The sequence below is a fragment of the Paenibacillus sp. YSY-4.3 genome (assembly GCF_054767475.1).
Genome location: NZ_BAABMC010000001.1, coordinates 1035029 through 1150371, shown reverse-complemented (window position 1 = coordinate 1150371; position 115343 = coordinate 1035029). Strand labels below are relative to the sequence as shown.

Sequence of the window (115343 nt, the reverse complement as noted above, 5' to 3'; positions counted from 1 at the left end):
ACAATTTCGGAGTCCTTGTTTGAAGCCAGTTAACGCTTCTCAGATTCGTTAGCGTCACCACTCCGATACGATATGCGAACGCTGCTTCAGGTCCATTAGCGATGCCACGATTCGATAAGCGAACGCCTCCTCAGGTCCGTTAGAATTTGGTTCATGTTACACATTGCACTATCTCAGATTCGCTAGCTAGAAAAAGGGGCTGTCCCATAAGTCATCAATAATGGCTTAAGGGCAGCCCCTATTTTCAATATTGCTATACAAAAAGAAGCCTTTCCTTAGCGTAATGGAAGCAATGAGCAACCATCTAAAAGGAGGGCTTCTTGGAGTCATTCAATATACTATGGACCAACTCTCTGTCTGCCAATGGGACAGTCCTTAGTTGGTTATTTTTTCAGCGGCTTGACGACCACTTCATATTGGCTGGATACATACGTTTCCGTCTTGGAATCCGTAATGACCTGCGGATAGAACTTGCCAGGCTCCGGCGATAGCAGCTCGTAATACACAACCGCAGTCTTAGCCTTGAACTCAATTTTGGCTACGGCAATGCCATATCCCGGATGAGGCTGATTCGCCCGGGTCAGAACGACCTTATTCACCTGGTCATTCACCTTCTCGACTTGGTAAGAAACCTGGTTCATCTGTTGGTCGTCGTCTTTGCCTGGAATGACGCTATCCTTGTGCTGCCGAACAAATTCCGCAGCATTGTATACTAGGCGGGCAGCTTCAATCCGGGTAATCGGCGTTCTAGGATGGAACTTTCCGTCATCGTCCAGCGATGCAATCTTCGTGAGCAGCAGTGTTTGAATATTGCTCATGTAATCCGGGTTTACCTGATCTGAATCAGCGATGTTCACATACATCATGATCACCGGATAATCACCAGTCGCATCGATGCCCTGCATCAACATATTAGCAAAAGCTTCTCGGCTCAGCTTCTCGTTTGGCTTGAAGTCCGCGGGCAATTGGATGCCGTTGTCTTTAGCAATTTGCAGCGACTCGGAATACCAGAACGCCGTACCGCCTTTTACGCCTGAATTAGCTTTGCCTTTGCCCTTCAAGTCCAGTGCCTGCACGATCATTCGCACGCCTTGCGCTCCAGTGAGCTGGCCCTTCGGTGCGAATTTGTCCTTGGTCATGCCATGGATGATGCCCCTTTCATGCAGAGACTTCGTAATTGTTGCGTCCTTTCCCTCCACATCTCGGAAGGCAGCAGCCGAAGAGGCCAGGAGCAGCGAGCTGGACAACAGAAGTGCTGCTGTTATTTTCAATTTTTTATTTATCATCATTCATCACCTCTGCCCTCTCTGACGCAAAAACCGTCCGGAAGGTTTCGACTTTCAGGAAATATCTCCCGAAAAACCAAAGGTTTCCTACCGTAGAGCGCTTTACCTGTTAAGCTACGGCGATCATACGGCGGCATAATTCCGCACATTTGCGGCAGGCCTGCTCACATTGCTTGCAGTGATGATGCTCGTGCTTTCCGCATTCCTCTGCGCAAGCGTCGCAGGCTTTGGCGCACAGCTCACACAGTTCCCTTGCGAATAGAGTGCTGCGCGATAGCGCTTCTGCAACGAAAGAACAGATTTCCGCGCATTCCCGGTCAAGCCGTATACATTCCCTCAGCATCGCCAGATCGTATTCCTTCAAGCTGGATACATAGCAGTAATTGCACGCATTCATGCACTCTAGGCAAGCTTGGATGCATTCCCTGTATTTTTCCTGAATCATTGACTATTCCCTCCTGAAGATGTAGTATCCGCGAACATTCTCTTTATTACTCTAACCAGGAAGACGATAAAATGAAACGATGAAGGACGATCTGCTAAATATTAGCTGGGCTTAACGTGGCACGACTTCCAGTTGACGAAGCTGATCAGCCAGCTTGTTTTTATCGAAATGCTCGCCAATGAACACGACGACATCCGGCACATTGCCCTGAGGCGTAATTTTCAAATAATCCGGTTCACGATAAGCATATTGGAACAAGAAACGGCTGGACGTATCAGAGAAGCTCAACACGCCTTTGGCCCGGTAGACATCCCGGGGAAGCTCGGCGATGAAGCTTTCGAATTGCTCGCTGTTGACAGGCCCTTGAAAATAGTGGCTGTATACGGTGACGTGTTCATGAGACTGATGCATTTGCCCATGAGCTTCCCCATGTCCATGATTGCTGTCATCAGTATGCGCTCCGCAATAACAGTCGCTCCCGTGGCTGCAGGATGACGCACGCTCTTTAAGATCACGATCATGAATTCCTTGCGAGTCATCATACAATGTAGTAAGGCGTTCAATATCCACGCCGCATTTAACGGCTGGCAGAAGCTCCGCATATGGATTCAACCGCCGCAGCAAATCCTCGATCTCCTGCAATTGTCCGCTCTGCAGCCTATCGATTTTGTTGACGATTAGAACGGAACCGCAGCGAATCTGCTCCATCATCAGCCGGTAGGTCTTCCCTTTCTGCGCCGCATGCAGCTCCAGCAAATGAACCGAATCCACAACTGTAATCATCGGCTTGATATCGATTTTGGCTGTTAATGAGACCTCGGTTACAGCGTCCAGTATTTCGAGCGGATTGGCTGCCCCTGTCGCTTCAATCACGATGACATCCGGCCGCTCATCCCGAATGAGCTCTAACATTTGCACACTGAGGTCTCCCCTAACCGTGCAGCATATGCATCCGCCCAGCATTTCCGCCATCGGCACCTCATCGCCGACAAGAAGACCGTCTAAATTAATATCGCCAATTTCGTTCATGATAACCGCAGGCTTTAGCCCTTGATCCTTCCAGTATGACAGCATTCGCTGCAGCAGCGTCGTTTTCCCGCTCCCGAGAAATCCGGACAATATGTAAATCGGCGTAGCTTGATTCAATTTCGCTTGCGACATCTTGTTACCCCCATCTGTAATTCACATTCCATGAGAGCGAGTTTACACCAAGCGATCCCGGGATGCAACCTGTGATTCGCCGAATAGTTCCGGGTAAGTATGTTAAAATAGGTTATTAGATCAACCACTTACAATCTACGACCGGAAAGGAAACGATATTATGAAATCCGTAGAACAACACCGTCAGGAAGCGCCCAAGCACATTTCCTGCATGATTGTGACCGTATCCGATACCCGGACTCCCGATAATGACGACAGCGGGAAGTTGATTCAGCGGCTTTTGGAAGCCAGCGGCTGCAAGGTCGTTAAGTATCGGATCATCAAAGACGATTACGACCAAATACGCCAGCTCCTGCGTGAAGCGGCTTCCGACCGCGGCATAGAAGCCGTTCTGCTCAGCGGTGGTACGGGAATATCGCCGCGGGATACCACATATGAAGCCGTACGCAGCCTGCTGAATAAAGAAATGCCCGGGTTCGGGGAAATTTTCCGGTATTTAAGCTTTACCGAGGATATCGGTTCGGCAGCCATACTAAGCCGCGCGATTGCCGGTACGATCAGCAATATGGCCGTCTTTTCCATGCCCGGTTCCCAGGCTGCCGTCAAGCTTGCGATGGAGCGAATCATCATTCCAGAGCTTGGACATGTCATGCGCGAAATCAACAAAAAGTAAACGCAAGATCAAGGATTAGCCATCCGGTTCAATAATTCCTCGAACACAGCCCGCATATTTTCGGTATATGCATGATTCATCATTCCATTCGAGCCGTATACGAATGCGGTTTTGCCGCGTGTGGCAATGACCGCGGGCTGATTAGCCGATTTCACGCGGATATTTCCTGTGCCATAGATTTCAGCCATTTCCCGGATGCGCTTTTCTTCGGATGGATAAACATAGACGATCACGAAATGACGAGGATCGCTGTCTATTAAATAATTATAGGTGATCGTACCGTCCAGCGTTTCGGCGTAGGTTTCTTTAGTCAGCCGAATTCCGTGTTTGGCGCTCTCGTTGACTAAATTATGGAGCAGAGCTTTATTTAGCGTTTTTCCCTGCGTAGCTTGCCTTTGGTTTCCCTTCTGATACGTTCTCATTTGCACGCGGTCGAGCTCTTCTTTGGCAATACGATTCGAACCGCTTCGGCATCCTGCTGTTACAACCACTATCCCTAGAATGAGCATGACTACATATAAGCCAGCCTTCCGCCTGTTCATGGCAACCCCCTCTTTCATACGCTTCAACAGCTTTAGAATTACGATTAGGTTGTCTCATGCAAGGCGGTTTCATACGAGCCCCGAAGATGGATTCAACGGTTTGAAAAAAAGGGCAGCTGCTCTTCATTGAGCAGTTGCCCTTGCGTCTTTAGCTCTCCACAGGGAGATTCAATTCAATTATTTTAATGAAACAACTTGACGCCCAAGCGCCTTGCCGCTCAGTACGGTCGCAAATGCTTCGTCCAGTTGCTCCAGCTTATATGCTTTCACGCCTTCCAGAAGCATTTGCTGCGGCTTCCAGTCGGCAGCCAGCCTCTGCCACAATTCAATCCGCTTCGCCTGCGGGCAGTAGACGGAATCGATGCCAAGCAAGTTGACGCCGCGCAGAATAAAAGGAAATACCGATGCTTCAAAAGCTCCGCCGCCCGTTAAGCCGGACAATGCAACCGATCCACCATATTTCACGGCTTTCAAAATCTCGCTCAGGCCTGCTCCCCCGACGGGATCGACGACAGCCGCCCACTGGGTCTTGCCGAGCGCACCCTTTACAGCGGCTGAGGCCGCTTCCCGCGAAATGACGGCCGTCGCACCCCAGTTTAGCAAGGTAGCTTCCGTCTCAGGCTTCCCGGTTGCTGCAACAACTTCAAAGCCGAGCTTGCCCAGAATGTTCACGGCGATACTGCCAACACCGCCCGTCGCCCCTCGTACAAGAATAGGCCCGCTGCTTGGCTGAAGCCCGTTATGCAGCAGCCGATCCACGGATAAGGCGGCGGTAAAGCCTGCGGTCCCGAGCGCCATGCTCTCCCGAAGGGTTAAGCCTTCTGGCAGCTTGACGAGCCAATCGGCTGGAACGCGGGCAACTTCGGCATATCCTCCGTCATGAGATACGCCAAGGCCGTAGCCCGTACATAGCACCTCATCTCCCGTCTGAAAATCCGGGCTGCGCGAGGCTGTCACCTTTCCGGCCAAATCGATGCCCAGGATTCGCGGATAGCTGCTGACTACCTTCCCCTTCGGGCTGCTGGCCAGGCCATCCTTGTAATTGATGCTGGAATAGTGTACCTCAACCTCAACGTCGCTCTCTAGCAATTCGGAAAGCTGAACCGTTTCGATGCCTGCCGAGAATCCGTCCTCATTCTGATCCACGCGATACGCGCGAAACGTTTTCTTTTCCACGGAAAGCCTCCTTTTGCTGATACGATAACTGCAGCTGCATACTTTAGCCTAGAACCTTGAGACTACAAATACGGATGCTCATGCTTCGCTAATAAAACTTGCCATCTCCGGTTCACTTCACGCTCGAACTCAGCCAGAGCCTCGCTGTTCTCCGGCTTCGTAAGATGGCGGGTCTTGCCCATCGTCTTGAGCCAATCCACCAGCGGAACGCGTTTGCCCTTCTCCTCCGGATTATACGTGATCGCGGTCATGCCATGCTCCACTTCATACAGCGGGAAAAAGCAGGAATTCACGGCAGCGTCAACGATATTCGTACCCTCATCATCGGGGCTAATCCAGTTTAGCGGACACGCTATTAATATTTTACCATATACCAGGCCCTCGTTCTGAGCATACCACTGAGCTTTGGCCGCTTTCTTGACCAAATCCTGAGGATAGGCTTCGCTTCCGGTGAATACATAAGGGATGTTCGTTGCCGCCATGATTTGCGCCGTATCTTTATGATGGAACACTTTTCCCTTTTGCACGGAGCCGATATTTGAAGTTGAAGTCCGATGGCCGAGCGGTGTCGAATAAGATAGTTGTGCCCCGGTGTTCATATATCCTTCATTATCGTATTCGATGATAATCATCCGATGATTACGGAGTGCGGCCCCAATCGCCGGTCCCATACCGATATCCATCCCGCCGTCGCCGGTAACCATGACGAACGTGAAGTCATCCTGCAGGCCGAGATCATCCAGTTCTCCCCGGCGCTTGCGCTCCCAGAACATCTCTACTACACCGGACAAGGTTGCCGCACCGTTCTGGAACAAATTGTGGATATAGGTCGCTTTGTGCGAGGAGTACGGATAGCCCGTCGTAACGACCATAGCGCATCCGGTATGGAACAGCGCAACGATGTCGCCTTCGATCCCTTTAAAAAACAGCTCCAGCCCAGAGAAAATGCCGCAGCCCGGGCACGCGCCATGGCCTGGCGCAATGCGTTTCGGTTTCTTCGTCAAGGCACGCAGCGGGGGTATGCGAACGCCCAGCTTGCCAGTCTCTTCATTTTTGGTTACTTGAATCAGTCCGGTCTTCAAATCCTCGAATCGGAGCGGATTCAGCACCCGTTTAGGCGCCTTCTCAGGGTCGCCCGGCGTATGTCCGTAATAATCGAACGGAACGTCGACCTTTTGCTTCTTCGCTGCCTCGATCGCCAAAGAAAACAAATGATGGCCGTCCTCAGCGTAAAATTCCTTGCCGCCCAAGCCGTAAACGCGGCTAACCACCTGGGTTGTCGTATTGCCATACGTATATAGTGCCGCTTTAATCTCATTCGTCATATTACCGCCATGCGCCCCATAAGAATCGGCGCGGTCGCCTACCGTAATAGCCTTCACGTTTTTAAGTGCCTCAGCGATTTGCTTCTGTGGGAAAGGACGAATCATGTTGGGCGCAATTGAACCCGCTTTAATGCCTTGGCTCCGCAAGCTGTCGACTACGTCTTTGATGATTTCCGAAGCCGAATTCATGAGGAATACCGCCACCTCGGCATCCTCCATCCGATACAGATCGAGCATTTCGTATTTTCTGCCCGTGAGCAGCTCGTACTCTCCCGCAATTCGTTCAAACACGTCCTCAGCATGGTACATCGCCTGAGACTGCTGAAAGCAGTTGTTGATATAATCAGGCTCATTCATGTATGGGCCGACGGTAATCGGGTTGTTGCGATCCAGTGTATGCGGGAACCCTGCGGGCTGTTCGCCGATAAACTTCTGTACGTCCTCGCGGTTCGCGAACGTATGCACCCGGCGTTTCTGGTGGGAGGTAAAGTATCCGTCCGAGGCAACGAGCACGGGCAGCCTCACTGCCGGATCCTCTGCCAGCTTGATCGCCATAATATTCATGTCATACACGGCCTGCGGATCACGGCACATTAAGATCGGCCATCCCGTATTCAGTGCAAAATACAAATCGGAATGGTCGCCGTGAATATCCAGCGGTCCGGACACCGACCGGCACACCAAATTCATGACCATCGGAAAGCGTGTTCCAGATTGAACCGGCATTTGCTCCAGCATGTACATGTACCCGTTCGCGCTCGTTGCGTTAAAGACCCGGCCTCCCGCCGTGGATGCCCCATAGCATATTCCCGCCGAGCTGTGCTCTCCGTCAGAAGGAATCAGTTTAATGTCATGCTGTCCGTTTGCCTTCATCAAATCGAGGAATTGGGCGATCTCCGTTGATGGAGATATCGGAAAATACCCCATGATATGATAATTGATTTGATGGGCAGCGTATGCCGCCATTTCATTGCCTGATTCATAAACGACCTGCTGCTCCACCTTGGCTGTGCCTTGCTCTTTTGCAATATCCATCGCCATGACGTTTCCGCCTTTCTTGTTATTTAATGGACTTCAACGATAGCTTCTTTATGCCGACATTTCCCTCTTACTGCATCGCAAAATCGAACCTGTGCGGGATGCGGCTGGCCGCAGCAACCCCATCTTCCTCTCGTTCACTAGATAACGCATCCGTTGGGCACGCATGCACGCATTTCAGGCAGCCTTTGCAGTATTGATAGTCGATCCCTTGCAGGAACATCTGCAAACGCCCCTTCTTGTCCGGCTGCTCCTCCCATACGAAGCAATTATCCGGACAGACGTTGTCGCATTGGGCGCAATGAATGCAAGCATCAAGTTTAAAATGAGGCATCATCCCTGAACGTGAAATGCTCAGATCCTTCAAAATACTGTTGCCCGGATTGATCACTATCCCTCCGATCGGCTGGGTTTCGTACCCCAGAACCGGCGTATCCGCCCGTGTGAAGGACGGCATGCTCATTCCCTCCGGCAGCGCGAACGTCTCAATCGTCACCTCCTGATAGCCCCGTTCAAACGTGGCGATAGCAGGAGCGACCATTTGGGGATATTTTGACTCCAGGGATTTCCGAATGACATCCTTCATCGTAAGCGGGTCCAAAAATGGACATAACCGAAACATCGCCCCAAGCATCGCCATATTGACCCGGTTCTTCTCCTCCAAGGCGATACCCGTCGCATCAATGACGGCAATCGTGCCTCCGAGCAACTTCAGTTGTTCCTTAAGCTCAGCCGGAGATTTGCGGGAGTTCACCAGAACGGTACTGTCCTCATAAATGCCGCTGATCACATTGACGGTCTTCGCAAGCGCTTCCTGAAAAATACCTACGATATGCGGCCGCTCTACGGGCGATGTGTCCCGAATCGGCGTGTCTAGATCACAGAAACGGATATGAGCCTTAACCGGCGACCCCTTCTTCTCCGATCCGTATGAAGAGAAGCTGACACCATTCAGCCCGGCTCCCTCTACCCCTGCTTCAGCCAGCATTTTGCCGGCTAAGTTCGCTCCAAGGCCGCCTATCGATTCCAGCCGAATTTCGAAAAATCCTAACTCATTCAATTTTGGTAATTTCATTGCGTCCGGACTCCCTTCTTTCGCCTATGCGAGTTCATTTAAACGAAATAATTACAGTAAAAACTATACAAAAAGACCTTCCACAACGTCACAAATACTTCGAGTCAAAAATACCTCGATTAATTTTTCAATTTACCATATGTGGAGTGTGACGGATGTAACAAATGTCATATGGACAATTTTGAAGCGGATGTCGAATGAAGCAAGCAACGACGCTAAAAATAGCAGTTTTTGCGCTTTCCCGAGAAATAAAAAAGGCTGCTTCCTAAGCTCATGCTTAGAAAACAGCCTTAAAACCCTTCAATTTGCTTAATCCTCTTGATGGCCCATATATTCCTCGATCAGCTTCTGCTTAAGCTCCCATGCCTCCTGGCTCAAGTTGACGCGATACTTCTCCGGATTGAGCTTCCGTAAATACTCGGGCCAGAACATTTGCAGCTGCTCTTTATGATAGGCTCGAATGGCATCAAGAGCGGGCAGTTCATAAACAAGCTCCCCATCCACGAAAATTTGCTGCTGCATCGAGATGGTCTTGTAATTTTTAACGGATTTTTTCAAATAGGGATGAACCGGGTCAAACAGACGCAGCTTCCCTCCGGATCTGGCCTGCTGCTCATGAGGGAAGCAGATGTAATCAGCGATCGCTTTGCCGCTCTCCTCATCGACAATACGTAAAATATCCTTTCTTCCCGGGGTCGTTACTTTTTCCGGATTGGCGGATATTTTGATCGTCGGCTCCATTGCTCCGTTCCGTTCACGTTCAACAAGCTTATATACGCCGCCTAAAGCTGGCTGATCCGCAGCAGTAATAAGCTGGGTCCCTACGCCCCATATATCGATCTTGGCCCCTTGTGCCTTGAGGTTAAAGATCGTATTTTCATCCAAATCATTAGAGGCAACGATCTTGACATATGGAAGACCGGCATCATCAAGCATTTTACGGGCCTTTATTGATAAGTAAGCGAGATCTCCACTATCCAGACGAATGCTGCTTAGTCTCTTGCCCTTGCTCTCTAGCAGCTTAGCCGTCTTGATCGCATTCGGCACACCGCTGCTTAACGTATCAAACGTATCCACGAGCAGCGAGACTTGATCGGGAAGCGCCTCAGCGAACCGTTCAAACGCCTCCAGTTCAGAATCGAAGCTCTGAACCCAGGAGTGTGCGTGCGTTCCTTTCGTTGGAATGCCGAATATCTCTCCGGCAAGCAGATTCGATGTGGCGTCAAAGCCTGACAGATAGGCGGCTCGTGCACCCCAAATGGCAGCATCTGCCTCTTGCGCACGCCGTGACCCGAATTCGAGCAGCACATCTTTTTCAGCCACCCGCTTCACCCGTGATGCTTTGGTTGCAATCAAGGTCTGGAAGTTCATGAAATTAAGCAGCGCGGTTTCGATCAGTTGGGCCTCCATAATCGTTCCCTCTACACGTACTAGCGGCTCGCTCGGAAATACCAAGGCTCCTTCAGGCACAGCGTAAAGATTGCCTTTAAAGCGGAAATTACGGAGCAGCTCCAGAAAAGCCGGGTCGTAATTCTCTTCCTGTCTACCCAGAAACTCGATATCGCTATCCGAAAACTGCAGGTGGGTTATGTACTGCACGATTCGCTCTAAACCTGCAAACACGGCATATCCATTGCCGAAGGGAAGCTTGCGGAAATACGCCTCGAACACCGCTTTGCGTTCATGCGTGCCATTTACCCAGTGGGCATAAATCATATTAATCTGATACTTATCCGTATGTAGCGCCAAACTTGCGCTTTGCATTTGTCTTTTCATCCTCTCTGGTGTCGCAACTGCACAAATGCGCAGCTTTTACTTAAGTTTATCGGCTGCTTGTTACGTTTGCACCCAAAGTAGCGCGAAAATGCCCAAGTGCCCATGCATGGCCTTCCGGATTGAAGCTGGCTACGCCGTCTTCGTAAACCGTAATGCTATAGCCTTTATTATAGGCATCCACGGCGGTATGCAATACGCAAATATCTGTGCAAACCCCGACAATCGCGATTTCAGTAATACCCCGTTCACGTAATTTCTGATCGAGATCGGTGCCGCAAAAAGCGCTGTATCTCGTTTTATCCATCCAGTAAATCCGTTCCTGGTGCCGTTCATACACATCAGCTAATTTACCGTATAATTCCCGTCCTTCCGTATCGCGGATGTTATGGGGAGGGAATAGTTTGGATTCCGGATGCAGCGTATCACCCTCTTCGTGCAAATCCACTGCCATAACGACAAAATCGTCCTGCTCTACATATTGCTCCGTAATTTTGCAAATCGCCGATTCGAGCAAAATCGCCGGCTCTCCTACTGGCAGCTTTCCATCCACGAAATCCTTCGTATAATCAACAACAAGCAGTGCTTTCATCACAGCTTCACCCAGCCCTTCTTTAATAATAAACTTGCAATTATGAACTTGGAATGAACATGAAACGGCAGCTGACTAATAGTTAACTACATTAACAAAGTATTCAAGACATCGTAAACAGCTTAAGTATAGATGGATAATCTCGGAGTATAGTCGGTAAAACGATACAGCTGCGCCGGGCGCTGCGAATATTGATTGGACAGCATCGGAGCCCCGTTCTCATCGCGCACTTCCTCCAAAATCCCCTGCCTGCTGCGGGTTGACGTGATTTTGCGAATGAAATTCAGCTCCGCGAAGTCCGGGACAACCGTTTGAATGACCTGATAAAGCTCGCCAAGCGTAAAATGAGGCGGCAAAAATTGCTTCGCAATCGTCGTATGAAGCATCTGCTGCTGAATTCTCCTATAAGCGTCCTCCAAAATTTCACGGTGATCGAACGCCAGCTGCAAATCCTCCAACGCCTCCTTCACCGTATACAATCCGACTTCCTGGGCATCATCAGCGGATTGACGCTTCTCCAGCACCCATTCCTCCACAAGCGCGAAAAAAGCATGGGAGATAATCCAGCCTCGCGGATCGCGTCCGGGCTTACTGTATACACCGAGATACTCCAAGTGGTGGCCGTCTACTCCTGTCTCTTCCTTCAACTCTCTCCGAGCGGTCTCATACAAAGATTCATCCTCTTGAGAGAATCCCCCCGGCAGCGCCCAAGCCCCGGCAAACGGCCAGCTTCTGCGGCGGATCAGCATCACCTTCAAGTCGAATCTGGGCAGTGACTTTGTGGCGGCCTTTCGCTCCTGCTTGGCTAGTGTAAACATGACTATGTCTGCAGGAATTCCGTCCGGTGTCCGGTATTTCTTGGCATCGTAGCGATGTTGTCCCTGATCCTGTTCTTGTTCCATATTCATCATGAATCACCACATTAATCATATGATAACGTTACCTAGCGAACTCCCGGGCAACATTCCGTTGAATTGCAATATTATGAATCAGCCTTGATCCTTGCCGGAATTCCCTTTATCCTTCGGCAACCGGAACGTGGCAGTTGCGATGCTTCCCAATACACCTTCACTGTTGCGGACTTCTGCACGCAAAGTCATCGTACGGAAGGTCTCATGCAGCGGATAAGCCGTCACGATCAATTCGCCCATTTGCATCGGACTAAGAAAGTTAACGTTCAAATGAGTCGTTACGCCTTCCCGGCCTCCCTTAGCGGCCGTTACTAGCGTTCCCATCGCCTGATCCATCATCGATGATATTACGCCTCCATGAACGATGCCCATTGAGTTAAGATGCGACTCTGTGGCGGTAAGGGCGATTTCCACGCGCTGACTGTCTGCCGATAACAGCCGGAGGCCAAGCAGTCCCCAAAACGATTTCTCGCTGCGGGACATGATATCCGTCCAATCCATTATCGTTCCCCCTATTCTGTATAGGTTGACTACGCCAACCCTTTCTCGATGTATTATTCCTAAGATGTCTTAATTCAAACAATCGTCACATTGCGGATATTTCATGATGTTAAATAAAAATTCTAAGGTATATCGTCAAAAAAAGTGCGAAGGGTAAGCCTCCGCACAGATTCATAACGACTTACTCCCCATATCCCGAGGCCGGAGCTGATTCGCTCCCGGACTCAACGTTTACCTTCTCCGATACCGTATCCCGAATCACCGAAATTACGAGCTGCAGTAAATAGTTAATATCGCTTTGGCTCTGCTGGAATTCGGTCACGAGCGGAATTTCATCCAGCTCATCCTGAAGCTCATCGATCTCACGTTCGATCTTGTCGACCATCGCTTGATTCTGGAAGCTTTGGAAGGCTACGATTTCCTTTTGCTTCTTCTTAATGGCGCTAATTACCGTTTGTACTCTTTCATGCTTCTGGATCAGTTGCTCAGCCTTCTGAAAATGCTGAACCTCATCGCTTGTCCCGATGAGCTCCGCGAGCTCCTTAGCTTTAGCCATAATATCTTCTCGAATGACGAGATCACGGGAATCGAATTTCGGAATTCCGCAATCGGTCGTGTGGTTATGCTCTTGTCCCAAGGCTCTATCCTCCCAACTATATTCAAACCATATATTTCTTACAGGGTTTCAGCCTGTATGTAATCCTATTAATTAAGCGGGGGTAACCGCTTCTGTCAAGATATTCCCTTTGATATACCATGTCATTGGATCAGTAATTTCCACTTGCACGAACTTGCCGATCAAATCTTTGCTGCCCTCAAAATGAACCAGCTTGTTGCTGCGCGTCCGGCCGGACAGCACATCGGCATTGTTCTTGCTCTCCCCTTCAACAAGCACCTCGACGATCTTGCCCTTCATCAGGTCGTTGCTGATGCGGCAATGCTCGTTAACGACGTCGTTGAGCCGCTGCAGACGCTCCTTCTTCACTTCCATCGGAACGTTGTCTTCCATGACCGCAGCCGGCGTTCCTTCCCGCGGGGAATAAATGAACGTATACGCGAAGTCATATCCTATCTCGCGAACCAAGGACAGTGTATCCTCGAACTGCTCATCAGTCTCCCCAGGGAAGCCAACGATAATATCGGTCGTCAGCACCACGTCAGGTATGGCCTTCTTGATTTTGCCAGCGAGCTCCAAATAATGCTCCCGCGAATATTTGCGGCTCATCCGCTTCAACACCTCGGTGCTGCCGGATTGAACAGGCAGATGGATATGCTCGACCAGATTGCCACCCTTCGCCAGCACTTCAATCAAAGCATCGTCAAAATCGCGGGGATGCGAAGTCGTAAAGCGGACGCGCGGAATATCGATCTGGCGGATGTCGTCCATCAAATTGGCAAACGTATAATCGATGTCCGTAAAATCCTTACCATAGGCATTTACGTTCTGTCCAAGCAAGGTAATTTCCTTGAAGCCTTGGCGCGCCAAATCGCGCACCTCGGCGATGACATCCTCAGGACGGCGGCTGCGCTCCTTACCCCGCGTAAATGGAACGATGCAATATGTGCAAAATTTATCACAACCGTACATAATGTTGACCCAAGCTCTCATGCCTTCGCGTTTCTTCGGCAGGTTCTCGATGATGTCCCCTTCTTTGGACCATACTTCGACGACCATTTCTTTGCTGAACAACGCTTCACGGATCAAATGAGGCAGCCGGTGGATATTATGCGTGCCAAAAATCATGTCGACGAAACCATGCTTCTGCATAATCCGGTTCACGACGCCTTCCTCCTGCGACATGCAGCCGCATACGCCAAGCAGAAGATTCGGATTTTCCGTCTTAAGCCCCTTCAGATGGCCAAGCTCCCCAAACACTTTATCTTCGGCGTTCTCTCTGATCGCGCAAGTGTTCAGCAAAATAATGTTCGCATCCTTACGTTCTTCCGTAGAAGTATAGCCCATTTCCTCAAGCAGACCCTTCATCGTCTCGGTATCATGCTCGTTCATCTGGCAGCCGTACGTATAAATAATATATTTCTTGCCGGTGCCGATACCTTTCAGTTCCTCAGGCACGGCGGTATTGTACAGCACTTGAATATCCTCTTTCCCGCGCTGCTTCTCTTTGCGGTGATCCGGTTCCGAAAGAATTTGAATATCCCGTCCGCGTATTCTGATTTTCTTCCCGCTCTCGTCCTCGGAAATGACTTTGGCGTCCGAGAAATCAAAATACTTGGAGTAATCCTTCGTTTCCTTAGCCATGATGTCGGCCCACTCCTTTAGTCAATCTATCGCTAAAACTATAACGTACTCTTGAGTAATTGAAAAATGCATTACACTAAATTATAACATGCTTCTAAATTGATATCCAGACGCGAAGAGGTCTTTGGTGATTATTCTGTAAGCTTCTTCAGCACGCGCAAAAGCCCGTTCCAATGGAACGGGCTCGGCTATTGCTTCTTCATTTTCTGCGGTCGAAGTTGTCCTAGAATCCCTTATACTGTGGTTCTTCATTCTCCAGTTGCGTAACTCTTGTTTCCACTTGGTCAACGATTTGCTGCGTTTGTTGAGCCGCCGCAGTAAACAAGTTTTTTGCATCCTGGTTTTGCGTGCCTAGAGCGAATGACTCCAGGTTCGCTTGAGCGCTTTTTAACGACGCTAGCGTCGTTTTCACTTGTGAAGCTACTGTCATCTGATTCACCACCTAACCTTATAACTGTGCTTTGCGCCATCATAATTTGACCCATTTTACACAAAACATACTGGAGTACGTTCTTCCAAATTTTGTGTTAGTAAAAAATCAGCTTCTGCGCATAATTTGGTTACCCGTGTTTTAGGCGTAATGAAAGGAGTGTCAGCGTCAGTATGCAAATATGGTTAGAGGTTGTCGTAAGAACCCTGGTTTCAATCGCAGTACTCTTTCTTCTGACCAAACTGCTTGGAAAAAGGCAAATCTCGCAGCTTTCCTTATTTGAGTATATTACAGGGATCACGATTGGGGATTTGGCTGCTTATATTTCGGTGAACCATGAGGAGCAGTGGTATATCGGCATTACCGCATTAGTCGTCTGGGTTCTCGTCTCTTTGGGAATAGAGTTCCTGCAAATCAAAAGCAAGAAGGCCAGAAACTTGATCGACAACAGCTCAACCGTCCTGATCCAGAACGGCAAAATCCTTGAGGACAATTTGAAAAAGGAAAAGCTCACGAACGAGGAGCTGCTGGAACAGCTGCGGAAAAAAAGCATATTCAAGGCAGCCGAAGTCGAGTTTGCAGTTATTGAGCCGAGTGGAGAGATCAATGTGCTGCTAAAAAGAGAATATCAACCTATAACCCCATCTCATTTAGGGATTAAGGTTTCTCCTGAACCGGAGACGCAAGCAGTCATTCTTGACGGAAGCATCATGGATGAGCCGCTCTCTACGATCGGCCTGAACAGGGCCTGGCTTCATACCGAGCTGGAGAAGCTCGGCGTAACTGTCGAAAATGTATTTGTCGCACAGGTTGACGGCTTCGGTCAGCTTTATGTGGATCTATACGACGATAAATTAACTGTTCCTGAACCTCAAGAAAAGGCAGTCTTGCTCGCCACATTGAAAAAATGTGAAGCCGATCTGGAGATGTATGCTTTATCCTCGGTAGAAGCAGAGCCTAAACAGCTTTACACCAACTGCTCCGAGCAATTGCAGCAAATCATTAATGACGTCAAGCCGCTCTTGGCTAGATAGGAGGCAATGTGATGGGAAACAAAAATAAAAAAATGACGCCGGTCCAACAGAAATACCAAAAACTGGCGCAGTCCAAAGAACCAAAGCGTCCCGTCTGGGGCAATTGTATCCGTGCTTTCCTTATCGGAGGCACGATTTGCCTCATTGGAGAAGCTATCCGCCAGGCGTTCATGAAGTATGGCGGTTTTACGGATAAGGAAGCGGGCAACCCGACCGTTGCCGTGCTGATATTACTGTCCATTATACTTACAGCACTAGGGATATACGATAAAATCGCCCAGTGGGCTGGTGCTGGAACCGCCGTACCCGTCACCGGCTTCGCGAATTCCATGGCCTCTTCTGCCATCGAGCACCGCAGCGAAGGAATCGTCTTGGGAGTAGGAGCGGGAATGTTTAAACTAGCCGGGTCCGTAATTGTATTTGGAACCGTAGCTGCGTTCATCATCGGTATTATTTACGCCATTTTCGTACCTGGATATGCAGGAGGAGGAGGTTCGTGACATGCTTAAAGGCCACCAAAGCTGGATATTTGAGAACAAACCGAAAATCGTCGGCAGGGCGACGATCGTCGGCCCCTTCGAAGGTGATGGGCCGCTGGCCAAAGACTTTGATATCATACATTCAGACCTGTATCTCGGACAGGAAAGCTGGGAGAAGGCGGAAAAGACGCTTATCGAAGAAGCAGCCAATCTAGCGGTCCAAAAAGCTGGTCTGACAAAAGAACAGGTTCAGTTTTACTTTGGCGGAGATTTGATGAATCAGATCATCAGCAGCAGCTTTGCCGCCAGATCGCTAAACATCCCTTTTCTCGGTCTTTTCGGGGCATGCTCCACCTCAATGGAAAGTCTCGCACTCGCTTCATTCACCGTAAACCATGGCGGGGCTAAATACGCTCTTGCCGGTACCTGCAGCCATAATGCAAGTGCGGAGAAGCAATTCCGTTACCCTACAGAATACGGCTCACAGAAGCCGCCAACAGCGCAATATACCGTAACCGGCTCGGGCGCTGCCGTAGTATCACTGGACGGGGAAGGGCCAGTTGTCACTTCGGCGACGATCGGCAGAGTTATCGATATGGGAATCAGCGACCCGTTCAATATGGGAGCTGCCATGGCTCCTGCAGCAGTTGATACGATACAAGCCCATTTCAGAGATATGAGAATTGATCCGTCGTATTACGACCTGATCGTTACTGGCGACTTGGCCAGAGTAGGCTATGATATCGCTAAAGATTTGCTGATGGAACATCGCATCCCTATGGAAGGGACCGTCTATAAAGACTGCGGCATGATGATTTACGATTACAGCAAACAGCAGGTTCAAGCGGGAGCCAGCGGCTGCGGCTGCTCGGCCGTCGTAACCTATGGACACCTGCTGAATAAGCTCGAACAAGGCGAATTAAACCGAATTCTTGTCGTTGCTACAGGCGCACTGCTCTCTCCCTTGTCCTTTCAGCAGGGAGAGACGATACCGTGCATTGCACATGCGGTGTCAATCGAAAGTACGCAGGCAACGTAAAATCACCTAACTGCCAAACAAACGATAAACGGGCTATCCCAGGGGATGATCTCATCCTGGGATAGCCCGTTATTCAATCGCCTAGCCAATTAGTCAATGATTTCAGCCGTATCGCCATTATTCGCTCCGGCTGCATTAGCTTCATCCGTGTCGATATGCATGTCCAGTGCAAAGGAATCAGATACGCGCGCAATGACGTTCTCCAGCACTAGGCCGCGTTCTCCACCCAAACGAACTTTCAGCATTTGCTTATCTTTAATGCCCCATTTCTCAGCATCTGAAGTATGGAAGTGGATATGGCGAGCCGCTACAATTACTCCTTCTTGCAGCTCCACTTCTCCAGCAGGGCCTTTAATCTTAATGCCCGGCGTGCCATCAATATGTCCAGATTCTCTAACCGGTGCCTTCACACCGATTGCAAACGAATCAGTACGGGAAATTTCAAGCTGTGAAGCAGGACGTGCAGGCCCTAGTATACGCACTTTGTCGAATTGACCCTTCGAACCGATGACAGCAACCGTCTCGTTAGCCGCAAATTGTCCTGGCTGGGACAACGGCTTGAATTCCGTAAGCTGGTAGCCTTGTCCGAACAAAGCCTCAATATGTTCTTGAGTCAAATGAATATGACGCGCTGATACGCCGACTGGCACTGTTTTGCTCATTTTGCAAACACTCCTCAGTTTTTTCTCTATGTCGATGACGTTTCACATCGTTACCCATTATACACCTATTTCAAACAAAAAGAAAAAAGATGTCCTCCCAAAAAGGACATCTTTCACCGTATTATCTGAATTCTGCTACAAGATTGTCAAAGTCAGCCTGGGATAATGCCAGCGATTGATGCGCCAGCGGCTCCTCGGAAAAACCGTGAACGAGGTTCTCGTAGCTTCTCTTCTCTTTGTTCTGATAAATCAAACCTGTGATCATACTGCCCGTTTCCATCAGCTTTGTCATCGCGGCAAGGCGATTTGTAGAATCATAGCCTTCTACCGTATCCAGATTAATGATGTTGTCCTTGAACCAGTCGTACGTATTCACTTTGTTGAACGTTACGCACGGGCTGAATACGTTGATCAACGAGAAGCCTTCATGCTGAATGCCTTGTTCGATCAACGAAGTCAACTGTTTCAAGTCGCTGGAGAAGGATTGCGCTACGAATGTGGCACCCGCAGCTATAGCTACCTCTAGCGGAGACAACGTTGATTCGATGGAGCCTTCAGGCGTACTCTTCGTCTTGAAGCCTTCGCCGCTTCGCGGAGAAGTTTGGCCTTTCGTCAATCCATAAATCTGGTTATCCATGACAATGTAAGTGATGTTGATATTGCGGCGAATCGCATGAACCGTATGGCCCATACCGATTGCAAACCCGTCGCCGTCCCCGCCGGAAGCGATGACGGTCAGATCGCGGTTCGCCAGCTTTACGCCTTGAGCGATCGGCAGCGCACGGCCATGAATTCCATGGAGACCATAAGCGTTGATATATCCAGAAATCCGTCCGGAACAACCGATTCCGGAAATGACAGCCAAACCCTCTGGCTCAAGTCCTACATTCGCGGCAGCGCGTTGAATCGCAGCTTGCACGGAGAAGTCCCCGCAGCCTGGACACCAGTTCGGTTTGATTTTATTGCGAAACTCCTTGAAAGTTGCCATTTTACACCAACTCCTCCTGCGGTTTATTCCCGGCTACATTTTTGCATTCGTTGTAAACTTCCGAAGGAAGGAACGGATTACCGTCATATTTCAGCACATTGACAATTTTATCGTGATAGCCGATATTTTGCTTGATCAGGTTGGCCAGTTGGCCTGTCGCATTGTTCTCCAGAACGAGCACTTTCTTCGCTTTCTTAATTTGCGGAAGCACTTCGTCTACCGGGAACGGATGCAGCAAGCGAACGGTCATATGGTTCGTCTTGATTCCTTCGGCGTCCAAACGAGTGCGAGCCTGATCGATCGTTCCGCCCGTAGACCCCATGCCGATGACAAGAATTTCCGGCTCAGCATGTGGAGCCTGCAAATGAATCGGATTCGTCATTTCCAATTTGTTCAGCTTGCGCAGACGTTTATCCATCATTTTCTTCCGGTTAACCGGGCTTTCCGATGGACGGCCAGCTTCATCATGCTCTACGCCTGTAACGTGGTGGATGCCATTCTTCTCGCCTGGCAGAACCCGTGGGGAGACCCCGTTTTCCGTAAATGCATAGCGATTGAACATGCTGCCATCTTCGCGATCAGGAATATCCTTCACCATATATCCGCGGTCAATGACAATTTTGTTGTAATCAAGCACTTCGCAGGACTGCTTGCCTAGTGAAAGCTGAAGATCTGTCGCTAGAATAACAGGAACTTGATATTTATCAGCAAGGTTGAAGGCTTCAATCGTATCGTAGAAGCATTCCTCGATCGAACTAGGCGCAATTACAATTTTCGGAATTTCACCATGAGTTCCGTAGATCAGCGCGTTAATATCACTTTGCTCCTGCTTCGTTGGAAGCCCTGTACTTGGACCTCCACGCTGCGTATCCACAATAACGACAGGCGTTTCAGTCATTCCAGCCAGTCCAATCGCTTCCATCATCAGGGCCAAACCAGGGCCCGCCGATGCAGTCATTGTCCGTACGCCGGCGTAGTTCGAGCCGATTGCCATCGTAATTGCGGCGATTTCATCCTCCGTTTGAACGACCGTTCCACCGAATTTCGGCAGTTTCTTAATTAAATATTCCATAATTTCAGAAGCCGGCGTAATCGGGTACGCACTCATAATCCGGCATCCGGCAGCAACCGCGCCAAGGCCGATCGCATCGTTACCGATCATGAACAGTTTCTGTTTGCCGTCTGCCGGGCCAAGCTTGAAGCTGTCAATCGGACCTCCGGCAAGCTCCAGCACGAAATCCGCACCGCGTTTCACCGCTTCGATATTTTTCTCAACAATCGCAGGACCTTTACGCCCAAATTCTTCTTCTACAGCTTTATTAAATACTTCCAACGGTAGACCAAGCAACGCCCAAGATGCTCCAGACGCTACCATATTCTTCATCAGTGAAGTACCCAGCTCCTCCGCAATCGCCGTAATCGGAACCGCGAAGAGAGTCGCGTCGACACCTTCAGGAACGGTAGGATCGAATTTAGCATCGGCCACGATGACGCCACCGCTGCGAAGCTCATGTGCATTCAAATCGATACTTTCTTGGTCAAAAGCGACTAAAATGTCCAAATCGTCGGAAATCGCACGAATCGGCATTGTACTGATCCGAATTTTGTTATTCGTATGGCCGCCTTTAATACGGGAGGAGAAATGTCGGTACCCGTACAAATAATATCCAAGTCTGTTCAAGGCCGTCGAAAAAATCCGATCTGTACTTTCAACGCCTTCGCCTTGCTGTCCACCGATCTTCCAAGACAATTGACTAATCAAGATCGCCCACCCCTTTAATCGTATCGCTATAGCACTATCATTATATTTATAGTGCAGCTAGAATGTTGACTTGGAAACAGCATTCATCGTTTCCAGAATTGTGAACATTCTGTTTCAGAGTCATGTCAATTTTATGTCGCAAACAAATAAAAAGCAAGCGTTTTCGAGCCTTTTCTCATATAGTTGTTTTCGATCATATCGATCTCACGATTGGATTAATTAAAGCGCTTACTTGTTTTTTGGCAGCCATTTGCGCAAAAACCTAACCGCATTATCGTACAACCATCCTCGTACAAGCCGCTCGGGGTAATGCTTCAGCAGCATTTCCGCCCACTCGGAATAGCGACCGCAATGATCTAAATCACTTAGGTGCTCTTCGATTCCATCGAAGTCCGAGCCAAACATAATATGGCTCTCCCCGCCCAAAGCGCAAATATGCTCAATGTGAGGAAGCAAATGCTTGCTCGACGGAGTACCGCTTTTATGGACGAACCAAGGGACAAATGTCACACCGATCCGCCCGTTCATTCGTATGATAGCTTGAATTTGCTCATCATGCAAATTTCTGACATGATCGCAAACTGCGTAAGCATTCGAATGGGAGGCAATGAAGGGACGCCGCGCGCCTTCTGAGAGCTCTGCAAGCTCCCAGAAGCCCTTCTGCGATAAATGGGATACATCCAGTATCATTCCTAGCTGATGGCTTAAATGGACGAGTTGAACGCCTTTAAGCGTGAACCCTCCGTTACGGGGCTCCAATATGCCGTCGGCTGCCCAATTGGCATGATTCCAGGTAATTCCGAGCAAACGAACGCCCAAATCGAAGCATACTTGCAAATAATGCAAATTCCCCTCCAGGCCATCCGCTCCTTCCAGCGACAGTAATCCTCCCACTTTCCCCTCCAGCTCCCATTGCTCCAGCTCATCCGCAAAGCGAATGGGGGAGACGCCACTCGGAACGATGCACGCATTGTAAATATCTATTTGATCCAAAATATGTCCCATATTCGGAGTACCGAGCTGTTTGGATAAGAAAATGGCAAAGCACTGCAGTTTCACGTTGCCTTGCCTCATTCGCTTCGCCATTACGTCGAGCCGGTCGTCTGTATTGAAGTCCATGCCGGGATGAAGCCGCATTTTGTTTAAAGCATCGCAATGGAAATCGACGACTTTCATTTTCAAACTCGCCCCCCCGCCCTTCATTAGCTGATTACACGTTTCCGCCTGGAAATGAAACGATGAATCATAATATGGTTTGCCGTAAATGCAAAAAACCTGTCTACGCATGCGCTCGTAAACAGGTATCTAATTATTTGAACGATTTATTATTTTATCTAGGCTCAACGATCAGTTTAATGGCTGTACGATCCTCGCCATCAATGACAATGTCCGTAAACGCTGGAATACAAATCAAGTCAACGCCGCTTGGTGCAACGAATCCCCGGGCAATCGCTACCGCTTTGATGGCTTGGTTCAGAGCACCGGCTCCTATAGCCTGAAGTTCAGCAGCGCCACGTTCTCTAAGAACTCCAGCAAGCGCACCGGCAACGGAGTTGGGATTGGATTTTGCTGAAACTTTTAATACTTCCATGGTAAGTACCTCCCTGGGAATAATGGTTGATTCCACTACTTAGAAGATATTCGTTAGAAGTGAAAAAATTCCTGCTTTTTACCATAGCTCCTGTTCCGCGGCCAATTTTCGGTGCTTCTTGCCGTTTTTTTACTCCATTACCCACTCATCTTCCAACAAGCGAATTTTTTGAATTTTCTTGGCATGTCCCGTTGACTCGTCAATATCCACCACTACGGCATGAAAATGCCACTTCCCTTCGCACACTTGAAAGCGTACCGGCAACTGCGTCGTAAACTTCCGCAGCACCGCTTCCCTCTCCATGCCCAGTACGCCTTCCCGTGAGCCTACCATGCCTGCATCAGTCAAGTAGGCCGTGCCTAGCGGCAATATCGTATCATCGTTGCTTTGTACATGCGTATGCGTACCTACAACGAGGGATGCCCTCCCATCCAGGTGCCAGCCCATCGCGATTTTCTCTGAAGTCGCCTCGGCATGAAAATCGACAAGAATGCATTTATGTTTTTTGGCCAGTTTCCCTATAATTTCGTCGGCTGCTCTAAATGGATCATCAATGGCGGGAAGAAAAGTGCGTCCCATTAAATTGACAATCGCGAGCTCTTTGCCATTCGCTTTGATTACGGTATATCCGCTGCCTGGCGTTCCTGGCGGAAAGTTAGCCGGACGGATCATTCGTGGTTCATCGTCAATGAATTCAAAGATTTCTTTATTATCCCATGTATGGTTCCCCATCGTTAGGCCGTGTATCCCGAGCTCAAAAAAATCTTTGGCAATCGCCGACGTGATGCCTCTTCCTCCGGCCGCGTTTTCTCCGTTCGCAATAATGACATGCGGGCTATATTTGGATTTCAAATGCGGGAGCGTCTCCTTCAACGCTCTGCGGCCCGTGCTTCCAACAATATCTCCAATAAATAAGACCTTAATGACAGGTTCCTCCCTAAACTCAATGGTTGTATTTCATAAGCAATGAGAAAAAGCGGCCCCATAAGGGCCACTTTCTCAGCATTGGCTTTACTTTGCGTATTCAACCGCCCGCGTCTCGCGAATGACGGTAACCTTGATATGCCCCGGATAATCCAGTTCATTCTCAATCGTCTTCGTGATGTCTCTAGCCAGTCGGAATGCTTCAGCATCGTCGATTTTGTCAGGCTGTACCATGACGCGAACCTCACGGCCAGCTTGGATAGCATAGGATTTCTCCACGCCTTCGAACGATTCCGAAATTTCTTCAAGCTTCTCGAGGCGCCGGATATATGTTTCCAGCGTTTCACGACGAGCGCCAGGTCTTGCTGCCGATAAGGCATCAGCCGCGCCAACCAGCATGGCGATCACCGATGTAGCCTCGCAGTCACCATGGTGGGATGCGATACTATTGATAACCACCGGATGCTCTTTGTATTTCTTAGCCAATTCTACGCCGATCTCGACATGCGATCCTTCCACTTCATGATCAAGCGCTTTACCAATATCATGCAGCAGTCCCGCCCGCTTGGCCAGAACGATGTCTTCGCCTAATTCGCCTGCCATAAGGCCAGCCAAGTAAGCAACTTCCATCGAGTGCTTCAGCACATTCTGACCGTAGCTTGTCCGGAATTTAAGGCGTCCCAAAATTTTGATCAGATCCGGATGAAGCGCATGAACGCCAACCTCAAAGGTAGCTTGTTCACCGTATTCGCGTATCCGTTCATCCACCTCACGACGCGATTTCTCGACCATCTCTTCGATTCGCGCCGGGTGAATCCGTCCATCCGCCACAAGTTTCTCCAGTGCGGTACGGGCGATCTCCCGACGAATCGGATCAAAGCCTGACAAGATGACGGCCTCCGGCGTATCGTCAATAATAAGATCGATCCCAGTCAACGTCTCAAGCGCGCGGATATTGCGCCCTTCGCGGCCTATGATCCGTCCCTTCATCTCTTCATTCGGCAATGCTACAACAGATACGGTCGTCTCCGCAACATGATCGGCTGCACACCGTTGAATAGCCAGCGTAATGATTTCACGCGATTTCTTATCGGCTTCCTCTTTCGCCTGCTGCTCAATGTCCTTGATCAGCTGCGCCGTTTCATGACGAACTTCCTGCTCTACATTGTTCAGAATAATGATTCTGGCATCCTCCATCGTCAAGTTGGAGATACGTTCCAATTCCTGAACCTGAGTCTTATAAATCTGATCAATTTGCTGCTGAGTTTCTTCAATTCGCTTCTCTTTGCCTGCCACCTGCTCTTCTTTTCGTTCAAGCGATTCTAATTTTTTATCCAGCGACTCTTCCTTTTGCAACAATCGTCTTTCCTGCCGTTGTATTTCGTTCCGACGTTCACGAATGTCTTTATCAGCTTCAGTCCGGACTTTATGGACCTCGTCCTTAGCTTCCAGGACTGTTTCTTTCTTCAGTGCTTCTGCTTCTTTCTTTGCGTTTTCCAAAATTTGGCCCGCAGCATGTTCCGCACTGGAAATTTTAGCTTCTGCAAGAGATTTGCGAATAAAATACCCGATCACGAACCCAAAGAATAAAGCGGCTGCAACGAGAGCGATCCAGACTCCATAGTTCATCTGTTCACCTCCCCGTTGATTCCTCCAAGGCATTCCTTGGGATACTTGCAGTTGTAGTTAACTTCCTCAATTCATCATCATTTCTAAGAATCGAATACAGGCCGATTCAGGTAGGCCGCTCACTTTAATTCCTGAGCTAAAATGTAAGCCTTCATGATTGGCGAATAGAATGTGTACAGAGTCATAATTTTGGAAGGAAAAAAGGACTCTGTGCATATAGACATTTTATTATTTGACGAAAGATATTGTCAAGCAAATGACAGCCGCCCCTGCGGCGGGCTATTCTTCTTCCCATCCCTCCGCATTATTCTGGCCGTCCTGCCGGGCCAACTCGCGGATTACTTTGGAAACTAGTCCACCCGAGTAGCCTCTGCGCATTAGAAAAGCTCCAGTCTTGCGTTTTCTGTCCATGAATTCGCCTGTGGCGGTCTTCCATTTCTTCGATCCCAGCTGTAAAGCGCTATTATATTCGTCTTCTTCGCTGACTTCACCAAGCGCCTCTTCAATCAAAGGCTTGGCAATGCCTTTCTGACGCAGTTCGTGTCGAACCCATAGTTTTCCCTTGCCTCTGCTCCCAACGCGCTGCTGGGCCCATTGCTGGGCGTATACGGCATCATCTATAAGCCGCTCCTGCTTAAGCCGGTGAATAACGTCGCCTACCGTCTCCTCGCTCCATCCCTTCTCCCCGAGGCGAAGGGCTATTTCGTAAGCTGTACGCGGCTTGCGGCTCAAATACACAAGAGCGTCCCCGTAGCTTCTCTGCCGTTCGTCTGCCGCGATAATCTCTTCCAAATCCGACTTGGTAAATGCCGAGCCTTTGATCATCCGATATTTAATCATCACATCTTCATGAACTTCGATCGAATAAGAACCAAAATGAATCCGGTAACGGAACTTTGGCCGCTTAAGGGCCTCCACCATCGTAATTTCCAATTCGCCGTCCTCCGGAAAATCATCAAAACTTGACTCCTCGGCGGGAGATTCCTTCGTAGTATTCCCCCAAAAACGCTCTTCAGAAATATCAACTATTCCCTGAGGTTCCTGCAACCGCCTTCCGGCTTTCACGGAAGGCTGCTGTGTCCTGCGCTTGCCGTATCCTTCATTCATCAAGCCGCCCCCCCTTGCCTCATTTCTGCAAATTCTGTTTTCATAGTTATATCATGGTACGCTTCCAAAATAAAAACGCTCTGTCCTGGCTTCGCCAGACTACAGAGCGCCTATTCATTGCTAAGTTATTATTCTTCGAAAAGCGCCTGCTCTTCTTTCGCTTCTTCCGCCAGCTCACTTGCAGAAGCCGAAGGAACGTCCGTGGACAATTGACTGGCTTCGCGAATTTTCAATTCAATGGCGTTCGCAATTTGGGTATTCTCCTTCAAAAATTGCTTCGCGTTTTCGCGGCCTTGACCCAAGCGCTCGCCAGAGTATGAATACCAGGCTCCGCTCTTATCGACAATATCAAGCTCTACGCCGATATCGATAATACTGCCTTCTCTAGAAATGCCTTCACCATACATAATGTCGATCTCCGCCTGCTTGAACGGAGGAGCCACCTTGTTCTTGACGACTTTGACCCGGGTACGGTTACCAACCATGTCATTCCCCATCTTGATCGTCTCTATGCGGCGCACATCAAGACGAATGGTGGAGTAGAACTTCAGAGCCCGTCCGCCAGGCGTCGTCTCCGGATTACCGAACATCACGCCGACTTTCTCGCGCAATTGGTTAATGAAGATCGCAATCGTCTTCGACTTGCTGATCGCTCCTGACAGTTTGCGGAGCGCTTGAGACATCAATCGTGCCTGCAAGCCTACATGCGAGTCGCCCATTTCGCCTTCAATTTCCGCTTTCGGAACAAGCGCCGCAACAGAGTCGATAACGATAATATCGACAGCGCCGCTTCTTACGAGTGCTTCCGCAATTTCAAGCGCCTGCTCCCCAGTGTCCGGCTGGGAGAGTAGAAGCTCATCGATATTTACACCGAGCTTACTGGCATAAGATGGATCCAGTGCATGCTCCGCATCGATGAACGCGGCTTGTCCGCCGATTTTCTGAACTTCGGCAATGGCATGAAGCGCCACTGTCGTCTTACCAGAGGATTCAGGACCGTATACTTCGATAATCCGGCCACGCGGCAATCCGCCTGTACCAAGAGCTATATCTAATGCTATTGAACCACTGGGAACAATTTCCACCTGCATATGAGTGGATTCGCCCAACTTCATAATCGAACCTTTACCGAATTGCTTTTCTATTTGACGAAGCGCCATATCCAGCGCTGCACGACGATCTGACAATTAGCTCACATCCTTATCAAATTGATTAAATGTAGGACTTTACATTAATAATTGTACCTTGTTTTGGAACGTTTGCCAAGCATTTTTTCGAACATATATTCGGGTCTCAACCCTCCCAAACCCTCCCTTACCGTAAGGGAGGGCCCCCGCAGGGCTTGCAGCCCTCGGGACTCCGGCAAATTGGAGGAACGTAGGAGTTGCAGAGGCGCTCCTGCCCGCTGTCCCCTGCGGGGAGCGCTTTACTTTTGGCGCGAGGATCGCTTTTCCCCCTTCGGGTACGTCTTACTTTGGGTTCACCCGGGTTACCTGGAAACACCCTGCTCAAGGAAATATGGTCGAGCACCCGGGTGAGTTTTGCTGGAATGAGCCGCTTGCCACCCTTCGGGTCCGCTCCTGGCTTGGCGCTCCTGCATAATGGTGGAGGGAGTTAATGTGGTGCGTTTACCTTCTACTTCCTGCTTGCAGGGTGCTCTCCCTTTGGGATTCGCTTACTCTGGTGCAGAGCTTAAACATTCTTTTATGGGTGCTCTAGATGAGCTAACCGACTAGAGAGGTACGATTGGCGCCGGCGCCTTCTACTTCCTGCTCGGCGGCGCTCTCCCTTCGGGATTCACTTACTTTTGGTGACAGCAATGACAACAAAGGGATAAATACCAACAAAGCTTTAACACCAACATCAACCAGCCATGGCCATAGCGGTTCAACAAAAAAAAGAACCGCAGCGCAACAAAAAAGTTAGGCTACGGTTCTTCCGTAATTTCATTATAACTCGAAGCTTATTTATTTTGCAAATGCAAATACAGGCAGCTATGCATGATCAGCGATCAGCGATTTCCTTAAGCTGTTTCCAAAGGTGATAAAGTATCGTCTTGGCAGAGCGAATCCGGATCGTTTCCCGATTGCCCTTCAGGTTCAGCTCAAGAACGGCCGTATCCTGTCCGCGGCGGGAAATGGCGATGTATACGAGGCCCACCGGCTTGCGCTCGGAATAGCCCGGACCGGCCACGCCGGTAATAGCCAGACCGAAATCTGTGTCGACAATCATACGCACCTGCTCGGCAAGCACTTTTGCGGTCTCGGCGCTGACAGCGCCAGGAGCATTGTCCCCCTCCAGCATGTCATGCGGAACGTTGAGCAGTTTCTCCTTCATTTCATTAGAATAGCAAACGATTCCGCCATGGAAGACGGCAGCGCTGCCTGGGATAGAGGTTATAGTCTCCATAAGCAAGCCGCCGGTGCAGCTTTCAGCACAGCTTACGGTTAAATTCAGCTCTGTCAGCAAGTCCACGATCGTCTTCTCAATCGGTATATCTCCGGTAGCGTACAGATGATCGCCGAGCCGCGAGCTGATTTCCTTCTCTAACACTTCCAGCTTGGCCATCGCTTCGCTTTCTGTATTCGCCTTTGTCGTAATCCGCAGCGTAACCTCGCTCTCCTTCGCGTAAGGCGCTACGGTCGGATCACTTTGCTTCTCGATCAGATCGAGAACCCGGGTCTCCAATGCCGATTCGCCGATCCCGGCAAACTTTAGCATCTTCGAATAAATTGGCTGCTCATGGGTCAATACATGCTGCATAATCCATGTTGTCGCCTGATTTCGAAACATCGGCATCAATTCTTTCGGGGGTCCTGGCAATACGATATAGAACTTCCCGTTATGTGCAATAGCGTTCCCTACGGCCAGGCCTGTCTCATTCGGCAGCGGCGTGCAGCCGTCAATGGCATGCGCTTGGCGCCGGTTATTCTCGGTCATGGGAATATTACGCCCCTGAAAGAACCGGTCGATATTATCCATCGCCATCCGGTCATAATGCAGGCCTCTGCCTAACACAGAAGCTAGCGCCTCCTTGGTCAAATCGTCCTGCGTCGGACCGATGCCGCCTGAGAAAATAAGCACATCCGCCCTCGACTCGGCGGTTTGAATCGCTTGGCGCAGACGGTCCATGTTGTCGCCTACAACCGTTTGGAAATACACGTCGATGCCGAGAGACGCTAACTCCTGAGATAAAAATTGCGCATTCGTGTTCACGATTTGTCCGAGTAGAAGCTCGGTACCTACAGCGATAATTTCTGCTTTCATATCTCTCCCACGTCTCCTTCCATCAGCAAAATAAGGCAGTCTCATTTTGACTTCAACCAGCATTCGCATGGCTAAATAGCTAAGTATTTGATTTAAATAGTTCGTCCCCTGATCAGCTTTTAGATAATGAAAGCAAATTTTTGTTTTTCACAAAATAGTCGATGCCGGAATAAATCGTAATCAGCGTAGCAACCCAAATCGCGATTTCATCGAAGGGAAAATGGAGCCACTCGAACGGAAAATTGTTCAGTAGAAGCACGGAGATCGCAATCACCTGAGCGATGGTCTTCGCTTTTCCCCACTTACTGGCGGCGATGACCGACCCTTCCAGCAATGCAATTTCCCGCAACCCAGTCACGGCAAACTCGCGGCTTATGATGACGATCGCAATGATCGCTTGGATCTCACCCATGGCAACCAGCGCCACCAGCACTGCGGCCACCAGTAATTTATCTGCCAGCGGATCAAGCAGCTTACCTAGGTTGGTCACCAAATTATGCTTGCGGGCAATATATCCGTCAATGCCGTCCGTACTGGCAGCCACGATAAACAAGATCGCCCCAATCAACTGGTTTACTGGCAGTATATAACCGCCAAACGACAGTTCATAGGACCACCACTCAAAGTCCACCAGCAAAAAGACCAGCATGACCGGGATCATAAAAATTCGGCTAATTGTTATGCGATTGGGTAAATTCAAAGGACACCCTCCCCGGACATGTCATATTCGTAAGCATGTGTAATGCGCACCTTGGCCATTTCCCCAATGCCTACAGGACAATTCGTTACGTATACTTCACCATCGATTTCCGGCGCATCATACTGTGAACGCCCGATATAAACGTCGCTGCGGCCGTCATAGCGTTCCACCAGCACGTCCAGAACTTCTCCGACGAATTTACCAGCATTCTCGTTAGAAACCTCGCGCTGAATTTCCATCAGCGTGTTAGCGCGCCACTCTTTTACCTCATCAGCCACTTGATCCGGCAGCCTTGAGGCAGGGGTATCCTCTTCCTTCGAATAGTTAAATACGCCCAATCGATCAAATTTGATCTCCCGTACGAAACCGCACAAGCTTTCGAAATCCTCCTCCGTTTCGCCCGGGAACCCGACGATCAGGGAAGTGCGAAGCGAGACGTTCGGTATCCGGGAACGAATTTTTGTGATCAGCTCCCGGATGTCGCGATTGCGTCCCGGACGGCGCATCCGTTTAAGTACCGCATCCTCACTATGCTGCAGCGGCATATCGACATATTTGCAAATCTTAGGATTCGTCGCAATCATTTCGATCAGCTCATCGGTGAAAAAGCCCGGGTAAGCATAATGGAGCCTTACCCACTCAATGCCTGCAACCTCTGTGACCCTATTCATCAGCTCGGCCAGCTTAAATTCTCCATAGAGGTCAGTCCCGTAATTGGTGGAATCCTGGGCGATCAGACTAATCTCTTTCACCCCTTGCGAAGCCATTAGCTTAACCTCGGCTACGATCGATTCGATGGAACGGCTTCGGAAATTTCCGCGCATGATTGGAATGCTGCAAAACGTGCAATTGTTATCGCAGCCCTCTGCTATTTTAACGTATGTAGTGTACTTGGCTGTCGATACTTTGCGAGGGAGTACCTCCTCATAATTAAACACCGGATTTCCGACTTGAACCGGTTTTTTGCCCTTAAGCGCCTCATCGACAATCTGATTAATATTATAGAAATCCCCGGTTCCAACGATACCGTCGATCTCCGGCATTTCATCCATTAGAACTTGCTTATAACGCTGCGTAAGGCAACCGGACACGATAAGCGCCTTCAGGTTTCCCGTCTGTTTCAAATCTGCCAAATCCAAAATTGTATTCACGGATTCTTCCTTGGCAGCATCAATAAAACCGCAGGTATTTACGATAATGACCGTAGCCTCTTCCCGGTCCTCTACGAGGCGATAGCCCCTTTGATCGATCAGGCCTGACATAATTTCAGAGTCAACCAGATTCTTCTCGCAACCAAGCGTCACGATTTTCACTTTTTCCGTCATATGCAGTGTCCCCCATTGAAATTAACCGATATACCCGTTTTTCCCTACAAGTATAAGCTTTACGAACATACCATGTCAAAAAAGTGTAAAGGTCTCTCACCGCGCGAGCCGCGCAGCAAAAGACCGACTTTTTTCGCTATTATTTGAAGTTGGTAAATTGCAAATCCAGGGATAAATCACCTTTGCGCAGCATCTGCATCACCTGCTGCAAATCATCTTTGCTCTTACCGGTAACGCGGATTTGATCACCTTGAATTTGGCTCTTCACTTTCAGTTTAGAGTCGCGGATCATGACATTGATTTTCTTCGCGTTCTCCGAATCGATGCCCTGCTTCAGCTTAATGCGCTGGCGTACGGTGCCAAGAGAAGCTGGCTCCACTTTGCCATAATCCAGGTTTTTGATCGGCAGTCCTCTCTTGATCATTTTTGATTGCAAAATATCGATGACTGCTCCAAGCTTGTACTCATCGTCCGAGACAATAACCAAATCGTCTTTCTCGACTTTAAGCTCGCTCTTGCTCCCTTTGAAGTCGAAACGATTTGCGATTTCCCGCTCTGTCTGGTCGATCGCATTCGTAAGTTCCTGCATGTCCATCTTGGAGACGATATCAAATGCGCTTTCAGAAGCCATAACTCTCCGCCCTTTCCTAATTTGCTTATATCTATTAATTATATGTAATCCCATGGGCAAAGTCCAACCTCGCAGAAAGCCGCATTGGCTAGTGAATAAATCACTCCCAGGAGCGCTTTCGCACAAAAAAAACGTTCCTCGAACAAACCAGCTCGAAGAACGCTTGTGATTTCCTATATTCCGGGGATTCAATTCGAATTCGCTCGACGAGTAGGAGTTCTGAACATATCCAAAATACCAAGCAGCATCCCGAAGCTTGCCGCTCTTATTCTGCGCTTGTATCAACGCTTCCTGTATCAGCGTTCGCTCCAGCATCGGTCGTATCCATGTTAAGCTGAATCTTGGAAGTATTCTTGCCGTCCTCCACGACCTGACCCGCAACGGTAATCTTCGTGTGCGAGGAAGCCCCGGATTTGATGTACATGCCTTCAGGACCCAACTCATACGTCAGTACATCTCCATTGGATGTATTGTCAAAATACAGCTTCTCGCCGTCTTTGCCGCCCTTATACACCTCGACCCAGCTCTTGCCGGTAGCATTGATCACGACCTGCACCGGCTGTCCGCCAGGATTAATGACTTTGAAATTCGTCGTGCTTCCGCTCTTGCCGTCCGGCTGAACCACGACATCTCCGCTCGAACCTGTGTCCGCGCCATTATTCGAACCGTTCTCCGCGCCGTCCGGTGTGCCGGTATCCGTCTGATTCCCATCGGTACCCGCAGGAACATTGCCGGCACCCGTCTGCTGGTTCGCATCATTAGCCCCCTGCGTCTCCCCGCTAGAAGCTCCGTCCTGGCCTTTGTCGCCTTGCTTCAGAGGATTCTCCGATTGGGTTAATTTTGTCGGATCGGTCTCATTGTTCTTGTCCGCAGCCGGATCCTTGCCCCAAACTGCAAAATACATATAAATGACGATCAAAATCAGAATAGCAAAAGACCACATCAGCGCTGTCGACATCCACTTCGAATTACGCTCAGATGTCTGTCTGCTGCGGCGCTTCTGCAGCACGGGCTCCATCGTCTGCTCCACCTGAGGGGCAGGCACGTCCTGACGATGCTCGTTCAGCAGCTCATCCGCATTTACTCCAACCGTTTCAGCGTATGTCTTTATAAAGGCCCGCACATAAAAACTCCCCGGCAACACTTTATAATCTCCCGCCTCGATGGCTTCTAAGTATCTTTTGCGAATTTTTGTCAAATCCTGCACATCATCCAGTGACAAGCCTCTGGCAAGGCGGGCTTCCTTCAATTGCTGGCCCAAATTCGACACGTCCATCACCTCCTGCAAATAATTGAAATAGAATTATATTTTAATTTAAAAATACAATTTAAAATGAAAGTAACCTTCCGATTACAATAACGTATTTCTCGGTGGAAATGTTACGCTTAACGGCCGGTCATTAATCTTGTGTACTATTTCACCAAAAAAAGACGACCAGTAACGCCATCTTTTACCATCGTACTCAAAAAGACCTACGAATTTATGTATTCATCGTCAAACCCCTTAACAAACACTCATTCGACAATATAGGCCATAATTCCTGCATTCATTTACAGAGAAGTGAAAAGTTTGCAGAATGAAAGCGAACAATAACAATACGTGTTTTATGATATATAAAAATTTTTCGAAAGGCAAGCACCTGCATAAAATGGTAGAAAAGCTCCCCATGACAGGGAGCTTTACCTTTCGCCAAACTATGCGTTTTCCTTAGCCAACTTCACCATCAGCCGGGCAATGGTCTTACGTTCTTCTTCATTTCCGACATCCCACAGCTCTTTCAGGGCGCGGTTTGAAGCGTTTTGTGGATCGACCTTGTCATCCAAGAAGCTGCCGATTTCGTAGGCAAGGTGAGAGATGGTCTCTTCGCTGAGACCTGATCTTTCCGCATGTTTGACGCGTTCACCCAAAAATTGTTTCCAGGTATCGAAATTTTTGAGTACTGTTGACATGTTTAAATCCTCCTTCGTTTGAACGTGAGATTTAAAATCAACAGTCGTAATATGCGATTTATTCGGCTTATTTATTCGTGGGACCCGGCAAAACAGCTCCGCCATTCCTTACCTTAACAGTAGAAATTAGCTTGGCCGCCTCGGCATTAGGTCAGCCAGCCGCCATTAGGACTAATGATTTGTCCTGTAATATAACCGGATTCGGGAAGCGCAAGGAAATACACCAAAGAAGCGATTTCCTCTGGGGAAGCCAATCTTCCTGCAGGGATTTCCTCCTCCAGCATACGAATCTCCTCAGCGGCAAAGCGTTCCATCATGTCCGTTTTAACGGCTCCTGGAGCGACCGCATTAACCGTAACGCCGGAAGGTGCCAGCTCTTTAGCAAGAGCCTTTGTAAAGGCGTTTACGCCCCCCTTGGCCGCCGAATATACGGCTTCGCAAGCTCCCCCGGAAATTCCCCACACGGAGGAAACGTTGATAATACGACCGAACCGTTGATTAATCATATAGGGCATGAATGCCTGACTGCATAAAAACACGCTTTTCAAATTGATATCCATCACTTCATCCCACTGCTCTTCCGATACATCTGAAAGCAGAGCATAGTGGGAAATCCCAGCGTTGTTCACCAAAATATCCGGCTTAAGTCCTCGCCCCTCCAGCTTCTCCTTCATCCGGCAAATCTCTTCCCGGCTTCCAAGATCTGCATTGACAGTATATACCTTTGCCCCGAGCTCCAGACATTTCCTGGCCACTTCGTTTGCGGCTTCATGTGATTTCCTATAATGAATGACAATATTCATTCCGACCGCGGCAAAACGGAGGGCGATATCGGCACCGATGCCCCGGCTCGCCCCCGTAATAAGCACAGTCATTTCCCCAATGCTTTTATCTATCCCATGACGACTGTTCATCCCTTAAGGGCTAACGACGAGCGATACTGCCAGCTGATCCCAATCAATATGCTCGCGTAGCCGGTTGTTCACCTCTTCCAAGGTTAAAGATTCATAAATCGGTAATACGGAGAACAGATCCCCGCCCCTGAAGCGATAACGTGTAAATTCGTGGGCGATATTCTCCGGAGAGTTCAACATCCGCAAATATCCGCCGATTTTTTTCTTACGCGCACGCTCGAAATCATCGCTCTGGAAACCTGAAGCTAGTATTTTCTTCGTCTCTTCTGTAAAGACCTCCAGAAGACGGTCGGGATCCTTAGTGTCTCCACCCATTGCCGAGAAAGCATAATTCGGATTGCTGTTGAATTCATGGCCGAAGCCATCCGAAATGAGATCCATGTCATACAGCTTCTGGTACAGCTTCGTACTGGAGCCAATCAGAAGATCCAAAGCTAGCTTGAGCGCAAGATCCCGGCGAAGCAAAGCTTCGTCCGTAATTCCTAGGTTGGTCTCTTTAAACCCAAAAAGGCACTTCGGCAGTGAAACCGGAAGCTTGATCTCCTTGCGTTTCTCGTGAACCTCGGCTGGCTCCACATCGAACAAGCGTTTAATTTCTCCTTGCGGCTGATAGCTCTTTTTAGCCTGGTTGCTCCGTATCAGCGAGAATACTTCTTCCGGATCGACCCCGCCTACCACAAACAAGAGCATATTGCTCGGATGGTAGAAAGCGTTATAACACTTATAAAGCGTCTCTTTGGTAATCGTTCCGATGGATTCCACCGTCCCGGCGATGTCAATATGAACGGGATGTACGGCATACATAGCCTCGATCAAACCGAAATACACGCGCCAATCCGGATTATCCTGGTACATGCCGATTTCCTGGCCGATAATACCCTTCTCCTTCTCCACGTTCTGATCCGTGAAATAAGGATTTTGCACGAAATTGACGAGCGTCTCAATATTCTCCATAACGTTCTCGGTCGCGGAGAATAAATAAACGGTCTGTTCGAAGCTTGTAAAAGCGTTCGCAGAGGCACCTAAAGAAGCGAATTTGGCAAAAATATCGCCTTCCGGCTCCTCGAACATTTTATGCTCCAGGAAGTGGGCGATTCCGTCGGGTACCTTTGTCTCGGCTTCTCCTTCTACCCGGAAATGATTATCAATCGAGCCGTATTTTGTGGAGAAGGTGGCATACGTCTTCTTAAACCCCTGCTTCGGAAGCACATACACTTGCAAACCATTGTCCATCGTCTCTCGGTACACCGTCTCTTTCAGTCGTTCATGTGTAATGACTTCCATCCGCTACACCTCCTTCTTCCCTGTTAAAAAGTAAATCGTGTCGAGCTTAACCGCATTCGCTACGCCAACGACATCCTCCGGCGTAATCGCTTCGACCTGCCGCAGGAGTTCTTCCGCCGGGCGTTCCCGGCCGGACAGCACGCGGTTGAAATCATACGCAATCATGTCAAACGCGGAATCCTGCATTTCCAGCAGGCTGTTGCGAATCATGGCCTTCGTCTGCGACATTTCCAGCTCGCTGATCTGCCCATCGCGCAGACTTTCCAGCTGCGCTTTTATGATTTCAAGCGCTTTATTATAATTCGCGATTTCGATTCCGGATTGAATCGAGACGATGCCTTTATGTCCATCGAATCTTGATGCTGCATAATAAGCCAAGCTTTCCTTCTCCCGGACGTTAATAAACAGCTTGGAGTGTGGATAGCTGCCTAGAATCCCGTTATAAAGCAAAGCTGCCGCATAGCGGTCGTCGCCATAAGTAACCGGAATGCTCAGGCCCATATTGAGCTTGCCCTGATTTACGTCGAGCACCTCTTCCACGACGCGAACTTCACCGCTTGTCGTATGGCTCTGTGCCGGCACATATTCCGGAGTAACCGATCGTCCTAAGCCGAAATGCTGCTCTACAAGCTCCTGCACCGCGGCAAGGGTCGTGTCACCGACGACATACAGATCAAGGTTCGCCTGCTGCAGCCACTGCTGGAACGCCTCGTACAGCGACTTTGCTGTGATCTGATCCAAATCCTTGCGCTGACCCAGCGGATGCAGGCGGTAAGGATCGTTCTGGAACATTTCCTCCATGCAGCGCTCAGCAGCATAGCGGATTTTATCGTTGATGATTGCCTCCAGCTTCTTCCGCACCGTCTCCCGCTCAGAGCTCACATAGGACTCGCGGAATGCGCCATTCTCCGTAACAGGCTTCGTTACGGCCTCACCGAGGAATGAGAAAGTTTTGCGCAGCAAAGAATCGTCGCTGGATACGAATTCATCGTTGATGGTATCCATGCGGAATTGAACGATTTGATAATTCCCCCGCTTGTATACGTCAAAGCCGAATCCGGCGCCATACAAATGCTCTAGCTGCTCGCGAAATTGAATTGTCTCCGGGTAGGATGCTGTACCCCGCCGCAGTACGAATGGAGTCAACGCCGTAGTCGTTACTGTATCCTCATTCAGCGGAGTTCCCGCATAAAGCGATACCGCAAACGTTTTGAATCTGGTCGTCGGCAGAACGTGAATTCTGATGTTGCCTGCAATACCCCGCTCAAATACAGTTTTATTCAAAATGAAAACTCCTTTACAAGAGACTGTCTTGTCACATTTTACCTCATAATTTTAGTTCCATTCTATACTATGGCAAAGTAAAGAAGCAACCCGCTCCCATGAACGGCTGCTTCCTGCCAAACAATTATTTACATGCAGAAAATATGCTTTCCAATCGTTTTGACCTGCGGACGAGACCAGATCCATTTTGATGTCGCCGTCTCCGGGTTAAAGTAATACGTGCAGCCGCCGGTTGGGTCCCAGCCGTTTAAAGCCTGCTGCACCGCTTTCCTTGCGCTCTCGTTAGGTTCAAGCCAAATTTGGCCATCAGCGACCGCGGTAAAGGCGAGCGGCTGGAAAATGACGCCTGACACCGAATTCGGGAAGCTCGGCGATTTCACACGGTTTAGTATTACCGCAGCCACCGCTACCTGTCCTTCAAAAGGTTCTCCACGGGACTCGCCGTATACTGCATTAGCCATGATTTTCAGGTCATTAGCCGACAGTCCCATTGCGTTTCCGGAAGATAAATCTGCTGACGTGTTGCCTTCGGTCTGCTCGGCAGCTTTCTCGGTCTCTTTATTCGCTTCGGTCTCGCCAGCCGCGTACTCCATGCCCGGCTTCCAGGCTTTCGTGGCATTGTAAAGCTTCAGCTTCGTTTTCGGCCCAGCTAGACCGTCAACCGGCATGCCAAACTCCGATTGGAACCATTTGAGGGATTCCTGCGTTTTTGGACCAAAATAACTATCGAGCTTGCCATGATAAAATCCCAGAAAGCCCAGTCGGCCTTGAAGCTCATATACGTCTGTCCCGAATGCGCCATACTGGATAACCTGTTCGCTGAATACGGGAAGGGAAGATTTCGGCTCCTCGCTTCTTTCCGCCATAGCGGGCGTAATATGCCAAAGCCGATAAGCTCCAAACAATGCCCCGCACAAAAGCAGCACTAAACCGGTAGCAAACCATATTCTCGATTTTTTCATACGTTTAGCTCTACCTTTCTTTTTTTGGATTAACATAGATGGATGACATTATTATGACTACTGCCGCCCCTTCCTATGCACCCTAAAAAAGAATCCTTTATCCCGGATCAAAATAAAACGGCAGAACCTTGTTCATCAAGGATCTGCCGTCATATGATCTGCTGCTTAAGCTATTACGAAGATATTTTCCCGAGCTTGAACTGCTCTAAGGAGATCAGTACTTCCCTAGGTTTGCTTCCTTCATACGGGCCGACGATGCCGCGGGCTTCCATCGAATCAATCAATCTGGCCGCACGGGTATAACCGATGCGCATCCGTCTTTGCAACAGTGAAACCGAGGCCTGCTTTGCTTCGAGGATAATCTGGACGGCCTGATCGAACAGTTCATCCACGACCTCCTCCATCTCCTGCATATCTTCGTCCACCTCGGGCACGAGGCTATCGTCATATTCAGCCTGTCCTTGCTCCCGGACGTAACCCACGATCGCTTCGACCTCCTGATCGCTCATGAAGGCGCCTTGCACGCGGATCGGCTTCGATGCTCCCATCGGCATAAACAGCATATCGCCGCGGCCGAGCAGCTTCTCCGCCCCAGCCATGTCCAGAATGGTGCGGGAGTCTACCTGGGAGGATACCCCAAAGGCGATTCGCGATGGAATATTCGCTTTGATTACACCGGTAATTACATCCACAGACGGACGCTGCGTAGCAATTATAAGGTGGATGCCTGCAGCCCGAGCCATTTGCGCCAGGCGGGCTATCGCATCCTCTACATCATTCGCCGCGACCATCATCAAATCGGCCAGCTCATCAACGATTACGACAATGTACGGGAGAACCGCTTCAGGGTTGTCCTTCATCATCAAATTGTAGCCTTCTACATTCCGGGCGCCCGATTTGGAAAACAGCTCATAGCGCTTTTCCATCTCCACTACGATCTTCTTCAGCGCCAGCGAAGCCCGCTTCGGATCGGTGACGACCGGGGCAAGCAAATGAGGAATCCCGTTGTAGACATTTAGCTCAACCATTTTTGGATCGACCATCAAGAACTTTACTTCATCCGGCTTTGCTTTATATAGAATACTGGTAATGATACCGTTGATGCACACCGATTTCCCTGAACCTGTTGCCCCTGCAACGAGCAAGTGCGGCATTTTAGCCAGGTTCCCTACAATCGTCTGTCCTGATATATCCCGCCCAAAGGAGATGGACAGCTTCGATTCAGCATCTTGGAAGACCGGTGTTTCCATTACTTCCCGCATCGTAACGAGAGATACCTCGTTGTTCGGCACCTCGATGCCGATCGCCGATTTGCCGGGGATCGGAGCTTCCATGCGAATATCCTTGGCCGCAAGCGCCAATGCGATATCGTCTGTCAAATTGACAATCCTGCTCACCTTGACTCCGATATCCGGTTGAATTTCATACCTGGTAACGGCAGGTCCGCGAACGACCTCCAGCACACGAGCCCTTACCCCAAAGCTCTCCAGCGTCGCCTCCAGCTTCCGCGCGGTCTGCTTATAATCCGCCTGGTCACCGGATTTCCCGCTTCCCGCTGGCTTGGACAACAGACGAAACGGCGGCAATTTATAGGGCTTTGGAGCCGGCTTCGGTGGAGGTGCCGGTTCTTCGGGCTTGTCCTCTTCCGTAACATCTGGTGCAATGCCTTCTTCAACGATTCCTCCGCTTTCCCCTTCGGGAATCGCTTGGAAGGCTGCATCCCCCGCCGCTGCATCTGCGTCGGATTCATTCAGCTCCACCGAACCGCGATCTTCCATGGAATTAGAGGAATCCGGCCAAATCGCGGATCCGTCGGATTGCTGTTCCTGTACTTCAGTTTCAGCCTCGCCTTCGCCAGAACGCCCTTCAAGCTGAATATTGTCAAAGAAATCGCGGATAATGGGACCTACATCAGCCTGTTCATTCCGCTGCAGAATCGGCTCCCCGGTATAAGGGTCGAATTTCGCTCCTTCTTGCACGGAAGCATTGTTGCCTGTATAATCGAGCTCATTCCAGTTCACTTCGGAAGTATGTAACTGGTCATTCTGGGAATATTCCGCTTCCATATCCCCGCGGATATCCTCAGGGCTGCCCGTTTGCTTCGGACGAGGCTTAAAGTTAAACAGCTGAAAAAAAACTGGCTTGTTCCGCGGCTGAGGGGACACAGGAAGCTCCTCCTCTTCTTCCGCTTCATCCTCATATTGGATTTCCCGATCTGGTGATGCTGACGGCCGCTTTGCTCTATTGACGGGAACAGGGCGCAGCAACTTCAGCTTCCGGCTGAAATTTGCTCCCACTCCGCTTAAATTTTTGCGAAGCAAGCGAAATAAATCGACATAAGACAGGCCGGTAATCAGCATAAAACTGATCGCCATCAGCACAATCATGATAAGCTTAGCTCCCGCAATGCCAAACAGCGAATAGAGCAGGGCAAATTCAAGCCCACCAACATAGCCTCCGCTGATATCCAGGCCGAGAAGGCTGAAGCCACTATCTCCAAGCGTTGGACTGAATAAAGCAGTCTGAAGATCATGATGAATTTGCGAAATAATATTTCCCGCAGATAAAGACACAGATGGAGCAAGCTTCTTCTCCATGGAAAAAATCGTGCTCATCAGAACTAGCGACAGCACGGCGAGCAGCGCTCCGCTGCGGCGGGTATTCCAGCGGGACGGCCATTTGCGGCTAATCATCACGCTGAGCCCAATGAAAATCCCGATCAATGGAATAACGAAATAGAACTTGCCAAGGACAAGTGCAGACATCTTCGATAATGTCCGGCCCACTGCGGCCTCCCCAGACAAGGCGATAATCGATAACGTAATCAGGATGATCCCATATATTTCATACTTGAGCATACTGCCCAATGCTGCCTTTTTTTTCTTCTTTTTTCGCGCCAAACGAAGATCACCCCCTAGATGAATATTATACCATAATCACTGGGGGCAACCTATAGACTCTTTATGATTTGCGCAAAATTGGCACGAAAGTAACCTGCTGCCCAGGCGCATAGGCCGGGTTTAGATAATCATCCAAGGAGCATTGTAGCAGCCGAATAATCGTCGCTCGATTGTCCGGCTCCATTCTGACCTGCATCAACACACCGCCGAGCTCGATTTCCGTGTAGCTATCCGCCGGTTCCTTATCGTCCCAATAAGCGTCTTGCGGTAAAATCGTATAATGAGTCATTGCGTAAGACCTCCTACCGCACGTCGCGATTCGATCAGCTCATTCAATTTAGTGAGTCCTTGACCAATCCCTCCGATTCCATCAATCAGCCCGTTTTTAACCGCATCGCTCCCACCTACCGCTGTACCGATATCGCGGTTCAGCTCTCCGGTCTTGAACATTAGTTCCTTGAACTTATTCTCGGAAATATGGGAGTGGGCCGTCACGAATCGCACGACGCGCTCCTGCATTTTCTCGATATACTCGAAGGTTTGCGGCACGCCAATCACAAGGCCTGTCATACGGATCGGGTGAATCGTCATCGTTGCGCTCTCGGCGATATACGAATAATCGGAAGCTACAGCAATCGGCACACCGATGCTGTGTCCCCCGCCAATCACCACCGTGACCGTCGGCTTGGTCAGAGAAGATATCATTTCCGCAATCGCTAATCCGGCTTCGACATCGCCGCCTACGGTATTCAGAATGATTAATATCCCTTCGATGCGAGGATTCTGCTCGGCCGCAACAAGCTGAGGAATCAAATGTTCGTACTTGGTCGTTTTGTTCTGCGGAGGCAGTACAAGATGCCCTTCAACTTGCCCTATTATCGTCATGCAATAAACATTGGATTCCCCGGGTGCAGGCACTGTCGTTTGACCAAGCTGCTGAATCGTTTCGGTGACAGCTGCTGCTGCTGTCTTATCCCCTCCCGGAACTTCAGGTGCAGGCTCGGGTTCACCGTTAGCCATATAACTTGGCTTCTGGAATTGCTCATTCATCCTTGACACTTCCTTTCGGCTGCTGGGCAGTAATTATCGGATCGTGTCGTTAGTATGCCTAGGCCAACAGCCTTCATGCAAAACCAGCAATAAAAAAGAAAGCCCCCTCTCCTACAAGAAACCGTCCAATATTACCGGCAGGAGAAGGGGCGACTGTGTGCCCGACCCGAAAGGTCAGATTATGAAATTTTCTTATTTTTAGCTATTGTTCATTACACTTCCATGATGATCGGCAAAATCATCGGTCTGCGCCGCGTTTGCTCATAAAGGAAACGTCCAAGCGCATCCTTGACATTAGTCTTAAGCGAAGCCCATTCGTTTACGTTCTCGCTCATTAATTTCTCCAGCGTGCTCGATACGATCCGGTTCGCCTCTTCAAGCAATCCTTCGGATTCCCTTACGTATACGAACCCTCTGGAAATGATATCCGGCCCGGAGACGATCGTTCCATCCTGCTTGCTTAGCGTAACGACGACGACCAGAATGCCGTCCTGCGACAACAGCTTACGGTCGCGAAGCACGATATTGCCTACGTCGCCGACCCCAAGGCCATCGATCAAGACGTTGCCTGCCGTCACTTTACCCGCTTTACGAGCGACTCCATTTTGGATTTCCACCATTTCACCGATATCGAGCAGGAATATATTGTCCGGGTCAACACCGACGGATTCTCCGAGCTGTGCATGCTTCCGCAGCATGCGGTATTCCCCGTGGACCGGGATGAAATATTTAGGACGCATCAAATTCAGCATCAATTTCAATTCTTCCTGGCTGCCGTGGCCAGATACGTGAACACCAGAATTGGAGCCGCTGTAAATCACCTCAGCGCCAAGCCGGAACAATTCATCGATCGTGCGTCCCACATATTTTTCGTTACCAGGTACCGGAGTGGCTGCAATGATGACCGTATCCCCTGGTAAAATATCCACCTTGCGATGCGTAGAACGGGCCATGCGCGTTAACGCGGACATCGGCTCACCTTGGCTGCCTGTACACAAAATTACGACGCGATCCGCAGCCATTTTGTTTACTTCTTCCGGCTCGATCAGAATGCCGTCAGGGACATTCAGATAGCCGAGCTCCGAAGCAATCGTCACGACGTTAACCATGCTGCGTCCGATAATCGTCAGCTTGCGATCCGTTGAATAAGCCGCATCAATCACCTGTTGAATCCGGTGCACATTGGATGCAAACGTAGCGACAACGACTCGCTGCTGAGCCTTGCGGAAAATATCATCAAGGACGATGCCGACATTTTTCTCCGACGGCGTAAACCCAGGTTTCTCCGCATTCGTGCTATCTGATAAAAGCGCAAGTACCCCTTTTTTGCCGATTTCTCCCATGCGGTGCAAATCAGCAAATTGATCATTGACTGGAGTATGATCAAATTTGAAGTCACCTGTGTGAACTACGTTGCCCTCTGGCGTTTCAATGCATACCCCAACTGAATCAGGAATACTGTGATTTGTTTTAAAGAACGTTGCTTTGAGCGTCGATCCTAACTGTACTTCCGAGTCTGCATGAATGAGCACGCGCTTCGTATCTCCCAGCAAACCGGCTTCCTTTAGCTTGTTCTCGACCAGACCTAACGTCAATTTTGTTCCGTATACGGGAACATTCAGATTTTTGAGTACATATGGCAATCCGCCGATATGGTCTTCATGGCCGTGCGTAAGCACGATGCCCCTTACTTTGTCACGGTTCTCCGTCAAGTAAGTGATATCGGGAATGACGATGTCAATGCCAAGCATGTCCTCTTCTGGAAATTTAAGGCCAGCATCAATCACAACGATGTCATTGGCATACTGAACGACGTACATGTTCTTTCCGATTTCCGCTACGCCGCCCAGTGCAAAGATCGTCAATTTATCATTATTCATTTTTTTGGACAAGTGAATCTAACCCTCCTAGTTAATTGGACGTTGTATATTTTGATAATATTTAATTTATTTAAATCACCGCACCCAGTCACTTGAAATCATTATACATGATTAAAATGGCAAAAAACAAGTCAAACGCTTTACAGTTAGTTAACGTTACCTTATGCAATAGCAAAAAAACCGATGCCCCAAAGCAGGCATCGGTTTCTGGAAGAAGAGCACATTTTTAACTTTTTCCTTTAGGAAAGCAGGTTGCGGATATACGCGGCCTCTGCTTCCGTAGGCGGTACAAGCGGCAAACGCACGGAGCCCACAGTAATACCGGTTAGGTTTAAAGCATGTTTGACGGCAACTGGGTTCGGTACCGGATGCGGACATTCGAACAGTCCTTTAAATACCGGAAGCAGCCGCTGGTGCAATTTTGCGGATTCGACCACGCGGCCGTCCAAGAATGCCTCGATCATTTCCTTCATCTGATGGCCTATGATATGACTGGCTACGCTGACGATGCCATATGCGCCGACAGACATGGCTGGAAGCGTGGCGGAATCGTCTCCGGAGTACACTTTGAAGCCTTCAGGTGCTCCGGCTACGATTTGAGTCACCTGCTCTAAAGATGCGCATTCTTTTGTCGCAACTACATTCGGCAGCTGGGCCAAACGCAGCGTTGTCTCTGCTGTTAGACCGATCACCGTACGGCTTGGTACGTTGTACAACATGATTGGAAGCTCCGTCGAACGGGCAATCGCTTCGAAATGGCGATATAGTCCTTCCTGATTTGGCCTATTGTAATATGGAGCGACGAGCAGTATACCGTCGACCCCGCACTTCTCTGCCTTTGCTGTCAATTGAATGGACTCTGCCGTATTGTTGCTGCCGGTGCCGGCAATAATTTTGCAGCGCCCATTCGCCTGCTTCAAGGCAAATTCGAAAAGCGAGATTTTCTCTTCTTCGCTTAATGTTGGCGATTCTCCCGTCGTACCGCAAATGACAAGAGAATCGGACTTTTGCTCTTCGATCAAATAGTCAATTAGCTTGGCCGTCTGGCCCCAATCGATGACCCCTCGGTCATCGAAAGGAGTTACCATGGCCGTAATCAATCTTCCGAATTCCATGTTGTAATCCCCCTCTAAAATAATTCACTGATGGGCAAGCTCGAACTTGGTATGCAGAGCTCTAAGCGCCTGCTCCATATCCTCTTTATTAACGAGCACCCATATCGTCGTATTCGAGTCCGCAGACTGCAATATCTGTATTCCCTGCTCCGTTAGTGCTTCAACGATCTTAGCCATAATTCCCGGTACCCCGTTAATGCCGCCGCCGATAATGGACACCTTCGCGCATCCGCTTAGTATGCGGGGGAATAAGCCCATCGAGTCCAATATCGCAGACGCTTTTCCGGCATCGCTATCAAATACCGTATAAACGACCCCCGTAGGGGTAACATTAATAAAATCGACGCTGATCGCGTTAGCAGCCATTGCTTTGAACACCTGCAGTTGCAAGTTCGCCTCAGATTGACCGGAAGATTGCACCGTAATTTGCGTTACATTCCCGACGTATGCAATTCCGGTAACATATCTGTCGACAACCCCAGTCTGCACATCCCTAAAACCTTCAGGATTAGCAACCAGCGTGCCCTCGCTTTGCGAGAATGTCGAACGAACCCGAATGGGTATACCGGATTGCATCGCGATCTCAACTGCACGGGGATGGATCACCTTAGCACCCTGATGGGCCATATTGCAGATTTCCGCATAACTGACATGTGCAAGGGCTCTCGCATCCTCAACGATGCGCGGGTCTGCTGTCAATATGCCATTAACATCTGTATAAATATCGACCATTTCTGCATGCAGCGCCGCACCCAGCGCCGTTGCCGAAGTGTCGCTTCCGCCCCGTCCCAACGTCGTAAATTCACCGTTCACGTTCTGTCCCTGGAATCCGGTTACAATCACGACGTTTCTGTTCTCCAACTCCTCAAGCACGCGGGACGGGACAACATCGAGAATCCGGGCATTGCCGAATTGGCTGTCCGTTCTGAACCCTGCCTGAGCTCCAGTCAGTACAGTGGATGAAATCCCCCCGCGCTGAAGCAGGCTGCTAAGCAAGTTGGCGGATATGATTTCACCGCAGCACAGCAGTAAATCCTGCTCACGCGGGGAAAGAGATCCCCCCGCCTGCTTGATCAAGTCAAGCAGCGTATCCGTTGCATAGGGATCCCCTTTCCGGCCCATAGCCGATACTACAACAACAAGCCGATAGCCGTTATCCAGTTCACGGCGAATGTGTGAAATGACATGCTCCCTCGCTTCAACAGTGGAGAGGGATGTGCCGCCGAACTTCTGCACCATAATGTGCATGCATATTCCTCCAGTATGATGGCGGATTAAAGCAGTACTTCATTCCGTCTTTCTATAATAGCCTGACTGCTAAATAAATCAGTTACGCTTTGCTGCCACGATTTCTGCGATTTGAACGGCGTTCCATGCAGCTCCCTTTATCAGGTTGTCGGATACGATCCACATGTTCAAACCACGCTCGTTTCCAAGGTCGCGGCGCAAGCGGCCCACGAATACTTCCTTCTTACCGGCTGCCTCCGTAGCGAGCGGATAAGCTTGGGCTGCCGGATCATCCACGAGCTTCACCCCCGGTGCATCAGCAAGCAAAGATTTCACTTCTTCGAGATCGTAATCGCTTTTCAATTCGACGTATACCGACTCGGAATGACCATATACGACAGGAATACGAACGCAGGTTGCCGTCACATCGATGGATTCGTCTCCGAAGATTTTCTTCGTCTCCCGAACCATCTTCATTTCTTCCAGCGTATATCCGTTCTCCTGGAATTTATCAATCTGCGGAATCGCGTTGAATGCGATCTGATGCTTCACAGGCAATGCCCCAACCGGAAGAATATCCGGAGCGGCTTCATTGCCGGCCAGTATCTCCCGGCTTTGGCGAAGCATTTCATTTATGGCGCTGGCACCTGCACCCGATACGGCTTGATATGTGGACACGATAATTCGCGAAATACCATAGCGATCATATAATGGCTTCAAGGCTGCAACCATCTGCGTCGTCGAGCAGTTTGGATTAGCGATAATCCCATGGTGCTCAGCGATTTTATGTTCATTCACTTCAGGTACTACAAGCGGCGCCGTCGGATCCATACGGAATGCATTCGTGTTGTCAATGCATACGGCGCCATGACGTACAGCATGCGGAGCAAGAGCTTTGCTGACATCGCCGCCTGCACTGAACAGCGCGATATCAATTCCTTCAAAGCTGTCTTGGCTAGCTTCCTCAACGGCAATTCTCTGTCCCTTATAAGTAAGAACGGTTCCTGCGGAACGGGCCGAAGATAACAGCTTCAGCTTATCAATCGGGAAATCCCTTTCTTCCAACAACTTGATAATCTGCTCTCCTACGGCCCCCGTCGCACCTACTACGGCGACATTAAATTTCGTCTTGCTCATCCAGCACGTCTCCCTTTCACTATACGAACTATATATGTGAATACAATGAATTCATTACCTGAATCGTTCAATAATGAGCGGCTGGTATTGCTTGCCTTCCAGCGCAGCATAGGATGCTTCGGGGACGAGCTCCATTCTAGCCACGAGCGAGTTCGGTTTACCCGTCGGATTATCCTGGCCGAAAGGAACAAAGTAGATATTCTTAGCAACGATTAATTTAGCGATATTCGCCAAGTTGAAGCCAAGACCGTCATTGGTTGATACAGCCAGCACTAGGGGCCGCCCATTTCGCAGCTGAGCCTTTGCCGCCATCAATACCGGACTGTCGGTCACCGCATTAGCAAGCTTGCTTGTCGTCGTGCCGGTGCAAGGCGCAATGACCAGAACGTCCAGCAGTTTCGTAGGCCCTAGCGGCTCCGCATCAACAATTGAGGAAATGATATCATTCCCCGTTATATCTTTCAACTGATTACGCCAATCTTCCGATTTGCCGAACCGGGTATCCGTTGTTAATACCGAATGAGATACAATTGGAACCACCTTGGCTCCCTCGTCGACAAAGCGCTTGATTTGCGGCATTACTTCAGCAAACGTACAATGCGAACCCGTTATCGCATAGCCTACCGTCTTACCATGCCAATTCACATTTCATCCCCCCGTAAATGGAACTCTTCCGATATCGACTGACAGATCGTATTCGCCATAATGATCCCTGCTGTCTTAGGAGCGACGATTCCGGGCAAACCAGGGGCCAGAAGAGCCTTGATTCCCCGCTTCTCCGCAAAGCGAAAATCAGTTCCTCCTGGAGCCGAAGCAAGATCAATAATGACGACGTTCCGGGGCAATTTCGAGATGATTTGTGCTGTGACTATCATAGTCGGAATCGTGTTAAAAATCAAGTCGATTTCCCCCGTATAAGCCGTCAAATCCGTTGCTACGAAAGGCTTCCATCCCATTTGGACTGCTCTGGCTGCCTGATCTTCCCGGCGGACTCCCACCTTCACTGTTGCTCCTAGGCCCTGCAAGGTTTGCGCCAGGGTAAACCCAGTCCTGCCTATCCCTAACACGATGCAGGTCGAACCGTGAATCGTAATGTCGGTATGCTGAATCGCCATCATGATGGCTCCTTCAGCCGTTGGTATCGAGTTGAATATCGCCACATCATCCCGCTCAAGCAGCTCGATTAACTTAAAGCTGAATTCGGCGGCCATGCGTTTCAATAAACTTTTGGCCATGCCTGTATAAACCACTGTCTCCTCCCTGATTTCCGCAAACATATCCTTCGTCAGCACGACCTCGTCATTCGCAAACGGCGAGTCGACAACACCCTGATCATTGCAGCCGATCACTGGTAACACCAGAACGTCAGCCCGCATTAGCAGGCCGGGAGACAGTTTCTCATGCGATACTCCAGATAGAGGAGGCTCCCATTGTTCGAAGCCGACTACCTTCACTGTAGCGTCAAGCTCCGTACACTTGTTAATAATTTGAACCTGTCGGGCATCTCCGCCAATGAACACTATAGTCAGTCCGGTAAGCATCATGGACGTCCTCCTTCCAAGCTAGCACATTATAGAACATCTTATGCCGACGCCTATTAAGTGGTGATACCCAGTTCATAGGCGCTTGCCGCAAATAAAAAAGGCTTGCCGAGCTCCGTACCGATAGGTACAGGGCTCAGCCAGCCTCAAGGTTCTAACAATGTGAGTGCACTAAGTTAGCGTTATTCAATTTTTTCCGGTATGGCCGAATCCGCCGGCACCACGCACGGTTTCAGACAACTCGTCAACCTGAACCAGATTCACTTCAGGGACAACTTGGAATACCATTTGGGCAATGCGCTCTCCTCTTCGGAAGGTAAAAGGCTCGTCCCCGTGGTTGATCAGCAGCACCTTAACTTCTCCCCGGTAGTCGGCATCGATCGTGCCAGGGGTATTGAGACAGGTAATTCCATGCTTAAATGCAAGTCCACTGCGCGGGCGGATTTGGGCTTCCAGGCCCGCCGGCATCGCAAGAGCAAAGCCTGTCGGAATCAAAGTACGCTGTCCCGGTTGCAGCACGATTTCATCGGTTATCGCAGCATAAAGATCGAATCCGGAAGCCTCCGCCGACATCTTCTGCGGCAGCTCGAGATCTTCAGTTCCTGTTAAACGTTTAATTTGCACTTCATACGACAAGTTCATCTCTCCTTATTCCTGACAAGACGCGATCAGAAGAACCGACCATGGCTAACGCATAGGGCTGCTTGAACATCCCTCGCAGTACATCATTGATATCCTCCATCGTCACGGCTTCAATTCGTGTAATAATTTCATCCAGCGTATAATGGCGTCCGAGCATTAGCTCGTTCTTGCCAAGCCGGTTCATCCGGCTGCTCGTGCTCTCTAAGCTAAGAATAAGGCTGCCCTTCAGCTGCTCCTTCCCTTTGCTCAATTCGCTCTCGGTAAGCCCATTAAGAGAAACGTCATGCAATATTTCCTTAGTCAGCTCTAGAACGTCCTTGGTTTGCTTAGGAGCCGTCCCCGCATATACGGTAAAAAGACCGCTATCCGCATGAGAGCTATGATACGAATAGACGGAATAGGCAAGTCCCCGCTTCTCACGGATTTCCTGGAACAGCCGCGAGCTCATCCCGCCGCCTAAGGCGTTGTTCAACAACACCATTGCATACTGGTTTTTATCACCGATTTGCAGCCCGGGAAAAGACAAGCAAATGTGATTTTGCTCTGTCTTCTTCCGGTGGAATTTCATCCCGCCGAGAAACTCGGGCGCAGTCAGATCGCTATCCGCTCCCCTGGAGCCAAAGTCCCCAAAATGCTTCTCCAGCAGTTCCAGAATGTTATCATCGTAATTCCCGGCGATGCTGATGACCGTGTTGTCGATCGTATATTTTTCCCCCATATATGCTTTAAGATGAGAAGAGTCCATAGGTTGCAGCAGCTTCTCCGTCCCCAGAATAGGCAGGGCTAGCGGATGGGTTCCGTAGGCAGCCTCGGAAATCATATCATGGACCATGTCATCCGGCGTATCCTCATACATGGCGATCTCTTCCAAAATAACATTTTTCTCTTTGCGCAGCTCTTCCTCATCAAATAACGATCTAAAGAACATATCAGACAACACATCCACCGCAATCGGCAAATGCTCATCTAACACTTTGGCGTAATAACAAGTATATTCCTTAGACGTAAAGGCATTTACGTTGCCGCCAATTGCGTCAAACTGTTCGGCAATCTCTTTGGCATCATACCGCTCGGTTCCTTTGAACAGCATGTGTTCTATGAAATGAGAAATACCGCCTAAGTCGGGACTTTCGTTCCGTGATCCTGTTTTGACCCATATGCCGAACGATACCGAACGGAAGGTCGGGATTTTTTCCATAACCACCCGCAGGCCGTTTTTAAGTTGCGTTTTGTGCACGAAAGGCCCTCCTAAAAAGTTTTACGAAGCTATACCTCAATGAAATACTTCGCAGTAAAACTTGCTTCGTAAGCATCCGCTTAGTTTTACGAAGTAAAACTTACTCCGAAAGCTATAAGCTCCAATTCTTCATATCCATGAAGCCAACATTATCCTATCAAAAAAAACGCGTATACTCAACTCCCCGGCTTCAGAATGCGGTCACTAGACAGTGTCTCCTCTACGGTTCCGAGTACTAGTCCCTTCTCCCGAATCACAGTGATCATATCCTTTAACGCCTGACTGGATGATTCGGTCGGATGCATCAGTATAAGCGTTCCAGGCGCTACCTTTTTCGATATTTTCTCAACTATGCTGGACGGGAGCGGTTTTTTCCAGTCGACGGTATCCAGCGTCCACAGCACCGTCTTCAACCCATAATCGGCAGCCTGCCGCACGGTACGCGCATCGAAGTCCCCCGAAGGCGGGGCAAACCAGCGATTGTCTACACCAAGCTCACTTTTAAGCAAATCCTTTGTCTTTGAAATTTCCAATCTAGCCCGGTAATCATCCAACTGGGTCATGTTCGGGTGGGAATAGGCATGATTCTCCAACTGATGTCCCCTCTTCTGGATTTCCTTGGCTAATTCCACGTTTTTCTTCAGCCAACTGCCATCAAAGAAAAAGGTCGCTTTGACCTTAGCTTCGTCCAGCGTGTCCAGCATCGGTACGATATACTCGTTGCCCCAGGCAACATTAATCATCAATGCCACCATCGGCTTGTTTGGATTTCCGCGGTAAATTGGCTCGGGCGTCAAGTCGTTCAAATTGACTTGCGGCTTCGTTTCCCGGTATTGGTAAGGAATATCGGCGCCTCGTGGGAGCTCTTTGGCTTTTTTATAGGTCTTCTCGATATCCACTTCGATGCCGTTGTAACCCGGGATCGCCTTCCATACACGGTCTATTACCGCATCTACCGGTTCCTCACGCCGTTTCGCAGCTTCCTCCCGAATGGTCTTCATCAGTTCGTCGTCGCTCGCATCTGCAATTAATCGGAATGCAAAATCACCGCTCTGCCTGACTGAGCTTCCTTCTACGAACGTCCGTATCCCCCCCCACTGCCATAATGCAATCACGACGACGAAGCCAAGCAATATCGCGATGAATTTATTCCGCTTCATGACATGCTCCCTTCACCCCGGTTTTGTCCTCATCATATGAAGACAAGTTCTGTATTATGCAAAAAAACGGGTGATCCAGACGAGATTCTCTGAGAAAAGGACAAATTAAAAAAGAGCCAGAATATTGCATTCTGTCTCTTTTCCCGCACATTTATGTTGAAATATGGGGTTAACTTTAACTTAAGATGATGATTCGGCAGCCTCTGCAGTTAACACTGCTTTGCGGGAAAGATTCACGCGACCTTGCTGGTCGATTTCCGTAACCTTGACGGTTATCGTATCACCGATTGCGACAACATCTTCCACCTTTGCAACACGCTCTGTAGAAAGCTGCGAAATATGAACCAGACCGTCTTTGCCTGGCAAAATCTCTACGAAAGCTCCGAATTTCTCGATCCGCTTTACCGTACCCACATAAATCTCACCAACGACAACTTCCTTCACGATGCCTTCAATGATCGAGCGCGCCTTATTGTTCATCTCTTCGTTAGTGGAAGCGATGAATACGCGGCCATCCTGCTCGATATCGATTTTTACGCCGGTTTCTTCAATGATCTTGTTGATGATTTTACCGCCTGCGCCAATGACGTCGCGAATTTTATCCGGATTGATGTTCATGATGAGAATTTTAGGCGCATACGGAGATAAGCTTTCCTTTGGCTTCTGAATGCGCTCCATCATTTTGGACAGGATGTGCATGCGTCCTTCTTTCGCCTGGGACAATGCATCCGTCAGAATTTGGCGGTCGATGCCGTCAATTTTGATATCCATCTGGATCGCGGTTACGCCTTCCGGAGTGCCGGCTACTTTAAAGTCCATGTCGCCCAAATGGTCTTCCATGCCTTGAATATCGCTCAGAATCGACACTTGATCTCCATCCTTGATCAGACCCATCGCGACACCCGCTACAGGCGCCTTGATCGGAACACCAGCGTCCATCATTGCAAGCGTACTTGCGCAAATGCTAGCCTGCGAAGTAGAACCGTTCGATTCCAACACCTCGGAAACAAGACGAATCGTGTACGGGAACTCCGATTCAGGCGGAATAACTTTGGACAACGCTCTTTCACCAAGAGCTCCGTGCCCTATTTCGCGGCGACCCGGTGCACGCAGCGGACGGGCTTCGCCTACGCTAAACGGCGGGAAGTTATAGTGATGCATAAAGCGTTTGGTTTCTTCCAAATCGATGCCGTCAAGAATTTGCACGTCGCCTAGAGCACCAAGCGTACATACGCTGAGCGCTTGCGTTTGACCACGCGTAAACAAGCCTGATCCATGCGTGCGCGGCAGCAGGCCGATGTCGCTCTCGATCGGACGGATTTCTTCCAGTTTCCGGCCATCCGGACGAATTTTATCATGGGTAATCAGACGGCGCACTTCTTCCTTAACGATATCGTGAAGTACCTCCATCACGTCTTTCAGAAGCTCTGGAGACTCTATGTACTTCTCCTCAAAATGAGCCACGGTTTCTTCGTTGATGGCGTCGATCGCATCTTGACGAGCATGCTTCTCGGCAATTCTGACCGCTTCGATTAGACGACCTGAAGCGAAGTCGCGAACCTCGCGATTGACTTCCTCATCGACGGAATGAAGCTTCACTTCCATCTTCTCTTTGCCTGCAAGGGCAACGAGTTCTTCAATAACGGCCACGATGTTCTTGATTTCCTCATGACCGAACATGATCGCCTCAAGCATAACATCCTCGGGCACTTCATTTGCTTCGGCTTCTACCATCATAATGGCATCTTTCGTACCAGCCACCACGACATAAATATCGCTTGCTTCCTGCTGGGCAATATCCGGATTAATGACAAATTGCCCATCCACTCGGCCGACAGCTACACCGCCAATAGGTCCGTTAAACGGAACATCCGAAATGCTCAGCGCTGCCGAGGTACCGATCATCGCCGCAATTTCCGGTTCGCAGTCTTGGTCGACGCTCATGACGAGATTCACGATTTGCACGTCGTTGCGGAATCCCTCTGGAAATAGAGGACGAATCGGACGGTCCGTCAGACGGCTCGCCAAAATCGCTTTCTCGCTAGGACGGCCCTCGCGCTTAATAAAGCCTCCCGGAATTTTACCTACAGCATACAGCTTCTCCTCATAGTTTACGGTAAGTGGAAAAAAGTCGAGATCTTTCGGCTCGGATGATGCTGTTACCGTACACAACACGGCTGTATCGCCGTAACGGACCATAACGGCTGCATTAGCCTGTTTCGCCAAGCGGCCGGTTTCCAGTATAAGAGGTCTTCCTCCCAACTGCATTTTCACATGTTTCTCCATGAAATCCCTCCTTGTTCAGATAGAAATTCGTTATAGACTTCATTATTTCCTCCTTTTGTCCAAATCATAAAAGAAGTTGAAGTCTGTCCCCTTTCACAACAAAAGCTCCTGAAGGAGCTAAAGATGCATTCAAAGCAAAGTCTATACAATTCGTAACTGTTAAAAAGCAACCCGGCAGCCACCGTTCGCTAATAATAGCGTATTCGGCGGCAACCAGGCTGCTTTAGTTCACCACAAGAAATTAACGACGCAATCCGAGTTTCTCGATCAAAGCGGAGTAACGTCTTACGTCTTTGTTCTTCAGGTATGCCAACAACTTACGGCGTTGGCCGACCATTTTCAATAGACCGCGACGGGAATGATGATCCTTCTTGTGCGAGCGCAAGTGTTCGGTCAAATTAACAATGTTCTCCGTAAGGATAGCAATTTGCACCTCTGGTGATCCTGTATCGGATTCATGAGTTTTGTGCTCTTCAATCAGTTGTTGTTTGCGTTCTTGAGTCAATGCCATCCTGTTCACCTCCTTTATCTAAATCGCCGTTAGCCTCGTCGCCGGGCGGTGAGGTCCGGTCAACCAAGCTAAGGTTATAGTTGTCATGTGGAAAAATGTAAATCTCCACCATGAACAACGTATATCAGTATATCATAAATGATGGACTAATGTAAATGCTATTAAACTTCCGTTCGCCCACAAATTCGTGTAGCGTCTAATCGGCAGAAAGGAGCAGGTTTCTAGCCGTGTCCGCATCTTTACTGATCTGGGCTACAAGCTCGTCGATCGAACCGAACTTACGCTCCTCGCGAATGAACTCTACTAATTCTACCGATAGTGATTGTCCATATAAGTCCCCGTTAAAATCGAATAAATGGATTTCCAGGGAAGGCGCTGACTTATCGTTGTGGAAGGTCGGCTTGACCCCCACGTTCATCACACCTGACAGCCACTGCCCTTCATAGTTTACACGCACGGCGTAAACCCCCTTGATCGGCAATACAAAATATTCGTCCGGCCTAAGGTTTGCGGTAGGGAACCCAATTGTGCGGCCACGCTTCTCGCCGTGCATTACGATCCCGTGAATCGCATATCTTCGGCCCAGCCAGCGCGCGGCAAGCTGAACTTCACCCTCCGCGAGTGCCCGGCGAATCCCGGAGCTGCTCACCTTCTCTTCATCTATGAGAAACGGAGGAACCGTGTGAACTTCCAAGGTGTTGTCGCTAAGCTCGCGCAGCATCCCGGCCTCCCCTTCCCCGCGGTATCCGTAGCGGAAATCAAAGCCTACGACTGCGGTATGAACCTGGAGCGGAACGAGGACACCAGCCACAAAATTTTGTGGGCTCACCCGCGAAAAAGCATCATTAAACTCCACGATATATACATAATCCACGCCCAAGCTCTTTAGGATTCGTTCCTTCTCCTGGGGGGGCGTCAAGTAACCGTCATAATCGCCTTTTTTCATTACTTCCTTCGGATGAGGATGAAAAGTCATCACCGCAGCCGGCAAGTTCAAGGATGCGGCCATCCGCACTGCCGTTTCAATCACGCTCACATGCCCTAGATGCAAGCCGTCAAACTGGCCGATGGCTAGCACTTGGGGTCTAGCGCTTTGGTCTATAATCTCTTTTGCAAGAGGATAGGTCAAATTAATCGTTTCCACTGTCATTTCACCTGCAATTTCACTCGGATTGGTACGCTATTTCATTCTGGCAAGAATACTTTGATAGGCGTAATCGCTCCCGTAGACGGGTCTCCGCGAAAAATGCCTAAAAATTGTCCCGCTGCACCGTACAATCGAATATTCTCTCCCCAACGCACGGGAGGATCAAGCAGCCGCGAAGAGAGTTTTTGCCCCTGCAACGCCTGTTTGACATTCTCTTCAGGGATTCGATGTGCCGACAAATGACTTACGGCCTTGTCTACAGGAATAAGCCGTTCTTCCAATGTCCCCTCTGCGGCCAGTGCGGCAATTTCTTCAAGCGTCAAACACTGGTCTTCCGTAATACCCGCAGAGACCGTTCTTTTCAGCTCGGCCATTGCAGCCGGTACACCCAGCGTACGGCCGATATCGACGCAAAGCGTACGAATATACGTCCCTTTGGAGCACAGTACACGAAATGAAATGGACGGATATTCACCGCCTGGCTCATAAGAGATCAGCTCCAGCTCTTCAATCGTAACTTCCCTCGCTTTGCGCTCTACCGTTTTCCCTTCACGTGCTAATTCGTACAGTCGCTTCCCGTCCTGCTTTAAAGCGGAGTACATCGGCGGCACTTGGGATATCGTTCCAACAAACTGGCCTAGTGCTGCTCTAACCTCTTCTCCCGTGACATGCAGCCCTTCCTTGCGCTCGATTATAGTACCTGACATGTCCTCCGTATCGGTAGCGATACCGAGAAACAGCGTAGCTTCGTACTCCTTAGGTAGCTCCTGCAAGTACTCAACCATTCTGGTCGCCCGTCCGAGGCACAGCGGAAGCACCCCAGTAACCGCCGGATCCAGCGTACCTGTATGGCCGATCCGTTTCATTTTTAATATGCCGCGGGTTTTGGCCACAACGTCATGAGAAGTGAAACCAGCCGGCTTATGGACGGCAAGTATTCCTTCATAAGGCTTCTGCTTCATAATCGGGCCTTCACCTGCTCTACAATCTGCGAGACAACCTGATCTAGACCGCCTTGCATCCGTACTCCAGCGGCACGTACATGACCGCCTCCGCCAAAGCTTTGAGCTACGGCTGCTACGTCAACCTTGCCGGCCGATCTCATGCTCACCTTCACGGCGCTTTCATCAATGACTTTGAACAGCAAACCAACCTCAACGCCTTGAATATTGCGGGGATAATTCACGATGCCCTCCAAATCCTCATGGATGGCGCCGGACGCTCTCATGTCCTCATCGTCTATCGTAACCCAGCTGATCTTGCCGTCCTCTGTCATCTGCAGTCCGTTCAAGGCTCTTGTCAGCAGCCGAATTTGCGGCAGAGTCATTTCTTCCAGGAGCAGTTGCGACAATCCAGGGCCATCTACCCCATATCCCAATAAATCGGATGCGATAGCCATCACCTGGGGAGATGTGCTTGAATAACGAAATCCTCCCGTGTCGGTAAGAAGACCAGTATAAAGCGCCGTCGCTACATCCTGATCCAACCTGAGATTCAGTCGTTTCACGAGCTCGTACAGCACCTGAACGGTGGCCGCAGCCTCGGGTACGATGAGATTAATGCTTCCAAAGCCATCGTTGGTAGGATGATGATCAATGTTCAAAATTTCCGCATCAGGCGCAAATAACTCGCTTGACTTCCCAACTCTGCGGAAATCGGCGCAATCTACGCAAATAATATGGTTATAAGTTTTGCCTAGAGGTGTCACTGACAGATCCATGATGCGATCCGAATGCAGCAAGTACGACATACGCTGAGGAATCGGCCCTTCGTTGACCATAACGTAATTCTTTCCCAGACATGAGAGAAGCCAGCCCACCACAAGGGTGGAACTGACTGCATCTCCGTCCGGCTGTACATGCGACACTACCAGGAAATCATCATGATCCTTCAGAAACTGCTCTACCTGTAGGAACTCCTGTTCATTGGTCTGCATTGCCGTCTCCTTTAAATTCATTTATCCTCGTCTTGCGTAATCTCGCCTAACAGCCTCTCAATACGGCTGCCGTATTCAATCGACTCATCGACTTTAAAGATCAATTCTGGTGTGTGACGCAAACGCATCCGCTTGCCAAGCTCGGTTCTCAGAAAACCGATCGCCTTCTCCAGCCCTTTCAGCGATTCCGATTTCTTCTCCTCGTCGCCGAAAACGCTGATGTATACCTTTGCCTGCGAAAGATCGCTTGTCACTTCGACGCCAGTCACCGTAACAAATCCGATCCGAGGATCTTTGACCTCATTCTGAATGAGCAGGCTGAGCTCTTTCTTTATCTGTTCGCCTACGCGGCCAGTACGATTTTTAGCCATTATTGTCACCTCACCTTACTTCCGTTCGACGGCCTCCATAATAAATGCTTCGATGACGTCGCCCTCTTTAATGTCATTAAAGTTATCAAGGGTGATACCGCACTCGTAGCCTTGAGCAACTTCCTTCGCATCGTCCTTGAAGCGCTTGAGCGAGTCGATTTTGCCTTCATATACGACGATACCGTCGCGAACGAGGCGGGTTTCGGCATTACGCGTAATTTTACCGGAAGTCACCATGCATCCCGCAATCGTGCCTACGCGGCTGAGCTTGAACGTATCGCGAATTTCGGCATGACCGATGACAACTTCTTTATATTCAGGATCAAGCATCCCTTTCATCGCCTGCTCGATTTCCTCGATCGCCTTATAAATGACACGGTGGAGACGAATATCCACCTTCTCCTGATCAGCTGTCGCCTTCGTCTGGTTATCCGGACGAACGTTGAAGCCGATCACAATCGCATTGGATGCAGCTGCAAGGATGATGTCCGATTCTGTGATGGCGCCTGCGCCGCTATGAATGATTTTCACGCGCACGCCTTCCACTTCGATTTTCTCCAAGGAGCCTTTCAGCGCCTCGACGGAGCCTTGCACGTCCGCCTTAATGATGACGTTAAGATCTTTGATCTCGCCTTCCTTGATATGGCGGAACAAATCATCAAGCGTGACACGTGTATTGCCACCAAGCTCGGATTGCCGATGGGTAATGGCGCGTCTTTCAGCAATGGAACGTGCTTTGCGCTCGTCCTCGAATACCATAAACGGATCGCCAGCTAGCGGCACTTCCGTTAAGCCAGTAATTTCTACAGGTGTGGACGGCCCGGCTTCTTTGATGCGGCGGCCTTTATCATTGACCATAGCCCGGATACGGCCAAAGCAGTTTCCAGCTACGAATGCATCGCCGACTTTTAGCGTACCGTGCTGCACGAGCACGCGGGCAACCGGTCCACGGCTCTTGTCCAGCTCGGCCTCGATCACCGCACCGCGAGCGCGTTTGTTAGGATTCGCTTTATATTCATTAACTTCTGCTACAAGCAGAATCATTTCCAGCAAATCTTCCAATCCCATTCTTTGCTTCGCGGATACATTGACGAAAATCGTTTCTCCGCCCCATTCCTCTGGAACGAGACCATACTCCGTCAACTCTTGCTTCACCTTATCTGGATTGGCCGTTGGCTTGTCGATTTTGTTGACGGCCACGATGATCGGAAGGCCAGCCGCTTTGGCGTGGTTGACCGCTTCTACCGTTTGCGGCATAACGCCGTCGTCCGCCGCGACCACGATAATGGTAATATCGGTTAATTGCGCGCCGCGAGCACGCATCGCCGTAAACGCTTCGTGACCCGGAGTATCCAGGAACGAAATCTTCTTGTTGTTAATCTCTACCTGATAAGCACCGATATGCTGGGTAATCCCCCCAGCTTCGCCGCTGCTAACATTTGTTGAACGAATTGCGTCAAGCAGCGTAGTCTTACCATGGTCGACGTGTCCCATAATCGTTACGACCGGAGGACGTTCTCTCAAATCTGCTTCATCATCGTTCTCTTCGACCGTTTCGAAGCGATCTTCCTCTACCGGAATTTTCACTTCAACCTCTACGCCGAAATCGCCGGCGAGCAGCAGAATCGTATCGATGTCCAGCTCCTGGTTGATCGTTGCCATAACACCGAGCGTAATGAGCTTCTTAATGACCTCGGAAGCGTCTTTATGCAATAGCTTGGCTGCTTCGCCAACCGTCATATTGCCACGGACGATAATTTTCTTCGGCGTGTTGTCGATTTTCTCACGAGGCGGTTGATGCGGAGCGCCTTTTCCACCTCTGCCGCCTCTTCCGCCGCGGTTGTTCTTGAAATTCCCCGGTCTGTTATCGTCAAAGCGTCTTTGACCCGGTCTGTTATTGTTCCCTTTGCGGTTCTTATCTTGGTTTTGGTTTCTGTTGGCATTATCATTATTAGACTGCTCCTGGCGTGGTGCCGAGGCTCCAGAATTACGGTTTGCTTGAGCAGGCGCATTGCCTGTTCCCTGTCCCGCACGCGGTCCGGAGCCAGCATTTGAACGTTGTCCTCCAGCTTGCTGCGAACCCCGGTTACCCTGGGAATTATTGCGATTTCCTTGCTGATTTCCGCCGCCTGGACGGTTATTTCTTTCCTGTGTTGCTTGCGCTCCTCCCGACACGGAGGATGTATTTGCGTTATTTGTTCTATTATTCATACTTACCTGCTTTTCCTGTTGATTTTTGGTGTTGCTTGATCCGCTGCTGCTCGTTCTAAGGCTCTGCCCATGATCTTCACGCTGACCGGCATTCGTACCGGTCCCGGTTTTCGGCGATTGGCTTCCTCCTGCGGAAGCGGGAGCCGACGATTTGGCTGGAGATTTCACTGGCTCGGAACCTTCCCTTTTAGCGGCGGCATTGCTCTTAATATCTTTGAAAAACTGCTCTACCCGTGTTACGGCGTCATTTTCCATCACGCTCATATGGTTATTGACCGGAATGTTCAACCGTTTAAGAATCGTAATAATTTCCTTGCTGCTCATATTGAGCGATTTCGCATATTCATACACCCTGAGCTTATCTTTGTTCTCTTGTTTACTCAATATACTCCACCTCCGACGTTTTCACGATCGTTTTCCGAATCATATCGGCAAACCCCTGATCCATCAGAGCCAGAACTACCCGTTCCGGCTTGCCGACGCTTGAGCCAAGCTCTTCACGGTCGTACCCGATGATCAGTGGAATTTTGTAGGTTGCGCACTTGTCGCGAAATTTCTTATGGGCATTCTCCGACGCATCCCCTGCTACGACTACAAGCTTAGCCTCACCGGAGCGAACCGCTTTAAGAACGCTCTCGTCCCCGGTAACTACTTTTCCTGCCCGCATCGCTAGGCCAAGCCCAGACAGGACCTTACTCATCAGCATCCTCATCCCGGTCGCGCTCAGCGATAAAATCATCCTCGACCGCAAGGAAGTCCTGTGCCAATTGCTCATAAACCTCCGTGCCCACCGGAGATTTCAGCGCCCTGTCCAAAGCCCGGTTCTTATGAGCCAGTTTGAAGCAGGACGCCTGGCCGCATAAATAAGCGCCACGGCCTGATTTCTTGCCGGTCAAATCGATCGATACTTCTCCTTCAGGAGAACGTACGACGCGAATTAACGATTTCTTAGGCTTCATTTCATTGCAAGCCACGCATTTGCGCAGCGGTATCTTTCTAGGTTTCAATTCCATCGCCCCCCGTACATACTTGCATTAGAGGTTGAAATTAATCGACGGAGACGGAGTCCTGAGGCATTTCGCCAGAATCGGTCTTCTCTCTTCCAAATTCCTCTTCCGCTTGACTCTCGCTTTTGATGTCGATCTTCCATCCCGTCAGCTTCGCTGCAAGGCGCGCGTTCTGCCCTTTGATGCCGATGGCGAGTGACAGCTGGTAGTCGGGAACGATCACCCGGGCCATCTTCTCCTCTTCGAACACCTGGACTTCAAGCACTTTCGAAGGGCTAAGCGCGTTGGCTACGTACTCCTCGATGCTCTCGGAATAGCGTACGATATCAATTTTCTCCCCGCGAAGCTCGTTCACGATCGTTTGAACGCGAGTCCCCTTAGGACCGACACAAGAACCTACCGGATCCACTTCGCTGTTGCGGGAATAAACCGCGATTTTGGAACGAAATCCCGCTTCTCTCGCCACTGAGCGAATCTCTACGACGCCGTCAAAAATCTCCGGCACCTCAAGCTCGAACAGCCGCTTAAGCAATCCCGGATGCGTACGGGATAGCAAGATTTGCGGTCCCTTGGTCGTATTCTCTACCTTCGTGATATAAGCCTTGATCCGGTCGCCATGCTTGAATTTCTCGTTAGGCATGAGTTCGTTCAACGGAAGATGAGCTTCGATCTTGCCGAGATCCACATACACATTGCGTTGATCCTGACGCTGCACGATCCCCGTAACGATATCCTCTTCCTTCTCGATAAATGCGTTGTAAATCAATCCCCGCTCGGCTTCGCGAATGCGTTGGGTCACGACTTGCTTGGCCGTCTGCGCAGCGATGCGCCCGAAATCGCGAGGCGTTACCTCGATTTCGGAAATATCATCCAAATGAAAGCTCGGATTGATTTCCCGGGCGGCTGACAGTGAAATTTCCGTCCGTGGATCAAGCACTTCTTCCACGACTAGCTTACGGGCAAAAACCTTAATGGCCCCGGTATGGCGATTCATATCGACGCGAACATTCTGTGCCGTGTTAAAATTGCGTTTATAGCTGGAAATCAGAGCTGCTTCAATCGCCTCGAACAAAATGTCCTTGCTGATTCCTTTCTCCCTTTCCAACTCATTTAAGGCTTCAATAAAATCCATACTCATCTGCCTCGAGTTCCCCCTTTCATCTTCCCGTACAGGTCATTAAAAAATGATGGCCAACCTTGCGCTGGCAACTTTGTTATATGGGATGGCATAATCCTTCTTTCCTACGGCAATGACCAGTTCCTCATTGTCAAAAGAAAGAAGGCGGCCTTCAAATTCCTTCAGACCTTCTACCGGTTCATATGTAGTTACGAATACATCCTTGCCTACGGCTTTGGCTACATCCTCTGCCTTTTTGAGCGGACGCTCCGCTCCAGGTGAAGAAACTTCCAAAAAATAAGCGGTCGGAATCGGATCGTCAGCATCCAGCTTCTCGCTCAGATATTCGCTGATCCGGCCGCAGTCATCGATATCGATGCCGCCATCCTTGTCAACGAAGACGCGCAGAAACCAATTGCTTCCTTCCTTCACATATTCCACGTCTACCAGTTCAAAGCCGTTCTCCTGCAAAAAGGGCAGAACCATCTCTTCCACGGTCGCTTTGATCTTCGGTGTGCTCAAGCGTACATACCTCCATAATTTTCATTCCTATATACCAAAGAGTAAAGAGTGGGTTTCCCCACTCTTTAAACAACGGCTCTATCTCCATGATTACCAAAAAAATTATAACATAGTCCGGCATGAGTGACAAGTAAATCACCTTTACTAACCCCACACATGATGCATTGAATCGGATTTTAGAACAGGGAGAGCTGGTTGCTCTCGGGAAGACCCCGGAAGCATCCCAGAGTACCGAGCAGTTCCACCACCGTTTTCGATGCTTTTGACTTCTGCTGGAAATCCTCGATCGACAGGAATTCCCCCTGCTCCTTCGCCGCGGCGATATTTCTCGCCGCATTATCGCCGATTCCGGCAAGTGCGGAAAACGGAGGAATCAAGGCATCGCCATCAACGATAAAGCGCGTAGCGTCGGAGCGATAAAGATCGATGCTCTTGAAGCGCAGGCCGCGGGCCGTCATTTCCAGCGCCATCTCCAGGATCGGCAGCATGTTGCGTTCCTTTGGCAGCGCCTGAAAGCCCTTTTGCTCGATTTCTTCGATTTTGCGATAAATGGCTTCATAGCCCTGGCAGAACAGTTCAATATCGAAATCTTCACCGCGCACCGAGAAATACGTTGCGTAGTATTCAATCGGGTGGTACAGCTTGAAGTACGCGGTTCGCACCGCTGAAATTACATACGCTGCAGCGTGCGCCTTCGGGAACATATATTGGATCTTGAGACAGGAATCGATGTACCATTGCGGCACTTTGCATCTCTTCATCTCATCGATCCACTCTTGGGAAAGGCCCTTCCCCTTACGTACGCTCTCCGTAATTTTAAACGCCAAGCCAGCATCCATACCAGCTTTGTAGATCAGATAAAGCATGATATCGTCCCGGCAGCCGATAACCGTCTTGATGTTGCATGTCCCATTCTTGATCAGTTCCTGGGCATTGCCCAGCCATACTCCCGTACCATGGGACAACCCCGAAATTTGCAAAAGGTCGGCAAACGAAGATGGCTGCGATTCGATCAGCATCTGACGCACGAACTTCGTCCCCATCTCCGGAACGCCATACGTAGCTACCGGGGAACGGATTTGCTGCGGCGAAACCCCGAGTGCCTCGGTAGAGTTAAACATGCTCATGACCTTCGGATCATTCATCGGAATCGTCGTTGGATCGACACCGGTCAAATCCTGGAGCATTCGCATCATTGTCGGATCATCGTGTCCGAGAATATCGAGCTTGAGCAGATTCGCGTCGAAGGCGTGATAATCGAAATGCGTCGTCTTCCATTCGGCATTAACATCATCCGCAGGAAACTGCACCGGCGTAATGTCCTCGACCTCGATATAATCCGGTACGACGACAATCCCGCCGGGATGCTGGCCCGTGCTTCGCTTCACGCCAGTACATCCAGCCGCAAGCCGGTTCAGCTCGGCGCCTCGCCACTGCTTGTGGTGCTCTTCTTCGTATTTTTTTGCGAAGCCGAACGCCGTTTTCTCAGCGACCGTACCGATCGTTCCGGCCCGGAACACGCTTTTCTCCCCGAACAACTCTTTCGTATAGTTATGGGCATGCGGCTGATATTCTCCCGAGAAGTTCAAGTCGATATCGGGAACCTTGTCGCCCTTAAACCCAAGAAAAGTCTCGAAAGGAATGTCCTGGCCTTCGCCTTTCAGCTTCTCGCCGCATTTTGGACACGGCTTGTCCGGGAGGTCAAATCCGCTCGGCACGCTTCCGTCCAAGATCCATTCGCTATACTTGCACTCATGGTTCAGGCAAATATAATGCGCCGGGAGCGGATTAACTTCCGATATCCCGAGGAACGTCGCCACAACGGAGGAACCGACCGATCCCCGGGAGCCAACCAAGTAACCGTCCCGGTTCGATTTTTTAACGAGCCGCTCTGAAATCAGGTAGTTGGCCGAGAAGCCGTATTTAATGATCGGCTCGAGTTCCTTTTCCAGACGCTGAACGACAACCTCAGGCAAATCTTCGCCATAAATCGACCTTGCCGTCTCATAGCAAGTGTTGCGAATTTCCTCGTCTGCCCCTTCGAGGATCGGAGTAAACAGCTTATCCGGAAAGAGCTCAAGATCTTCAAAAGAGTCTGCCAACTCCGACGTATTCTTAACCACAACCTCAAAAGCCTTCTCATCTCCAAGAAATTGGAATTCCTCCAGCATTTCTTCGGTAGTTCGGAAATGAGCATCGGGTTTGCGGATATCCTTAAGCGGGCTAAAACCCGTAATCCCGTGAATCGTAATGTCCCTGTATATTTTGTCGCGGGGATCTAAGTAGTGCACATTGCCGGTAGCCACGACCGGCTTGCCGAGCTTAAAGCCGATTTCACAGACTTTGCGCAGCGCCGTCTCCAGCTCCTGCACACTGCCGACCAGCCCCTTCTCAACAAGATGCATGTACATCGTGAGCGGCTGAATTTCCAGCACATCGTAGAATTCCGCCACTTGCTCGGCTTCCTCCACCGATTTATTCAGAACCGTCTCAAAGAACTCGCCCTTCTCGCAACCGGACAAAATCAGCAGACCTTCCCTCAGCTCAGCAAGCTTGGACTTCGGAATAGAGGCGACCCGTTTGAAATACTCCGTGTGGGACATCGAGACCAATTTGTACAAATTCTTCTTCCCGGTCATGTTAAGTGCATAAATGCAGCAGTGGAACGGCCGCGTGTTGGACAAATCCTTGCCTACCTTGGCGTTAAGCTGATCCAGCGTTTTGTATCCCTCAATCTTGACCGCATCTTCCAAAAGGCCGTTTAGAATCTCGCCGAGAGCCAAGGTATCGTCAATCGCCCGGTGATGATTCTCGAGCGACACCTTATATTTGGCGGCAAGCGTGTTGAGACGGTGATTCTTCATCGTTGGAAACAGCATCCGGGCCAGCTCAAGCGTATCGAGCACCGGGTTGTGCAGCTGCGGCTGCCCAAGCTCCTTCAACTTGGCATTCACGAAGTCGATATCGAATCTGGCATTATGGGCAACCAGAACGGCATCGCCAATAAACTCGACAAATTTCTTCAACACAGGTTCTACGTCCGGAGCATCCTTCACCATGTCATCGTTAATATTCGTCAATTGCTGAATATTGTAAGGGATGCGCACATGGGGATTCACGAATGTAGCATAACGGTCGACTTCCTTGCCTTCCACCATTTTGACCGCGGCAATCTCGATGATCTTGTTTTGCGTTACCGACAAGCCCGTCGTCTCGATATCGAATACGATATATGTCGTGCTCTTCAAGTCATCCGGACGCGGCTGGAGGACGACGGCAACATTATCATTGACAACGTTCGCCTCCAGCCCGTAAATCATTTTGATCCCGTGTTTACTTGCTGCTTTGACGGCTTCCGGATAGCATTGAATACCGCCATGATCAGTTACGGCAATGGCTTTGTGGCCCCATTTGGCCGCTGTTTTGATATAGTCGCCGATCGGAGTTACCGCATCCATCGTGCTCATGGTTGAATGCAGGTGGAACTCGACGCGCTTCTCCGGCGCGTTGTCCTTCCGGCTTGGCGGTGCGGTCACTTCATTCACATCTGAAGGGATCATAACAAGCTCCGGCATAGGCATGAAGCGATCCATTTCCACCCGGCCGCGGGCCCTGATCCATTTGCCGTTGGCCAGTTGGTTCATGACCTTCAGGTCTTCCTTATTCTTGGCGAACAGCTTCATTTGTAATGAATCCGTATAATCCGTCAAATTGAAAATAAACAACGTGTTCCCGTTACGAAGCTCTTTACGATCCAATCCAAAGATCATGCCCTGAATCGTAATCTTCTTCTCTTCATCCTGTAATTCCTGAAGCGGAATCGGCTGCTCCTTGATATCGTAACCGATCTGCAGCTTGACGACTTCACCTTCGTCCTCTTCCGGAGGTGCTTCCATTGCCATGCTCTCCATCATTTGCTGAATCACTTCGCGCTCTTCCTCAACGATGCGCTGCTGAAATTCTTCAAAGGCTTCAGCGCTGTTCTCTCCGGTCTGCAGCTTCACGCGAAGATTCAAGGTAAAATACATTTCGTAGAAAGATATGATATAACGATCGATATTTTTCTTCTTGGCCAGTTCAAGGGCCATTGCGTCGCTGAACGTAATCGTCGCTAGGTCGCCTTCGATTTCGCAAATCGCCCGGGCCATCCAGCCATTGGCGGATGGAACCTCCCGCTGTACCCACTCGATGAACAGCTTCCAGTATTCCGACACGATGTCGTCTCCGGATATATCCTTCCCATAGCGGAATTCGAACGAAATTTGCGCGATATGCTCCAGCCTTTCCTTCACACGCAAACAAAATGTACGATATGCCTGGGCAGGCACAAGCGTGTCTTTGCCAATTACAATTTTCCATTCCCGATTACTGCGGCTAACTTCCACCTGCTCAATCCATCCGTCCAAAAAATAAGGATCGATCAAACCAGCAGGCATTTCCGCTTGCTGCATTAACAATTCCAGCCGTTGTCTCTTCTCCCCAACTGCGGTCATGATATCCTCCCCTTGATACATTCCTCAATAGAGGTTAAGGTACGTGCGGACAGTTTAAAAGAGAGCTTCCGTTCACGAGGTCCGAGCAGGCCTATGCCTACCCGACAGCTCACTGCCGGAAGCCCTCTTATATGAATGCTTACTTCATGATTAATAGGCTCTTGCAAAAACAACCGTATGTTCAGCTTCTTCGCCGCATACGAGACATTTCGACTTCTTCGTCGCCGGTTCAAAAGGAATATTGCGGCTCGTCGCACCCGTCTCGTCTTTGACGTGACGCTCGCAAGCCTCCGAACCGCACCATCCAGCTAACGTAAAGCCGCGCTTATCTTCGATGCTTGCCTTCATTTCATCCAGCGTTTCAACGCTGTAGAAATGCTCGTCGCGGAAAGCTTTAGCACGTTCGTACATTTCATTATGAACCTGCTCCAGCATCACCTGTACCTCTTCCACAAGATTGTCCTGCTGTACGACCTTCTTCTCTCCGGAAATCCGGGAGACTAGTACGCAGACACCATTTTCCATATCTCGAGGACCAATTTCGAGGCGCACAGGCACGCCGCGCATTTCATATTCATTGAATTTCCAGCCTGGCCGTACATCCGCACGATCATCCATTCCGACGCGGATGCCCGCCTTCTTCAGCTGCGCGAATAGTTCATCCGCCCGGCCCACCACGGCGTCGCGCGTCTTTGGAGGACCGATCGGAATGATCATAACCTGCTTCGGCGCCACTTTCGGCGGCAAGGCAAGACCGCGGTCATCGCCATGGACCATGATGAGAGAGCCAATCAGGCGTGTGCTGACTCCCCAAGAGGTCGTGTGCACATATTCCTGAACGTTATCACGGTTCAAATACTGAATATTGAAGGCAACGGCAAAATTCGTGCCCAGATAGTGCGAAGTTCCGGCCTGCACGGCCCGTCCATCCTTCATCATCGCTTCAATGGAGTAGGTATCCACTGCGCCGGCGAATTTCTCCGATGGCGTCTTCTGCCCAACGATGACCGGAATAGCGAGATAATTTTCAACGAAATCCCGATAGATCTCCAACATTTGCATCGTTTCTTCCCGAGCTTCCTGCTCATTTTCATGAGCGGTATGGCCTTCCTGCCACAGAAACTCACTTGTCCGCAGAAACGGCAGAGTACGCTTCTCCCAGCGTACAACGTTGGCCCACTGGTTGATCAGCACCGGCAAATCGCGGTAGGATTGTATCCATTTCTCGTACATATGCCCGATCATCGTCTCCGAAGTCGGACGAATAGCCAGCCGTTCCTCCAATTTCTCGCCAGCCGCTTCCGTCACCCATGGGAGCTCTGGATTAAATCCCTCGACATGCTCCTTCTCCTTCTGAAAGAAGCTCTCCGGAATAAAGAGAGGAAAATATGCGTTGCGATGTCCCGTTTCTTTGAATCGTCTATCCAATTCTTCTTGGATGTGCTCCCAAATTTCGTAACCGTCCGGCTTAAAGACGATGCATCCGCGTACCGGCGAGTAATCCATCAGATCCGCCTTCTTGATGACGTCGATGTACCAGCGCGAGAAATCCTCGCTTTGCGGTGTAATTTCAGTTACGAATTGTTTCTCCTCATTAGCCATATCCAACCTAGTCCTCCCGTAATAAACACAATATTATCCGTTAATTAATCGCAAAATATCATTATAGGTTACAGCAATCATAAGCAGGAACAACATGGCAAAGCCAATAAAGTGAACCATTCCCTCGCGGTTCGGATCAACTGGCTTCCCGCGGATCGCTTCAACGCCGAGGAAGATGAGTCGGCTGCCGTCTAGAGCCGGGATCGGGAGCAAATTAAAAATGCCCAGATACAAGCTCAGTATTGCCGCCCAGTAAGTCAGCTTCACGATGCCTTGCTTCGCGATTTGCCCTGTCACCTCGAAGGTTCGTACCGGCCCACCCAGGTCATCCATTGAAAACTTCTGAATCAACTGCTGGAAGCCGATAAAGATCATTTTGGTTGTATTCACCATATCTTTGCCCGCGACCGTAAACGTCTCTCCAAAACTAGCCTTTCGCATCTCGAAATATGTTACGATCGTGGTTCCTACTTTGCCGCCCTCCTGATTCTCCATAGTACGCGGCGTAACCGTTAGCGGCAGCACTTGATCTCCTCGCCGAACCGTCCATTCCATCGGTACGTCCTTGGAAGCAGCGATCGTCTCGATCATTTTCTCAGCGTCCGTGCCTACAGGCACCCCGTTAATCGTCTCGATAATGTCGCCTCGCTGCAGTCCAGCCTCTGAAGCAGGCATTTTGTCCATGACCTCGCCGATTTCCAAATGATCGGGCTTGTCAAGAGGAATTCCCGCCATTTGCGTATGAAGGGCGAAGAGGACAAAGGCCAAAATGAAGTTCATCAGCGGGCCAGCAAAAATGGATAGTGCACGCTGACCAACCGTTTTACTAGCGAACTGCCGATCGCGAGGAGCGATTTGCGTCTCTTTGCCTTTAGCCACCATCATCGCCTGAGGATGTACTTTATAGTTGAGAATTTCTCCATCTACGTCCAGTACGATAACGAGCCGGTCTTCCAAATCAATCTCGATGACTTCGCCGCGAATGACGTTCTTACGGTTATCCAGACGGTCCAAGTAAATTTTGCGAACCTCTTGCTCTTCTAAGCGAAGGGCGACAGTTTGTCCGGTTTGGATCTGTATGAGTTCCGGATCTTCTCCCGCCATTCTCGCATATCCGCCAAACGGCAGCAATCGAAGGGTAAACTGGGTCTCTTTCCTGCGGTAAGAAAACAATTTTGGCCCGAAGCCAATCGCGAATTCACGTACCAATATCCCAGCCCGTTTGGCAAAATAGTAATGTCCCCACTCATGAACCGTAACGATGACGAAGAACATGAGTACTGTCAAAAATATAATCCTCAGTAATTCCAATCGAAAGCATCCTCCTTTTGGCCACAGATCGTCCAATTCATTTAGATTATCATTATTCTCCGATCAGGCACAAGAGAATACCAATGTGGAAACTTTTTTGCCCAGCGGTCGGGATGATTACAATGATGCGGCCATCTCTCTAGCCCACCGATCCGCAGCTTGAATCGTTTCAAGATCGGCTTGTTTTTGAGGTGTATGCCTGGAGAGTACTGTTTCAATAATCGTTTCAATCTGCAGAAATGGAATTTCCCGTTTCATAAAACGGGCGACCGCAGCCTCATTGGCTGCATTGAACACCGTCGTCGCCGTCCCACCTATTTTACCACATTCGAAGGCAAGTCTTAAACAGGGGAATCGCTCATAGTCCATTTCCTGAAAATGAAGCTTGCCGACATCTGCTAGCGACAAGCGCTTGGATGCAGAAGAAAATCTTGCCGGATAAGTCATTGCGTATTGAATCGGGACGCGCATATCCGGTGTGCCTAGCTGGGCAATCACGCTTCCGTCACGATATTCAACGAAAGAGTGGATAATGCTCTCGGGATGCAAAAGCACATTGATTTTATCGTAAGGAAGACCGAAGAGCCAATGCGCCTCAATGACTTCCAATCCTTTGTTGACCATCGTGGCCGAATCGATCGTTAGTTTGGCTCCCATCGACCAGTTCGGATGCTTCAATGCGTCCTCCAGCGTCACATTTTCAAGCTGCTCCCGCGTTAAATGCCGGAACGAGCCTCCCGATGCCGTCAGTGTAATTTGCTCGACATCATCTGTGCTCTCACCGTTTAAACACTGGAAAATAGCGGAGTGCTCGCTGTCTACGGGAAGCAGTGCAACTCCCTTCTGCTTAGCGAGTTCCGTAACGATATGCCCTGCCGTCACAAGCGTTTCCTTATTGGCCAGACCGATCGTTTTCCCTTCGGCAATAGCAGCCAAGGTTGGCGGAAGACCCGCACTGCCTACAATGGCACTAAGTACAAAGTCCGCATCAGTGCCTGCAGCCACTTCGACCAGGCCTTCCTCGCCGTAATAGAGTTCGACCTCAGCCGGAAGAAGCGGAGCCACTTGCTCCGCAAGCTGCTTATTTCCGATGGAAGCCTTTTTCGGGCGAAAAGCGTTGACCTGCTGAACGAATAGATCCAAATTCGAACCCGCAGCCAAACCTTCAACGACAAATTGATCAGGATGCTGTCTTACAACATCCAGCGTTTGCGTTCCAATCGATCCCGTGGAACCAATCACAGCTATTTTTCTCATAACATACCTCACCTGATTTAATGACTTATCCGCTGGCCCACAAAGAGAGGCCATAACCTTACAGGACAGACTCTAGTAGTAAGGAAGCAGCATCAGAATATGTACGAACGGAAATACTACAACCCAACTGTCGCAGCGGTCAAGAATGCCGCCATGACCCGGCAGAAGCTTGCCTGTATCTTTAATCCCGTAAACGCGTTTGTACGCGGATTGGATTAAATCACCGAGTTGTCCCACGACAGCGGCTGACACGCCAAGCAATAGAGCTCGTCCAATCGATAGAAGCCCGCCAGAGAAAAGGGAGAATAATACCGCCGCAACCACAGCCAGCACAATGCCGCCGATCGCACCCTCCACGGTTTTATTCGGGCTAATTGCAGGCCACAATTTATTCTTGCCGAACCTTTTTCCCGTGAAATAGGCCCCTGCATCACTGCTCCAGATCGCAGCCAGCATCAGGAATGTCCAGAAGACCCCATGTCCATCCGGCGTGATCCGCGTCATCGCGATGGATGAAAATCCGATGCCAACATAGGCAGTTCCAAGAAACAAGATAGCAGCCTCGCTAATTGGAAAATCATTTTTGGTAAACACCGTAATGGCCAGGAATAGGAACATCATTAACCACAGGGCAGGCAAAACCTCCAGCGGCATGCTCAGGCCCAGCAGACTCCAAGGGAACGTCATATAGAGTATGCATAAATAACCGAGAATTGCAGCGCCTCTGAACGGCGGTAATTTGATCATCCGGACGAACTCATAATAGCCAACCAAAGCCATCGCCATGATGAGCATCTGATATCCAAGCCCGCCGATCAGGCACATGCCTAAAAAAAAGACGCCGGCAATCAGTCCTGTAATTAAACGTGTTTTCAACCTTCTACACCTTCTATCCTGCTATGATAACCCACCATAGCGACGTGTACGCCGCTGATATTCGGCGACCGCTTCTACCAACTGCTCGCGGCCGAATTCTGGCCAATATAAATCCGTAAACCAAAGTTCACTATAAGCTGCCTGCCAGAGCATGAAATTGCTCAGCCGGAGTTCACCGCCCGTGCGAATGAGCAAATCTGGGTCGCTCAATCCGTGCGATAACAAATTGGAATTGATCATTTCTTCCGTAATGTCCTCCGGGGACAACTGTCCAGCTTGAACATTGCGTGCGATCTCCTTCATGCTCTCCGTCATCTCGCGACGGCTGCCATAATTGAGGGCAAAATTCAAAATGAGGCCAGTATTGCTCTTCGTTCGGGAGACCGCTTCCTCCATCGCTTCCATCGTGTGCCGGGGAAGATTGTCCGTATGGCCCATCATCCGGACCTGAACGTTCTTCTCGATCAGCTCCTCAAGCTCCAGTGCCAGAAACTCCTGCGGCAGCGACATCAGAAAATCCACTTCATCCTTCGGACGCTTCCAATTTTCCGTGGAGAACGCATATAAGGTCAAAACCCGGATTCCCAGCTCATCCGCCGCAATCGTTACCCGCTTCACAGCCTTCATTCCGTTGCGATGTCCGACAATTCGCGGCAGCCCTTTATTGCGGGCCCAACGTCCGTTCCCGTCCATGATGATGGCAACGTGCTCTGGAATGTTGTCCGCCGGCAGCGCCTCAGCAGAACGTCCCCCCCTATTTTTCCACAAGGATTGAAATAACTTGATCATTCCTCTTCCTCCAGCCGGTGATGAAAAAGAGACAAACCCCACCGTAAAAGGAGGGGCCGCTTTTCGTCTCTTAAACTTCCATAATCTCTTTTTCTTTCGCGGCGAGCACTTTGTCGACTTCCGCGATAAATTTATCCGTCGACTTCTGGATATCCTCTTGATGGCGGCGGGATTCGTCCTCCGAAATCTCCGTTTTTTCAAGCTTCTTGATATCATCATTCGCGTCGCGACGGATGTTGCGGATGGCAACTTTCGCTTCTTCACCGAATTTCTTCGTCATTTTGACTAAATCCACACGACGCTCTTCCGTTAACGGCGGAATCGACAAACGGATCATCGAGCCGTCGTTAGCCGGCGTAAGTCCCAGATCGGACTTCTGGATCGCGCGCTCAATTTCTGCCAGCGATGATTTATCCCAGGGTTGAATCATCAACGTACGGGAATCCGGCGTATTAACGTTCGCCAACTGATTAACCGGCGTCGGAGTTCCGTAATAATCCACTTGAATGCGATCAAGCAGCGAAGGATTCGCTCTACCTGCACGCAACGTGGCCAAATCTCTTTTTAAGGCCTGAATCGCTTTATCCATACGCTCTTCAGCGTTATTCTTAATCGATTGCGGCATTAATCTACACTTCCTTTCACAGTCGTTCCGATTTTCTCACCGAGGACTACACGTTTAATATTGCCTTGTTCCGTAATCGCAAACACGATAAGCGGAATGTCGTTGTCCATACATAGCGATGATGCCGTGGAATCCATGACGCCCAGATTTTTGCTGAGCACTTCCATGTAGGTAAGTATTTCATATTTTTCGGCTGTCGGATCCACAAACGGATCCGCAGAATATACGCCGTCCACTTTATTCTTAGCCATCAGGATCACTTCGGCTTCAATTTCAGCGGCACGCAATGCTGCTGTCGTATCCGTAGAGAAGAACGGGTTGCCTGTACCAGCCGCAAAAATAACGACGCGGCCTTTCTCCAAATGCCGAATCGCACGGCGCCGTATGTAAGGCTCGGCGATTTGCTGCATAGCGATCGAAGTCTGAACACGTGTAGGCACGTCGATTTGTTCCAATGCATCCTGCAAAGCGAGCGAATTCATGACGGTCGCAAGCATCCCCATATAGTCCGCCGTAGCACGGTCAATGCCCTTCGCACTGCCCGCAATACCGCGCCATATGTTGCCGCCGCCGCATACGATGGCGACCTGCACGCCCAGTTCAACCACTTCTTTCACCTGCTGGGCAATCGACGAAATCGTCTCCGCATCGATCCCATATCCGTTTTGACCGGCTAGCGACTCCCCACTTACCTTCAATACAATACGTTTAAAAACTGGCTGCTCCAATTGTATACCCTCCACTTTAGATGAACCCTCTTAGAGGTTGCCTGAAAAGAGCGGCTGAACGAAACGAAGCTCTTCCCAGGCTCACACAATTAAGGGCGTTTGGTTAAAAAAGAAGGAACACGCCGTGTTCCATCTCTCTATAACTATTATTTAATAATACGCTTATTGATTCACTTGGGACATAACTTCTTCTACGAAGTTATCCACTTTTTTCTCCAGACCTTCGCCCAGCTCATAACGAACGAAACGACGGATCGAGATGTTCTCACCGATTGTAGCGATTTTCTCGTTAAGCAGTGTGGAAATTGTTTTGTCAGGGTCTTTAACGAAGGATTGCTCCAGCAAGCAGTACTCTTCGAAGTATTTGGAAATACGTCCTTCAACCATTTTCTCAACGATTTTTTCAGGTTTTCCTTCGTTAAGGGCTTGAGCTTTAAGGATTTCCTTTTCCTTCTCAATTTCATCTTGTGGAACTTCTTCGCGACGCACGTAACGAGGGCTGGACGCAGCGATATGGATTGCAATGTCGCGAACGAATTCTTTAAATTGATCCGTAAGAGCAACAAAATCCGTTTCACAGTTAATTTCAACTAGAACGCCGATTTTTCCGTTCGCATGGATGTAAGATTCTACGATACCTTCAGTAGCAATACGTCCAGCTTTTTTCGCAGATGCAGCCAGACCTTTCTCACGAAGGAATTCGATTGCTTTCTCGATATCACCGTTTACTTCTTCAAGCGCTTTTTTGCAATCGAGCATTCCTGCACCTGTTTTTTCACGTAGTTCTTTTACCGCTTTTGCATCAACTGCCATTTTAATTCCCTCCATAATCAATTATAGGACCTAATCTGTGAAAATTACCAGAGATTTATCCTTTAAAAAAAGGGCAGTGAGAGGTTTGACACCTACCAACCACCCTTTTCATTTAATTCACTACTTATAACGGAAGCACAACATTAAGCCGTTGTTTGCTCCCCTTGGTTCGCTTCGATAACGGCATCTGCCATTTTACCAGTCAACAATTTAACCGCGCGGATCGCGTCGTCGTTACCTGGGATGACATAGTCGATTTCGTCTGGATCGCAGTTCGTATCAACGATACCTACGATTGGAATACCCAATTTGCGTGCTTCCGCAACAGCGATACGCTCTTTGCGAGGATCGATGACGAACAGCGCGCTTGGCAGACCCTTCATGTTCTTGATACCGCCAAGGAACTTCTCCAGGCGATCTTTTTCTTTACGAAGAATGATAACTTCTTTCTTCGGAAGCACTTCGAAAGTGCCATCCTCTTCCCAAGTCTCCAATTGTTTCAAACGATCGATACGTTTTTGAATCGTTTGGAAGTTGGTCAGAGTTCCACCAAGCCAGCGTTGGTTAATATAAAATTGACCAGCGCGCTCAGCTTCTTCTTTAACGGAATCTTGAGCTTGCTTCTTAGTACCTACGAACAGAATCGTACCATTCTCTTCAGCAATGCTCTTTACAAAGTTGTATGCTTCTTCAACTTTCTTGACCGTTTTTTGCAGGTCGATGATGTAAATACCGTTTCTTTCAGTGAAGATATAACGGTCCATTTTCGGGTTCCAGCGACGTGTCTGGTGTCCGAAGTGTACCCCTGCTTCAAGCAGTTGTTTCATGGAAATGACTGCCATCTCCACGCACCTCCTAGGATTGGTTTTTGTTTGATGCTTCCTCCGCAAGTTTCATCTTTAACCAAGACTCCCCATATTCTGGCAAGCACCCTTGGCAAAATCAACCTGCGTGCGTTATAACACCGTCAATTAATATACCATAAAGGACACAGGGATGCAACCGAAGTTCTTTTATACCTTAAAACAGGAAAACCATCCTATTTCATAGATGGCTTAGCGGTAATTTTCGTAATGATCGAACTGTATTTCTCGCCGATTTGAAACGAGTACGTACCGGTTCTGATTTTTGTATTGATGCCGCGTTTCGATGCTTCCTTAATAAATGCTTCGCTGCTTGAAATTACTCCGGCTTTCTGCAAGCCGTCTGCAACCGCGGTCAAACTGTCTCCATAAGCGATTTTGTACTTTACCGTTACTGGTTCAGGTGTATTGACCGATCCGGACTCAGCCTTTGCCGGAGCCTTGGTCTCAGGCTGTTCCGGAGCCGTCGGGACGGTAGCTTCTGATTTGCTGGTTGTTGAGCTTCCAGAAGCACCTCCTCCGTCCGACTGCGGTTCCTGCGGCACTGCCGGCTTGTCTGGAGTTTCAGGCTGCTTTGGCTGGGCCGGCTCTTGTGCAGCAGCCTCTTCCTCAGCCTTTTTCTCCATTTCGGCCTTCCATTCCTCTTCCGTCAGCAGCCGTTCATCCTCGCTCACAACCTTCAAACGAAGTTTCTCGGCAGCTTGCTGAATTTGCTCGACCGTAACGGGCTTACTCTGCTGTCCTTGTCCGATGTTCATTATTTGCAATAAAAAAGCACCGACGATCAGTCCAATTCCAAGTCCTAACATGAAGTTGCGGTTTCTAAACATTAAGCGTCCTCCCTGTTAGCCAATTGCAAAATAAGCTGAACCTCACCTCGCTGGATACCGATAGCTTTCGCGATCATGTCAATGGATTTGCCTTTAGCATACAAGTCAAATAGCTCGGGATATCTGCTCCGCAGTGAATCCTCAACTGCCGGCTCCTCCGGCTCCAGCTCATCAGCAGCTTCAAGGGCGGGCGCTCCCAAGCCCTCAGTCGTTCCAAAACCGCCTGGGTCTGAGGAAAGACTCGCATTGTCCAATTGAGATACGGTCACTTGAGGGAATGATTCGCTGATCAAAGGAGCAGGCAAGGACTCTGTCGCCGGTAGTCCGGTAAAGGTAGCCGAAGTCTCCAGGGCTCCCAATCGGGTTTCAAGCTGCCGATTCAATTGTTCCGTCTCGAGAAGGCGTTGTCGCAGCTCCGCGATCGACTCCTGCTGCGACATTTGCTTGGATGCCAGCTCTTGCTTCATCCCCGCAACCAAATCGATCAGTTCCTCATTTTCTTTCTCAATGTCCGCCATATACTGTTCAAGGGTGGCCTCCACATCGATGGCGGCCTCGTTCATACCGCTTAAGGGTTTCCGCCCGGGTAGAATAAATGCATATAGTATAGAGGCACCCCCGAGTATCACAATATAAAACCATGGTTCTCCAAATGACAATGTTATCCTCACCTTTTTGCTGTGTGTAATGATCTAGGCGTCTTACAGATTAGAGCGACAGGTCGATATGCCGTCCCTTGAAAGGATGCTCTGCAGCCTTTTCCTTGTCTCGCTCCTCCTGCTTCTCTTCGGCATCCCGTTGTTCCTTCTCCTGGTCTGAAGCCGCATCTCCGTCCCGTTTCACCGTCTTGTTGCGCGCGCTTTGCTCCATGGCCTGACTCTTCCCACGTTCAAGCTCGCTCGCCTTTATGTTCTGCCCGGCAAGTATATTCTGGTCGATAAGCGGTCTTTGCTGTTGATCCTGCTGAATGCGCCCTGCGTCACTAGTACGGGGAAGAGCTATTTGCATTTCCACGGATTTCATATTCATGACAATCACCTCGCGCCGTTTTAGGACAATTGCATGGATTAGACGTAAGCAGACATGGAAATGTCTCCTTCAGTATAATAGAAAGACATTCTAGAAATAGGTTCTTTAATATATTTGGTGTATCTGCCAATGACGATTTTGGAGCCGCCGTAGATCATCTTCAGAACATCTACCCGCGCGTTGCCCGTTTCCTCCAAAGCTTTCTCGATATCCAGCATACGCTCTTTGATCTCGTCAAGCTCCTGCATACTCGATTTTTTGGTCATGTTAAGCTTGGATCTCATCGCCACCTTATCCGGCGTAAGCTTGCCCATGGAAGCTAATTGATCTAATAGAGTAAGCGCTTTCTCGGTCTTGTCGACATTTGCCATTTGATCCTTAAGCTGTTGACGCAAATCCAGCAGCTCATTGCGCAGCTCCGGTAGAACCCCCACCTCAATCGACGTGGCCGTAGACATCGGATTGCCGATGACTCTTGCCGTGACCCGTTCTCCTGCCTGAATGTTGCCTCCGATAATCAGGCCCTTTGTGCCGCTGCAGATGACATCCCTTCCAGCACGGACATTGGAGTGCATAATGCTCTGTGTCACGATGACGTCTTCACCAGCCGTTACATTGCCATCTTGAATGAATGAGCTTTTTACCTGTTGCCCCGCTTTAACAAGTCCTTTGTTATAACCGATAATGCCGCCCGTGATTTCGATGGAGCCTTCCGCGATCAACTCCGCTCCTTCTACTCCACCGATGACGCGAATATCTCCGGAGGCGCAAACCCGGAATCCGGTCAGAACGTTGCCGCGAATAACAACCGTGCCTACGAAATCGATATTGCCAATGCTGTAATCCACATCGCCATTGACTTCGTAGACTGGAAATACGTTCAGCTTGCCTTTATCGGTCCGCGTAACTAATCCGTCGATTGCAGCGTACATCGCCGTTTGCTCCGGATTAAGAACGACGTTCTTGCCCACCTTAAAGCGTGCTTCCTTCCCTTCTTTGCAAGGGATCGACTCACCGGTAACCGCTGTACCGGGACGACCGGGTACAGGTGGAACCAGTTCAGCAATGATTTGTCCCTTCCGAACGTTATTCAGACGAGTAACATCCTTAAAATCCACCGTACCGTCATCACTCTCCGCCGGCCGATGCTGCTGATCTTCTCCATCAATCGGTACAGCGTAGCGGATCGAGCCGTCCTTCCCTTGTACTGGTTCGATCCCAATGGCAATCGGTGTCTTGCTAAAAAAGTATTCCCTTGCATTCATGGCAAATCTGGCCACAATATCCTCCTGAATGCCGAATTTGATACCTTCCCCCCGTAAAAAATGCTGTAAAACATCCGGAGTGCAAGTAAACTCCTCATCTTTCTTCAAAAATTGCAGGTAGGCAACCGTTTTATCGTCATTTGTTGTCACACTCAATATTTGGCCAAGATCATTCATGTATTCCATAAGTCGTTCCTCCTTTCATCAATTACTGCTTATACACCAATTGTACTCTTTAATCTTCCAGCATCAACAAGTCTTTCTGCTTCTCCAAGCTTCCGCGAAGCCTAAGAATGGCTTTGGAATGGAGTTGAGAAATTCGTGACGGGGAAAGAGACATCACCTCCGCAATTTCACTCAATGACAAGTCTTCGTAATATAGTAGGGAAACAACGGTCCGTTCCTTCTCCGTGAGTTTTTCAATTCCTTTGGCTAAAGAATCCCTAAGGAAAAACTCCCTAACCTTATAATCAGGGTTCTTGGCTTTCTCATCGATCAACAAAGTCAGCCGCGTCTCGGATTCTTCCTCTCGGATCGGATCTTCCAATGAACACAGTGTCATGACGGCAACTTCCTGCAGCATACTTTGAAATTCCCTTTCACTTACATTCAAATATTCGCTCATCTCAACATCCGTCACGGAACGAAGATATTGCTGCTCCAGATGCTGATATCCCTCTTCAATTTTCTTGGCTTTTTCCCGAACGGATCGAGGTACCCAATCCCCTTGCCTTAGACCGTCAAGAATCGCCCCTCTTACTCTCCATGAGGCATAGGTCTCAAATTGCAAGCCTCTTTTATAATCGAATTTTTCCACAGCGTCTATCAACCCCATTACGCCGTTACTGGATAAGTCGTCTTTAGAGACATTTTTGGGAAGGCCAACTGCTAGACGTCCCGAAACATAATCGACAATGTGCAAATGCTTCTCGATAAGCTCCTTTTTGGCCTCAATATCTCCATGTTCTTTCCATCGCTCCCACACATCGGCGTAGTTCAAAGTGGATGTCTTCCGCTCGTCCAATTGCCTTCACCCTCCTTAGTTTTCTGTCAGGTGACGAACAACTTTAGCCAGCTCTTCAGGATCTTTGTCATCAGGTGTCTTAACCAGTCTTGGCGGGTTTAACGGTGTAAAATCGTTATTTCCTGTCTGACTTCCCGGTGGCTGCTTTAGCAATTCGTTCAATTCATCCGTTTCATCCGGTGTCGTCAAATCAAGCTGTCCACCCTTACCCTCGTCATCGTGAGGCGCAATTAGATCCTCGTTCGTTGATACAGGAGACATCTCTTTCATGAAACCGATCATCCAATTGGCCGCATAAGATAGCCCAAACCAAACTACAAATGCGATGAGTCCCCGAATGAGGCTTGTCGAAAACAAGTTGCTGCTAGATGAGACTGCAAATGTAATCAAAAATCCAAATATTCCAAACAACGTGTAATATTTAAGTTTTCCTGCCATGGCTACAATTCCTTTATACCCTTTTGTACACTGCGTATAAATAATATACCCGTTTCACAATCGAGTTCGATAGTTCTTCCGTAATTGCCCCCCGTGTCCTCAGCTAACAACGGGATGCCTAGCTCCGACAGCTTCTCTTTGCATGATTCCACATTTCTCGGACCGATTCGAAGCGAGTCCCCGGTTCCCGCAAAGGTGAACATCTGAGATCCGCCCGCCATTTTGGCTACGATCCGGCTTTTATTTGCTCCACTCGAAAGCAATTGTTCCAACAATGCTGGTACGGCAGTATCCGCATACTTGGCAATGTTGAGCGCACCCTCGCGGGCAATGGTCGATGTCGGAAGCATAACATGTGCAAGGCCAGCCGTTTTTGCAACCGGATCATATAAAGTAAGTCCTACGCAAGAGCCAAGTCCAGTCGTCCGAATAAGCCCTGTTTGCTGGATAATATTGAGATCTGCCATGCCGACCTTTACGATTCGCTGCTCCTCAATCATCATTCATCGGTACTCCTAAGGCAGTAAATATTTTATCGAAAGATTCAGGATCCGGGATGAGGAAGAATTGTCCCTCCACTTCTTGCTGGTCCTCGATGAATGTCGTATCAATCAACAATGCGGAATCACCCATTTCGCCGAACTGCAGCAGCCCGTAGCTAAGTATCGCTCCAGCCATATCTATCGCCAGCGCGGGAACGGTCGGCGTCATGGCCAGCGATGTGAAATCGGCTAGCGAGGACAGATAGGAGCCGGCTAAAATATTGCCGATTTCCGAGAGGGCTGACCATTCCATCTCGGAAAACTCCTCCTCGCTTTCTACTTGAATTCCAGCAAGACGATGAAGCAACTTCTTCGCCGCTTCCGGACTGAGGATAAAGAACAGATTGCCAGGAGCGTCCCCCTCAACTCTCAAAAAGATGGCTAGAACGATGCTCTCCGCTCCTCCAACCTTTTCGGCCACCGCCTCAAAGGGCAGCATTTGAACTTTGGGAACGGCCATATCTATAGGTTTGTCAAGAAGTCTGGATAATGCGGTGGCGGCATTTCCCGCGCCGATATTCCCGACTTCCTTTAACACATCCATTTTTAAATCTGCAAAGCCCTTAAACAGATCCACTATTTTAATCCTCTAAACTTTCCAATTGAATAATTTCAGAGCGATTTAGCACCTCAGACAAGTTCAGCATGACCAGGAGACGCTCCTCGGAAATGCGAGCGACACCATGCAAATATTTCGCTTTTATTCCTCCAACGACATCCGGCGGGGAATCGATCACATCGCTGTTCAGATCCATAACATCGTTCGCCGAATCCACGATGAAGCCAACCTCCATCTCATTAACCGCGACAATAATGATTCGGGTCTGATCGGTGTATTCGGATTCCGGAAGGCCAAAACGCCCACGCAAATCAATGACAGGAATGACCACACCGCGTAAGTTAATGACTCCCTTAACGAACGAGTACGTCTTCGGCACGCGAGTAATCGGCATCATACGCTCAATCGTCTGAACCTTGTCTACCTCAATGCCGTATTCTTCCTCACCCAGTTTAAATACGATGACTTTCAATTCCTCTCCCATGGAACATCCTCCTTAATGGTTATGGCAAAGCCTTTATTTAATGAATGCGTTAGGGTCTACAATCAGAGCTACTTGTCCATCACCTAGAATCGTCGCCCCAGCAACGCCCTGCACCGGAGGCAAATATTTGCCCAAGTTCTTAATGACGATTTCGCTTTGGCCAATGAAATCTTCAACGGTCAATGCCGCTAAACGTTCACCCTTACGGATGACGACGATTTCCGTTTCTTCTTCCGCAGCCTCATCGAAATCAGCAACCTCGAACAGATTGGCCAAAGACATTAAAGGAATATGTGCATCCCGGTATGGTACCATCGTATAGCCATGCACTTTGCGAATCTGATCGCGTTGAATGATTCCCGTTTCCACAATCGATGAAAGGGGTATTGCGTATTTCTCGGAGCCAACCTTGATCAGCATCGCGGAAATAATAGACAGCGTAAGCGGAAGCTGTACCGAGAACTTCGTTCCTTTGCCCAGGGTCGAGTTCACGGACACGACGCCGCTAAGCGATTCGATCTTCGATCGTACAACGTCAAGTCCGACGCCGCGTCCGGAAATGTCCGAGATAACGTCAGCCGTACTGAAGCCTGCAGCGAACAGCAGCATGTACACCTGCTCATCCGACATAGCAGCAGCCTCGCTCTGCGTAACGACTCCGTTCTTCAGCGCTTTGCTCAAAATTTTGTCGCGGTCAATACCGCCGCCGTCATCCTCGATTTCGATGAACACATGGTTGCCGCTATGGAAGGCGCGGAGCTGAACAGTTCCTGTCTCCGGCTTGCCTGCAGCGATCCGCTGTGCGGTAGATTCTACCCCATGATCCACTGCGTTTCTCAATAAGTGAACGAGAGGATCACCTATTTCGTCGATGACTGTCCGATCCAACTCGGTTTCAGCGCCAATAATTACAAGATCGATTTTCTTATCCAGCGATTTGGCAACGTCCCGAACCATCCGCGGAAAACGGCTGAACACTGTGTCAATCGGAACCATGCGCAGCTTGAGAACAATATTTTGCAGATCGCTGCCCACACGGCTCATGTGCTCGACTGTTTCGGTCAAATCGGCGCGCTTAATTTCCTGGGAAAGCTGCTCCAGTCTAGAGCGGTCGATCAGCAATTCGCTGAGCAAGTTCATCAGCACATCCAAACGTTCGATATCAACCCGGATCGTACGGGAAGGAGCTGCTCCCCCATTTGCTCTGGCACCTGCCTTTGCTTCCGGCTTGGTAGCCGTTTGCGGAGCCTCCGGCTTCGCATCGACCGGTGCTGGCGCGGCTGCGGCGGCTGGTGCTTCAGCGGTTTCTGCAACTGCTGCTTCCTGAACCCCTAAGGAAATCTGGTTCAATGTCTCATGATCAAGCGGCATCACTTGTGCCGATTCAATCTCCGAAAGATTGAGGATCATGCCCTGCAGCTCAGCTGCATCCTTTTGCGTTATGTAATACAGCGAGAAGCTGCGTTCAAATTTCTCTTGCTCGATCTCTTGTACCGAAGGTTGGGATTTAACGACTTCGCCATAGCGCTCAAGCAGGTCGAACACTAAATAAGCACGAACGGCTTTTAATTGGCAGTCTTCGCGGATTGCAACCTCGATGTACAGCACTTTATGGCCTTCCGAGATCGATTGCTCCAGAACGGAGTGTTGGAACTCATCTAGTTGAATGCCAGTGCTAGCCGTCGCGGCAGCAGGAGATGCCTGCGAGGAAGCGCTGCTATCCGTTCCCCCAGGAACCTCACCGCGAACGATCGCTTGAAGCGAAGCTACGATAGATTGAACATCAGCTTTGCCATCGCCGCCCTGTGTAATATCCTGAACCATCATTTGCAGAGCATCTAGACTTTTGAACAAGGTATCAAAAATATAATCCTGCATTTTCAATTTTTCATTGCGCACCAGATCCAGGACGTTCTCCATTTGATGCGTTAGCGAGGATAAATCCTCGAAACCCATCGTAGCAGCCATCCCTTTCAGGGTATGTGCAGAGCGGAAAATGATTTGTACGATTCCGATGTCGTCTGGCGCTTTTTCCAGTTCTAGCATATTTTCGTTTAATGATTGCAAATGATCGTTGGACTCATCGATAAACATGGATAAATACTGATTCATGTCCATGGTGAGGCACCTCCTCTAAGAGATTCCTTATTTCACTACTTGTACGAGCTTAGGACCTATTTCTTGTAACGGTAAAACATGGCTTACACAACGAAGTTCAATCGCGGACCGCGGCATGCCGTAAACGACGCATGTCTCCTCGCTCTCAGCGATCGTCGAGGTTACCCCAGCCTCGTACAGTCTCTTCATCGCTCTCGCACCGTCGCTGCCCATTCCTGTCAGCAGCACGATGTGCCTTTTCAAGGAGTTAAGCGGAAGCAATGATTCGTACAATACCTCAACAGATGGCCGGTGGCCATTTCGCTGCTCTTGGCTGTTCAGGGTAATCTTATATCCGTCTGATCCGTAGACGACATTCATATGAAACCCGCCAGGCGCTATATATGCGGTGCCGGGAAGCAGCTTCATTCCTTCCTCGGCCTCAACGACACGAAGCGAGCTCAAGCTGTTCAAACGCTGTGCTAGCGATTTGGTAAAGTTCGGCGGCATATGCTGCACAATCACGATCGGCGCCGGAAAGTTCCGAGGTATTTTCTCCAGCACAGCTTTTAAAGCCTTCGGTCCGCCAGTTGATGTGCCGATCGCTACGATATCCGTAAAATCAGTCTTGGCATGCTGTTGTACAGGAGATTTAGCGCCTGTTTCATCCTTAGGCGGCGTTACCTGTACCGGCTTAGTCAAATGATTCTCCGTACTCTTGCCCCGAATTGCTGGACTGCTTCTTGACACAGCTTCCGGATCAGTCCTGTTTGCCTTGACCGGCTTATTTGCCTGTTCGTTGTTTGCCCGCCGGGTCCGATCGCGGTCGATTCTTGACCCGCTCAAGGCATCCTGCTCAGGCTTAGCGCCTCCCAATTTGGAGATCTGCCCTTTGGCAGAAACCGGAGCATTTTGCTCCGTTCCACGGATGACCGTCCTACCTTCTGGTTTGGGCTTAGTCAACGCTTGTCTTGCCTCAACATCTGCAGTACGCGTTGTCTTGGCCGTCATATCTGGCCGAAGAGGCGATTCAGCTTGCATATGCAGCCCCGACTCCCGTGCAGCTTTGCGTTCCTTCATCAGCATTGCTGTGCGAATCTGTTCATGGAGCTCGAGCTTCACCTGTCTGATATCATGGGAGCTCGTTGAAGCAGAGGGTTTTCGAATGAAATCGAACGCGCCGAGCTCAAGCGCCATAATTGTCTCACGCATGCCTTGCTCGTTAATTCCCGAGAGCATAATTACGGGAAGCGGCTGACGATCCATAATGATCTTTAAAGCATCCAGCCCATTGAGCTCCGGCATTTCCACATCCATAGTGACCAAATCCGGCGAGAGTTGGGCAATTTGTTGAATGGCCTCTCGTCCATTCCGAGCAGTGCCGATCACTTGGAATTCCGGATCCTGCTCAATTAAGTCCGACACGATCTTTCTCATAAATGCCGAATCATCAACCACCATAATCCGGTAAGGCATAGTCCCACCCCTGTTCCCTAATACAGAATCATTTTGTGCGTTTAAGCCATTTGTGCATAAATCCTTTGATTCCTGTCAAGGTATCCTTTTGCCCCATCTGCGGAACTTCCAAAAATCTCATCGCTAAGCGTTGAATATCACGCGCAGCTACACAGCTAGGAAATGCGGTTGAAAATGGGATTTGTTTCTTGACCGCTTGCATGACATGCGGATCGTCATGAATATGTCCAAGCATGGCGATTTCCATATCGAGAAAGCGCTTGGCTACCAGCGACAACTTATCGGTCACCTGCTTTGCCTCTTGTTGACCTGCAACTCGGTTAACGACAAGCCGGAATGGTACTCCCTGCTCCATGCCGTGAACGACTTTGATTAATGCATAGGCGTCTGTTATCGACGTCGGCTCCGGCGTCGTCACTACGATGCACTCATCCGCTGCCGTAATGAATTTAACGGTTTCTTTGGACAGGCCTGCACCAGTATCGAAGATGATATAATCCATCTTTTCCGAAATCTCTTCAATTTGAGATGTAAAGTAGTTCAAGTCGGATTCCGATAAAGTAAACAGGTCCGCCATTCCCGAGCCGCCCGCAATAAAGGGCAGACCATTTGTTCCAAGCTCGATGATCTCCTCCAAATTCCTCTCGCCTTTTAAGAGATGATACAGATTGTACCTTGTCCTGACACCCATCAGCACATCGATATTCGCCATCCCGATATCCGCATCGAAGATTAGCACCTTTCGGCCGAGAGTTTTGAGGGCCAAAGCGAAATTCAAGGTGAAATTGGACTTGCCGACGCCGCCTTTGCCGCTGCTTACCGTTAAAATCCGAGCTGGATTTGTTCTTGGCGCCAGCCTGTCATACGAGCCTTCCAGCTTCGATACAAGCCGTCTAAGAGCTTGCGCCTGGTCGTTCATGATCCTTGTGCTCCAAGGAGCATATTCGTGAACAGCTCGTTATTCGCAGGCAGCAAATCATCGGGGACATTCTGACCGTTTGTTACATATGACACCTGCATGGGATACTCATGCAGCAAATTGTAGATTGGTCCCATGCTTTGCGTTTCGTCTAGCTTCGTAAATATCACCTTCTGGATGCCGTATTTGCTAAAATGCTCGGTAATTTTCATCATATCTCGACTTTTAGAGGTTAAGCTAAGGACCAGGTAAGTTTCGCTATGCTCCGAGGGGCTTAGCAGGCTGTGCAGCTCTGCGACATACAGCTCGTTAAGGTAGTTCCTACCGGCCGTATCCATGAGGATCAAATCACAATGCTGCAATCGCTGCATGGCTCTTTGCACATCGCCTGGCGATTGAACCACCTCAAGCGGAACGTTTAGAATCGATGCGTAAGTACGCAGCTGCTCGATCGCCGATATACGGTACGTATCCGCCGTAATAAACCCTACCTTCTTGCGAAGGCGAAAAATTTGATCCGCTGCGAGCTTAGCGATGGTCGTCGTTTTGCCGACCCCCGTCGGTCCTACGATATAAACAACTTTAGTTCCGTCTTGGATCCCTTCGCCAATGCGGTCCTTCATGAATATTTCCGCACTTGACCTTACCAAGGAGAGCAATTCATCGTCACTCATCGTCTTCCCGTCGTTTTCCCACGTTTTGAAGGCATCATCCATCCATAAATCAACAAGTTCCGCGTTGACCTCCTGCTCCGCGAGCCGTTCCTTAACTTGACTCAGCGGCTCCGGGAGCTCAGGCAGACCTTCTTGAAAACGGGCAAGCTTAGCCATCAACATTTTCATCTGTTCGATTTCTATGAACAGTCGATCTTCCTTTGAATTGCTTGATGGCGTAGGAACAGAGTTCTCTAGTCCAACTGTGCTTGCCGGATTGGCTCCGCCGGCACTTGTCTTATGCGATGATAAGCGTGCGCGTTCTTCTTGCGAAAGAGGGTCTTCCTCTTTAGCGGCAGCAATTACGGCCGCCGACAAACGGTTCTCCTCAGATTGGAGCTTCTCGTCTTCTGCTGCAGCCACAGGCTGAGAAGCGCCTGTCCCTTGCGACATCATTACCGTGGATTTACGGTAAGCCTCCGGTACGGCCTGGGGCGCAATCGGCGGGAAGGCAGGTGAAGGAGCGACGTGCCGAGAGGGTTTCCCTTTCGGCGCAGTAGCTTCCTTGCTTTCTGATGCGGCAATGACCTCGATTTTTCTCTTCTGGAACATTCCCAGAAATCCGCCGATTTTCAGCTCTTTCGTGCTTAATATGACGGCATCCTTGCCAAGTTCATCGCGAATTTTCTGCATCGCATCAGGCATAGTGTCGACGATATACCTTTTTACTCTCATAAGTTCACCACTCCGACACTCTGAATTTCGACATTCGGCTCAAGTTCGCTATAAGACAGTACCGGTATGTCCTGCATCGTCCGTTCAATCACCTGCCGCAAGTACATGCGGATCGTCGGTGACGTAAGGACGATCGGCTGCTGTCCGGATTGAATAAGCCGGTTGATTTGCTCCGTCAGTTTCTGGTAGACCGTTTGAGTAGATGCCGGGTCGAGAGCTAAATAACTGCCCTGTTCGGTCTGCTGCACGCTCTCAGCAATTTTCTTCTCGAGATTTGGACCCACAGTAATGACCCTCATCGTCTCGCCTTGCTGCGTATACTGCTGCGTAATTTGTCTAGACAACGCCTGCCGCACATATTCGGTCAATACGTCAGGATCCTTCGTATAGGTTCCGTAGTCGGCTAACGATTCAAAGATTGTTACCATATCGCGGATGGATATTTTCTCCCGCAGCAGCTTCGCTAGTACTTTTTGTACATCTCCGATGGTGAGAACCGAAGGAATCAACTCATCGACAAGCACGGCGTAATTCTCTCTAAGATTATCGACAAGTGCCTTCGTCTCTTGTCTGCCAATAAGCTCATGCGCATGCTTCTTGATCATTTCCGTCAAATGTGTAGCAACGACGGATGGCGGATCTACCACTGTATAGCCTGATAACTCTGCCCGGTCTTTGGTAGATTCATCAATCCAAAGCGCCGGTAATCCAAAGGCCGGTTCCTGGGTCTCTATGCCTGTAATCGATTCATCTTCCACCCCAGGACTCATAGCCAAATAGTGATTAAGTAATAATTCACCACGACCAACGATATTTCCTTTTATTTTGATGACATATTCATTCGGTTTTAGTTGAATATTGTCACGAATGCGAATAACGGGTACTACCAGCCCCATTTCCAGGGCACACTGCCGCCGAATCATGATGATCCTGTCTAACAAATCCCCGCCTTGTCCGGTATCAGCAAGCGGAATCAATCCATATCCGAATTCAAATTCGATCGGATCAACTTGCAGCAAATTGATTACACTCTCCGGACTGCGTACCTCTTCGATTTCCTGCTCCTCCTCTTCCTGCTCCTGTTCGATTTGACGGCGATCCAGATTCTTCTGCATCCGGTATGCCGCAAAGGTTAACATTCCAGCAAAAGGCAAAGTCGTCAGCGGCCCAATCGGAGTAAATAGTCCTAGCATCGCGATCGTTCCGGCAACAATATAAACCAGCTTCGGATAAGAGAACAGCTGGCTGGTAATATCCTCTGCCAGATTACCTTCGGACGACGCCCGTGTAACGATCAGACCTGCAGCCGTAGAAATGAGCAGCGCCGGGATCTGGCTGACCAAACCGTCCCCGATCGTAAGCAATGAATAAGTGGAAAGCGCCTCGCCAAAGGGCATTCCATGAATCGACATTCCGATGATAAAACCGCCGATTAGATTTATGAGGAGAATGATAATGCTAGCAATGGCGTCACCTTTGACGAACTTACTCGCCCCGTCCATAGCTCCGTAGAAATCCGACTCTCTTTCGATCTTGCGACGGCGATCCCTAGCCTGCTGCTCGTTTATCAAGCCCGCATTTAGGTCTGCGTCGATACTCATCTGTTTGCCGGGCATCGCATCCAAGGTGAAACGCGCCGCTACTTCAGCTACGCGTTCCGAACCTTTGGTAATTACGATGAACTGCACAACAACTAGTATAAGGAACACTATAAAGCCGACGACAGGTTGGCCCTGAGACACCCACGATCCAAATGTCGCAACTACGTCCCCAGCCTTCGCTTGTCCCAAAATCAGCTTCGTTGTCGAAACGTTCAGCGCGAGCCGGAACAACGTGGTTATGAGCAGCATCGCCGGAAAGATAGAGAACTGCAAAGCCTCTTTCGTATTCATGGCGACTAGCAGAATCATAAGCGCGACCGATATGTTGATAATGAGAAGAATATCCAGCAGCCAAGTTGGGATCGGAAGAATCATTAGTAGAACGATGCCGATAATTCCTATTAGTATAAATAAATCTTTAGCCTTCTTCATGGCTCCGCCTCCGATCCCGTCCATTATTTACTCTTACCTTTCATTCTATATACGTAAGCCAGCACTTCGGCTACGGCTTGAAACAAATCCGCAGGAATCGCATCTCCGATTTCCGCTCTTTGGAACAATGCACGAGCCAGCGGCTTGTTTTCCATAATAATAACGCCGTGTTCCTTAGCGATTTCTCGAATGCGAAGGGCAACGTAGTCTTGACCCTTAGCAACGATTTGTGGAGCATCCATTTCCGAGCCCTCATATTTCAAGGCAACCGCAAAATGGGTCGGGTTCGTAATAATAACATCCGCTTTAGGAACTTCTTGCATCATACGCTGAAGCGCCATACGGCGCTGTCTTTCACGTATTTTACCCTTGATTAGCGGATCGCCTTCCATTTTCTTATACTCATCTTTGATGTCCTGCTTCGACATTCTTAAATTTTTCTCGTGATCATACTTTTGGTACAAATAATCTAGTACCGCTAGTACAAATAAAGCTGCGCCAATCTTTAATCCTAGGTTCATCGTCAGCTTCGAAGTGAAGTGAAATGCATCTTCGATCGTAACATGCCCTAATGAAGCAATATTGCCCCGTTCCCCCCATATCGTCGTATAGACCAAAAAGCCAATAACGGTAAGCTTGAGAACGGACTTTAGAAATTCGACTAACGAACGCATCGAGAAAATTCTTTTGAACCCTTGAATAGGATCCAACTTCTTCAACTGCATTTTTAATGGTTCCCCTGTAAGGAGAAAACCGACCTGCATGTAGTTAGCCACGGCAGCCATGACGACGACGATCAACAGAAGAGGCGCCAGCAGCAATAGAATTTGAACGGCAAAGTCTCCAAACATCGTCATGACGTTTTCTTTCGTTACGTCCATATTCAACCGGTGAAAATATACATCGGAAAAAAGGAGAATCAACCTTTCCTTCATATATCCCCCAAATATGAGCAGACACAAAAATCCGGATAACAATACGACTGAACCTGATAAATCCTGACTTTTGGCAACCTGGCCTTTCTTCCGGGCGTCCTGCCGTTTTTTGGGCGTGGCCTTCTCTGTTTTCTCACCGGCAAACAACTGCAGATCCAGTGCGTACCGGAACGACATAACGATCCCCCTATCCTACGTCGGTCTTTGCCCGATCGTACCGAACAAATTATGCAGCGATTTAAACAATACCTGAAACAGATTCTCGAACGCGTAAATCAAGCTGGGGATAAGCAACAGGAGCATCGCTAGTCCTACCATAATTTTGAGCGGTATCCCGATTACAAAGATGTTAAATTGGGGAGCCGTCCGTGCTAAGAATCCAAGCGCTACATCGGTTACAAACAGAGCAGCAACCAGCGGTGCTGCTAATTGAAACGATAATAAGAACGCTTGACTAAAGGTTCTGACTAAAAATTCAGAAATATTTCCATTGTATATTTTCTGAAACAGTTCATTGGATAAGGGCATCCAGTTATAGCTGCGAATGACGGCATCTAGCAAGTAATGATGACCATTCATCGACAGAAATAACAAGGTGGCTATAATGTACTTAAAATTACCCAGTACAGGTGCCGAAGCCCCGGTCATCGGATCAATTACGTTCACGATGCCAAATCCCATTTGTATGTCGATAAAGGATCCTGCCATCTGTACAACCGTAAATAGCAATTGTGCCACATACCCCATCAGCAGTCCGATCAGCAGCTCGCGAAAAACCAATAATATATAGTTGAGATCGGTCGGAATCACCTGATTAAAGCCTTGAATAATGACAATCAACAAAGCAATCACTGCCGACAAGCCAACTTTATATAAATTAGGAACGCCACGTGATGAAAATATCGGAGCTACGACAAAAAAGGCTGTCATTCGACAAAAAACAAGCAAAAAAACTGAAATTCCTTGCACTAAAATCTCCATAATCCTTTTCGCCTAACCGATATAATTAGAAAGATTGTTTAAAATACCGTAAGTGAAATCAACCATAGTCGTCAAAATCCATGGTCCAAACAATAACAGGGCGAGTAAGACGGCGATAATTTTAGGAACGAATGCAAGCGTCTGTTCCTGGATTTGTGTCGTTGCCTGGAATATACTCACAATCAGCCCGACCGCCAATCCAATGCCAAGCATTGGCGCACTCACCTTTAGCACGGTATAAACCGCTTGTCCGGCCAACCCGACTATAAAATCCGTATTCATTCCGTCTTCCCCCTATGTTTGATGTATTCTACCCGGATCTTCGCCGGAATTCGGAACAAAAAGCCACCCCGCATTCCGGCTAAGGACTAAAGCTAACCAGCAATGACTTCACAACGAGATACCAGCCGTCAACTAGAACAAAAAGCAAAATTTTGAACGGCAGCGAGATCATTACCGGAGGCAGCATCATCATCCCCATCGCCATCAGCACGCTCGCTACGACGATATCGATAATAAGAAACGGAATGAATATCATGAAACCCATTTGAAATGCCGTTTTGAGCTCGCTTATCGCATAAGCTGGCACCAACACGGAAATCGGCAACTCCTCGTAACTAGCCGGCTTCGCCGTTTTAGTGTAACTCATAAATAACTGGAGATCTTTGGGACGCGTATGCGAGTACATAAATTTCTTCATCGGTACTGCCGCTTTATCCAAAGCTTCCGTTTGTGTCAGTTCACCTTTGATATAAGGCTGCAAAGCTACCTCATTAATCGTAGACAATGTCGGGCTCATGACGAATAGAGTAAGAAATAGCGCCAATCCAATCAGAACCTGGTTGGGGGGCATTTGCTGCGTCCCCAAAGAGTTCCGCACGAATCCAAGTACAATTACGATTCTCGTAAAGCTCGTCATGAGGACAAGGATCGCAGGGGCGATGCTTAGTACCGTGATGAGCAAAATAATCGAAAGTGAGCTTGTACCTGGCAGCCCATCCGAATTCCCTATTTGTATTCCGATATCCGGTATCGGGTTCACTGGCGCGGCAGAAGCGGCCGACACCGTCAGCCAACTGCATAACGCTAGCATTAATCCTACAATTAAGACCTTTTTCTTCATGAATTCCTCAACCGATCTGTAGATTGTTCTTCCTTGTCCTGAAGGAGCTCCTCCACTTGTTGTTTCCGGGTAGGCATCTTTCTTAGCTGTGACTGAAACACTTCATGGAACTTCGTCTCGTCCAACTCCTCCTCCTCTGGAGAAGGTTTGCGAAAACGAGAGACAAAACTTCCAATAACGGAAGCTAGTCCGGGGAATTCTGCTCCCTCTTCCGCAAATGCCTGGTGTAATAAGGCTACTTCTTCTGGATCGTTTATTTTATCGACCAAGGAAATGTCTTCGCCAACTCCGACGAGGTAGACATTTCCCCCGATTTCAATAACCTGCAAGGATTTATTTGGTCCCAGACCGACGGCCCCCAAAATGCGGATCGATCGGCTTTGGGACAAGTACCGGTTTCTTTTACCAAGAAAACGAATCAATAATACGATTAAAACAATAATGAGAGCCAGCACAAAGATAACCGTTAGCAAGTTACCCCATATATTAATGTCGCTGCCAATCGGCGGGTAATCCGGCTGATTCGAGTTCATCGCTCTCTATCCTATATACCTAAAGTCTTATTGATTGCTTCAATAACCCGGTCGGATTGGAACGGCTTAACGATGAAGTCTTTGGCACCGGCTTGAATCGCGTCGATGACCATCGCCTGTTGGCCCATAGCCGAGCACATAATGACCTTGGCATTCGGATCTAGTTGTTTGATTTCCTTGAGCGCGGCAATGCCGTCCATTTCAGGCATCGTGATGTCCATTGTAACAAGGTCTGGATTAAGCTCCTTAAACTTCTCGACAGCCTGTGCGCCGTCCTGTGCTTCCCCTACAACCTCGAATCCGTTTTTCGTCAAAATGTCGCGGATCATCATTCTCATAAAAGCAGCATCGTCTACGATTAGAATTCGGTTTGCCATTGATTTAAAATCCTCCCTAAACTTCTACTATTGTAATTTTTGAATTCGGTCCCATTGGCTGACAATATCCGTCACGCGAACACCAAAGTTCTCATCAATGACGACAACTTCGCCTTTGGCAATCAGTTTATTGTTCACAAGAATATCTACCGGTTCACCGGCAAGCTTGTCCAGCTCGATGATTGAGCCCTGAGACAATTCTAAAATATCCTTAATTTGCTTCTGGGTCCTTCCTAATTCTACGGTGACTTTAAGGGGTATGTCCATCAGTAAATTTAAATTGTTGTCATCCATCTGTCCGTAGGCAGGAGCCCCAAAATTTGCGAATTGCACCGGCTGTACATTTAAGTTGCGCCCTTGCATTCCGCCGAAATGCTGTGGCTCGTTGTACGGCTGTCCTTGCGGAGGCGGATAATATCCCTGATCCTGCATCGGAGGCATCATCGGCGGCTGCTGTGCAGCAGGTGCCGTTGGATGCTGTACCTGTGCCGGCGGCTGTGCATAGGCAGGCGTCTCATCAAAGGATGCAGGCATGCCCGCTGGTGCTGTAGGCGGTGCGGATGCTGGCGACGGCGCTGGTGCTGACGCTGCGGCACTCTCCCTGGTGGTTGACTCTGTAACTGCACCGTTAATCAGGCTGTCTACCATTTCCTTCGAGAACTTGACCGTAAGAAGCTGCATGATCGTCGAATCAATCAAATCTCCGATAGTAAGCCTGAATGATATTTTAATGAGTGTCTCATCGGGAGGTAGACTTCCCACCCCGGTTCCATTCGACATGTTCAGAATATCTACGCCTGGCGGCGAAATATTAACGAACCGATTAAAGATCGTCGACATCGACGTCGCCGAGGAACCCATCATTTGATTCATCGCTTCTTGAACGGCACTGATGTGAATTTCGTTCAATTCTTCTTCAGCCGGATTTCCCTCTCCGCCAAGCATAAGATCTGCAATGACTTGAGCGTCCTTTGTCTTAATGATCAGCGAATTAATCCCTTCGAACCCGTCCACATATTGGACATGAATCGCTACATGCGGCTTTGGAAACTCCGTTTCGAATTGTGAACGCGTTATAATAGAAACTTTTGGAGTCGTAATATCTACTTTTTTGCTAAGCAAAGTTGATAATGCTGTAGCAGCACTGCCAAAAGTAATGTTGCCGATTTCGCCCAAAGCATCTTGCTCGAGCGGTGTCAAGTAATCATCTACCGTCGGTTCGGACGGCGAATCGTCGTTATTTGCCTGCTTTAGCAGAGCGTCAATTTCCTCTTGGGACAAATAATCTTTACTCGTCAAGTTCCTCAACTCCTTCGCTGACAATTTCGTCAATTTGAACGGCGACACGGTCTTTAAGCGTACCCGGACTGCCGACGTATTTCAGTCTGTCGCCGACTCTTATGGCGAGTCCATCGTGAACAGGCTTGTTTAGGGATATTACATCCCCGACAGATAGTCCTAAGAACTCTTGAATCGTAAGTTGTGACTCACCAAGTTCAGCAACGATCGGCAGTTTGGCTTTGTTAACGCGGTTGCGAAGAGCATCATACTCTTCGGGAGCGCGAGACTTCTTCTGGGATACGAACCAATGATGAACCGAAAGTTTCGGCATGATCGGCTCGATGACAACATGCGGAATACATAAGTTGATCATCCCCGTCGTGTCACCGATTTTAGTGCTCAGCGAAATGAGTGCAATCGTCTCGTTGGGCGAAACGATTTGCATAAACTGAGGATTCGTCTCCAATCCTTCCATTCGCGGACTAATGTCAATGACGGTTTTCCAAGCTTCCTGCAGGCTTTCAAAAGCTCGGCTAAAAATCCGCTCCATAATGATCGTCTCAATTTCAGTCAAAGACCCGATTTTGGACGGAGCAATTCCAATCCCGCCAAGCAGTCTATCCAACATAGCAAATGCGACGTTTGGATGGACTTCGAGCACCATTCTTCCTTCCAATGGCTCTGCTTCAAATATGTTAAGAATCGTCATTTTCGGTATGGAACGTATAAATTCATCATAAGGCAGCTGCTCGACTTGAACGACGTTGATTTGGACAAATGTACGAAGCTGCGCTGAGAAATAGGTAGTAAGAAATCTCGCAAAATTCTCGTGGATCCGGGTTAAGCTACGAATATGATCCTTGGAAAATCTCACCGCCCGTTTAAAATCATAGGCTCGGATTTTCTTCTGCGTTTCTTCCTTTTTCAGTTCCTCTGCATCCATTTCACCAGAAGACAACGCGGCGAGCAGTGCATCGATTTCGTTCTGCGATAATACATCTACCAAACATCTCACCCCCTTCAAGGATTTAATCGATCGATATTGATCTAAATTGCCTGCATAATGAATTCCGTAATATCGATTTGAATCAATTTCCCTTCAGGCAGCGATGTATTGATCAAATTCAACAATTTCGTACTCAAGTTATCTTTACCCTTTGCGCCAATCAAGTCTTCTGGCTTCGTATCGGCAAGCGTTTTGATGATAATCGGCTTGATTTTGAAATCTTTAATTTTGTCAAAGGATTCCTTGGACGATTCCCGATCCAATTGGAAAGCGAAGTTCATGACTACTACATAACTCGGATCCGACAAATTCGTTTTGATTCCGTCCATTGACGATGTAACTTTCACCAGCTCATCCGCTGATAGCTGTGCAGGCTGGCCTACATTTTGTACTGCTGTGTTGACTTCATTGCCTGAAGTAGGCTTAGTCATTTGATTCACCAGCAGAAAAGCTGCCATTACGATTAATGTGATTGCGAGTAACATCGTAATGAGCCAAGGCGCCATTTTTTTCATGACTATTCCTCCGTATGTTGCACTTTAATGGTTGCTGCATGGATACCGATCTCAGTGTAGTACTCATTCACCTTCGCAATAATGTCGGCGGCCTTCTCCAGCACGATCATACGTTTGCCCGTAACGAGGGTTACGTATGTATCAGGGGTTTCCTCCACTGTCTCGATCATAATGGCATTCAGCCATGCTTGTGTTCCATTCAAACGTGTTACAGATATCATGTAAACCCTCCATTCCGGACCCGTATTTTAATAATGAGGCGGAGGAAGAGGATGCCTTCCCCCGCTATTTAGCGAATTAACGCTTCAAGTTTACTACTTCTTGCAGTATTTCATCGGAAGTCGTGATGATTCGGGAGTTCGCTTGGAATCCGCGTTGCGCGACGATCATTTCCGTAAATTCGCCAGTTAAATCAACGTTGGACATTTCAAGCTGTCCAGAAATGATCGCACCAGTTCCTAATTCAGCGTTGTTTCCTGTCGTTGGCTCCAGTTCGTCGATGTTAGCGTTCGGGCTCAGACGGTACAAGTTCCCGCCAATTTTCTCCAAGCCCTCAGGGTTAACCACACGAGCCACCCCAATCGCCTCACCTGCTTCAATATCGCCGTTAGCCAACTTCATCATGATCGTACCATCTTGCGCAATCGTGAAAGCTACGACCTCTTCATCCAGCGGCTCAAGCGGAGCGCCATCTGCACTCCAAACGCGCAATCCGTCGGAAGTTACCAGCTGACGGGCAGCATCCAAATGGAAATCCCCTGCTCTGGTCAAGAACGGTACTTCCTGATCCTCAGATAGGGTGACCATGAAGAAGCCATCCCCATCGATCCGCAAGTCCAGCGGATTGTTCGTCGTCATAGCACTCCCGGCCATATGTAGCGTATCGATGGAACCAATTGATACACCAAGTCCGATTTGCTTCGCATTAACGCCGCCCATTCCGTCATCTGTTGGAGCGGTAACGCCGGAAATCGTCTGGCTCATAATGTCCTTAAACATGACCCGGCCCGCCTTAAATCCTACCGTATTAACGTTAGCGATATTGTTGCCGATGACGTCAAGTTTAGTTTGAAATCCGCGCATTCCAGATACGCCCGAATACATCGATCTTAACATTTACTCAATTCCTCCTTGTCTTTGCTTAAGCCACTTCAGTCGATCGGTGACTTGTTGGCTTTCCGTTTCCGGGCCAGCCAGTTAAGAAATAATTATGGCACTGTCGATTTGCGTGAAGACATTGTCCTTCATGCTATTCCCGTCCATTGCTGTGACGACAGTCCGATTATGGACGTTTACGATCAAAGCCATATCTTTTAATAAAATAAGCGAATCTTTGGCTCCTTTTGCCGCAGCGTTATCGATAGCTGATTCAATCTGATGCAGCTGCTCTGGTTGCAATTGAATTCCCCGCTGTTCGAGGCGCTTAACCGCATGGTTGCTAAAATGAAGCAACCTGTTCTGCAGCATCTCCTCAAACGTAGCATTCTGCGGCCTAGCCGCCCCCGGATTTTTGGCCTGAGCTAGCGAATTCGGCTGAATTCGTCCGGGATACAGACTGCCTATACGGATGGATTCATTCATGGTGTATCAGCTCCATCTAAAGAGCTGTTCTCGTTTTCTGAAGGTGCAGATACCTCTGTATCCGATGAACCTCCGGCAATATTCTCGCCAGTCGGCGCCTCATCAATTTGCAAAATATCCGACAGCTTAATTTCCTTATTTCCTACTTTGGCATACTGGACATTTTCGCGAATAACGATTCCCTCGACGATTCCGGTGCCGCTCGAGGTAGCAGAGGTTTGACCCGTCCGGATATCATATTCGCCGGTATATTCCGTTTCGATCCAGGATACCCGCTTGCCAATGAGTCCCGATACCGATCCTAACGATTGGTTCATGACATCAAGCTGCTTGGAAATATTCATTAATTGCTCAACCGACGTGAACGTAGCCATCTGAGCAATGAATTCCTTATCCTGAAGCGGCTGCATCGGATCTTGATTTTGCAACTGAGTAATAAGTATCTTCAGGAACTGGTCTTTGCCCAGCGTTTGGTTGTCTTCTTGGCTTTTTACTGTAACGTTCTGTGCTGAATAGCCCGGCCAAGAGACATTTGGGAAATTAGACACGACTTTTCCTCCTTTCCATTAAACTCTGGCGACAAAGGAACTTCCATAATTCTCTTCCCGAGCTCTCACTTCGGAAATCCAATCATTCCATTCGTCGTTCAAATCCCCCAAAGCTAACAGATCTTCTTCGCGAACTTCACGGCGTTTGTTGTTTTGCTGCTGCTGCGAATCGCTGCTTTGCTGGCGTCCATCCTGGTACATATGGGACGACAACGAAGAGTTTTGCGTCACTTCTAGTTTGCTTACTTGCAGCCCTTGTGCTTGAAGCGCCAATCTTAACTGTGCCATCTGGCTCTCAAGAGATTCCCTTGCAAAGGCATGCTCTGTAACGAATTGTGCAATTAACTGTCCGTTTTGTACGGTGATTCTCACATCAACTTGGCCTAGATGCTCCGGATAAAGAGAAATTCTGGCCTGTGACATACCTTGAAGTTTAACGACTTCGAACTTATTGACTAGAAATGCTCCCATTTCTTTGCCAAACTGTTCTACAGGGACTGCAGGTGCGGCTGGTTTAATAGGAGCTGCAAGTCCGTCTCGCATCGCGAGTTGCCCTGCTGTCACGATATTCCCAGTATGGAGTCCATTTCCTGGATCATCAGCAGCTTCAACCGCGCCAGTATTTTCAACTGCGCCTACAACTTGAACTAAGCTTCCTTTACCAACGTTTTGAGTTGCATGACTTGCAATAATCGTATGGGATTGATGCGAATCAGCGGACTGCTGGTTCGATCCATTTCCGGCCGCCTGGCTTGAAGCATTTTTAACGATAGTTTGGATGCTGTTCTCCAGAGCAGATGCCCAATCGGTATTCGTTGCATTTCCTCCGCTCGGTTGATTAAGTGTCAGGCTTGCAGCTTGACGCGCACCAAGGATTTGCTGCAGCACTTCTAGCAATTGCCTGGATGGCAGCGCGGAAGTACTGGCTGCATTCAGCTTCTCGGAAGTGTTCATCAACTGTACCAATGCATCTTGTATTGCAAAGCGCATCGTCTCAGGATGCTGGGCTAGAACCGAAATCTGAGCGGCTTCAGCTCCATTTTCGCTTGCAGCATCGCCGTTTACAGACTGAGCGATCATCTGAACTCCTTGAAGCCATGCCTGAAGAACGGACAGTAAAGAAGGATCCTCCTCCATGGCCTGGTCCAGCTCGTTCAACTGCCCCAACAATCCATCGATCGCTGCTTGCAGATTTAGAAGCTCGGCGTCAGCCGCCTCTTGCTCGTCCGAATTTACCAATCCTAATAATCCTAAAGACTGCAAAGGAGTTCCGCCTTCAACTGATGCAGCATTTCCAAACAGCATCGCAACTAAAGTTTGGTCAAATGTTTTGCCAGCAGCCTGGCTGCTGCCCGCTTTGCCACTCGCAGAAGCCAATACTGCACCAGCAGCATTTCCTGCGGATAAGTTAGATACAAATTGACTCATTGTATATTCACCTCCTTTCTCCAATATCCAGTCTAACTTCACCTATTTACTCACAAGTTTATTCAAAATTTTGGCCGTAAGCTCTTGATCTTCTTTCGTCATGGCAGCCAAAATTTTGGAGCGAGTTCCATCGTCTACGGCATTCAAAATTTTCAACGCCTTATCCGGACTGATTTTGTGCGTCTGGATGATCAGTTTAGAAGCTGCGTCTGCCGACATTCCCGCAAAGGTTTGGCCTAATTGCTTATCATCTAGCCCTGCCGCGGAAGCTGCCGCTTGAGCGGCGGCAGACTCGGCATCCTTTTTCAGCCTGGACTGCAACGCAGCAATCGCCATGTCATCGGCAGGCTTTGCATCCTTCAGCAGGATAGAAATATCCGCCGCCTTGACAGGATCCATTTTTTCAAGAATGGCCACTTTGCTCTCATTACTCATTAAGCTGAGCATTTGCAGCGATTCTTCAGTAGTTAATTTCTCTAAAATGGCTGCTGCCTTGCTTGGACTCATCTGCGCGTAGAGTTGAGACAGCTTCTTGACTTCTTTTTGGTAAGCCTCGTCTTTAGCGGTTTCTTCCTTCTCGATCACTTCCGTTAAAGCGGCATCCAACTGAGCCTGAAGCTGCTTCACCTTATCCTCCTGCTCCGTAGCCTGACGGTTTGCAGCGTCTATTTCCGCATCTTTTTGAGCAACTTGATCCTTCAATTCCTTAACCGTCGCTTCTGTGCTCTCGGTCTGTTTTTTTGCTTTGTCTTCCTCGGTATCCCCTGCTGCCTCGACACCCTCTGGTTCCGGCACAAAATTCCGCACAATCGGTATTTTGTTGCCTATTTCAATCATCGTTGCCCGGAAGTTCATATTGAACAACGTCAGTAAGACTGCCAGCAGGACGACCGTAAATAAAATTGGCGTTACAAAAAACAAAAACCTAGCAAACCCGCCGCCCGATTCCAAATCTTCTTCTAAATCAGCCTGCGCCATTCCATTCCCTCCTTCGCAAACCCATCACTGATGCCCGTGTTACTCCTTACCGGGCTTTCATGGCAAACCGGACAGTAGCTATTTCGTCCAGTTCGTTTTGTTCCCGAAGAAGCATTTCGTGCTGAAATTTGTGTTTTGCTTTTTCCTTTGCCTTCAGCCAGACTTTTTCATCCAGCATTTTACCGTTCAAAACGGCCTTCTTCTTCTCAACATTTACTTCTGCACGCCGGATATCGCCCTGCTTGCTTTCAATACAGTTCTCCAAATAATCCATGTAACGCTGCAATTCCTGAAGTTCGATCATCGATGCTTTATTCTCCATTGCAGACTGAATTGCCGAGAACGTTCGCAGCTTATCTTCCTCCAGCAATTCAAGGGAACGCTGCTCCGCCTGCAAATGACCAACGGCAGCGGATAACATCCATTCAGCTTGCGTCTTCTGATTGGATTTCAAATCGACAACTTTCTGATAGACGTAACGGAACTTCATCCTCTACTCGTCATCTCCTCGCAAATTCAGCAATTAAACGTTCCTGCACTTCAGATAATGTGGATTTTTCATTTACTTTCTGTTTGGTAAAGCTCCAAATGCTATCGATATAATCCAAAGCTTCGTCAATATCATGGTTTGAACCCTGTTGATACGCTCCGATATTAATTAGATCCTCGGAATCTCTGTATACCGACAGCAGTCTTTTTAAATTCTCCGCAGCTTCGTTTTGCTCTTCTGGCACGATATCCTTCATAACCCGGCTAATGCTTGCCAAAATATCAATCGCCGGGAAATGGCCTTTATTCGCGATATTCCGGTTAAGCACAATATGTCCGTCCAAAATCCCCCTTACCGCATCCGCGATAGGTTCATTCATATCATCCCCGTCGACAAGCACGGTGTAGAAAGCCGTTATCGAACCGGTCGGTCCCGTTCCCGCACGCTCCATTAACTTTGGCAAAGCCGCAAATACCGAGGGAGTATACCCTCTCATTGCTGGCGGCTCGCCTACGGCGAGTCCAACTTCACGCAGCGCCATGGCGTAGCGAGTTACGGAATCCATCATCAGCATGACATTTAGGCCTCGATCACGGAAATACTCAGCAATCGTCGTTGCGATCAGAGCTCCCTTCATTCGAATCAAGGCTGGCTGATCGGAGGTAGCGACGATAACGACGGAGCGCTCCAAGCCCTCCGGGCCAAGATCACGTTCGATAAAATCCATAACCTCGCGACCGCGCTCGCCGATAAGCGCAATGACATTGACATCGGCCGAAGTGTTGCGAGCGATCATACCCATGAGCGTACTTTTACCTACGCCGGATCCGGCGAAAATACCTACGCGCTGTCCTTTGCCAATCGTGAGCAGCCCATCGATGGCTCTAACACCGATGTTGATCGGCTGGGCGACACGAGGCCGGGTCAGCGGATTCATCGGTTTGTTATATGTGGAGTAGTGACCCATTCGAGCCGGAATAACTGAGCCATCCAGCGGTTCACCAAGTCCGTCAAGCACTTTGCCCAGCAGTTCGGAACCGACCTGCACAGTTAACGGCTTGCCTGTACCAACCACATCACAGCCCGGACCGATCGACTGCAGTTCCCCAAGGGGCATAAGCAGCACTTTGTTATCCCGAAAGCCGACCACTTCGGCTCTCAGCGGCTCTGAGGACTTGCTCGGATAAATATAGCAAAGGTCCCCAATGCTCGCATCTGGCCCCTCGGACTCAACCATTAGTCCAATAACTTGTGTCACTTTCCCGTTGATTCGAATCGGGTCCATATGCTTCAAATGGTCTACATATTTCGTCGTATCTAGTTTCGTCATGAGCTTGTCCCCGAGTAGTCTTCATTATCGAGTGAGATCCGCAGCAATTCCTTTTTGATTTCGGCAAGCTGCGTATCAATTCTGGCATCGACACTTCCGAAAGAGGAACGAATCACGCAGCCGCGATCTTGTACTGTCGCATCAGGCAAAATCTGAAGTTCGGCTTGCGAATCAACGACCAGGTTGAGCTCTTCTCTTGCTGCCTGAACAAAAGCAAACTGAGTCGGCGAGACGCAGAGCGTAATCACGCCCTGCTCTCTTTTTCTCGATAAGCTTCTCTTGACGAGATCCAGCACATAGTCCGGTTCCAGACCTAATTGTTTATCGATTACTTTTTCAGCAATCGAGCAGCTCAGTTCGACAACGAACGGCTCAGCTTCCTGGACAATCCGTTCCTTCTCCAAATAAGCTTGCGTCAGCACAGCACTTGCCTCGCTCATCATCTCTTCAATTTTTGCTTGAAGCGATTGCTCCGACTGCTGTCTGCCTTCTTCATATCCTTGATTAAATCCCTCCGACTTGAGGGCCTCAATCAAGTGCTCGTCCTGCTCTCTTTGCTCCTGCCACCACGACTCTATTTGGAGTTTGGCTTCAGCCAGCATATTCTCCGCTTGTTCCGAAGCTTCCCGAATTTGCCGTTCGGCAAATTCTTTAGCATCGCTAAGCATTTGTTGCCTTGCCTCTTCAGCTGCTAAATCTTCAGCGGAAACCGTCTGAATCGGAACCTGAGGATTTTCATCATCTAATTGTTGATCCTGGGGGGATTCGTATGTTTTCCCCAGATTCAATTGTTTGAGAATGTCGACCGGTACATATTGGGACACCTTAATCAAATTAGACAATGATGTCATCTCCTCCACCGCGGGCTATAATGATTTCTCCGGCTTCTTCCAATCTGCGGATCGTGGCTACAATACGAGTTTGAGCTTCCTCCACGTCACGAAGCCGCACAGGCCCCATAAATTCCATTTCTTCCTTGAACGTATCCGACATACGCTTGGACATGTTGCGGAATACCGCTTCACGAACCTCTTCACTAGCCACTTTAAGCGCAAGCTGTAAATCGGAATTCTCGATGTCGCGAATAATCCGCTGAATCGAACGGTTATCGATATTGACGATATCTTCAAATACGAACATCCGCTTCTTGATCTCTTCTGCAAGCTCAGGATCCTGAATTTCAAGAGAATCCAAGATCGTTCGCTCCGTACCGCGATCGACCCCGTTCAAAATTTGAACGATGGACTCGATGCCACCGGCGCTTGTGTAATCCTGCGTCACGGTCGCGGACAGCTTCTGCTCCAGTACTCGTTCCACTTGGGAAATAACTTCCGGCGAAGTGCTATCCATCATAGCGATCCTCCGGGCCACTTCCGCCTGCTTCTCCTGCGGCAGGGAAGAGAGAATCGATGCCGCTTGCTCAAACTGAAGGTATGACAATACGAGCGCAATCGTCTGAGCATTCTCATTCTGGATAAAGTTTAATATTTGATTAGGATCCGCTTTACGGGCAAAATCAAAGGGTCTGACTTGCAGCGTTGCTGTTAGGCGATTGATGATTTCAAATGCTTTGGTGGAACCCAATGCTTTCTCCAGAATTTCTTTAGCGTAATTAATGCCCCCTTGCGAAATATATTCTTGAGCAAGGCAAATCTGGTGAAACTCCGCCATAATCATATCTTTTTCGCCGCTGTCCACTTTGCGGACGTTAGCGATTTCCAGTGTAAGCTGTTCTATCTCATCATCACGCAAATGCTTAAATATTTGTGCCGATACCTCAGGACCGAGCGTAATCAGCAAAATAGCCGCCTTTTGTTTTCCGGTAAGACCAGAAGTCATCGTTTTTGACAATACGTTCACCTCTACTCGTCTGCCAGCCAGGTGCGCAGCAGGTTAACAAATTCATCCGGCTTCTTCTTCGCCAGCGTTTCGAGTTGTTTACGCACTTGACTTTCGTTCGTAATAGTATCCAAGTTGATCGACGGGAATTCTGGAGGTAAAGGCAGCGGCAGCTCTTCTTCCCCTTCTTCCTCTTTTTTCCGACGACGGAACACGAGAGCTCCGATCCCTGCCCCGACTAGCAGAACAGCGATTGCTCCCCCCCACACCCACGGGTTAGAGAAGGCCAATCCGGAAGCTTTTTCTTCCGAACCATGAAAAGTTTGAGAGAAAACTGCAACTTTCCTCTGTAGTTCAGCGTCTGTATAAGTAGTACCTGAATCAGCAAGATAAGACCTTACAATATTCGCCAAAATGTTCTCAATTGCATCCTGGGTCGTTTGATCTAAAGAATTTTGTCCAGCTGGTGGTTCAACTGCTACATTAATGGTTAAATCTTTAACAACGTAGGGACTCGCGACGATATCCTTGGTAATTCGGTTAACCTCATAGTTAATCGTAGAAGAGGATTCTTCGGAGCTTACTCCGGCATTGCTGCCTGCAGCAGGATAGCCCGGTACGTCTTCAGTTCCTGTGCCAGGAATTCCACTATCCGGATTACCTTGACCGGTATAGCTTTTCTGGATTCTTTGCGCACTGATCTCAATTCCCCGCATGTTTTCGGTATCAACAGGGGAAACGAGGTTGTTTTTCTCAATAATCTGATCGAAATTAAGGGTTGACGCGACAAGCACTTCGATTTTGTCAGGCCCGGTCAACTTCGCTAGAAATTGTTTTACGCTTCGGCTTACATCACTTTCGAATTTTTTCTGTAAAGCCATATTCTCCTGGACAGCCGTCGTAAGAGAACCGTGATTCCCTCCTTGCCCCGTTGGCAAGAGTACTGTGTCGTCACTGGAGGAAATGGAAATGTTCTCGATCGGCAGGTTCGGTATGGATGTCTTGACAAGGTTGAAATATCCATCCACCGCTTCCTGATTCGGGCGATAACCCGGTTTGAAGCCGATCACGATTGAAGCGGATGCCTTCTGCTGCTCTTCCGGACTAGCAAATACATTTTCCTCAGGCAAATTAATCAGGACCTTCGCATCTTGTACACCCTTCATGCGTTTCAGCAACTGCTCCACTTCACCATTGAGTGCACTTCTATACTTCACGCTGAATTCATTGTCCGTCATGCCGATGAGGGAAGAACTTTCGTTAAAAGCTTCCCAACCGATAGAACCGTTCTTAACGATCCCTTGCGAGCCTACATCCACTTTCACGCGAGATGATTCCTTACTAGGCACGGAAATGCTAGTTCCATCCGCGCTTAATTTATAAGGAATACCGCTTGAATCAAGATGATTCATAATGCCTGCGGCATCGGTAGAGTCCAAATTCGTGAAGGCTACTTCATATTCCGTCTTAGAGAACTGGACCGTTAATAATATTACTGCCAATAAAACGATCGCTATCGTCGATATTAATAGCGTTTTTTGCTTACTGCTGAAATTATTCCAATATCCGGTCAATCGATCCCGGTATTGGGCGATTCTCTCATTCACAATGTCACCTCATCCACAGCTTGCTAGTTTCATTAAATTTGCGTACGCATAATCTCTTGGTAAGCTTCAATCACTTTGTTCCGTACTTGCGTAGTGAGCTGCAAACTTAACAGCGCCTGTTCTGAGGCGATCATGACCTGATCAACATTAGCTTGACCTAGGAGAAACTGTTCGTTGAGTCGTTGTACATTGTTCTCTTGTGCGGCTACTCCGTTCAGTGCGTCAGTCAAATATGAACTGAAATTTTTAATTGCTTCTGAAGGAGACGCTACAACGGGCTTGATCGGTTCTGTTACTGCCTCTAATCTTTGAATCGTATTCAGACTAATATTGTTTTGAATCAACTCTTCCCAACTCCTGACTGCTTCTATTTGACTAATTACTTACCGATTTGCAAAGCCTTTGAAATCATAGCTTTACTGGCGTTCAATGCGGTGATATTCGCTTCATAGGACCGCGTGGCCGAAATCATGTCTACCATTTCCTTCATTAAATCCACGTTTGGCATGTAGACATAGCCTTCGCCGTCAGCGTCGGGATGCGTCGGGTCGTATACCGGCTTGAATGGCGTTTGATCTTCTGTGATTTGAGTAATCTTTACTCCTTGGCTAACGGGTTTTTGGCCCATTACCGAATCCAGCATAGTTCCAAAATCAGTTTTGTTCGGGGCCATGACTACCGTCTTCCGTCGGTACGGGACGGGCTGGCCGTTTTCCATGCTGGCGCGCGTTGTTCTGGCATTGGCAATGTTAGAAGAGATAACATCCATTCGAAGGCGCTGTGCTGTTAGTGCTGAGGAACTAATATTGAAACTGTTGCTGATTTTCAAAGCTCATTATCTCCCTTCTGTTGCCACGCGCTTCATTTTGATTTGGTAATTCAGCTGTTCTATGTACGTATCGTACCTAAGTTTATTTTCCGCAAGCAAACTCATTTCGCTGTCGATGTCCACGTTGTTCAAGTTGTTGTTCATCGCTGTTCTGTCATCGACTACGATTTTGGGCGCCGGTACGTTTCCGGAAGAACCTATGACAAAGTGCCTATGATCGGTCCGATTTCCACGGAGAGCAGGCATTCCGCCATTCAATTCATTCTGCAATAAGGTCTCGAAAGATACGTTCGAACGCTTAAAATAAGGGGTATCCACGTTCGCTATATTATCTGCTATCACTTGCTGCCTAGTACTGGCAGCCTGAATCGCGTTTTCGAGCCTTTGAAAGCCTACGCCATTTAGTAGCTGCATCTTCCTTCCCCCTTAAATGATTAAATTTCCTAATTTTAAACCTCGACATCAAAACATATTCCACACTCAATCACAAATTCCTCTTTTTTCGACAATAAACTATTTCATTAGTCTTTCTATTGTCCTATTTGGTCAGAAAATAGCTTAATGTCATATATCCTAAGTTTCAAGCAGATTCGACATTATTACAATAAGAAAAAAGCCCTATCTTTACAGATTTTAACGTTTAATTATACACATTTTGAATATTTTTCAATATTTTTATGAAAAATCGACATTTTTAGGTATGACCTTATACTGATTAAGCTTGTCGGAAAAAGCAGAAAAGCCGCCGCCCCATTTTCATGGGACTAACGGCCTCTAATGGCTTTCTTATGCGGTTAGGAAGATGTCTGGGGTTATAGAATAAATTGGCTGAGATCGTGATCCTGGGCAATATCGCCTAGTTTCTCCCGTACATATTCCGGGGTGATCGTCATTCTTTCAAGCGTAAGCTCCGGAGCTTCAAAAGATAAATCCTCCAACAGCTTCTCAAGAATGGTATGCAGCCGTCTCGCTCCGATATTCTCGGTATTGGCATTGACGGATGCGGCAATTTGCGCGATTTCGGCGATCGCCTCAGCGGAAAAGTCTATTTCGATGTCTTCCGTGCGCAGTAGGTCGGTGTACTGCTTCGTCAATGCATTTTTAGGCTCCGTAAGAATGGAAACGAAGTCCTCTTGGGATAAACTATTCAATTCCACGCGAATCGGGAATCTCCCCTGAAGCTCAGGGATCAGATCCGATGGCTTAGCAACGTGGAAAGCGCCAGCCGCAATAAACAAAATATAATCGGTTTTTACCGGCCCATATTTGGTCATGACCGTCGAGCCTTCAACGATCGGCAAAATATCCCTCTGCACTCCCTCACGGGATACATCCGGCCCTGACCCGCCGCCGCTACGGCTGGCCACTTTATCAATCTCGTCTATAAAAATAATCCCTGACTGCTCGGCGCGGGTAACCGCTTCCTGGACGAGGTCGTCATGGTCAATCAGCTTGCCCGCCTCTTCCTGTGTAAGCACTTTACGCGCCTCCTTGACCGTTAGCTTACGCTTCTTCGTACGCTTCGGAAGGAAGTTTCCGAACATCTCCTGCATATTCATTCCCATCTGGTCATTGCCTTGACCTGCAAACATATCCAGCATGTTCGGAGACGTATCTTCCACTTCAATCTCAACCGTATCCTCTTCCATTTGTCCCGCAGCCAATTTGGCTCGAACCTGGCGCCGCCGCTCAGCAAGCGAACTATCTTCCTGAGCCTCTTCTGCCGATGGTGCCTCATTAGGATTCTGGTTCCCAAACAGCATTTCAAACGGATTACGACTGCTCTTCGATTTTTGGCTGGAAGGCTCAAGAATTTGTACAAGTCGTTCATTTGCTAGTTCTTCAGCCCTATCTTTTACTTTCTCGGTACGTTCCAGCTTCACGGTGCGAATCGCAGTCTCGATCAAATCACGAACCATGGATTCTACGTCCCTGCCAACATACCCTACCTCGGTAAATTTCGTAGCCTCCACTTTAATAAAAGGCGCCCCAACCAGCTTCGCAAGCCGCCGTGCAATTTCTGTCTTCCCGACACCCGTCGGTCCGATCATCAAGATGTTCTTAGGTACGATTTCATCCTGCACCTCCTCGCTGAGAAGACTGCGGCGGTAACGGTTGCGCAAGGCGACTGCAACCGATTTCTTCGCTTGCTTCTGTCCCACGATATACTTATCCAGCTCAGCAACGATTTGTCTTGGCGTTAATTGAGAATTTGTCATGGGTATCCTCCTTTTGAAGGGTATTTTTAACAATGCCACGAAAAAAAGTCCGGTTAGCCGGACATTAAATCCGATGGGCAGCCTGTTTCCTGCATAGATCGTAGATCCATGGCACGGAAACAGGCGCACATCAAAGTTCTTCGACAATAATATTACTGTTCGTGTAAACGCAAATTTCGGAAGCGACCAGCAGCGATTCACGAGCTATATCCTTCGCTTCCAATTGGGTCGCATGACGCTTCAACGCACGGGCGGCAGACAAGGCAAAGTTGCCGCCTGAGCCGATCGCCAGGACGTCGTCATCGGGTTCAATGATCTCGCCCCCACCGGAGATCAGGAGCATACCGGTTTTGTCCATAACGATCATAAGCGCCTCCAACTTACGAAGCACCCGGTCCTGACGCCAATCCTTCGCCAGCTCTACCGCGGCACGCTGGAGATTGCCGTGATGCTCCTCTAGCTTAGCCTCAAATTTCTCAAAAAGCGTAATGGCATCAGCCACGGAGCCGGCAAATCCGGCCAAAACCTGGCCCCTGTACAAACGGCGAACCTTCTTGGCCGTCTGCTTCATCACGACGCTTTCGCCGAACGTGACCTGTCCGTCGCCAGCAATAGCTCCTTTGCCATTGTGGCGGACGGCACATATGGTCGTAGCGTGAAAAGTAGGAATCATTACCATCCATCTCCTCTGTTTAGGGGTCCCCATATATCATTATATGATACGCCTTACAGGACAATACTTCCTGGAATTAGTCTTGAACCCGGGCTTCATGAATGAACGCCTTTAAGCTGTCCAATGCTCGGTGAGCAAGCGCCTCGTTCTTCTCCGCTTTTTTGCGATAACGGGTGTCCAGCTTAGGAAATAATCCAAAGTTGGCATTCATCGGCTGGAAGTGCTTGAAATCAGCCGTCGTGATGTATCTAGCCATGCTCCCGAGCGTAGTATCCTCAGGGAACACGATTCCCTCTTGCTCATTTGCTGCCAATGCGGCATTGATCCCTGCAATCAGCCCCGAGGCCGCAGACTCAACATATCCCTCTACACCGGTCATCTGCCCTGCAAAGAACAACGTTGGCCGCTGCTTCAGCTGATATGTCGGCTCAAGAAGCTTAGGCGAATTAATAAAGGTATTGCGGTGCATGACGCCGTATCGCACAAATTCTGCATTCTCTAAGCCTGGAATCATCGAGAATACCCGTTTTTGCTCTCCCCATTTCAAATGCGTCTGAAATCCTACTAAATTGTACAGTGTTCCCGCGGCATTATCCTGACGCAGCTGAACGACCGCGTGTGGAAGCTTGCCATCATGAGGATTCACGAGTCCTACCGGCTTCATCGGCCCAAATAAAGCCGTCTGCTTGCCCTTTTGCATCATGATTTCGATCGGCATGCAGCCGTCGAAATAAATTTCCTTCTCGAACTCTTTCAATTCAGCAACTTCTGCATGGATGAGGGCTTCGTAGAACGCATCGAATTCCGCTTCATTCATCGGGCAATTCAAATAGGCAGCTTCTCCCTTATCGTATCTCGAAGCCAGATAGACCTTATTCATGTCGATGGAGTCCTTCTCCACGATCGGCGCAGCAGCATCATAGAAGTAGAAATAATCCTCGCTGGTCAAACGCTTAATCTGCTCCGATAACGCCGGAGAAGTCAGTGGACCCGTCGCGATGATCACGATTCCGTCCGCCGGGATTTCCTGTATCTCTTCATTAATAACCTCAATCAGCGGATGCTCGCGCAGCGTGCGAGTAATCTCGCCCGAGAAGCCATCCCGGTCAACAGCCAGAGCCCCGCCAGCAGGAACAGCATTACGATCTGCTGCGCCGATAACCAGCGAGTCCAGCATGCGCATCTCTTCCTTGAGAACGCCTACGGCATTGGTCAGGCTATTGGCTCGTAAGGAATTGCTGCAGACCAGTTCGGCAAATTTATCGGTATGGTGAGCCGGCGTCTTCTGGACAGGACGCATTTCATATAATCTTACAGGAATGCCTCGTTTAGCGAGCTGCCAAGCAGCCTCGCTTCCGGCTAGCCCTGCTCCAACAACGGTAACTCTATTTAATTGCTCCAATCTCATTTACCCCCTAATGTGTTTCAGTAAGTCTGCTCTAGTTGTCGTCTATTCATCGGAGGTATCTTCATTCTCCTCGATCTGCTCCACATGATCGCAAGCCGTACACTGCAGCTTGCCTCCTTGCTTGTTGCGCTTCTCAACGAGCAGCCCTCCGCATTTTGGGCAAGGCTTAGGTGAAGGTCTGTCCCACGACACGAAATCGCATTCCGGATAGCGGTCACACCCAAAGAACACCCTACCTTTCTTGCTGCGCCGTTCCACGACATGGCCCTCTTTGCATTTCGGGCAGGTTACGCCAATGTCTTTGACGATTGGCTTCGTATTACGGCAGTCCGGAAACCCGGAGCAAGCGAGGAATTTGCCGAAACGCCCCAATTTATATACGAGCGGCTTGCCGCATTTCTCGCAGATTTCGTCGGAAACCTCATCTTCGATTTCGATTTCCTTCATTTCTTCCTCAGCGACTTCGAGCCGCTTCTCGAATGATTCATAAAAATCGCTCAGTACGCGAACCCAGTCCTCTGCGCCTTCTTCCACATGATCGAGGTCCTCTTCCATATGAGCAGTAAACTCCACATCCAGAATTTCCGGAAAAAATTGTTCCATCTGCTCAATGATTAGCTCCCCGAGTTCAGTAGGCATGAACTTCTTGTCTTCGATCGCTACATACCCGCGCTTCTGGATTGTCTCCAAAGTAGGCGCGTACGTACTAGGACGTCCAATACCCAGTTCCTCGAGTGTCTTAACTAAGCGCGCTTCCGTATATCTTGGCGGCGGCTGGGTAAAATGCTGCTTCGGTTCAATCCCCTCCGTTTGCAACTGGTCGCCAACCACAAGTGGGGGCAAATATTTATCATCATCGGTCGTTCCATCGTCGTTCCCTTCCACATACACCTTCATAAAGCCGTGAAAGCGGATTTTCGAGCCGACAGCGCGGAATGTAACGTCTCCTGCAGCAATGTCTGCGGAAAGCGTATCCAGCACTGCAGAGGACATCTGGCTGGCCATAAAGCGTTCCCAAACCAGTTTATACAAACGATATTGATCACGGCTCATAAAGGATTTTACGGATTCCGGATCACGCAGCGCGGAGGTAGGACGAATCGCCTCGTGCGCATCCTGGGAGCCAGCTGCTTTCTTCGAATACTGGCGCGGGGAATCCGGTGCGTATTTGTCGCCGTATTTTTCGATTATATATTCCTTCGCCTCAGCTTGCGCAGACTCGGCAATCCGCGTAGAGTCCGTACGCATGTAAGTAATCAGACCTACGGTTCCCTCTTTGCCCAAATCTACCCCTTCATACAGCTGCTGAGCGACGGACATCGTCTTTGCCGCACGGAAGTTCAGCTTGCGGGCCGCTTCCTGCTGAAGAGAACTCGTCGTAAACGGAGCTGCCGGATGGCGAAGTCGCTCTTTCTCTTTCACTTCTGAAACCGTAAATGCAGCACCCTCGATTGATTTCAAAATGCCATTTACTTGTTCTTCATTGTTCAGCTCGAGCTTCTCTCCATGCAGTTTGTGAAACTTCGCTTCAAAAGAAGACTCTCCCGTCTTGAGCTTGGCCGTTATGCTCCAATACTCCTCTGGAGTGAATGCGGAAATTTCGTTCTCCCGATCCATGATGATTTTGACGGCCACCGATTGAACTCTTCCCGCCGACAGGCCTTTCTTAACTTTCTTCCACAGCAGGGGACTAATCTTGTAGCCGACGAGCCGGTCGAGAATCCGCCGTGCTTGCTGAGCATTTACCAGATCCATATTGATTTTGCGCGGTGTCTTGAACGCATCCTTGACTGCTTCCTTCGTAATCTCGTTGAATACGACGCGGCAAGTTTCCGTTTCATCCATATCGAGCGCATGGGCCAAATGCCAGGCTATCGCTTCCCCTTCGCGATCGGGGTCAGCTGCGAGGTAAATTTTCTTTACCTTTTTACTGGCATCCTTCAATTCCTTCAATACAGAACCCTTACCACGGATTGTTATATACTTTGGACTGAAGTCATTCTCTACTTCAACCCCAATCTGGCTCTTGGGCAAATCGCGAACATGTCCCATTGAAGCTTTCACGATGTATTTGCTGCCTAAGTATTTGCCAATCGTTTTCGCCTTGGCAGGCGATTCCACGATGACGAGTGAATCCGCCACAGGGTCATCCTCCTCTCAAACATTACAAACTAATAATGTTATACACAAGTCATATAGTCATATTTTATGGACCACTCTCATTAAGGAATGGACTATATTACCTTATAAACAGAACCAGGCAGTTGGATTACTGCTTTTTTCATGATTAAAGATAACAGAACTGAATGTAAATGTCCAAATTCCCATTTCGTCTTGATCAGCAGTTCATCAAATGTAGAAATATCCTGCTCCAACATATGGTATATGCGGCGCTGCTCATCTGTCAACTCATCGCTTGATCTGATTTCTTCCTCCTTTTCCTCTATTTTAGACAGCAAGACATCATATTCCTCTAAAATATCTTCTGCATCGGTAACCATTTT

At 49.1% G+C, this 115343-nt stretch carries 112 protein-coding genes (1 of these 112 cut by a window edge); 4 read left to right on the top strand and 108 right to left on the bottom strand.

Going from position 1 to position 115343, the window contains the following annotated elements:
• Positions 1-383 precede the first annotated feature (383 nt).
• The 3 genes from ACYUJT_RS05430 to ACYUJT_RS05420 form a co-directional block, all read right to left on the bottom strand.
• Positions 384-1286, bottom strand: a complete 903-nt coding sequence (locus tag ACYUJT_RS05430; protein WP_460319357.1) for an S-layer homology domain-containing protein — start codon at positions 1284-1286, stop codon at positions 384-386.
• A gap of 109 nt (positions 1287-1395) precedes the next feature.
• Positions 1396-1731, bottom strand: a complete 336-nt coding sequence (locus ACYUJT_RS05425) for a four-helix bundle copper-binding protein (RefSeq protein WP_460319355.1) — start codon at positions 1729-1731, stop codon at positions 1396-1398.
• A gap of 111 nt (positions 1732-1842) precedes the next feature.
• Positions 1843-2892, bottom strand: a complete 1050-nt coding sequence (locus tag ACYUJT_RS05420; RefSeq protein ID WP_460319353.1) for a CobW family GTP-binding protein — start codon at positions 2890-2892, stop codon at positions 1843-1845.
• A 160-nt stretch (positions 2893-3052) separates the two neighbouring features.
• On the opposite strand from ACYUJT_RS05420, the gene ACYUJT_RS05415 reads away from it, so the two are divergent.
• Positions 3053-3565: a MogA/MoaB family molybdenum cofactor biosynthesis protein gene (locus tag ACYUJT_RS05415; protein ID WP_460319351.1), complete on the top strand. Its 513-nt coding sequence runs from the start codon at positions 3053-3055 to the stop codon at positions 3563-3565.
• An 8-nt stretch (positions 3566-3573) separates the two neighbouring features.
• Here the strand turns inward: ACYUJT_RS05415 and ACYUJT_RS05410 are convergent, their stop codons facing one another.
• From ACYUJT_RS05410 to ACYUJT_RS05360, 11 genes are all read right to left on the bottom strand, one after another.
• Positions 3574-4107: a hypothetical protein gene (locus tag ACYUJT_RS05410; protein ID WP_460319349.1), complete on the bottom strand. Its 534-nt coding sequence runs from the start codon at positions 4105-4107 to the stop codon at positions 3574-3576.
• 177 nt (positions 4108-4284) lie between these two features.
• A complete protein-coding gene (locus tag ACYUJT_RS05405) occupies positions 4285-5283 on the bottom strand; it encodes an acrylyl-CoA reductase family protein (protein WP_460319347.1) in 999 nt (332 codons plus the stop codon).
• Positions 5284-5345: 62 nt separating this feature from the next.
• Positions 5346-7649: a thiamine pyrophosphate-dependent enzyme gene (locus ACYUJT_RS05400; RefSeq protein WP_460319345.1), complete on the bottom strand. Its 2304-nt coding sequence runs from the start codon at positions 7647-7649 to the stop codon at positions 5346-5348.
• A 67-nt stretch (positions 7650-7716) separates the two neighbouring features.
• Entirely contained in the window at positions 7717-8721 is a 1005-nt protein-coding gene (locus tag ACYUJT_RS05395) for a 2-oxoacid:acceptor oxidoreductase family protein (RefSeq protein WP_460319344.1), read from the bottom strand.
• Positions 8722-9030: 309 nt separating this feature from the next.
• Entirely contained in the window at positions 9031-10485 is a 1455-nt protein-coding gene (locus ACYUJT_RS05390) for a nicotinate phosphoribosyltransferase (protein ID WP_460319782.1), read from the bottom strand.
• Between the two features lie 58 nt (positions 10486-10543).
• Positions 10544-11086 (bottom strand): cysteine hydrolase family protein, encoded by a 543-nt coding sequence (locus ACYUJT_RS05385; protein ID WP_460319342.1) that lies wholly within the window; start codon positions 11084-11086, stop codon positions 10544-10546.
• A gap of 122 nt (positions 11087-11208) precedes the next feature.
• The gene (locus tag ACYUJT_RS05380) at positions 11209-11994 is read right to left on the bottom strand and encodes an NUDIX domain-containing protein (RefSeq protein WP_460319340.1); all 786 of its coding nucleotides are present in this window, start codon (positions 11992-11994) and stop codon (positions 11209-11211) included.
• 81 nt (positions 11995-12075) lie between these two features.
• Positions 12076-12498, bottom strand: a complete 423-nt coding sequence (locus ACYUJT_RS05375; protein ID WP_460319338.1) for a PaaI family thioesterase — start codon at positions 12496-12498, stop codon at positions 12076-12078.
• Between the two features lie 181 nt (positions 12499-12679).
• A complete protein-coding gene (locus ACYUJT_RS05370; protein WP_460319337.1) occupies positions 12680-13135 on the bottom strand; it encodes a YlbF/YmcA family competence regulator in 456 nt (151 codons plus the stop codon).
• A 72-nt stretch (positions 13136-13207) separates the two neighbouring features.
• Positions 13208-14758, bottom strand: a complete 1551-nt coding sequence (gene miaB, locus ACYUJT_RS05365) for a tRNA (N6-isopentenyl adenosine(37)-C2)-methylthiotransferase MiaB (RefSeq protein WP_460319335.1) — start codon at positions 14756-14758, stop codon at positions 13208-13210.
• A 223-nt stretch (positions 14759-14981) separates the two neighbouring features.
• On the bottom strand, positions 14982-15188 hold the full coding sequence (locus ACYUJT_RS05360) for a DUF1657 domain-containing protein (RefSeq protein WP_283928151.1): 207 nt from the start codon (positions 15186-15188) through the stop codon (positions 14982-14984).
• Positions 15189-15361: 173 nt separating this feature from the next.
• Here ACYUJT_RS05360 and ACYUJT_RS05355 point away from each other — a divergent pair, with 173 nt between their 5' ends.
• The 3 genes from ACYUJT_RS05355 to spoVAD are packed head-to-tail and all read left to right on the top strand — an operon-like array spanning position 15362 to position 17740.
• Complete coding sequence (locus ACYUJT_RS05355) at positions 15362-16222, top strand: DUF421 domain-containing protein (protein WP_460319333.1); 861 nt, start codon at positions 15362-15364, stop codon at positions 16220-16222.
• Positions 16223-16233: 11 nt separating this feature from the next.
• The gene (gene spoVAC / locus ACYUJT_RS05350) at positions 16234-16722 is read left to right on the top strand and encodes a stage V sporulation protein AC (protein WP_460319332.1); all 489 of its coding nucleotides are present in this window, start codon (positions 16234-16236) and stop codon (positions 16720-16722) included.
• Position 16723: 1 nt separating this feature from the next.
• Positions 16724-17740: a stage V sporulation protein AD gene (spoVAD, locus tag ACYUJT_RS05345; RefSeq protein ID WP_460319330.1), complete on the top strand. Its 1017-nt coding sequence runs from the start codon at positions 16724-16726 to the stop codon at positions 17738-17740.
• Between the two features lie 89 nt (positions 17741-17829).
• Here spoVAD and pduL read toward each other — a convergent pair whose 3' ends face one another.
• From pduL to dprA, 94 genes are all read right to left on the bottom strand, one after another.
• Positions 17830-18402 carry a phosphate propanoyltransferase gene (gene pduL / locus ACYUJT_RS05340; protein ID WP_460319329.1) on the bottom strand — a complete coding sequence of 191 codons (573 nt, stop codon included), beginning with the start codon at positions 18400-18402 and terminating at the stop codon, positions 17830-17832.
• Positions 18403-18523: 121 nt separating this feature from the next.
• Positions 18524-19390: a 2-oxoacid:ferredoxin oxidoreductase subunit beta gene (locus tag ACYUJT_RS05335; protein ID WP_460319327.1), complete on the bottom strand. Its 867-nt coding sequence runs from the start codon at positions 19388-19390 to the stop codon at positions 18524-18526.
• A gap of 1 nt (position 19391) precedes the next feature.
• Positions 19392-21152 (bottom strand): 2-oxoacid:acceptor oxidoreductase subunit alpha, encoded by a 1761-nt coding sequence (locus ACYUJT_RS05330; RefSeq protein ID WP_460319326.1) that lies wholly within the window; start codon positions 21150-21152, stop codon positions 19392-19394.
• A 228-nt stretch (positions 21153-21380) separates the two neighbouring features.
• Positions 21381-22328, bottom strand: a complete 948-nt coding sequence (locus ACYUJT_RS05325; protein WP_460319781.1) for a dipeptidase — start codon at positions 22326-22328, stop codon at positions 21381-21383.
• Positions 22329-22482: 154 nt separating this feature from the next.
• Positions 22483-22743, bottom strand: a complete 261-nt coding sequence (locus ACYUJT_RS05320; RefSeq protein WP_006286829.1) for a stage V sporulation protein S — start codon at positions 22741-22743, stop codon at positions 22483-22485.
• A gap of 129 nt (positions 22744-22872) precedes the next feature.
• On the bottom strand, positions 22873-23667 hold the full coding sequence (locus ACYUJT_RS05315; protein WP_460319780.1) for a TIGR00282 family metallophosphoesterase: 795 nt from the start codon (positions 23665-23667) through the stop codon (positions 22873-22875).
• Positions 23668-23754: 87 nt separating this feature from the next.
• Positions 23755-25296, bottom strand: coding sequence for a ribonuclease Y (gene rny / locus ACYUJT_RS05310; protein WP_460319325.1), 1542 nt, complete (start codon positions 25294-25296; stop codon positions 23755-23757).
• 279 nt (positions 25297-25575) lie between these two features.
• Positions 25576-26403: a regulatory protein RecX gene (locus ACYUJT_RS05305; protein ID WP_460319324.1), complete on the bottom strand. Its 828-nt coding sequence runs from the start codon at positions 26401-26403 to the stop codon at positions 25576-25578.
• Positions 26404-26531: 128 nt separating this feature from the next.
• Positions 26532-27590: a recombinase RecA gene (gene recA / locus ACYUJT_RS05300; RefSeq protein WP_460319323.1), complete on the bottom strand. Its 1059-nt coding sequence runs from the start codon at positions 27588-27590 to the stop codon at positions 26532-26534.
• An 817-nt stretch (positions 27591-28407) separates the two neighbouring features.
• Positions 28408-29670 carry a competence/damage-inducible protein A gene (locus ACYUJT_RS05295; protein ID WP_460319321.1) on the bottom strand — a complete coding sequence of 421 codons (1263 nt, stop codon included), beginning with the start codon at positions 29668-29670 and terminating at the stop codon, positions 28408-28410.
• 112 nt (positions 29671-29782) lie between these two features.
• Positions 29783-30370: a CDP-diacylglycerol--glycerol-3-phosphate 3-phosphatidyltransferase gene (gene pgsA, locus ACYUJT_RS05290; RefSeq protein ID WP_460319319.1), complete on the bottom strand. Its 588-nt coding sequence runs from the start codon at positions 30368-30370 to the stop codon at positions 29783-29785.
• On the bottom strand, positions 30367-31695 hold the full coding sequence (gene rimO / locus ACYUJT_RS05285) for a 30S ribosomal protein S12 methylthiotransferase RimO (RefSeq protein ID WP_460319318.1): 1329 nt from the start codon (positions 31693-31695) through the stop codon (positions 30367-30369). The genes pgsA and rimO overlap by 4 nt, the downstream gene beginning before the upstream one ends.
• A gap of 139 nt (positions 31696-31834) precedes the next feature.
• A complete protein-coding gene (locus ACYUJT_RS05280) occupies positions 31835-32326 on the bottom strand; it encodes a YajQ family cyclic di-GMP-binding protein (RefSeq protein ID WP_460319316.1) in 492 nt (163 codons plus the stop codon).
• Between the two features lie 265 nt (positions 32327-32591).
• Positions 32592-33602, bottom strand: coding sequence for a RodZ domain-containing protein (locus ACYUJT_RS05275; protein ID WP_460319315.1), 1011 nt, complete (start codon positions 33600-33602; stop codon positions 32592-32594).
• A 419-nt stretch (positions 33603-34021) separates the two neighbouring features.
• Positions 34022-34276 carry a DUF3243 domain-containing protein gene (locus tag ACYUJT_RS05270; RefSeq protein ID WP_460319313.1) on the bottom strand — a complete coding sequence of 85 codons (255 nt, stop codon included), beginning with the start codon at positions 34274-34276 and terminating at the stop codon, positions 34022-34024.
• 146 nt (positions 34277-34422) lie between these two features.
• Positions 34423-35190 (bottom strand): elongation factor P 5-aminopentanone reductase, encoded by a 768-nt coding sequence (gene ymfI / locus ACYUJT_RS05265; protein ID WP_460319311.1) that lies wholly within the window; start codon positions 35188-35190, stop codon positions 34423-34425.
• Positions 35191-35193: 3 nt separating this feature from the next.
• Positions 35194-36474 (bottom strand): EF-P 5-aminopentanol modification-associated protein YfmH, encoded by a 1281-nt coding sequence (yfmH, locus tag ACYUJT_RS05260; protein ID WP_460319309.1) that lies wholly within the window; start codon positions 36472-36474, stop codon positions 35194-35196.
• A 3-nt stretch (positions 36475-36477) separates the two neighbouring features.
• Positions 36478-37758: an EF-P 5-aminopentanol modification-associated protein YfmF gene (gene yfmF, locus ACYUJT_RS05255; protein ID WP_460319308.1), complete on the bottom strand. Its 1281-nt coding sequence runs from the start codon at positions 37756-37758 to the stop codon at positions 36478-36480.
• Positions 37759-37886: 128 nt separating this feature from the next.
• Entirely contained in the window at positions 37887-38720 is an 834-nt protein-coding gene (sleB, locus tag ACYUJT_RS05250; protein WP_460319306.1) for a spore cortex-lytic enzyme, read from the bottom strand.
• Positions 38721-38893: 173 nt separating this feature from the next.
• On the bottom strand, positions 38894-41620 hold the full coding sequence (locus tag ACYUJT_RS05245; protein ID WP_460319304.1) for a DNA translocase FtsK: 2727 nt from the start codon (positions 41618-41620) through the stop codon (positions 38894-38896).
• 61 nt (positions 41621-41681) lie between these two features.
• Positions 41682-41909 (bottom strand): YlzJ-like family protein, encoded by a 228-nt coding sequence (locus ACYUJT_RS05240; protein ID WP_460319303.1) that lies wholly within the window; start codon positions 41907-41909, stop codon positions 41682-41684.
• Complete coding sequence (locus tag ACYUJT_RS05235) at positions 41906-42670, bottom strand: ClpP family protease (protein WP_460319302.1); 765 nt, start codon at positions 42668-42670, stop codon at positions 41906-41908. Before ACYUJT_RS05235 ends, ACYUJT_RS05240 begins: the two co-directional genes overlap by 4 nt.
• Before the next feature lie 212 nt (positions 42671-42882).
• Positions 42883-44562 (bottom strand): ribonuclease J, encoded by a 1680-nt coding sequence (locus ACYUJT_RS05230; RefSeq protein WP_460319301.1) that lies wholly within the window; start codon positions 44560-44562, stop codon positions 42883-42885.
• A 227-nt stretch (positions 44563-44789) separates the two neighbouring features.
• Positions 44790-45665, bottom strand: coding sequence for a 4-hydroxy-tetrahydrodipicolinate synthase (gene dapA / locus ACYUJT_RS05225; protein WP_460319300.1), 876 nt, complete (start codon positions 45663-45665; stop codon positions 44790-44792).
• Positions 45666-45689: 24 nt separating this feature from the next.
• The gene (gene dapG / locus ACYUJT_RS05220) at positions 45690-46913 is read right to left on the bottom strand and encodes an aspartate kinase (protein ID WP_460319299.1); all 1224 of its coding nucleotides are present in this window, start codon (positions 46911-46913) and stop codon (positions 45690-45692) included.
• A 78-nt stretch (positions 46914-46991) separates the two neighbouring features.
• The gene (locus ACYUJT_RS05215; RefSeq protein WP_460319297.1) at positions 46992-48029 is read right to left on the bottom strand and encodes an aspartate-semialdehyde dehydrogenase; all 1038 of its coding nucleotides are present in this window, start codon (positions 48027-48029) and stop codon (positions 46992-46994) included.
• 54 nt (positions 48030-48083) lie between these two features.
• On the bottom strand, positions 48084-48674 hold the full coding sequence (locus ACYUJT_RS05210; protein WP_460319295.1) for a dipicolinate synthase subunit B: 591 nt from the start codon (positions 48672-48674) through the stop codon (positions 48084-48086).
• Positions 48671-49570 carry a dipicolinate synthase subunit DpsA gene (gene dpsA / locus ACYUJT_RS05205; RefSeq protein WP_460319779.1) on the bottom strand — a complete coding sequence of 300 codons (900 nt, stop codon included), beginning with the start codon at positions 49568-49570 and terminating at the stop codon, positions 48671-48673. Before dpsA ends, ACYUJT_RS05210 begins: the two co-directional genes overlap by 4 nt.
• 186 nt (positions 49571-49756) lie before the next feature.
• Positions 49757-50212 (bottom strand): dUTP diphosphatase, encoded by a 456-nt coding sequence (gene dut, locus ACYUJT_RS05200; protein WP_460319293.1) that lies wholly within the window; start codon positions 50210-50212, stop codon positions 49757-49759.
• A complete protein-coding gene (locus ACYUJT_RS05195) occupies positions 50196-51449 on the bottom strand; it encodes a M16 family metallopeptidase (RefSeq protein ID WP_460319290.1) in 1254 nt (417 codons plus the stop codon). Before ACYUJT_RS05195 ends, dut begins: the two co-directional genes overlap by 17 nt.
• Before the next feature lie 176 nt (positions 51450-51625).
• Complete coding sequence (locus tag ACYUJT_RS05190) at positions 51626-52609, bottom strand: polysaccharide deacetylase family protein (RefSeq protein ID WP_460319288.1); 984 nt, start codon at positions 52607-52609, stop codon at positions 51626-51628.
• 180 nt (positions 52610-52789) lie between these two features.
• Positions 52790-54895 (bottom strand): polyribonucleotide nucleotidyltransferase, encoded by a 2106-nt coding sequence (pnp, locus tag ACYUJT_RS05185; RefSeq protein ID WP_460319286.1) that lies wholly within the window; start codon positions 54893-54895, stop codon positions 52790-52792.
• Positions 54896-55136: 241 nt separating this feature from the next.
• Entirely contained in the window at positions 55137-55406 is a 270-nt protein-coding gene (gene rpsO / locus ACYUJT_RS05180) for a 30S ribosomal protein S15 (RefSeq protein ID WP_110933072.1), read from the bottom strand.
• A gap of 196 nt (positions 55407-55602) precedes the next feature.
• Complete coding sequence (locus tag ACYUJT_RS05175) at positions 55603-56556, bottom strand: bifunctional riboflavin kinase/FAD synthetase (RefSeq protein WP_460319284.1); 954 nt, start codon at positions 56554-56556, stop codon at positions 55603-55605.
• 35 nt (positions 56557-56591) lie between these two features.
• Complete coding sequence (gene truB / locus ACYUJT_RS05170; RefSeq protein WP_460319281.1) at positions 56592-57515, bottom strand: tRNA pseudouridine(55) synthase TruB; 924 nt, start codon at positions 57513-57515, stop codon at positions 56592-56594.
• A complete protein-coding gene (locus ACYUJT_RS05165; RefSeq protein WP_460319279.1) occupies positions 57512-58489 on the bottom strand; it encodes a DHH family phosphoesterase in 978 nt (325 codons plus the stop codon). Before ACYUJT_RS05165 ends, truB begins: the two co-directional genes overlap by 4 nt.
• Positions 58490-58506: 17 nt before the next feature.
• The gene (gene rbfA, locus ACYUJT_RS05160) at positions 58507-58860 is read right to left on the bottom strand and encodes a 30S ribosome-binding factor RbfA (RefSeq protein ID WP_460319278.1); all 354 of its coding nucleotides are present in this window, start codon (positions 58858-58860) and stop codon (positions 58507-58509) included.
• Positions 58861-58875: 15 nt separating this feature from the next.
• Positions 58876-61455: a translation initiation factor IF-2 gene (gene infB / locus ACYUJT_RS05155; protein ID WP_460319275.1), complete on the bottom strand. Its 2580-nt coding sequence runs from the start codon at positions 61453-61455 to the stop codon at positions 58876-58878.
• Positions 61448-61771: a L7Ae/L30e/S12e/Gadd45 family ribosomal protein gene (locus ACYUJT_RS05150; RefSeq protein ID WP_460319777.1), complete on the bottom strand. Its 324-nt coding sequence runs from the start codon at positions 61769-61771 to the stop codon at positions 61448-61450. Before ACYUJT_RS05150 ends, infB begins: the two co-directional genes overlap by 8 nt.
• Complete coding sequence (gene rnpM, locus ACYUJT_RS05145; RefSeq protein ID WP_460319273.1) at positions 61764-62078, bottom strand: RNase P modulator RnpM; 315 nt, start codon at positions 62076-62078, stop codon at positions 61764-61766. Before rnpM ends, ACYUJT_RS05150 begins: the two co-directional genes overlap by 8 nt.
• A 40-nt stretch (positions 62079-62118) precedes the next feature.
• The gene (gene nusA, locus ACYUJT_RS05140) at positions 62119-63216 is read right to left on the bottom strand and encodes a transcription termination factor NusA (RefSeq protein WP_460319272.1); all 1098 of its coding nucleotides are present in this window, start codon (positions 63214-63216) and stop codon (positions 62119-62121) included.
• Positions 63217-63255: 39 nt separating this feature from the next.
• A complete protein-coding gene (rimP, locus tag ACYUJT_RS05135; protein WP_460319271.1) occupies positions 63256-63717 on the bottom strand; it encodes a ribosome maturation factor RimP in 462 nt (153 codons plus the stop codon).
• A gap of 176 nt (positions 63718-63893) precedes the next feature.
• Positions 63894-68210 (bottom strand): PolC-type DNA polymerase III, encoded by a 4317-nt coding sequence (locus ACYUJT_RS05130; RefSeq protein ID WP_460319270.1) that lies wholly within the window; start codon positions 68208-68210, stop codon positions 63894-63896.
• Between the two features lie 150 nt (positions 68211-68360).
• Positions 68361-69812, bottom strand: coding sequence for a proline--tRNA ligase (gene proS / locus ACYUJT_RS05125; protein ID WP_460319776.1), 1452 nt, complete (start codon positions 69810-69812; stop codon positions 68361-68363).
• Between the two features lie 33 nt (positions 69813-69845).
• On the bottom strand, positions 69846-71123 hold the full coding sequence (gene rseP / locus ACYUJT_RS05120) for an RIP metalloprotease RseP (RefSeq protein ID WP_460319268.1): 1278 nt from the start codon (positions 71121-71123) through the stop codon (positions 69846-69848).
• Positions 71124-71240: 117 nt separating this feature from the next.
• Positions 71241-72380: a 1-deoxy-D-xylulose-5-phosphate reductoisomerase gene (locus ACYUJT_RS05115; protein WP_460319267.1), complete on the bottom strand. Its 1140-nt coding sequence runs from the start codon at positions 72378-72380 to the stop codon at positions 71241-71243.
• Positions 72381-72452: 72 nt separating this feature from the next.
• Positions 72453-73256: a phosphatidate cytidylyltransferase gene (locus ACYUJT_RS05110; protein ID WP_460319265.1), complete on the bottom strand. Its 804-nt coding sequence runs from the start codon at positions 73254-73256 to the stop codon at positions 72453-72455.
• A gap of 21 nt (positions 73257-73277) precedes the next feature.
• Complete coding sequence (locus ACYUJT_RS05105; protein WP_460319264.1) at positions 73278-74045, bottom strand: isoprenyl transferase; 768 nt, start codon at positions 74043-74045, stop codon at positions 73278-73280.
• Positions 74046-74115: 70 nt separating this feature from the next.
• Positions 74116-74670, bottom strand: coding sequence for a ribosome recycling factor (frr, locus tag ACYUJT_RS05100; RefSeq protein ID WP_460319262.1), 555 nt, complete (start codon positions 74668-74670; stop codon positions 74116-74118).
• Positions 74670-75398, bottom strand: coding sequence for a UMP kinase (gene pyrH / locus ACYUJT_RS05095; protein ID WP_460319260.1), 729 nt, complete (start codon positions 75396-75398; stop codon positions 74670-74672). The genes frr and pyrH overlap by 1 nt, the downstream gene beginning before the upstream one ends.
• 162 nt (positions 75399-75560) lie before the next feature.
• On the bottom strand, positions 75561-76211 hold the full coding sequence (gene tsf, locus ACYUJT_RS05090; RefSeq protein ID WP_460319258.1) for a translation elongation factor Ts: 651 nt from the start codon (positions 76209-76211) through the stop codon (positions 75561-75563).
• Positions 76212-76354: 143 nt separating this feature from the next.
• On the bottom strand, positions 76355-77053 hold the full coding sequence (gene rpsB / locus ACYUJT_RS05085; RefSeq protein WP_155610996.1) for a 30S ribosomal protein S2: 699 nt from the start codon (positions 77051-77053) through the stop codon (positions 76355-76357).
• A 197-nt stretch (positions 77054-77250) separates the two neighbouring features.
• Positions 77251-77904 carry a hypothetical protein gene (locus ACYUJT_RS05080; protein ID WP_460319257.1) on the bottom strand — a complete coding sequence of 218 codons (654 nt, stop codon included), beginning with the start codon at positions 77902-77904 and terminating at the stop codon, positions 77251-77253.
• The gene (locus ACYUJT_RS05075; RefSeq protein ID WP_460319256.1) at positions 77904-78467 is read right to left on the bottom strand and encodes a hypothetical protein; all 564 of its coding nucleotides are present in this window, start codon (positions 78465-78467) and stop codon (positions 77904-77906) included. Before ACYUJT_RS05075 ends, ACYUJT_RS05080 begins: the two co-directional genes overlap by 1 nt.
• A gap of 145 nt (positions 78468-78612) precedes the next feature.
• Positions 78613-78933 (bottom strand): hypothetical protein, encoded by a 321-nt coding sequence (locus ACYUJT_RS05070; RefSeq protein ID WP_460319255.1) that lies wholly within the window; start codon positions 78931-78933, stop codon positions 78613-78615.
• Positions 78934-78971: 38 nt separating this feature from the next.
• A complete protein-coding gene (locus ACYUJT_RS05065) occupies positions 78972-80384 on the bottom strand; it encodes a DUF342 domain-containing protein (RefSeq protein ID WP_460319254.1) in 1413 nt (470 codons plus the stop codon).
• 49 nt (positions 80385-80433) lie between these two features.
• On the bottom strand, positions 80434-81222 hold the full coding sequence (locus ACYUJT_RS05060; protein WP_460319253.1) for a FliA/WhiG family RNA polymerase sigma factor: 789 nt from the start codon (positions 81220-81222) through the stop codon (positions 80434-80436).
• A gap of 15 nt (positions 81223-81237) precedes the next feature.
• Positions 81238-81660, bottom strand: coding sequence for a hypothetical protein (locus ACYUJT_RS05055; RefSeq protein ID WP_460319252.1), 423 nt, complete (start codon positions 81658-81660; stop codon positions 81238-81240).
• A gap of 2 nt (positions 81661-81662) precedes the next feature.
• Positions 81663-82160: a chemotaxis protein CheD gene (locus tag ACYUJT_RS05050; RefSeq protein WP_460319775.1), complete on the bottom strand. Its 498-nt coding sequence runs from the start codon at positions 82158-82160 to the stop codon at positions 81663-81665.
• Positions 82153-82746 (bottom strand): chemotaxis protein CheC, encoded by a 594-nt coding sequence (locus ACYUJT_RS05045; RefSeq protein WP_460319773.1) that lies wholly within the window; start codon positions 82744-82746, stop codon positions 82153-82155. The genes ACYUJT_RS05050 and ACYUJT_RS05045 overlap by 8 nt, the downstream gene beginning before the upstream one ends.
• Positions 82747-82783: 37 nt before the next feature.
• Positions 82784-83245 (bottom strand): chemotaxis protein CheW, encoded by a 462-nt coding sequence (locus tag ACYUJT_RS05040; RefSeq protein WP_460319251.1) that lies wholly within the window; start codon positions 83243-83245, stop codon positions 82784-82786.
• Positions 83246-83278: 33 nt separating this feature from the next.
• On the bottom strand, positions 83279-85363 hold the full coding sequence (locus tag ACYUJT_RS05035; protein ID WP_460319250.1) for a chemotaxis protein CheA: 2085 nt from the start codon (positions 85361-85363) through the stop codon (positions 83279-83281).
• Between the two features lie 27 nt (positions 85364-85390).
• Positions 85391-86818, bottom strand: coding sequence for a protein-glutamate methylesterase/protein-glutamine glutaminase (locus tag ACYUJT_RS05030; RefSeq protein ID WP_460319249.1), 1428 nt, complete (start codon positions 86816-86818; stop codon positions 85391-85393).
• A gap of 28 nt (positions 86819-86846) precedes the next feature.
• On the bottom strand, positions 86847-87737 hold the full coding sequence (locus ACYUJT_RS05025; RefSeq protein WP_460319248.1) for a MinD/ParA family protein: 891 nt from the start codon (positions 87735-87737) through the stop codon (positions 86847-86849).
• A complete protein-coding gene (flhF, locus tag ACYUJT_RS05020; RefSeq protein WP_460319247.1) occupies positions 87734-89125 on the bottom strand; it encodes a flagellar biosynthesis protein FlhF in 1392 nt (463 codons plus the stop codon). Before flhF ends, ACYUJT_RS05025 begins: the two co-directional genes overlap by 4 nt.
• Complete coding sequence (gene flhA / locus ACYUJT_RS05015) at positions 89122-91158, bottom strand: flagellar biosynthesis protein FlhA (RefSeq protein WP_460319246.1); 2037 nt, start codon at positions 91156-91158, stop codon at positions 89122-89124. The genes flhF and flhA overlap by 4 nt, the downstream gene beginning before the upstream one ends.
• A gap of 23 nt (positions 91159-91181) precedes the next feature.
• Positions 91182-92270 carry a flagellar biosynthesis protein FlhB gene (gene flhB, locus ACYUJT_RS05010; RefSeq protein ID WP_460319244.1) on the bottom strand — a complete coding sequence of 363 codons (1089 nt, stop codon included), beginning with the start codon at positions 92268-92270 and terminating at the stop codon, positions 91182-91184.
• A gap of 15 nt (positions 92271-92285) precedes the next feature.
• A complete protein-coding gene (fliR, locus tag ACYUJT_RS05005) occupies positions 92286-93074 on the bottom strand; it encodes a flagellar biosynthetic protein FliR (RefSeq protein WP_460319242.1) in 789 nt (262 codons plus the stop codon).
• A gap of 12 nt (positions 93075-93086) precedes the next feature.
• The gene (fliQ, locus tag ACYUJT_RS05000) at positions 93087-93356 is read right to left on the bottom strand and encodes a flagellar biosynthesis protein FliQ (RefSeq protein ID WP_460319241.1); all 270 of its coding nucleotides are present in this window, start codon (positions 93354-93356) and stop codon (positions 93087-93089) included.
• A gap of 79 nt (positions 93357-93435) precedes the next feature.
• Positions 93436-94197 (bottom strand): flagellar type III secretion system pore protein FliP, encoded by a 762-nt coding sequence (gene fliP / locus ACYUJT_RS04995; RefSeq protein WP_460319240.1) that lies wholly within the window; start codon positions 94195-94197, stop codon positions 93436-93438.
• Positions 94194-94730 carry a flagellar biosynthetic protein FliO gene (locus ACYUJT_RS04990; protein WP_460319239.1) on the bottom strand — a complete coding sequence of 179 codons (537 nt, stop codon included), beginning with the start codon at positions 94728-94730 and terminating at the stop codon, positions 94194-94196. Before ACYUJT_RS04990 ends, fliP begins: the two co-directional genes overlap by 4 nt.
• An 11-nt stretch (positions 94731-94741) precedes the next feature.
• Positions 94742-95107, bottom strand: a complete 366-nt coding sequence (locus ACYUJT_RS04985) for a response regulator (RefSeq protein ID WP_460319238.1) — start codon at positions 95105-95107, stop codon at positions 94742-94744.
• A gap of 27 nt (positions 95108-95134) precedes the next feature.
• Positions 95135-96406, bottom strand: coding sequence for a flagellar motor switch phosphatase FliY (gene fliY, locus ACYUJT_RS04980; RefSeq protein WP_460319236.1), 1272 nt, complete (start codon positions 96404-96406; stop codon positions 95135-95137).
• Positions 96396-97394: a flagellar motor switch protein FliM gene (gene fliM, locus ACYUJT_RS04975; protein ID WP_460319235.1), complete on the bottom strand. Its 999-nt coding sequence runs from the start codon at positions 97392-97394 to the stop codon at positions 96396-96398. Before fliM ends, fliY begins: the two co-directional genes overlap by 11 nt.
• 41 nt (positions 97395-97435) lie before the next feature.
• Complete coding sequence (locus tag ACYUJT_RS04970; RefSeq protein WP_460319234.1) at positions 97436-97909, bottom strand: flagellar basal body-associated FliL family protein; 474 nt, start codon at positions 97907-97909, stop codon at positions 97436-97438.
• 2 nt (positions 97910-97911) lie between these two features.
• Positions 97912-98130 (bottom strand): flagellar FlbD family protein, encoded by a 219-nt coding sequence (locus ACYUJT_RS04965; protein WP_460319233.1) that lies wholly within the window; start codon positions 98128-98130, stop codon positions 97912-97914.
• Between the two features lie 76 nt (positions 98131-98206).
• A complete protein-coding gene (gene flgG, locus ACYUJT_RS04960) occupies positions 98207-99025 on the bottom strand; it encodes a flagellar basal body rod protein FlgG (protein ID WP_460319232.1) in 819 nt (272 codons plus the stop codon).
• 81 nt (positions 99026-99106) lie between these two features.
• The gene (locus ACYUJT_RS04955; protein ID WP_460319230.1) at positions 99107-99490 is read right to left on the bottom strand and encodes a TIGR02530 family flagellar biosynthesis protein; all 384 of its coding nucleotides are present in this window, start codon (positions 99488-99490) and stop codon (positions 99107-99109) included.
• Positions 99487-100038 carry a flagellar hook capping FlgD N-terminal domain-containing protein gene (locus ACYUJT_RS04950; RefSeq protein ID WP_460319229.1) on the bottom strand — a complete coding sequence of 184 codons (552 nt, stop codon included), beginning with the start codon at positions 100036-100038 and terminating at the stop codon, positions 99487-99489. Before ACYUJT_RS04950 ends, ACYUJT_RS04955 begins: the two co-directional genes overlap by 4 nt.
• Before the next feature lie 18 nt (positions 100039-100056).
• Complete coding sequence (locus ACYUJT_RS04945) at positions 100057-101466, bottom strand: flagellar hook-length control protein FliK (RefSeq protein ID WP_460319228.1); 1410 nt, start codon at positions 101464-101466, stop codon at positions 100057-100059.
• 42 nt (positions 101467-101508) lie between these two features.
• Positions 101509-102444 carry a MotE family protein gene (locus ACYUJT_RS04940; protein ID WP_460319226.1) on the bottom strand — a complete coding sequence of 312 codons (936 nt, stop codon included), beginning with the start codon at positions 102442-102444 and terminating at the stop codon, positions 101509-101511.
• 46 nt (positions 102445-102490) lie between these two features.
• On the bottom strand, positions 102491-102934 hold the full coding sequence (gene fliJ / locus ACYUJT_RS04935; protein WP_460319224.1) for a flagellar export protein FliJ: 444 nt from the start codon (positions 102932-102934) through the stop codon (positions 102491-102493).
• A 10-nt stretch (positions 102935-102944) separates the two neighbouring features.
• Positions 102945-104264, bottom strand: coding sequence for a flagellar protein export ATPase FliI (gene fliI / locus ACYUJT_RS04930; protein WP_460319222.1), 1320 nt, complete (start codon positions 104262-104264; stop codon positions 102945-102947).
• Positions 104261-105106 carry a FliH/SctL family protein gene (locus ACYUJT_RS04925; protein WP_460319772.1) on the bottom strand — a complete coding sequence of 282 codons (846 nt, stop codon included), beginning with the start codon at positions 105104-105106 and terminating at the stop codon, positions 104261-104263. The genes fliI and ACYUJT_RS04925 overlap by 4 nt, the downstream gene beginning before the upstream one ends.
• The gene (gene fliG / locus ACYUJT_RS04920) at positions 105099-106103 is read right to left on the bottom strand and encodes a flagellar motor switch protein FliG (protein ID WP_460319771.1); all 1005 of its coding nucleotides are present in this window, start codon (positions 106101-106103) and stop codon (positions 105099-105101) included. Before fliG ends, ACYUJT_RS04925 begins: the two co-directional genes overlap by 8 nt.
• Positions 106104-106126: 23 nt before the next feature.
• Entirely contained in the window at positions 106127-107710 is a 1584-nt protein-coding gene (gene fliF / locus ACYUJT_RS04915) for a flagellar basal-body MS-ring/collar protein FliF (protein WP_460319221.1), read from the bottom strand.
• A 32-nt stretch (positions 107711-107742) separates the two neighbouring features.
• Positions 107743-108081: a flagellar hook-basal body complex protein FliE gene (gene fliE, locus ACYUJT_RS04910; protein ID WP_460319770.1), complete on the bottom strand. Its 339-nt coding sequence runs from the start codon at positions 108079-108081 to the stop codon at positions 107743-107745.
• A gap of 8 nt (positions 108082-108089) precedes the next feature.
• Positions 108090-108539, bottom strand: coding sequence for a flagellar basal body rod protein FlgC (gene flgC, locus ACYUJT_RS04905; protein WP_460319218.1), 450 nt, complete (start codon positions 108537-108539; stop codon positions 108090-108092).
• A 6-nt stretch (positions 108540-108545) separates the two neighbouring features.
• Positions 108546-108953 carry a flagellar basal body rod protein FlgB gene (flgB, locus tag ACYUJT_RS04900; RefSeq protein WP_460319216.1) on the bottom strand — a complete coding sequence of 136 codons (408 nt, stop codon included), beginning with the start codon at positions 108951-108953 and terminating at the stop codon, positions 108546-108548.
• Between the two features lie 398 nt (positions 108954-109351).
• On the bottom strand, positions 109352-110758 hold the full coding sequence (hslU, locus tag ACYUJT_RS04895; protein WP_460319214.1) for an ATP-dependent protease ATPase subunit HslU: 1407 nt from the start codon (positions 110756-110758) through the stop codon (positions 109352-109354).
• A gap of 130 nt (positions 110759-110888) precedes the next feature.
• Positions 110889-111431 (bottom strand): ATP-dependent protease subunit HslV, encoded by a 543-nt coding sequence (gene hslV / locus ACYUJT_RS04890; protein WP_460319212.1) that lies wholly within the window; start codon positions 111429-111431, stop codon positions 110889-110891.
• Positions 111432-111507: 76 nt separating this feature from the next.
• Complete coding sequence (gene trmFO / locus ACYUJT_RS04885; protein ID WP_460319211.1) at positions 111508-112839, bottom strand: methylenetetrahydrofolate--tRNA-(uracil(54)-C(5))-methyltransferase (FADH(2)-oxidizing) TrmFO; 1332 nt, start codon at positions 112837-112839, stop codon at positions 111508-111510.
• Positions 112840-112881: 42 nt separating this feature from the next.
• The gene (gene topA / locus ACYUJT_RS04880) at positions 112882-114981 is read right to left on the bottom strand and encodes a type I DNA topoisomerase (RefSeq protein ID WP_460319209.1); all 2100 of its coding nucleotides are present in this window, start codon (positions 114979-114981) and stop codon (positions 112882-112884) included.
• 92 nt (positions 114982-115073) lie between these two features.
• Positions 115074-115343, bottom strand: the 3' portion of a protein-coding gene (gene dprA, locus ACYUJT_RS04875; RefSeq protein ID WP_460319208.1) for a DNA-processing protein DprA. 819 nt of this gene lie beyond the right edge of the window; 270 of the gene's 1089 nt are visible here — the last part of the coding sequence; the start codon falls outside the window, past its right edge; it ends in the stop codon at positions 115074-115076.

Coding starts and splice junctions, on each gene's coding strand:
- tsf (WP_460319258.1), bottom strand. CDS start 76,211: ATGGCAGTTGATGCAAAAGCGGTAAAAGAACTACGTGAAAAAACAGGT.
- ACYUJT_RS05035 (WP_460319250.1), bottom strand. CDS start 85,363: ATGGACATGAATCAGTATTTATCCATGTTTATCGATGAGTCCAACGAT.
- trmFO (WP_460319211.1), bottom strand. CDS start 112,839: ATGAGATTGGAGCAATTAAATAGAGTTACCGTTGTTGGAGCAGGGCTA.
- ACYUJT_RS05420 (WP_460319353.1), bottom strand. CDS start 2,892: ATGTCGCAAGCGAAATTGAATCAAGCTACGCCGATTTACATATTGTCC.
- dapG (WP_460319299.1), bottom strand. CDS start 46,913: ATGCACATTATGGTGCAGAAGTTCGGCGGCACATCCCTCTCCACTGTT.
- ACYUJT_RS05175 (WP_460319284.1), bottom strand. CDS start 56,556: ATGACAGTGGAAACGATTAATTTGACCTATCCTCTTGCAAAAGAGATT.
- ACYUJT_RS05425 (WP_460319355.1), bottom strand. CDS start 1,731: ATGATTCAGGAAAAATACAGGGAATGCATCCAAGCTTGCCTAGAGTGC.
- nusA (WP_460319272.1), bottom strand. CDS start 63,216: ATGAGTATGGATTTTATTGAAGCCTTAAATGAGTTGGAAAGGGAGAAA.
- fliJ (WP_460319224.1), bottom strand. CDS start 102,934: ATGAAGTTCCGTTACGTCTATCAGAAAGTTGTCGATTTGAAATCCAAT.
- ymfI (WP_460319311.1), bottom strand. CDS start 35,190: ATGAACAGTCGTCATGGGATAGATAAAAGCATTGGGGAAATGACTGTG.
- ACYUJT_RS05395 (WP_460319344.1), bottom strand. CDS start 8,721: ATGAAATTACCAAAATTGAATGAGTTAGGATTTTTCGAAATTCGGCTG.
- ACYUJT_RS05360 (WP_283928151.1), bottom strand. CDS start 15,188: ATGACAGTAGCTTCACAAGTGAAAACGACGCTAGCGTCGTTAAAAAGC.
- ACYUJT_RS05075 (WP_460319256.1), bottom strand. CDS start 78,467: ATGAACGAGGCCGCCATCGATGTGGAGGCCACCCTTGAACAGTATATG.
- dapA (WP_460319300.1), bottom strand. CDS start 45,665: ATGGAATTCGGAAGATTGATTACGGCCATGGTAACTCCTTTCGATGAC.
- ACYUJT_RS04965 (WP_460319233.1), bottom strand. CDS start 98,130: ATGATATCTGTAACACGTTTGAATGGAACACAAGCATGGCTGAATGCC.
- pnp (WP_460319286.1), bottom strand. CDS start 54,895: ATGGAGAAACATGTGAAAATGCAGTTGGGAGGAAGACCTCTTATACTG.
- flhA (WP_460319246.1), bottom strand. CDS start 91,158: ATGAAGAAGGCTAAAGATTTATTTATACTAATAGGAATTATCGGCATC.
- ACYUJT_RS04945 (WP_460319228.1), bottom strand. CDS start 101,466: ATGAGTCAATTTGTATCTAACTTATCCGCAGGAAATGCTGCTGGTGCA.
- ACYUJT_RS04970 (WP_460319234.1), bottom strand. CDS start 97,909: ATGAAAAAAATGGCGCCTTGGCTCATTACGATGTTACTCGCAATCACA.
- rny (WP_460319325.1), bottom strand. CDS start 25,296: ATGAACTATGGAGTCTGGATCGCTCTCGTTGCAGCCGCTTTATTCTTT.
- dut (WP_460319293.1), bottom strand. CDS start 50,212: ATGAACTTGTCGTATGAAGTGCAAATTAAACGTTTAACAGGAACTGAA.
- ACYUJT_RS05275 (WP_460319315.1), bottom strand. CDS start 33,602: ATGGACGTGTCGAATTTGGGCCAGCAATTGAAGGAAGCCCGCCTTGCC.
- fliI (WP_460319222.1), bottom strand. CDS start 104,264: ATGACGAAACTAGATACGACGAAATATGTAGACCATTTGAAGCATATG.
- ACYUJT_RS05270 (WP_460319313.1), bottom strand. CDS start 34,276: ATGTCAACAGTACTCAAAAATTTCGATACCTGGAAACAATTTTTGGGT.
- ACYUJT_RS05235 (WP_460319302.1), bottom strand. CDS start 42,670: ATGAATGAGCAATTCCAGAAGCCAAGTTATATGGCTAACGGTGAACCC.
- ACYUJT_RS05105 (WP_460319264.1), bottom strand. CDS start 74,045: ATGATCAAGTTATTTCAATCCTTGTGGAAAAATAGGGGGGGACGTTCT.
- spoVAD (WP_460319330.1), top strand. CDS start 16,724: ATGCTTAAAGGCCACCAAAGCTGGATATTTGAGAACAAACCGAAAATC.
- ACYUJT_RS05390 (WP_460319782.1), bottom strand. CDS start 10,485: ATGCAAAGCGCAAGTTTGGCGCTACATACGGATAAGTATCAGATTAAT.
- ACYUJT_RS05305 (WP_460319324.1), bottom strand. CDS start 26,403: ATGAATGAAGGATACGGCAAGCGCAGGACACAGCAGCCTTCCGTGAAA.
- ACYUJT_RS05410 (WP_460319349.1), bottom strand. CDS start 4,107: ATGAACAGGCGGAAGGCTGGCTTATATGTAGTCATGCTCATTCTAGGG.
- fliG (WP_460319771.1), bottom strand. CDS start 106,103: ATGACTTCTGGTCTTACCGGAAAACAAAAGGCGGCTATTTTGCTGATT.
- ACYUJT_RS05055 (WP_460319252.1), bottom strand. CDS start 81,660: ATGGCAGGAAAACTTAAATATTACACGTTGTTTGGAATATTTGGATTT.
- ACYUJT_RS05215 (WP_460319297.1), bottom strand. CDS start 48,029: ATGAGCAAGACGAAATTTAATGTCGCCGTAGTAGGTGCGACGGGGGCC.
- ACYUJT_RS05045 (WP_460319773.1), bottom strand. CDS start 82,746: ATGGATGTGTTAAAGGAAGTCGGGAATATCGGCGCGGGAAATGCCGCC.
- rimO (WP_460319318.1), bottom strand. CDS start 31,695: ATGACGGAAAAAGTGAAAATCGTGACGCTTGGTTGCGAGAAGAATCTG.
- ACYUJT_RS05325 (WP_460319781.1), bottom strand. CDS start 22,328: ATGAAAGTCGTCGATTTCCATTGCGATGCTTTAAACAAAATGCGGCTT.
- ACYUJT_RS04990 (WP_460319239.1), bottom strand. CDS start 94,730: ATGAACTCGAATCAGCCGGATTACCCGCCGATTGGCAGCGACATTAAT.
- spoVAC (WP_460319332.1), top strand. CDS start 16,234: ATGGGAAACAAAAATAAAAAAATGACGCCGGTCCAACAGAAATACCAA.
- ACYUJT_RS05040 (WP_460319251.1), bottom strand. CDS start 83,245: ATGGGAGAGGAATTGAAAGTCATCGTATTTAAACTGGGTGAGGAAGAA.
- rpsO (WP_110933072.1), bottom strand. CDS start 55,406: ATGGCATTGACTCAAGAACGCAAACAACAACTGATTGAAGAGCACAAA.
- rbfA (WP_460319278.1), bottom strand. CDS start 58,860: ATGGCTAAAAATCGTACTGGCCGCGTAGGCGAACAGATAAAGAAAGAG.
- ACYUJT_RS04940 (WP_460319226.1), bottom strand. CDS start 102,444: ATGGCGCAGGCTGATTTAGAAGAAGATTTGGAATCGGGCGGCGGGTTT.
- flhB (WP_460319244.1), bottom strand. CDS start 92,270: ATGTCGTTCCGGTACGCACTGGATCTGCAGTTGTTTGCCGGTGAGAAA.
- fliP (WP_460319240.1), bottom strand. CDS start 94,197: ATGAAGAAAAAGGTCTTAATTGTAGGATTAATGCTAGCGTTATGCAGT.
- ACYUJT_RS05030 (WP_460319249.1), bottom strand. CDS start 86,818: ATGCCTTACCGGATTATGGTGGTTGATGATTCGGCATTTATGAGAAAG.
- ACYUJT_RS05375 (WP_460319338.1), bottom strand. CDS start 12,498: ATGGATTGGACGGATATCATGTCCCGCAGCGAGAAATCGTTTTGGGGA.
- yfmH (WP_460319309.1), bottom strand. CDS start 36,474: ATGGAAGTCATTACACATGAACGACTGAAAGAGACGGTGTACCGAGAG.
- ACYUJT_RS05380 (WP_460319340.1), bottom strand. CDS start 11,994: ATGAATATGGAACAAGAACAGGATCAGGGACAACATCGCTACGATGCC.
- ACYUJT_RS05280 (WP_460319316.1), bottom strand. CDS start 32,326: ATGGCTTCTGAAAGCGCATTTGATATCGTCTCCAAGATGGACATGCAG.
- proS (WP_460319776.1), bottom strand. CDS start 69,812: ATGGCTAATGAGGAGAAACAATTCGTAACTGAAATTACACCGCAAAGC.
- ACYUJT_RS04955 (WP_460319230.1), bottom strand. CDS start 99,490: ATGAATGAATCCATCCGTATAGGCAGTCTGTATCCCGGACGAATTCAG.
- ACYUJT_RS05080 (WP_460319257.1), bottom strand. CDS start 77,904: ATGTTTAGAAACCGCAACTTCATGTTAGGACTTGGAATTGGACTGATC.
- fliR (WP_460319242.1), bottom strand. CDS start 93,074: ATGGAGATTTTAGTGCAAGGAATTTCAGTTTTTTTGCTTGTTTTTTGT.
- flhF (WP_460319247.1), bottom strand. CDS start 89,125: ATGAGAGTAAAAAGGTATATCGTCGACACTATGCCTGATGCGATGCAG.
- ACYUJT_RS04985 (WP_460319238.1), bottom strand. CDS start 95,107: ATGGCAAACCGAATTCTAATCGTAGACGATGCTGCTTTTATGAGAATG.
- sleB (WP_460319306.1), bottom strand. CDS start 38,720: ATGAAAAAATCGAGAATATGGTTTGCTACCGGTTTAGTGCTGCTTTTG.
- ACYUJT_RS05150 (WP_460319777.1), bottom strand. CDS start 61,771: ATGAGTAAGGTCCTGTCTGGGCTTGGCCTAGCGATGCGGGCAGGAAAA.
- truB (WP_460319281.1), bottom strand. CDS start 57,515: ATGAAGCAGAAGCCTTATGAAGGAATACTTGCCGTCCATAAGCCGGCT.
- hslU (WP_460319214.1), bottom strand. CDS start 110,758: ATGACAAATTCTCAATTAACGCCAAGACAAATCGTTGCTGAGCTGGAT.
- dpsA (WP_460319779.1), bottom strand. CDS start 49,570: ATGCTTACCGGACTGACTATAGTGTTCATTGGCGGAGATGCCCGACAG.
- ACYUJT_RS05190 (WP_460319288.1), bottom strand. CDS start 52,609: ATGAAGCGGAATAAATTCATCGCGATATTGCTTGGCTTCGTCGTCGTG.
- ACYUJT_RS05070 (WP_460319255.1), bottom strand. CDS start 78,933: ATGAATATGAAATCCGTGGAAATGCAAATAGCTCTTCCCCGTACTAGT.
- hslV (WP_460319212.1), bottom strand. CDS start 111,431: ATGATTCCTACTTTTCACGCTACGACCATATGTGCCGTCCGCCACAAT.
- ACYUJT_RS05295 (WP_460319321.1), bottom strand. CDS start 29,670: ATGAAAGCAGAAATTATCGCTGTAGGTACCGAGCTTCTACTCGGACAA.
- miaB (WP_460319335.1), bottom strand. CDS start 14,758: ATGGCTAAGGAAACGAAGGATTACTCCAAGTATTTTGATTTCTCGGAC.
- ACYUJT_RS05050 (WP_460319775.1), bottom strand. CDS start 82,160: ATGATTGAGGAGCAGCGAATCGTAAAGGTCGGCATGGCAGATCTCAAT.
- rpsB (WP_155610996.1), bottom strand. CDS start 77,053: ATGGCAGTCATTTCCATGAAACAACTGCTTGAAGCAGGGGTACACTTC.
- ACYUJT_RS05335 (WP_460319327.1), bottom strand. CDS start 19,390: ATGGCAACTTTCAAGGAGTTTCGCAATAAAATCAAACCGAACTGGTGT.
- ACYUJT_RS05025 (WP_460319248.1), bottom strand. CDS start 87,737: ATGAACGACCAGGCGCAAGCTCTTAGACGGCTTGTATCGAAGCTGGAA.
- ACYUJT_RS05130 (WP_460319270.1), bottom strand. CDS start 68,210: ATGACCGCAGTTGGGGAGAAGAGACAACGGCTGGAATTGTTAATGCAG.
- ACYUJT_RS05320 (WP_006286829.1), bottom strand. CDS start 22,743: ATGGAAGTATTAAAAGTTTCAGCAAAATCCAATCCCAACTCCGTTGCC.
- ACYUJT_RS05355 (WP_460319333.1), top strand. CDS start 15,362: ATGCAAATATGGTTAGAGGTTGTCGTAAGAACCCTGGTTTCAATCGCA.
- ACYUJT_RS05065 (WP_460319254.1), bottom strand. CDS start 80,384: ATGGAATACATGAATGATCTTGGCCAAATATTGAGTGTGACAACAAAT.
- ACYUJT_RS05400 (WP_460319345.1), bottom strand. CDS start 7,649: ATGGCGATGGATATTGCAAAAGAGCAAGGCACAGCCAAGGTGGAGCAG.
- ACYUJT_RS05165 (WP_460319279.1), bottom strand. CDS start 58,489: ATGCAGACCAATGAACAGGAGTTCCTACAGGTAGAGCAGTTTCTGAAG.
- pduL (WP_460319329.1), bottom strand. CDS start 18,402: ATGAGCAAAACAGTGCCAGTCGGCGTATCAGCGCGTCATATTCATTTG.
- flgB (WP_460319216.1), bottom strand. CDS start 108,953: ATGCAGCTACTAAATGGCGTAGGCTTTCAAAGGCTCGAAAACGCGATT.
- ACYUJT_RS05385 (WP_460319342.1), bottom strand. CDS start 11,086: ATGAAAGCACTGCTTGTTGTTGATTATACGAAGGATTTCGTGGATGGA.
- flgG (WP_460319232.1), bottom strand. CDS start 99,025: ATGTTAAGATCGATGTATTCGGGCGTATCTGGAATGCGCGGATTTCAA.
- ACYUJT_RS05415 (WP_460319351.1), top strand. CDS start 3,053: ATGAAATCCGTAGAACAACACCGTCAGGAAGCGCCCAAGCACATTTCC.
- ACYUJT_RS05240 (WP_460319303.1), bottom strand. CDS start 41,909: ATGACTCATTATACGATTTTACCGCAAGACGCTTATTGGGACGATAAG.
- ACYUJT_RS05430 (WP_460319357.1), bottom strand. CDS start 1,286: ATGATAAATAAAAAATTGAAAATAACAGCAGCACTTCTGTTGTCCAGC.
- ACYUJT_RS05115 (WP_460319267.1), bottom strand. CDS start 72,380: ATGAGAAAAATAGCTGTGATTGGTTCCACGGGATCGATTGGAACGCAA.
- fliQ (WP_460319241.1), bottom strand. CDS start 93,356: ATGAATACGGATTTTATAGTCGGGTTGGCCGGACAAGCGGTTTATACC.
- frr (WP_460319262.1), bottom strand. CDS start 74,670: ATGCCGCAATCGATTAAGAATAACGCTGAAGAGCGTATGGATAAAGCG.